At 31.6% G+C, this 115,343-nt stretch carries 98 protein-coding genes, 9 tRNA genes, 2 rRNA genes and 2 other RNA genes (2 of these 111 only partly in view); 61 read left to right on the top strand and 50 right to left on the bottom strand.

Features of this window, described 5'->3' with window-relative positions:
* The 4 genes in view from uppS to Gromo_RS01730 are tightly spaced (at most 55 nt apart) and all read right to left on the bottom strand, a layout consistent with a single transcriptional unit that may run on beyond the window.
* Positions 1-818 carry the 5' portion of a polyprenyl diphosphate synthase gene (gene uppS / locus Gromo_RS01745; RefSeq protein ID WP_231158750.1) on the bottom strand. Its footprint begins 31 nt before the window's first position, so 818 of the gene's 849 nt are visible here — the first part of the coding sequence; it begins with the start codon at positions 816-818; the stop codon falls past the left edge of the window.
* An 11-nt stretch (positions 819-829) separates the two neighbouring features.
* Complete coding sequence (frr, locus tag Gromo_RS01740) at positions 830-1,387, bottom strand: ribosome recycling factor (protein WP_231158749.1); 558 nt, start codon at positions 1,385-1,387, stop codon at positions 830-832.
* 55 nt (positions 1,388-1,442) lie between these two features.
* Positions 1,443-2,657: a peptidoglycan recognition protein family protein gene (locus Gromo_RS01735; RefSeq protein ID WP_231158748.1), complete on the bottom strand. Its 1,215-nt coding sequence runs from the start codon at positions 2,655-2,657 to the stop codon at positions 1,443-1,445.
* Positions 2,629-3,189: a toxin-antitoxin system YwqK family antitoxin gene (locus tag Gromo_RS01730; protein WP_231158747.1), complete on the bottom strand. Its 561-nt coding sequence runs from the start codon at positions 3,187-3,189 to the stop codon at positions 2,629-2,631. Before Gromo_RS01730 ends, Gromo_RS01735 begins: the two co-directional genes overlap by 29 nt.
* Before the next feature lie 161 nt (positions 3,190-3,350).
* Between Gromo_RS01730 and Gromo_RS01725 the strand changes: the two genes are divergently transcribed.
* Positions 3,351-4,100 carry a phosphoribosylaminoimidazolesuccinocarboxamide synthase gene (locus Gromo_RS01725; protein WP_231158746.1) on the top strand — a complete coding sequence of 250 codons (750 nt, stop codon included), beginning with the start codon at positions 3,351-3,353 and terminating at the stop codon, positions 4,098-4,100.
* A 293-nt stretch (positions 4,101-4,393) separates the two neighbouring features.
* On the opposite strand, the gene Gromo_RS01720 is transcribed toward Gromo_RS01725, so the two are convergent.
* Positions 4,394-5,734, bottom strand: coding sequence for an acetyl-CoA carboxylase biotin carboxylase subunit (locus Gromo_RS01720; RefSeq protein ID WP_231158745.1), 1,341 nt, complete (start codon positions 5,732-5,734; stop codon positions 4,394-4,396).
* 183 nt (positions 5,735-5,917) lie between these two features.
* A complete protein-coding gene (locus Gromo_RS01715; RefSeq protein WP_231158744.1) occupies positions 5,918-6,841 on the bottom strand; it encodes a YgfZ family protein in 924 nt (307 codons plus the stop codon).
* 142 nt (positions 6,842-6,983) lie between these two features.
* Between Gromo_RS01715 and accA the strand changes: the two genes are divergently transcribed.
* Entirely contained in the window at positions 6,984-7,895 is a 912-nt protein-coding gene (gene accA, locus Gromo_RS01710) for a carboxyltransferase subunit alpha (protein ID WP_231158743.1), read from the top strand.
* A gap of 159 nt (positions 7,896-8,054) precedes the next feature.
* The gene (locus Gromo_RS01705) at positions 8,055-8,312 is read left to right on the top strand and encodes an NADH-quinone oxidoreductase subunit K (RefSeq protein WP_231158742.1); all 258 of its coding nucleotides are present in this window, start codon (positions 8,055-8,057) and stop codon (positions 8,310-8,312) included.
* 207 nt (positions 8,313-8,519) lie between these two features.
* Here the strand turns inward: Gromo_RS01705 and tsf are convergent, their stop codons facing one another.
* The 3 genes from tsf to rpmG form a co-directional block, all read right to left on the bottom strand.
* Complete coding sequence (gene tsf, locus Gromo_RS01700; RefSeq protein WP_231158741.1) at positions 8,520-9,386, bottom strand: translation elongation factor Ts; 867 nt, start codon at positions 9,384-9,386, stop codon at positions 8,520-8,522.
* The gene (gene rpsB, locus Gromo_RS01695) at positions 9,376-10,167 is read right to left on the bottom strand and encodes a 30S ribosomal protein S2 (RefSeq protein WP_231158740.1); all 792 of its coding nucleotides are present in this window, start codon (positions 10,165-10,167) and stop codon (positions 9,376-9,378) included. Before rpsB ends, tsf begins: the two co-directional genes overlap by 11 nt.
* Before the next feature lie 65 nt (positions 10,168-10,232).
* Positions 10,233-10,397, bottom strand: a complete 165-nt coding sequence (gene rpmG, locus Gromo_RS01690; protein WP_231158739.1) for a 50S ribosomal protein L33 — start codon at positions 10,395-10,397, stop codon at positions 10,233-10,235.
* Positions 10,398-10,753: 356 nt separating this feature from the next.
* Here rpmG and rho point away from each other — a divergent pair, with 356 nt between their 5' ends.
* The 6 genes from rho (at position 10,754) to Gromo_RS01660 (ending at position 18,450) form a co-directional block, all read left to right on the top strand.
* Positions 10,754-12,001 carry a transcription termination factor Rho gene (gene rho, locus Gromo_RS01685; protein WP_420797325.1) on the top strand — a complete coding sequence of 416 codons (1,248 nt, stop codon included), beginning with the start codon at positions 10,754-10,756 and terminating at the stop codon, positions 11,999-12,001.
* A gap of 145 nt (positions 12,002-12,146) precedes the next feature.
* On the top strand, positions 12,147-12,947 hold the full coding sequence (locus tag Gromo_RS01680) for a ParA family protein (protein WP_231158737.1): 801 nt from the start codon (positions 12,147-12,149) through the stop codon (positions 12,945-12,947).
* Positions 12,948-13,253: 306 nt separating this feature from the next.
* Positions 13,254-14,309 (top strand): rod shape-determining protein, encoded by a 1,056-nt coding sequence (locus Gromo_RS01675; protein ID WP_231158736.1) that lies wholly within the window; start codon positions 13,254-13,256, stop codon positions 14,307-14,309.
* 6 nt (positions 14,310-14,315) lie between these two features.
* The gene (locus Gromo_RS01670) at positions 14,316-15,080 is read left to right on the top strand and encodes a rod shape-determining protein MreC (protein WP_231158735.1); all 765 of its coding nucleotides are present in this window, start codon (positions 14,316-14,318) and stop codon (positions 15,078-15,080) included.
* Positions 15,081-15,510: 430 nt separating this feature from the next.
* Complete coding sequence (locus tag Gromo_RS01665; protein ID WP_231158734.1) at positions 15,511-17,211, top strand: penicillin-binding transpeptidase domain-containing protein; 1,701 nt, start codon at positions 15,511-15,513, stop codon at positions 17,209-17,211.
* Between the two features lie 198 nt (positions 17,212-17,409).
* A complete protein-coding gene (locus Gromo_RS01660; protein WP_231158733.1) occupies positions 17,410-18,450 on the top strand; it encodes an FtsW/RodA/SpoVE family cell cycle protein in 1,041 nt (346 codons plus the stop codon).
* Positions 18,451-18,606: 156 nt separating this feature from the next.
* Here the strand turns inward: Gromo_RS01660 and Gromo_RS01655 are convergent, their stop codons facing one another.
* The 3 genes from Gromo_RS01655 to Gromo_RS01645 form a co-directional block, all read right to left on the bottom strand.
* Positions 18,607-18,888: a MazG nucleotide pyrophosphohydrolase domain-containing protein gene (locus Gromo_RS01655; RefSeq protein WP_274381159.1), complete on the bottom strand. Its 282-nt coding sequence runs from the start codon at positions 18,886-18,888 to the stop codon at positions 18,607-18,609.
* A gap of 330 nt (positions 18,889-19,218) precedes the next feature.
* Positions 19,219-19,311: transfer RNA gene (locus tag Gromo_RS01650), tRNA-Ser, on the bottom strand.
* 96 nt (positions 19,312-19,407) lie between these two features.
* The gene (locus Gromo_RS01645) at positions 19,408-19,689 is read right to left on the bottom strand and encodes a hypothetical protein (RefSeq protein ID WP_231158732.1); all 282 of its coding nucleotides are present in this window, start codon (positions 19,687-19,689) and stop codon (positions 19,408-19,410) included.
* 153 nt (positions 19,690-19,842) lie between these two features.
* Here Gromo_RS01645 and Gromo_RS01640 point away from each other — a divergent pair, with 153 nt between their 5' ends.
* Positions 19,843-20,178 (top strand): Na+/H+ antiporter subunit E, encoded by a 336-nt coding sequence (locus tag Gromo_RS01640; RefSeq protein ID WP_231158731.1) that lies wholly within the window; start codon positions 19,843-19,845, stop codon positions 20,176-20,178.
* Between the two features lie 4 nt (positions 20,179-20,182).
* Positions 20,183-20,431 carry a hypothetical protein gene (locus Gromo_RS01635; RefSeq protein ID WP_231158730.1) on the top strand — a complete coding sequence of 83 codons (249 nt, stop codon included), beginning with the start codon at positions 20,183-20,185 and terminating at the stop codon, positions 20,429-20,431.
* Positions 20,432-20,552: 121 nt separating this feature from the next.
* Here Gromo_RS01635 and Gromo_RS01630 read toward each other — a convergent pair whose 3' ends face one another.
* From Gromo_RS01630 to Gromo_RS01620, 3 genes are all read right to left on the bottom strand, one after another.
* Positions 20,553-21,212 (bottom strand): DMT family transporter, encoded by a 660-nt coding sequence (locus tag Gromo_RS01630; protein WP_231158729.1) that lies wholly within the window; start codon positions 21,210-21,212, stop codon positions 20,553-20,555.
* Positions 21,213-21,699: 487 nt separating this feature from the next.
* Complete coding sequence (locus Gromo_RS01625; RefSeq protein WP_231158728.1) at positions 21,700-22,542, bottom strand: DMT family transporter; 843 nt, start codon at positions 22,540-22,542, stop codon at positions 21,700-21,702.
* Between the two features lie 177 nt (positions 22,543-22,719).
* Positions 22,720-22,795 (bottom strand) — tRNA-Asn (locus Gromo_RS01620).
* Between the two features lie 195 nt (positions 22,796-22,990).
* On the opposite strand from Gromo_RS01620, the gene Gromo_RS01615 reads away from it, so the two are divergent.
* On the top strand, positions 22,991-23,599 hold the full coding sequence (locus tag Gromo_RS01615; protein ID WP_231158727.1) for a superoxide dismutase: 609 nt from the start codon (positions 22,991-22,993) through the stop codon (positions 23,597-23,599).
* 322 nt (positions 23,600-23,921) lie between these two features.
* Here Gromo_RS01615 and Gromo_RS01610 read toward each other — a convergent pair.
* Positions 23,922-24,008 (bottom strand) — tRNA-Ser (locus Gromo_RS01610).
* Positions 24,009-24,203: 195 nt separating this feature from the next.
* Between Gromo_RS01610 and Gromo_RS01605 the strand changes: the two genes are divergently transcribed.
* Positions 24,204-25,958 carry an ABC transporter ATP-binding protein gene (locus Gromo_RS01605; RefSeq protein ID WP_231158726.1) on the top strand — a complete coding sequence of 585 codons (1,755 nt, stop codon included), beginning with the start codon at positions 24,204-24,206 and terminating at the stop codon, positions 25,956-25,958.
* Positions 25,959-26,128: 170 nt separating this feature from the next.
* On the opposite strand, the gene Gromo_RS01600 is transcribed toward Gromo_RS01605, so the two are convergent.
* The 3 genes from Gromo_RS01600 to Gromo_RS01590 form a co-directional block, all read right to left on the bottom strand.
* Positions 26,129-26,902, bottom strand: coding sequence for a class I SAM-dependent methyltransferase (locus Gromo_RS01600; protein WP_231158725.1), 774 nt, complete (start codon positions 26,900-26,902; stop codon positions 26,129-26,131).
* Between the two features lie 149 nt (positions 26,903-27,051).
* Positions 27,052-27,984, bottom strand: a complete 933-nt coding sequence (trxB, locus tag Gromo_RS01595; protein WP_231158724.1) for a thioredoxin-disulfide reductase — start codon at positions 27,982-27,984, stop codon at positions 27,052-27,054.
* 95 nt (positions 27,985-28,079) lie between these two features.
* Entirely contained in the window at positions 28,080-28,727 is a 648-nt protein-coding gene (locus tag Gromo_RS01590; RefSeq protein WP_231158723.1) for a guanylate kinase, read from the bottom strand.
* A gap of 73 nt (positions 28,728-28,800) precedes the next feature.
* Here Gromo_RS01590 and rplI point away from each other — a divergent pair, with 73 nt between their 5' ends.
* The 7 genes from rplI to infA all read left to right on the top strand — a co-directional run bounded on the left by rplI (position 28,801) and on the right by infA (position 32,467).
* Positions 28,801-29,259: a 50S ribosomal protein L9 gene (gene rplI / locus Gromo_RS01585; RefSeq protein ID WP_231158722.1), complete on the top strand. Its 459-nt coding sequence runs from the start codon at positions 28,801-28,803 to the stop codon at positions 29,257-29,259.
* Between the two features lie 257 nt (positions 29,260-29,516).
* Complete coding sequence (locus Gromo_RS01580; RefSeq protein WP_231158721.1) at positions 29,517-30,704, top strand: Bcr/CflA family efflux MFS transporter; 1,188 nt, start codon at positions 29,517-29,519, stop codon at positions 30,702-30,704.
* Positions 30,705-30,790: 86 nt separating this feature from the next.
* Complete coding sequence (locus Gromo_RS01575) at positions 30,791-31,015, top strand: ATP synthase subunit C family protein (RefSeq protein WP_231158720.1); 225 nt, start codon at positions 30,791-30,793, stop codon at positions 31,013-31,015.
* A gap of 15 nt (positions 31,016-31,030) precedes the next feature.
* Positions 31,031-31,447 (top strand): ATP synthase subunit B family protein, encoded by a 417-nt coding sequence (locus Gromo_RS01570; RefSeq protein ID WP_231158719.1) that lies wholly within the window; start codon positions 31,031-31,033, stop codon positions 31,445-31,447.
* Positions 31,444-31,887, top strand: coding sequence for a hypothetical protein (locus Gromo_RS01565; protein WP_231158718.1), 444 nt, complete (start codon positions 31,444-31,446; stop codon positions 31,885-31,887). The genes Gromo_RS01570 and Gromo_RS01565 overlap by 4 nt, the downstream gene beginning before the upstream one ends.
* Before the next feature lie 30 nt (positions 31,888-31,917).
* The gene (trxA, locus tag Gromo_RS01560) at positions 31,918-32,232 is read left to right on the top strand and encodes a thioredoxin (RefSeq protein WP_231158717.1); all 315 of its coding nucleotides are present in this window, start codon (positions 31,918-31,920) and stop codon (positions 32,230-32,232) included.
* A gap of 1 nt (position 32,233) precedes the next feature.
* Complete coding sequence (gene infA, locus Gromo_RS01555) at positions 32,234-32,467, top strand: translation initiation factor IF-1 (RefSeq protein ID WP_231158716.1); 234 nt, start codon at positions 32,234-32,236, stop codon at positions 32,465-32,467.
* Between the two features lie 105 nt (positions 32,468-32,572).
* Here the strand turns inward: infA and Gromo_RS01550 are convergent, their stop codons facing one another.
* A complete protein-coding gene (locus Gromo_RS01550) occupies positions 32,573-32,968 on the bottom strand; it encodes an ApaG domain-containing protein (RefSeq protein WP_231158715.1) in 396 nt (131 codons plus the stop codon).
* Positions 32,969-33,269: 301 nt separating this feature from the next.
* Positions 33,270-33,340 (bottom strand) — tRNA-Cys (locus Gromo_RS01545).
* A gap of 120 nt (positions 33,341-33,460) precedes the next feature.
* Here Gromo_RS01545 and Gromo_RS01540 point away from each other — a divergent pair.
* The 3 genes from Gromo_RS01540 to xth all read left to right on the top strand — a co-directional run bounded on the left by Gromo_RS01540 (position 33,461) and on the right by xth (position 35,460).
* The gene (locus Gromo_RS01540) at positions 33,461-34,048 is read left to right on the top strand and encodes a hypothetical protein (protein WP_231158714.1); all 588 of its coding nucleotides are present in this window, start codon (positions 33,461-33,463) and stop codon (positions 34,046-34,048) included.
* Positions 34,049-34,105: 57 nt separating this feature from the next.
* A 5S ribosomal RNA gene (gene rrf / locus Gromo_RS01535) occupies positions 34,106-34,222 on the top strand.
* Positions 34,223-34,659: 437 nt separating this feature from the next.
* Entirely contained in the window at positions 34,660-35,460 is an 801-nt protein-coding gene (xth, locus tag Gromo_RS01530; protein WP_231158713.1) for an exodeoxyribonuclease III, read from the top strand.
* A 466-nt stretch (positions 35,461-35,926) separates the two neighbouring features.
* Here the strand turns inward: xth and Gromo_RS01525 are convergent, their stop codons facing one another.
* The 3 genes from Gromo_RS01525 to Gromo_RS01515 all read right to left on the bottom strand — a co-directional run bounded on the left by Gromo_RS01525 (position 35,927) and on the right by Gromo_RS01515 (position 39,156).
* Positions 35,927-37,357, bottom strand: coding sequence for a Clp protease/crotonase-like domain-containing protein (locus Gromo_RS01525; RefSeq protein WP_231158712.1), 1,431 nt, complete (start codon positions 37,355-37,357; stop codon positions 35,927-35,929).
* Positions 37,358-37,462: 105 nt separating this feature from the next.
* On the bottom strand, positions 37,463-38,290 hold the full coding sequence (locus tag Gromo_RS01520) for an enoyl-ACP reductase FabI (protein WP_231158711.1): 828 nt from the start codon (positions 38,288-38,290) through the stop codon (positions 37,463-37,465).
* Positions 38,291-38,346: 56 nt separating this feature from the next.
* A complete protein-coding gene (locus tag Gromo_RS01515) occupies positions 38,347-39,156 on the bottom strand; it encodes an endolytic transglycosylase MltG (RefSeq protein ID WP_231158710.1) in 810 nt (269 codons plus the stop codon).
* Between Gromo_RS01515 and Gromo_RS01510 the strand changes: the two genes are divergently transcribed.
* The 3 genes from Gromo_RS01510 (at position 39,068) to rpsD (ending at position 43,978) form a co-directional block, all read left to right on the top strand.
* Positions 39,068-40,948, top strand: coding sequence for a hypothetical protein (locus Gromo_RS01510; RefSeq protein ID WP_231159303.1), 1,881 nt, complete (start codon positions 39,068-39,070; stop codon positions 40,946-40,948). The two genes, Gromo_RS01515 and Gromo_RS01510, sit on opposite strands and share 89 nt — an antisense overlap.
* Entirely contained in the window at positions 40,929-43,229 is a 2,301-nt protein-coding gene (locus Gromo_RS01505; protein WP_231158709.1) for a UvrD-helicase domain-containing protein, read from the top strand. Before Gromo_RS01510 ends, Gromo_RS01505 begins: the two co-directional genes overlap by 20 nt.
* Before the next feature lie 125 nt (positions 43,230-43,354).
* A complete protein-coding gene (gene rpsD, locus Gromo_RS01500; RefSeq protein ID WP_231158708.1) occupies positions 43,355-43,978 on the top strand; it encodes a 30S ribosomal protein S4 in 624 nt (207 codons plus the stop codon).
* 426 nt (positions 43,979-44,404) lie between these two features.
* Here rpsD and Gromo_RS01495 read toward each other — a convergent pair whose 3' ends face one another.
* On the bottom strand, positions 44,405-46,024 hold the full coding sequence (locus tag Gromo_RS01495) for a FecR domain-containing protein (protein WP_231158707.1): 1,620 nt from the start codon (positions 46,022-46,024) through the stop codon (positions 44,405-44,407).
* A gap of 105 nt (positions 46,025-46,129) precedes the next feature.
* Here Gromo_RS01495 and Gromo_RS01490 point away from each other — a divergent pair, with 105 nt between their 5' ends.
* Positions 46,130-46,633 carry a hypothetical protein gene (locus tag Gromo_RS01490; RefSeq protein WP_231158706.1) on the top strand — a complete coding sequence of 168 codons (504 nt, stop codon included), beginning with the start codon at positions 46,130-46,132 and terminating at the stop codon, positions 46,631-46,633.
* A 329-nt stretch (positions 46,634-46,962) separates the two neighbouring features.
* Here Gromo_RS01490 and Gromo_RS01485 read toward each other — a convergent pair.
* A tRNA-Arg gene (locus Gromo_RS01485) sits at positions 46,963-47,035 on the bottom strand.
* Positions 47,036-47,207: 172 nt separating this feature from the next.
* Between Gromo_RS01485 and Gromo_RS01480 the strand changes: the two genes are divergently transcribed.
* The 8 genes from Gromo_RS01480 to trmB all read left to right on the top strand — a co-directional run bounded on the left by Gromo_RS01480 (position 47,208) and on the right by trmB (position 52,512).
* A tRNA-His gene (locus Gromo_RS01480) sits at positions 47,208-47,283 on the top strand.
* 21 nt (positions 47,284-47,304) lie between these two features.
* Entirely contained in the window at positions 47,305-47,889 is a 585-nt protein-coding gene (locus Gromo_RS01475) for a glycerol-3-phosphate acyltransferase (RefSeq protein ID WP_231158705.1), read from the top strand.
* A gap of 281 nt (positions 47,890-48,170) precedes the next feature.
* Positions 48,171-49,478: a sodium:solute symporter family transporter gene (locus Gromo_RS01470; RefSeq protein ID WP_231158704.1), complete on the top strand. Its 1,308-nt coding sequence runs from the start codon at positions 48,171-48,173 to the stop codon at positions 49,476-49,478.
* Positions 49,479-49,602: 124 nt separating this feature from the next.
* A tRNA-Leu gene (locus Gromo_RS01465) sits at positions 49,603-49,683 on the top strand.
* Between the two features lies 1 nt (position 49,684).
* Positions 49,685-49,757: transfer RNA gene (locus Gromo_RS01460), tRNA-Thr, on the top strand.
* A gap of 156 nt (positions 49,758-49,913) precedes the next feature.
* Positions 49,914-50,405 (top strand): rRNA maturation RNase YbeY, encoded by a 492-nt coding sequence (ybeY, locus tag Gromo_RS01455; RefSeq protein ID WP_231158703.1) that lies wholly within the window; start codon positions 49,914-49,916, stop codon positions 50,403-50,405.
* Positions 50,402-51,739 (top strand): apolipoprotein N-acyltransferase, encoded by a 1,338-nt coding sequence (lnt, locus tag Gromo_RS01450; RefSeq protein WP_231158702.1) that lies wholly within the window; start codon positions 50,402-50,404, stop codon positions 51,737-51,739. The genes ybeY and lnt overlap by 4 nt, the downstream gene beginning before the upstream one ends.
* 86 nt (positions 51,740-51,825) lie before the next feature.
* Complete coding sequence (trmB, locus tag Gromo_RS01445) at positions 51,826-52,512, top strand: tRNA (guanine(46)-N(7))-methyltransferase TrmB (protein ID WP_231158701.1); 687 nt, start codon at positions 51,826-51,828, stop codon at positions 52,510-52,512.
* A gap of 139 nt (positions 52,513-52,651) precedes the next feature.
* Here trmB and Gromo_RS01440 read toward each other — a convergent pair whose 3' ends face one another.
* Entirely contained in the window at positions 52,652-53,302 is a 651-nt protein-coding gene (locus tag Gromo_RS01440; protein ID WP_231158700.1) for a phosphatidylserine decarboxylase, read from the bottom strand.
* A gap of 60 nt (positions 53,303-53,362) precedes the next feature.
* Between Gromo_RS01440 and dprA the strand changes: the two genes are divergently transcribed.
* The 3 genes from dprA to ligA all read left to right on the top strand — a co-directional run bounded on the left by dprA (position 53,363) and on the right by ligA (position 59,156).
* Positions 53,363-54,490, top strand: a complete 1,128-nt coding sequence (dprA, locus tag Gromo_RS01435; RefSeq protein WP_231158699.1) for a DNA-processing protein DprA — start codon at positions 53,363-53,365, stop codon at positions 54,488-54,490.
* Between the two features lie 137 nt (positions 54,491-54,627).
* Entirely contained in the window at positions 54,628-56,940 is a 2,313-nt protein-coding gene (topA, locus tag Gromo_RS01430) for a type I DNA topoisomerase (protein WP_231158698.1), read from the top strand.
* A gap of 116 nt (positions 56,941-57,056) precedes the next feature.
* Positions 57,057-59,156 (top strand): NAD-dependent DNA ligase LigA, encoded by a 2,100-nt coding sequence (gene ligA / locus Gromo_RS01425; protein WP_231158697.1) that lies wholly within the window; start codon positions 57,057-57,059, stop codon positions 59,154-59,156.
* Positions 59,157-59,468: 312 nt separating this feature from the next.
* On the opposite strand, the gene prfB is transcribed toward ligA, so the two are convergent.
* The 4 genes from prfB to Gromo_RS01405 form a co-directional block, all read right to left on the bottom strand.
* Entirely contained in the window at positions 59,469-60,572 is a 1,104-nt protein-coding gene (gene prfB / locus Gromo_RS01420; protein WP_274381144.1) for a peptide chain release factor 2, read from the bottom strand.
* A 188-nt stretch (positions 60,573-60,760) separates the two neighbouring features.
* Positions 60,761-62,818 (bottom strand): ATP-dependent DNA helicase RecG, encoded by a 2,058-nt coding sequence (locus tag Gromo_RS01415; protein WP_231158696.1) that lies wholly within the window; start codon positions 62,816-62,818, stop codon positions 60,761-60,763.
* Positions 62,819-63,047: 229 nt separating this feature from the next.
* Complete coding sequence (locus Gromo_RS01410) at positions 63,048-63,542, bottom strand: cell cycle transcriptional regulator TrcR (protein WP_231158695.1); 495 nt, start codon at positions 63,540-63,542, stop codon at positions 63,048-63,050.
* A gap of 54 nt (positions 63,543-63,596) precedes the next feature.
* Positions 63,597-63,670: transfer RNA gene (locus Gromo_RS01405), tRNA-Arg, on the bottom strand.
* Between the two features lie 143 nt (positions 63,671-63,813).
* Between Gromo_RS01405 and Gromo_RS01400 the strand changes: the two genes are divergently transcribed.
* Together Gromo_RS01400 and groL are read left to right on the top strand one after the other, a co-directional pair.
* Positions 63,814-64,143, top strand: coding sequence for a hypothetical protein (locus tag Gromo_RS01400; protein WP_231158694.1), 330 nt, complete (start codon positions 63,814-63,816; stop codon positions 64,141-64,143).
* 15 nt (positions 64,144-64,158) lie between these two features.
* Entirely contained in the window at positions 64,159-65,784 is a 1,626-nt protein-coding gene (groL, locus tag Gromo_RS01395) for a chaperonin GroEL (RefSeq protein ID WP_231158693.1), read from the top strand.
* A 1,022-nt stretch (positions 65,785-66,806) separates the two neighbouring features.
* On the opposite strand, the gene Gromo_RS01390 is transcribed toward groL, so the two are convergent.
* Positions 66,807-67,925, bottom strand: a complete 1,119-nt coding sequence (locus tag Gromo_RS01390) for a hypothetical protein (RefSeq protein WP_231158692.1) — start codon at positions 67,923-67,925, stop codon at positions 66,807-66,809.
* Positions 67,926-67,988: 63 nt separating this feature from the next.
* Positions 67,989-68,327, bottom strand: an RNA gene (gene rnpB, locus Gromo_RS01385) — RNase P RNA component class A.
* A gap of 215 nt (positions 68,328-68,542) precedes the next feature.
* Between rnpB and Gromo_RS01380 the strand changes: the two genes are divergently transcribed.
* From Gromo_RS01380 to Gromo_RS01370, 3 genes are read left to right on the top strand one after another with little or no spacing between them, the layout of a single operon-like run.
* Entirely contained in the window at positions 68,543-69,802 is a 1,260-nt protein-coding gene (locus Gromo_RS01380; protein WP_231158691.1) for an FtsX-like permease family protein, read from the top strand.
* 10 nt (positions 69,803-69,812) lie between these two features.
* Positions 69,813-70,502: an ABC transporter ATP-binding protein gene (locus tag Gromo_RS01375; RefSeq protein ID WP_231158690.1), complete on the top strand. Its 690-nt coding sequence runs from the start codon at positions 69,813-69,815 to the stop codon at positions 70,500-70,502.
* Positions 70,495-71,664 (top strand): proton-conducting transporter transmembrane domain-containing protein, encoded by a 1,170-nt coding sequence (locus tag Gromo_RS01370; protein ID WP_231158689.1) that lies wholly within the window; start codon positions 70,495-70,497, stop codon positions 71,662-71,664. Before Gromo_RS01375 ends, Gromo_RS01370 begins: the two co-directional genes overlap by 8 nt.
* A gap of 69 nt (positions 71,665-71,733) precedes the next feature.
* Here the strand turns inward: Gromo_RS01370 and Gromo_RS01365 are convergent, their stop codons facing one another.
* A complete protein-coding gene (locus Gromo_RS01365; protein ID WP_231158688.1) occupies positions 71,734-72,900 on the bottom strand; it encodes an MFS transporter in 1,167 nt (388 codons plus the stop codon).
* Between the two features lie 251 nt (positions 72,901-73,151).
* Here Gromo_RS01365 and rpmA point away from each other — a divergent pair, with 251 nt between their 5' ends.
* Positions 73,152-73,418 (top strand): 50S ribosomal protein L27, encoded by a 267-nt coding sequence (rpmA, locus tag Gromo_RS01360; RefSeq protein WP_231158687.1) that lies wholly within the window; start codon positions 73,152-73,154, stop codon positions 73,416-73,418.
* A gap of 454 nt (positions 73,419-73,872) precedes the next feature.
* On the opposite strand, the gene rplU is transcribed toward rpmA, so the two are convergent.
* Complete coding sequence (gene rplU, locus Gromo_RS01355) at positions 73,873-74,190, bottom strand: 50S ribosomal protein L21 (RefSeq protein WP_231158686.1); 318 nt, start codon at positions 74,188-74,190, stop codon at positions 73,873-73,875.
* 320 nt (positions 74,191-74,510) lie between these two features.
* Between rplU and ssrA the strand changes: the two genes are divergently transcribed.
* Both ssrA and Gromo_RS01345 read left to right on the top strand, forming a co-directional pair.
* Positions 74,511-74,813, top strand: a transfer-messenger RNA (tmRNA) gene (ssrA, locus tag Gromo_RS01350).
* A 422-nt stretch (positions 74,814-75,235) separates the two neighbouring features.
* Positions 75,236-77,806, top strand: coding sequence for a valine--tRNA ligase (locus tag Gromo_RS01345; protein ID WP_231158685.1), 2,571 nt, complete (start codon positions 75,236-75,238; stop codon positions 77,804-77,806).
* A 348-nt stretch (positions 77,807-78,154) separates the two neighbouring features.
* On the opposite strand, the gene Gromo_RS01340 is transcribed toward Gromo_RS01345, so the two are convergent.
* Positions 78,155-79,015 carry a 5'-3' exonuclease gene (locus tag Gromo_RS01340; RefSeq protein ID WP_231158684.1) on the bottom strand — a complete coding sequence of 287 codons (861 nt, stop codon included), beginning with the start codon at positions 79,013-79,015 and terminating at the stop codon, positions 78,155-78,157.
* 173 nt (positions 79,016-79,188) lie between these two features.
* Positions 79,189-81,084 (bottom strand): ribonucleoside-diphosphate reductase subunit alpha, encoded by a 1,896-nt coding sequence (locus tag Gromo_RS01335; RefSeq protein WP_231158683.1) that lies wholly within the window; start codon positions 81,082-81,084, stop codon positions 79,189-79,191.
* Between the two features lie 222 nt (positions 81,085-81,306).
* Here Gromo_RS01335 and Gromo_RS01330 point away from each other — a divergent pair, with 222 nt between their 5' ends.
* A complete protein-coding gene (locus Gromo_RS01330; RefSeq protein ID WP_231158682.1) occupies positions 81,307-81,897 on the top strand; it encodes a peroxiredoxin in 591 nt (196 codons plus the stop codon).
* A 186-nt stretch (positions 81,898-82,083) separates the two neighbouring features.
* On the opposite strand, the gene priA is transcribed toward Gromo_RS01330, so the two are convergent.
* Positions 82,084-84,054 (bottom strand): replication restart helicase PriA, encoded by a 1,971-nt coding sequence (gene priA / locus Gromo_RS01325; protein WP_231158681.1) that lies wholly within the window; start codon positions 84,052-84,054, stop codon positions 82,084-82,086.
* An 8-nt stretch (positions 84,055-84,062) separates the two neighbouring features.
* The gene (tsaE, locus tag Gromo_RS01320; protein ID WP_231158680.1) at positions 84,063-84,566 is read right to left on the bottom strand and encodes a tRNA (adenosine(37)-N6)-threonylcarbamoyltransferase complex ATPase subunit type 1 TsaE; all 504 of its coding nucleotides are present in this window, start codon (positions 84,564-84,566) and stop codon (positions 84,063-84,065) included.
* A 59-nt stretch (positions 84,567-84,625) separates the two neighbouring features.
* Here tsaE and rpmE point away from each other — a divergent pair, with 59 nt between their 5' ends.
* Both rpmE and Gromo_RS01310 read left to right on the top strand, forming a co-directional pair.
* Positions 84,626-84,850, top strand: coding sequence for a 50S ribosomal protein L31 (rpmE, locus tag Gromo_RS01315; protein ID WP_231158679.1), 225 nt, complete (start codon positions 84,626-84,628; stop codon positions 84,848-84,850).
* Between the two features lie 26 nt (positions 84,851-84,876).
* Positions 84,877-86,373, top strand: coding sequence for a peptidylprolyl isomerase (locus Gromo_RS01310; RefSeq protein ID WP_231158678.1), 1,497 nt, complete (start codon positions 84,877-84,879; stop codon positions 86,371-86,373).
* A 412-nt stretch (positions 86,374-86,785) separates the two neighbouring features.
* Here Gromo_RS01310 and Gromo_RS01305 read toward each other — a convergent pair whose 3' ends face one another.
* Positions 86,786-88,243 carry a replicative DNA helicase gene (locus Gromo_RS01305; protein WP_274381143.1) on the bottom strand — a complete coding sequence of 486 codons (1,458 nt, stop codon included), beginning with the start codon at positions 88,241-88,243 and terminating at the stop codon, positions 86,786-86,788.
* 135 nt (positions 88,244-88,378) lie between these two features.
* On the opposite strand from Gromo_RS01305, the gene Gromo_RS01300 reads away from it, so the two are divergent.
* Positions 88,379-88,906, top strand: a complete 528-nt coding sequence (locus Gromo_RS01300; RefSeq protein WP_231158676.1) for a CvpA family protein — start codon at positions 88,379-88,381, stop codon at positions 88,904-88,906.
* A gap of 132 nt (positions 88,907-89,038) precedes the next feature.
* Here the strand turns inward: Gromo_RS01300 and Gromo_RS01295 are convergent, their stop codons facing one another.
* Positions 89,039-90,781: a ribonuclease J gene (locus Gromo_RS01295; protein WP_231158675.1), complete on the bottom strand. Its 1,743-nt coding sequence runs from the start codon at positions 90,779-90,781 to the stop codon at positions 89,039-89,041.
* A 172-nt stretch (positions 90,782-90,953) separates the two neighbouring features.
* Here Gromo_RS01295 and Gromo_RS01290 point away from each other — a divergent pair, with 172 nt between their 5' ends.
* Positions 90,954-92,198, top strand: a complete 1,245-nt coding sequence (locus Gromo_RS01290) for a S1C family serine protease (protein WP_231158674.1) — start codon at positions 90,954-90,956, stop codon at positions 92,196-92,198.
* A gap of 144 nt (positions 92,199-92,342) precedes the next feature.
* On the opposite strand, the gene Gromo_RS01285 is transcribed toward Gromo_RS01290, so the two are convergent.
* From Gromo_RS01285 to tssK, 4 genes are all read right to left on the bottom strand, one after another.
* Entirely contained in the window at positions 92,343-93,377 is a 1,035-nt protein-coding gene (locus Gromo_RS01285; RefSeq protein ID WP_231158673.1) for a crossover junction endodeoxyribonuclease RuvC, read from the bottom strand.
* Positions 93,378-93,523: 146 nt separating this feature from the next.
* Complete coding sequence (locus tag Gromo_RS01280) at positions 93,524-94,651, bottom strand: ribonucleotide-diphosphate reductase subunit beta (RefSeq protein ID WP_231158672.1); 1,128 nt, start codon at positions 94,649-94,651, stop codon at positions 93,524-93,526.
* A gap of 494 nt (positions 94,652-95,145) precedes the next feature.
* Positions 95,146-97,908, bottom strand: a 23S ribosomal RNA gene (locus Gromo_RS01275).
* Positions 97,909-98,109: 201 nt separating this feature from the next.
* Positions 98,110-99,447, bottom strand: coding sequence for a type VI secretion system baseplate subunit TssK (gene tssK / locus Gromo_RS01270; RefSeq protein WP_231158671.1), 1,338 nt, complete (start codon positions 99,445-99,447; stop codon positions 98,110-98,112).
* 195 nt (positions 99,448-99,642) lie between these two features.
* Here tssK and tssF point away from each other — a divergent pair, with 195 nt between their 5' ends.
* From tssF to Gromo_RS01245, 5 genes are all read left to right on the top strand, one after another.
* Entirely contained in the window at positions 99,643-101,391 is a 1,749-nt protein-coding gene (gene tssF, locus Gromo_RS01265; RefSeq protein WP_231158670.1) for a type VI secretion system baseplate subunit TssF, read from the top strand.
* Position 101,392: 1 nt separating this feature from the next.
* Positions 101,393-102,397 carry a type VI secretion system baseplate subunit TssG gene (locus tag Gromo_RS01260; protein ID WP_231158669.1) on the top strand — a complete coding sequence of 335 codons (1,005 nt, stop codon included), beginning with the start codon at positions 101,393-101,395 and terminating at the stop codon, positions 102,395-102,397.
* 51 nt (positions 102,398-102,448) lie between these two features.
* Complete coding sequence (gene acpS, locus Gromo_RS01255; RefSeq protein WP_231158668.1) at positions 102,449-102,859, top strand: holo-ACP synthase; 411 nt, start codon at positions 102,449-102,451, stop codon at positions 102,857-102,859.
* A 137-nt stretch (positions 102,860-102,996) separates the two neighbouring features.
* Positions 102,997-103,791 carry a signal peptidase I gene (lepB, locus tag Gromo_RS01250; protein WP_231158667.1) on the top strand — a complete coding sequence of 265 codons (795 nt, stop codon included), beginning with the start codon at positions 102,997-102,999 and terminating at the stop codon, positions 103,789-103,791.
* A gap of 85 nt (positions 103,792-103,876) precedes the next feature.
* Positions 103,877-104,725 carry a ribonuclease III family protein gene (locus Gromo_RS01245; protein WP_231158666.1) on the top strand — a complete coding sequence of 283 codons (849 nt, stop codon included), beginning with the start codon at positions 103,877-103,879 and terminating at the stop codon, positions 104,723-104,725.
* 60 nt (positions 104,726-104,785) lie between these two features.
* Here Gromo_RS01245 and era read toward each other — a convergent pair whose 3' ends face one another.
* From era to rpmI, 3 genes are all read right to left on the bottom strand, one after another.
* Complete coding sequence (gene era, locus Gromo_RS01240; protein WP_231158665.1) at positions 104,786-105,637, bottom strand: GTPase Era; 852 nt, start codon at positions 105,635-105,637, stop codon at positions 104,786-104,788.
* A gap of 237 nt (positions 105,638-105,874) precedes the next feature.
* On the bottom strand, positions 105,875-106,222 hold the full coding sequence (gene rplT / locus Gromo_RS01235; RefSeq protein ID WP_231158664.1) for a 50S ribosomal protein L20: 348 nt from the start codon (positions 106,220-106,222) through the stop codon (positions 105,875-105,877).
* A 24-nt stretch (positions 106,223-106,246) separates the two neighbouring features.
* A complete protein-coding gene (gene rpmI / locus Gromo_RS01230; protein ID WP_231158663.1) occupies positions 106,247-106,453 on the bottom strand; it encodes a 50S ribosomal protein L35 in 207 nt (68 codons plus the stop codon).
* A 172-nt stretch (positions 106,454-106,625) separates the two neighbouring features.
* Here rpmI and Gromo_RS01225 point away from each other — a divergent pair, with 172 nt between their 5' ends.
* The 4 genes from Gromo_RS01225 to Gromo_RS01210 all read left to right on the top strand — a co-directional run bounded on the left by Gromo_RS01225 (position 106,626) and on the right by Gromo_RS01210 (position 111,535).
* The gene (locus Gromo_RS01225; protein ID WP_231158662.1) at positions 106,626-107,348 is read left to right on the top strand and encodes a YebC/PmpR family DNA-binding transcriptional regulator; all 723 of its coding nucleotides are present in this window, start codon (positions 106,626-106,628) and stop codon (positions 107,346-107,348) included.
* Between the two features lie 361 nt (positions 107,349-107,709).
* Positions 107,710-109,509, top strand: a complete 1,800-nt coding sequence (ftsH, locus tag Gromo_RS01220; RefSeq protein ID WP_231159284.1) for an ATP-dependent zinc metalloprotease FtsH — start codon at positions 107,710-107,712, stop codon at positions 109,507-109,509.
* 91 nt (positions 109,510-109,600) lie between these two features.
* A complete protein-coding gene (gene rpsU / locus Gromo_RS01215) occupies positions 109,601-109,816 on the top strand; it encodes a 30S ribosomal protein S21 (RefSeq protein ID WP_231159269.1) in 216 nt (71 codons plus the stop codon).
* Positions 109,817-110,221: 405 nt separating this feature from the next.
* Complete coding sequence (locus Gromo_RS01210) at positions 110,222-111,535, top strand: terminase large subunit domain-containing protein (protein ID WP_231159266.1); 1,314 nt, start codon at positions 110,222-110,224, stop codon at positions 111,533-111,535.
* Positions 111,536-111,671: 136 nt separating this feature from the next.
* On the opposite strand, the gene Gromo_RS01205 is transcribed toward Gromo_RS01210, so the two are convergent.
* On the bottom strand, positions 111,672-112,853 hold the full coding sequence (locus Gromo_RS01205; protein WP_231159262.1) for a branched-chain amino acid transport system II carrier protein: 1,182 nt from the start codon (positions 112,851-112,853) through the stop codon (positions 111,672-111,674).
* A gap of 175 nt (positions 112,854-113,028) precedes the next feature.
* Here Gromo_RS01205 and rpoD point away from each other — a divergent pair, with 175 nt between their 5' ends.
* Entirely contained in the window at positions 113,029-114,963 is a 1,935-nt protein-coding gene (gene rpoD / locus Gromo_RS01200) for an RNA polymerase sigma factor RpoD (protein WP_231159256.1), read from the top strand.
* A 135-nt stretch (positions 114,964-115,098) separates the two neighbouring features.
* On the opposite strand, the gene dnaG is transcribed toward rpoD, so the two are convergent.
* A protein-coding gene (gene dnaG, locus Gromo_RS01195) for a DNA primase (protein WP_231159253.1) crosses the window boundary here: on the bottom strand, positions 115,099-115,343 show its end. Its footprint extends 1,606 nt past the window's final position; only the last 245 of its 1,851 coding nucleotides appear in the window; its start codon lies beyond the right edge, outside the window; it ends in the stop codon at positions 115,099-115,101.

Genomic DNA, 115,343 nt, shown 5'->3' with positions numbered 1-115,343 from the left:
AATTCTTGAATCATAATATTTAATTCATTTATCGAGAAATCCGGCCATAGAGTCTGAGAATACATAAATTCAGCATAAGCATTACTCCATAGCAAAAAATTGCTCAGTCTCTGTTCTCCACTTGGTCTAATACATAAATCGACATCTCTGAGCAAATGTTCTGACAAGTATTTTTGTATTTCATCAATGTTCATAAATTGAGGATAACAATTATTTTGATTTTTGAATTCAGAAAAATGTTTATTAGATAGGGAATTTGAGATTGCATTTGGAACAACACTTTCACTGCACTCATTTCGATTTATTACATTTGTTTGTTCATAATTTTTTTTGCATTCATGCATATATGAATCATAAGACTCCATCAAATGTTGATTTTCAAAGAAATTCCTGAATAACTGAAGGACAGCGTTAGCAATTTCCCATTGACCGCTGTAATAAAAGCAAACGTTTAATATTAATGATTGGCAATTATAAGTTGCATTTTCAAGTTCTATTATGTGATTTAATTCATCTTTACTAAGAGAATCTTTTCTACCAATCATTTTTACTTTAATATCATGGGACACAAAAATTTCTCTAGTTTCTTTAAGAGATTCTTGAAACACTGTACTCATGACTTCTTTCTCCATTTGAGAGCGATTAATGTTTGCAAGAGAATATGCATATACAGTAAGTTCGTGCACATCTTTACGACAAGCAAGATATTTGGCAATATCCATTAAAACACTCACTCCTTTACGATAAGCAGTCAAAAGAGAGGCTCCATTTGCCTTTGCCCATCTCCTGTTTCCATCCATTATTATGGCTATATGCATACGCCTCCAACTTACAAATTTGACAATTCAATTTCTTTATGTTTGAGTAAATCTTCTACATTTTTCGAGTAATGATCGGTTATTTTCTGTATTTCAGCAGAGAATCGCTTTTCATCATCTTGAGATATGCTCTTATTTTGCTTTAATTTTTTTATAACATCAATTGATTCTTGTCTGATCTTTCGAATAGAAATTTTTGCTTCTTCTGCAAGTACGTTTGCTCTTTTTACTATATCTTTGACCTTATCCACTGTGAGTTTCGGAATTTGAATTAAAATAGACGTAGCAGATGAGTTTGGGGTTAAACCTATATTAGCATCAATAATTGCTTTAGAAATAGCAGGAATATTTTTTGGATCCCAAGGTTGAATTGTTATTGACATATCTGATGAGCTGAGATTAGCTGAATGTTTTATCATAGTTTCTCCACCGTAAGAGTCTTTGAATTTTATAGAATCGACCATACCAATAGATGCTCTATTGCTTCGAAGCTTTGAAAGCTCTTCTCGAAAATGCTCGAAACATTTATTCATACCATTATCAGTTCTATTTTTTATATCAGAAAACATACTGAAATAAATTTCATACAACTAATATTAGATTGAATTAAAAACAAAGACCATACTAATTTTGTGATGAACTGAGTTTTTCTACAAATTCGATCAACACAAGTATTGATTCTACAATATATTTATTTTTCAAATGATGATCATTTATATTGAAAAAAATATCATATGCTATTAGCATGCAGTAGCGAGTTATTTGCTTATCAACTGTTGAAATTAGGGACATTTGATGAATAAAATCGTTCATAGAACACAAATTCCATATCACAGCTCTTATTGCCAGAAAAACATGTAGGTAGGTGTAATTTTCTGGAATAAATATATTTAGAGATTTGAAAATCTTTATCAAATTTGACCTATTTATCAAAAATTCTTGTAATTTTGCTATTTGAACTTGTGTATCCATATTTTTAATATCTGCTATATTAATAGAAATTGTTTCTACCTTAAGAGATTTGTTTACAGATAAATTAATACTTGCTATATCTACAAGAGGATTGCAATCAAATTTTCGAAAAGGGTCGATTAAATTATGAGAAACAACCAAAGGGGATTGATTTTTGCATTTTGACACCTGCATCCATATTTTTGGTAGAATTTTTGCAACTTTATTTTGCTGTGAAGAGAATGGAAAAAACTTTGTATTACCAACTATGAATTGATTGCTTTCTGTATTAGAGTTCAGTTGTACTGTCGATATTTGTTCAAATCCATTTGATACAAACTCAACTCCCAAACAATTGTTAAAATCGCTAAACAATTTATTTTCTATGTAGAATTTTCCATATCCAGCGTGATATGCAGTACACCATAGTGGAAGTATAACAAAAACAGTACCTTCAACTGCAATTAGCAGATGAGAGAATGCTTTTTTACGTTTAAAGCTATGTATTACTGATGAAAGAGAATCTGTACCTGTATGATGATAGACAATAAATGGAGAAAATGTGTTTTTCATAAACGATTGGGCTGAGTGAGTAGAGTTGATCATGGGAACGATTCCGAAGTATTCAAAGCTTACATTTATTCCTTGTAAAATGAGATTAGTGTAAAAATTCAACTCAAATAAAGACAGAACATCATATGTTTTTACTGATTTCATATTTGATGTTTTTTCTATTCTTGCCAAAGCATTTTGGACCTGTACTTTTATTTTTGTGTGTAATTCATGTCTTGTAGTCAATTTTTTAATATTGCTATAACATATAATTATTGCAATAGATCTTATTACATAATCAATTTTACTATTTTTTTTCCTTGCCGTCTTCGTCATACTCCTTTATTGGATATGCCAGAGCTCCACTTTGGTATAGTTCAATAATTGCAATCTTTCCATTTTCATGATAAGTCTTAAAAATACCTTCTTTTTTATCTTTTACGTAGTGTCCTTCGTATTCTATATTGGAATTTTTTCCATATCTTTTATAAACTCCATTTTTCAATCCATCTGCATATTGAGTATACGTAATGATCATGCCATTTGAATGGTATGTTAAAGATGGTCCATGTTGCATTCCTTTCATATAATTTGTGAGTGATAGCGGAAGATGATTTTTTGAATCATATATGATTTCTACTCCATTTTTCTTACCTTCTTCGTAATTTGTAATTAGCATTAATGCCCCATTTTCATATATCTCCATTGATCCGTGAAGAGAGCCATTTTTGTAAGACACACGTTGAGATAAAATGCCATTTTTGTATGTAAAACTCTCTCCATGTAGTTTTCCATCTAATAATGATTTTACTGATGTTATATTGCCATTTTCTTCTGTAACTCTCTGTAGTAAATTGTTGTCGGTCATAGTAAAATTATCTTGATCTAGGCTACATTATACAGTTATTAAAAGTATTTTTGATATTTTCAATAATTTTATTATATTGAATAGGAAATTAATAATACTTTATTACATCGTATATAGTGTGTATATATGATATATAAATCTATACAATTCGAATCATTGATATGATAATGAAGAATAATTGGCTAAATAAGATATATGAAGGAAGGGATAAAATCCTATTTCATGGACCAGAGAGAAATACGTTGGTTCAACGATTTAAAGATGAAGTTTTAATAAATGGCAAGCCTTTTTCTGTTAATGGACGAGGATGTTTTAATAACAGAATTTCTCAATATTTTATGTCAAAACTTAATCTTATTGGTATAAAAACTCACTCAATTCGCATAATAAATATTAAAGAGCAATTAATTCGATCACTTGAAATGTTTCCTTTTAGAATAGTTATTCGAAATAGTCCATCAAATGAAATGTTTGAGAAATTTGCAATTAGCGAGTTCATAGTATTTGACGATCCAATCATGGAATTTTACTTTAACAATAGTGATAAAATTGATGACATGGTAAATAACGATCATATACTTGCATTTTCTTGGGCAACAAAAGATGATTTAGAGTGTATGGAGTCTATTTCTCTAAGAGTAAATGACTTTTTTCAGGGTTTTTTTTCTGCAATGAATATGAAATTGCATGACATTTCTTTTGAATTTGGAAAATACGAAGATGATTTCGGAGAATCGAGTATTATTTTAGGTGATTCTATTACTTTGGACTCTATGAATTTATCTGACTTACAAAGAGAGATTGATTTTAGCAAAAAAAATGACGTAAAGGAGTTACTAAGTATTTATCGATCATTTATCGACAGAATAGGAATTACAAAATTCAAGCAAGAAGTAAGAAATAATCAATAAGTTAAAATTTGTATCAATATACAAAAATTGCAAATGAAACTAGCATTTTACTATAAATCAATGATAGAGAAAATTTAGAAAAATAATTTCAAAAATTCAGGAATCACGCAGATAAATAGTACATTTTTTTTCTCTCGATTTGACGCAATAGCCTTGTATTTTTGATCTCAACAATCATTCTTGGGATGTCTATCAATAATAGTGATTTTTTTGAATCAATTCAGAAAACTATCTCATTTAACTCTCAAATATATTGCTTTTGATTATCTATAAAGTATCACTAAAATGTATCTTCAAATTTTTCCAGTTTCAATCCATTTTTCGAGCGATTTGACATTATAATCTGCATTATGCATTTCATCAAGAGAAATCATCTTCTTATGTAGTAAAATGTTGGTATCTATTCCAGAAATTTTGTATTCATCCAGAGCTCGATTTAATCTACTAATACACTCACTTCTAGTCTTTCCGTAAGCTATCAATTTCGATATCATGCTATCATAATATGGTTGAACTTTGTACCCTGCATATGCGTAGCTATCAATTCGAATGCCATATCCACCTGGAACAACATATTCTTCTATCAAACCTGGTGATGATACAAATTTCTCATTTTCTGCATTAATTCTACATTCTATTGCAAATCCATCAATTTTCACATCAGACTGGTGAAAGGATAATTTTTCTCCAGCAGCAATTTTTATTTGCTCCTTGACTAAATCAATTCCAGTCACCATTTCAGTAATAGTATGTTCAATTTGCAATCTAGTATTCATTTCCATAAAGTAAAATTTTCCGTCTTGGTATAGAAATTCCATAGTGCCAAGACCCACATAATTCATTTTTTGAGCAAAATCTCTTGCCATTTCACATACAAATTTACGTTCATCAGGAGTTAATTTTGAAGAAGGAGCTTCTTCCCATAATTTTTGATATTTCCTCTGAATCGAGCACTCTCTTTCACCTAAATGGACTGCATTCCTGTGTTTATCGCATATAATTTGTACCTCAATGTGACGTGGAGTTGGGAGATATTTCTCGATATATATCTCATCCGATCCAAATGAACTTTTGGCTTCACTTTTTGCATTTTCAATCACCGATATAAGTTCATTTCTATTATGAGCAATTCTGATACCTCTTCCAGCACCACCAGCAACTGCTTTGACGAGAACTGGATAGCCAATCTTGTTAGCAAAAAAATCAGCTTCTGTCTTTGAGACAGCTCCATCCGAACCTTCAATAACATTAAGTCCCATTTCTTTTGCAACTTTTTTTGCTGAAATTTTATTTCCCATCATAGCAATACTTTCAGGAGATGGGCCTATAAATGTTAATCCACTAGTTTCAACAACACGTGCAAATTCATCATTTTCTGATAGAAAACCGATTCCTGGATGTATTGCATCTACATTAGTTAACCACGCTGCAGACATTATGTTTGGTAGATTAAGATAGCTATCTTTTGGCAACGGACCTCCTATGCACACAGTTTCATCAGACATCTTTAAATGAGGTAAATTTGCATCAGCTGTAGAATAAACCGAAACGACCTTTATTGCCATTTCTTTACACGCTCGGACTATTCGCAAGGCGGCATCACCCCTGCTAGCAATCAAAATTTTATTAAACATTTCAATAATCAAACACAATATCGATAGTTTAAACAAAACCGCATAATCTTCAAGTGTGTATTTTTCAAATCAATTTATTGTATCTATAGAATCGTAAAGTAAAAGTAATATCATGAAAAGTTATACAAACCTTTAAAATCAATTCATAAGTTCAGAAATTTTTTCGCACCAACTTCATCGAATTTAGATTGTTAATTCTTGCATGTAGTTGGGAATATATATACATACATTCCATAATTGATCTAGAAATGAAAACGTAAACTCTTTTCCAATATGACATGAGTCAACAATTTTCAAGCAAATTATGCTTTCATCAAAATTAACAAAACACTCTTCAAATTCATTCAAACATTTTGTGCTTAAATTCATCACACTTTCACATAAACAAAATAAATCATTTAAATTCAACTGATTTATATTGATATACTCTGCGAAATCGTTTTCATTAGCTTTCTTGAATGAAACACAAGCTAACCTCTTTCTTATAGATTCAAAATTCTTGAATCTGTTAATTGATTCTTGCCCAACATAACATCCCTTTTTATCAGATATTGCATTCAATTTATGTAAATTATAATGAAATGGTGTGTAAATTTCAGGAACGATTTTATTTGGAATACAATTTTCGATCATTCTTTTTTTATAATCAGAGTACACATCAAATTCATATAAATTATCAGTCGAGAAGAAGCTTTTTATTATGTATCTATACCCCATGTCAAAAAATCTAGTGTCTCTATAAGCAATAATTTCTCTATTTTCGGATGATTTTTCGTAAATACTTTCATCAAAAATTTCATTTTTTATAAACACCCCAACATCAAGAAAATTTCTTGATGAGCATACTTGAAAGTTGCATTTATTAATGGAAACATCACTAGAGAGAATATATTTTCTAAGATGCTCCATAAAATCATCGGAACGCTCTAAATCGATATCGATTAGAAATTCATTTTCAACAGGAATTACAAAAAAATCATATAAGCAAAATCCAGATCGATTTAAAAGCAATGAATAGCAAGAGTTTAAAGATATTTTTTGTGATACCATTCTTTGAAGAAAACTCATTGAATCTCTACCACAAATCGAAATCACACTTCTGTTCATGCAAAAAATCCTCACACTTTGCCATAGTATACTATACAGTGACAAAATGACTATATTTGCTCAAAATTCTATTTATTAATATTTGAATTTATATAAAATTCCCAAAATATCTGATAAGATTTGCAAAAATATTTATGATAAAATGAACATAAAATACTTGAGCTTTGAATCAGAAGTAGAAAAGCTCGACAATGAAATTTCTTCTCTAAATCAGAATGAAAAATCAGCTGAATTACTAATGATAAAGAGAAATGCCATGCTTCAACAAATATACCAAAATTTGTCTCCGTGGGAAAAGGTTTTGGTTGCACGACATGAAAACAGACCAAATGTTCGTGACTATATAAACGGCATGACATCAGAGTTTTTTGAAATATTAGGTGATAAATGTAACGGTAACGATAATGCAATGGTATGTGGAATAGGACTAATAGACAAAATTTCTGTTGTAATATGCGGAAATGACAAAAGCGGCAAAAATAAGACGAATTTCGGAATGTCTCACCCTGAAGGATACAGAAAATTCATGAGAGCAATTAAATTAGCACAAGATTTTAAAATGCCTATCATATCTCTGGTAGATACTCCAGGAGCATTTCCCGGACTTCAAGCAGAAAAACGAGGTCAATCCTACTCTATAGCACGCTCAATGTACGAATCCGTTGAAATGAATGTTTCGAATATATCAGTCATCATAGGTGAAGGCGGATCTGGAGGTGCAATTGCAATTTCTCTAGCTAATAAGGTTATAATGCTCGAACATTCAGTGTACTCTACTATTTCTCCAGAAGGTTGTTCAAGCATTTTGTGGAAAAATACAAATTACAAGGAAATTGCAGCGAAAAATCAAAAAATAACAGCACAAGATTTGCTTAAGATGGGCATTATAGATTTAATAATCGAAGAACCTATTGGTGGAGCTCATAGAAATCACTTCGATACAATTCAAAATGTAAAGCGAGTAATTTTAGCAGAAATTTCTGCTATGCAAAATTGTGATAACGCAAGCAATAGAAAAAGCAAATTTCTAGCAATGACAAGAAATTTTATATAAGTCAAGACTCAAAAATTTTCAATTTCATATTTTGGAGAAAGATTTCGCATCAAAAATCAAAAAAAGCATAAAAATTTCTGTTCAAAAGAGGATAAAAATGTCCTAAGAATTGTTAAAAAAAATCTCAGGTATAATGCAATCTTCGTTAAATTGTTCCACGTGGAACAATTCCGTGCGAACTTTTCTGATATTTTTGCAAATTTGATAGATTCAAAACTGACTCTCCATAAGGCTTTTTCTACAAAAAATGTTGTTACAATCGAAAAATTTCTTGATTTTGATAAAATCACAAACTTAATTCTCACCAAAAATAGCACAAAAAAAATGTCAAATCCACTTGCCCAAGCGATGATTTTGACCTCAATCGTTATAAGTTTAGCAACTTTTATGATAATTATATCCCAATGGATTCATTGACTTAATGAGAGATTTTTTGCTCACATCTTGACATAGGCTGATCTATTATTCGTTTATAATATTTTTTTATACAAAAAAACTCTATTATTATTAATATTGAGAAATTGCAGAAAAGTGAAAATTCACTGAAAAATTGATTAAACTTTATCGATTTTTGTTAACAAAACACAATATCAAGTTGTACAGATTGTCCAAATCAAAAAATATTTACTTCACGCTCATGACCATAAAATCACTGATAACAATATCTTTTCCAAATTTCATTGATTCATTCATTAAATAAGTTTTAACACTTATTTTCTCATCTTTAACAAAATTCTGATCATTTAAACAAATTCCTCGTAAAATCTTATCGAGCCTAGCCTCAAAATGAGGATCATTTTCAATTCCACTCTGCTTAAGTTTCTCTATCAAAACCGATGATTCTTCATCGATTACCTTCTGTGAAACTTCATCCCTATTCATGAATTGCGGCTTATGATAGGCTATATGCATACACAAATTTGTTGCAATCTCATTCAAATCACTAGTATCACAATCAGATTTTAGAGACAAAATCACACCAACTTTTCCGATTTTTACTCCAAGATCGATGTCAGATTTTTTTGAACAGATAGGATCGTGAACATAGGAAAAAATATTTTCACCCTTCACAGCAAAGAAATCTCCGCAAGTTATGTTTTCACCTAAAGATAAAGCGCAATAACCTTCATTACTCACATCAGCTAACGTAGACTTAAAATGCTCTTCGATCTGATTTCTATCTAAACTACAATTTTTATGCATAAAATTAATGAAATTCCTAACAAAAAACAAAAAAGAATCACTTTTTGCAGCAAAATCTGTCTCACACTTCACATGTGACATCACACCCAAGTTATCAAAAACTTTTAAAACAATACAACCCTCAGATGTTTCTCTATCGGATTTTTTGTTTAAAATAGACAAACTCCTTGCACGAAGCCACTTTAGAGCTTCATCCAAATTACCATCAGTTTCATTTAAAGCTTTTTTACAATCTGATAAACCAGCCGAAGTCATATCTCTTAATTTTTTTATTAGCTCAGTGTTCATTTTTAACTCCTTTTCCTTCGTCTGAGTCCTGACTAAAAGTATTAACCAACTCTTCTTCAACACTAGCTTCTTTCAATGTTTTATTCTTAACTGATGATAAACCATCATTCAAACCTTGCAATATAGCATCCTTAAAATGATGAAAGTAAAAAGAAATTGCAATTTCACTGTCATCATTTCCAGGAATCGGATACTCTATTCCTCTCGGATCAACATTTGTATCAACGATACATATGATAGGAATATTCATCTTCTTAGCTTCCGTAATGGCAACAACTTCTCTTTTTGCATCCAAAACCACTAAAACTTTAGGTAAGTCGCTCATTTTTCTGACACCACTTAGATTTTTTATTGATTTCTCAAGGTCTTTAGAAAAAATACTCTTCTCTTTTTTGGTATAAGAATCTTTTTGAAGAAATTGCTCAAGATCATCCATTCTCTTTATAGATTTTTTTATTGTTGACCAGTTAGTCAACATTCCTCCAAGCCATTTGCTAGTAACATGGTATTGACCTGTAGATTCAGCAGTTTCTTTTATTATATGACAAGCATTTTCCTTAGTTCCAACAAAAAGGATTCTCTCTCCAGATTTAGCCATCTTGTAAAGAAAAGATAAAGCATCCTGCATTAATTTATATGTCTTTCTCAAATCTATTATCGATATTCCGCCACTGTTCTTAAATATATACTCATCCATAAGGGGATTATGTTTATTGGACTTATGCCCCCAATGCAACCTTGCATCAACCATGTCTTGAACCGAAAAATTAGGCGATATCATAAAAGAAAAAAAGAAAACTGGTGCAGGTTATCAAAAAAAACAAAAAATATCAACTAACATTAACACTATTTGAGAGAAGCTTCTTTAAAATCAACATGCTTTCTAATGACGGGATCATATTTTTTTAACACAAGTTTTTCAGTTGTATTCTTAGGATTTCTTCTTGAGACATAAAAAAAATGAGATTGAGTACTCTTCATTTTTACATGCAATTTTTTCTTAGCAGCCATTTTTACGAAAAATATTTTCTACATTGTACTTTTTTTTTTCAAAAATTCAATTATTTAAATCTGTTGATATGTTGTATATATCTTGTATATATCCTGTTGATAAAGTGTGAATAAAAAAATGAAAAACAAAATTATTCACAAATTCTCAACAGATTACTCACATACCTCAAAAAAGTTAAAATACTCAATAATATTGAGTAATTTTATAGATTTTATGAAAAATTGGTATTTATCCACAGCTCCATAAACAACATATATTTATATTATTATTATTATTGTTATAAAAACCTTGTTAGAAAGATTCTAAAAATTGTATCATTCAAGAATGAAGTTTAAAATTTAATTCGTTGAAAAACATCATTTTAGAAAGTTTAATATCATCAAGTTATCTTGATTTAGAAAAAATTGCTAAGAAAAAAGAAATTCAAGATGATTTCTTAAATCAAAGGGATTTAATTTTTGGAATTATTAACTCTACCAAAGAAAGTGTGATTTCTAACGGTGTTTTGCATGTATTTCAAGAAGGATTTGGATTTTTGAGATATAAGGAGAGTAATTATCTTCCTAGTGGTTTTGACATATACATCTCTCCACAACAGATTGTGAATTTTGGTCTAAGAACTGGAGATTTCATTACTTGTGAGATTTTTCATCAAAATAAAAGTGATAGATATTTTTCTTGTAAAGAAATTTTACAGATTAATTTAGAAACAGCAAAGAAAGCTTCAATGAGAGCTGGAATTAAGCGTTTTGGAGATCTCACTCCGATTTATCCATCTAGAAGAATAAACCTTCATCTTGAAAAGGATTCAGATGTAACTCTTCGACTTATCGATTTGATTGCTCCTATAGGATTTGGTCAAAGAGGACTCATTGTTGCTCCTCCTAAAGCAGGAAAGACTACGATTTTGCAAAAATTGGCCAAAGCGGTGGAAGAAAATCATAAAGATGTTCATTTAATGATACTTTTGATAGATGAAAGACCAGAAGAGGTGACAGATATGATGAGATCAGTAAAAGCTGAGATTATATCTTCAACATTTGATGAACCTCCTTCAAGACATGTGATGGTTGCGGAGATATTGCTTGAAAGAGCAAAAAGAATGGTTGAGATGAAAAAAGATGTTGTTATAATATTGGATGGAATTACTAGATTATCGAGGGCTTATAACTCATTTATTCCTTCTTCCGGTAGAGTTTTAACTGGTGGTGTTGATTCTACAGCTCTTCAAAAACCAAAAAGATTTTTTGGAGCAGCTAGAAACATAGAAGAAGGTGGTTCTTTGACTATTATAGCAACAGCTCTAGTAGAGACAGGATCAAAAATGGATGAAGTAATTTTTGAAGAGTTTAAGGGTACAGGCAATATGGAGTTGGTTTTAGATAGAAGATTACAGGAAAAAAGAATTTTTCCTTGTATAGAAATAAATAAATCAGGAACAAGAAAAGAAGATCTGCTATTTTCAAATGATGAAATTTCTAGAGTGAGAATTTTGAGAAAAGTCATATCTCCTATGGGTGCGGTTGAAGGAATGGATTTTTTGATAGATAAAATAAAGAAGTCTTCATCAAATGAAGAATTTTTTCATCAAATGAATACATGAAACAAATGAAATTACTATGGATAATGATCTAATATTCGAGAAAAAACTCGATATGTCATGTTTTTTTTATAAATTACTGATAAGCTTTTGTAAAATCTCTTTAATTTTGCAAGTTTTCAGAATTTGTTAATAAAATGGAGAAGGAATGAAAACATTTCTAGTGAGTGATTGTAAAAATTTACCTGTTTGTTCAAATGTCTTTTCTTTCTTTAACCAAAAAGGTGGTGTGGGAAAAACGACAACTTCTATCAACATTGCAGCTTGTTTAGGATTAATGAATAAAAAAGTTTTGCTGATCGATTTTGACCCTCAAGCAAATGCAACTACTGGAATGGGTGTAAAAAATAGATCTGCAAGTGTTCATGATTTTCTTTTCGGAAAATCCTCTTTTAGGCAAGTCATTTCAAAAACTTGCATACAGAATGTTGATATAATACCTTCTTCTCAAGATCTTTCAGCTGCATTCTTAGATTTAGTTCAATTTGATTACAAAGAGTTTTTTTTAAAATATGTAATAAGAGAAATTTGCTCTCTTTATGATTATGTTTTTATTGATTGCCCTCCTTCGATGTGTCTTTTATCATTAAATGCTTTGGTCGCTTCTGCAAAAGTAATAATTCCTCTTCAGGCTGAGTATTATGCACTTGAAGGATTGAGTAGATTGATACAAAATGCTAAGTTAATAAAAGAAGAAAAAAACAAAGATTTAGAAATAGAAGGAATAATTCTGACGATGTTTGATAAGAGGAACTCTCTTAGTTTCGAAGTAGAAAATGATGTTAGATCTCATTTGGGAAGATTAGTCTATGAAAGCAAAATCTTTAGAAGTGTGAGAGTATCAGAATCTCCTTCATTTGGAAAGCCACTTGTAATATACGATTCTAAAAACTTCGTTAGTGACTGTTTTTTTGAAGCTTCAAAAGAGTTTTTAAACAGAGGTAATTAAAATGAATTAAGTTTTAACGATGTTGATTTTGTGAAATAAATATATATACATCTTTGATGTAATAAAGTAGTAAAATCTTACAAAAAAATATAAGAATTTGTAATTTGAGTTTATTCTGTATTGAAAAAGAAAGTACATTATCTTTTTTGTTTTTGCAAAAAAGCAATTTTATTTTTCATAATCATATTCAAATCTATTTATCGAAATAATTTATGGTTTTAATGTGTTAAAGGATTGCATTTTTTTAAAATCCCGTTGATTTATGTATAAAAAACGTTACTCTTATAAGAGAGCTTTTTTATTGTTGTGTTCAAGAATTTATTTAACATTTTTTCTTGCGATATAGGTATAGATCTTGGTACTGCAAACACTTTGGTTTATGTTAGGGGAAAGGGAATAGTTATAGATGAACCTTCTGTAGTTGCTTTATCGGCTCACAAAGAAAAAAAGATGGTCTTAGCTGTCGGATATGAGGCTAAATCGATGATAGGAAGAACTCCAAGTGGAATTATTGCTGTAAGGCCAATGAAAGATGGAGTTATTGCGGATTTTGAAGTTGCTGAGAAAATGATTGAGTATTTTATGAAAAAATCAATAATCAAAGCTTATGGAAGAAGGATTTTCTCAAAAAAAAGAGTTGTTATATGCATTCCATATGGAGCAACTTTGGTGGACAGAAGAGCTATTCAAGAAGCTGTAATTGTTGCAGGTGCAAAAGAGGTTTTTTTGATAGAAGAGCCTATGGCAGCAGCTATAGGAGCTGGTTTGGATGTTGTAGAGGCTAAAGGATGCATGGTTGTTGATATAGGAGGAGGTACAACTGAGATTGCTGTTATTGCTTTGGGTGGAATCGTTTTTTCTCAATCTATAAAAGTAGCTGGAGATAAAATGGATGAAAGTATAACATCGTATATTAAAGATAAATTTAATCTTTTGATAGGAGAATACTCATCTGAGAGGATAAAGAAAGAAATTGGGTGTGCAAAGATCTTGAAGAACGAAAAAGAAGATGTAATATGTGTAAAAGGACGAGATATATTTCGAGGAATTCCAAAAGAGATAACGATAAGCCAAAGAGAATTGTCTGAAAGTTTGAAAGGATGTATTAATGATATAAATTCTGGAATTAGAAGTGTTTTGAGCAATATATCTCCAGAATTAGCTGCAGACATATCAGAGAATGGAATTGTATTGACTGGAGGAGGTTCTTGCTTAAAAAATATCAGTATTGCTGTATCAGAAGATACTGGATTGAGTGTTAGAGTTGCAGATGATCCATTATTATGTGTTGTTAATGGTACTGGAAAAGTTATAGAAGACATGGATAGATTGTCTGGTGTTTTGTGTTCATTATCAATTTAATTTAATATGTTTTTTAATAAGAATAAAATTGGAGATTTTTTGCAATTGATTGTGACTATTTTATTCATATCTTTTCATAACGTTTGCGAAAATTTTGTTTTGACTCATACTAAATGGATTTTTGATTACCTGCTTATGCCTTCTGATTTTTTTGCATTATGGATAAAGAAATCCTATTATTTTTGTTCAAACATACTGTATATAAAATACAGAAATGAATTTCTACAAAGAGAAAACGATAAATTGAAGATGCAATTGATAGATATAAAGTCTGAAACTGATTTCAATGATGAGATAAACAAACTTGCTTTATTTTTCAAGCAAAATGACATAGATTTTAAGAATTCTTTTGTTTTTGCAAGAGTCGTTAATTTGCCAGGAAATGAATTTTTATTTTTATCTACAATTGGAGTTGAATCAGGAGATCTTATTCTCAGTGTTGATGGAGTTGTTGGGCGAGTAGTATCGATTAATGATTGTTATTGTAGGTGTATATCCATTTCACACAAGGATTTTAAAATAAAAATCAAGGGCTTTTTAAGTAATTCTGAAGGAATTGCATATGGAAATGGTGGAGAGCTCATAATCAACTCAAAGTCTTCAAATGATAAATTTGAGATCGGAGAGGATGTAATAACAAAAATAGATGACAAGAGTTTTTTTGTAGGCAAAGTTAATAGTCTCATACAACACGAAAATGTTGATAAATATGTTGTGTCAAGTTTGGTAATTTTGCCAACTATAGCTTTTTCAACAAGGCGGCGATTATGAATTTATATAACAATTACAAATGTAATTTTGCTCGATTTTATGATTACTTGATTGTAGTATTTTTGTATTTTATCGACCTTTTTTTATTTTCAAATTTCGTAAAATTTAATACGATGATAACTGTTTCTTATATCTTAGCTTCAAGAAAAAAATTTAAATTTTATATGATTTTTGCAATATCATTTTTAAGTAGTTTTAATAAAATGCAATCTATATTTTTGCTGCTGAGTTCTTTTATGTCAATTTTCTTTAAAAGAGCTATGATTAGTAACGAGTTATTGAAATTTATATTTGATACAACATTGATATTTATTCAGTATTTTTGTTCCAATGATATTGGATCTCAAAAATATATGATTGGATTTTTTGCTAATTTGTTATTTTATGTTTTTTTCTTACATGTGTTTAATCGAAAAAGGAAAAAATTGATATGAGTAAGTTTTCTTTCTCTAGGAGACTTTTTATCTTTTTGGTTGGCAAGTTAATCTTTTTCATAATTCTTATACACAGATTATTTTTTCTGCAAATTAAAGGATTTAAGAAATTTTCAAAGATATCTCGAAATAATTCGGTGACTTGCATAAAAATTAATCATCCAAGAGGCAAGATCTTTGACAGAAATGGATTAATGCTAGCTGGTAATGACAAGTTGTTTAGAGTGATTATTTTTGCAAAAGATGAACAAAAAATTAAAGATACTCTTCAACAATTGAAGAAAATTTCACCAAAATCGCGCATCAATTCTTTTGATGATATTTTGCTTCTTCGTAAGAAACATTCATGTTATATGTGCGTTTTAGCTAGTGAGTTGACATGGGATGAGATGATAGATATTGAAGAGCGAAAATTTGAGCTGCCAAATATTTTTATCGATCAAGTTGATAAGAGATTTTACACTAAACCATACGAATGCGCTCACGTTCTGGGTTATATTGATAAAGATAATAAGCCGAAGTCTGGAATAGAAAAAATGATGTCAGATAAGTTAGTTGGAACTGATGGGCAGCATGTATTTGAAGTGGATGCAAGTCGTAATGTTAAGAAATTTCTATATACTGAATATCCGATTTCAGGAAAAAACGTTAATATTTCGATCGATGCTAATATTCAAGAAATAGTTTTTAATACATTAAAGAAAAATACAGTTGCTTCATGTGCTGTGATTATGAATGAAAATGGAGAAATATTGAGTGCTTGTTCATATCCTTCATTTGACTATGAACTATTATCTTGTCAAACCGATAGAATTAATTTGTTTCAGCATCCACTTTCCCCATTAGTTAATCGAGCATTTTCTGGATTGTATATGCCAGGTTCTATCATGAAAATGGTCATAGGTCTATCTGCTCTTCATTACGAAAAGATCGACTCTTATAGTAGATTTCACTGTGCTGGATCGATGATTATTGGAGGACATGTATTTCACTGTTGGAAAGAAAATGGTCATGGTTATGTCAATTTAGAAGAAGCAATTGCGTGCTCATGTGATATCTTTTTTTACAATATTGGACAAATGGTGGGAATAAAGAGAATGTCTGAATTCTTCAGAAAATTTGGAATAAACCAAGATTTTGATTTGATCCCTGAATTGAAAACAGGAGTATTACCAGATGAGAGAGAAGCTAAGTACTTGGCTGATACGGTTTTGGCTAGTATAGGTCATGGGTATTTTTCTACTACAGCTCTGCATTTATGTACTATGATGACGAGATTAGTAACGAATAAAGCGGTAGTTCCGACTTTAATAAAAGGAAGTTCTAATAGTGTTTCTGGGCTTAATGTGAGAATAGATGATATGAATCTCGTTTTGAGTGGAATGTATCGTGCATTTAATGACTCTATAGGGACTGGTATTAGCTACAAATCTTATGTTAATGGGATTGAATTGATTGGGAAGACTACTACTACTCAGGTCGTTAAAGTGAAACGTGATAGTGAAGGAAAAAAATTACTTAATCAAGCAAATGATTGGTGGGAAAAAGATCACTCGATGTCCGTTTGTAGTGGAGAAATAAACGGTGTCTATCACACTTTGTGTATTATAGTCGAACACGGTGGATGGGGAAAATTCTCAGTAAATCTATGCGCGAAAATATTTAACTCTATTATAAATGGAGAAAAATCTCTTTAGATAAAATCATTAATGATTATACAGATAAAATTTTCAAAAAATTTCAAAATTTCCTGATGATGTTTGTGAATCATATGAAAATTATCAGAAAAGCTTTTATCTTTAATATACTCGCATCAGAAAGTATGTTACTATCAAACGATGTGTGAGTAGCATTCAGTGTTTTATATTTTTAGAAAAAAGCATTTTTTGTTGCACATGTTAATTTTCTTATTTTTTTGCTTAATCTCTGCTTTTGGATTGGTAAATATATATTCCGGATCTGTACTGGATAACTTAATGATTTTTACCTATAAGCAATCAATATTTATGTTTTTTGGTGTGTGCATTATCTCATACATGTATATTTATGGGACTGGATTTTTTTATCGTTCTGCATATGTTATGTTTTTTGTAGTTGCTATTTTGCTTGTTGCGCTGAGATTTTTTGGATCTGGACGAGGTACTACTCGTTGGCTCAGAATAGGATCGTTTAATTTGCAACCTTCAGAATTTGCAAAAATGGTTGTGATTTTCGTCATGGCGCGATACTTTCATGATATAAAGCAAATTACTCGGTGGATACAGTGGATTCCTCCAATGTTGGCGGTTTTTTTACTTTTCATACTTGTAGTAATTCAGCCTGATTTAGGTACTGCAGTTATTTTAATTGCATTGGGTGGAAGTATTTTAATTTTCGCTGGCCTTCATAAGAACTTTTTCATATTTTTGATTATTGTGACGACGACTTCTCTTCCTATTCTTTGGCGATTTTTAAAACCATATCAGAAAGCAAGGATATTGAATTTAATATTTGAGAATGATCCTTTAGGTGCGGGATATCAAATATCTCAGTCAAAAATTGCTATTGGATCTGGAGGTTTATACGGAAAGGGTTTTCTTAATGGCACTCAGTCGATTTTGAACTTTTTACCAGAAAAGCGTACAGATTTTATATTTTCACTTGTTGCAGAAGAGTGGGGATTTTTGGTATGTTTTTGTTTAGTAGTTTCGTACATGTGTATTGTAATATCTGCTATGTTTTTATCTATGAAGAATGTTCGCATTTTTCATAAATTAGTCATGATGGGATTTGCAAATCTGTTATTTTTCCATATATTCATTAATATCGGTATGGTTACTGGAATTATTCCTGTTGTTGGAGTTCCTTTGCCGTTTATGTCATATGGAGGTAGTTCTTATCTATTATTTTCAGTTGGCATAGGATCATTTTTATCAAATACAGAAAGACAGTTGTAAATGACAGTTTTTTCAATCTCAATAGTAGTGAATCCTGAAAATTATCGCTCATTCTTGAAAAGAATAGTTCTTTAATACAGAAATTTACAAAAGTTTTTTTTGTACAAAATAATTTTAGATATAAATTTTATATGATATTTATCGCTTAACTAAAAACTACTCAATTTCGCGAAATTTTCCTCTGTAATAGTCGATATTTAAGTTATCGTCATTAACTTCAACATAATCTATGTATATTTTGTCATCAAATTTTCTATTAGTTTGAGCTTTTTTTTCCATAATTTCAATGATTTCTTGAAGAGTCCACTCATGAAAATTGCATATAGTAGTGATTACTTGCAAAAGATCAGCTAGCTCTTCACGTAAATCATCTATATCATGTGCTGTACAAACCTCTTGAGATTCTTCAACTAATTTTTTTTGAGTTCTGTTAAAAATTCATATCTATTCATTGATTTATATGATGGATTATCTCCAGATTTTTGCATAATTGATCGAATTTTATCTCGAACTAGCTTTCAACCGCAAAGCGAAGAATTTTCATTTTCCAAGAGGAAACTTAAAACGAAACGATATCATAAATCATAAAAAGAATTAATATCTCTTATGCGCCTAGAATAATTTATTTAATGGATCATCTTTTGACAAAAAAATTGCATTTTTTATATATTAAACCAACAAAATTGTTAACATAATGAGTATATCAAAACTAAACTCAAAACATATTTGATTGTGAAGTCAATTCACATTACCATCAGTATCTTACTTTGGCGGAGAAAGAGGGATTCGAACCCTCGATACGCTAAAAAAACGTATGACGGTTTAGCAAACCGTTGCCTTCAACCACTCGGCCATCTCTCCACACGACGAAATCATATACGATGCTTTGAATTATGTACAGGATTTTTACTATAAATTCAAATGATGGGTTAAATGGTATTAAGAATCTAAAATCATCTAAAATTTATTGAACTTATGCTTGTTCTGCAAAATTTTTGCTATATATGAAGATGAAATCGGTAAAATAATCAATGCAATGGCTAAAATCACCATGAACATTTTATTGAAAAATACACTTGCGATAAGGATTATCATCATTCCAAAAGAAGTACCTTGTCCAAATATATGTAGAAAAATATTAAGATCAGAACTATGAATATTCTTAGCTGCTGATATAGAAGACATTAACATTAAAATTGATCCGAAAAAAATGAGAATATGAAGTAAAAATTCCCACATCCTGTTTAATATCAAAAATTTCCTTAATGCTACTCTATCAGTTAGTAGAGTTTTTTGATAGATAGGAATTGAAAAATTAATCAATCATCAGAGAAATATTGGTTTGGAGTTTTAAAAAACTGTATAATTAAAAATGTTTATTTGCGATAATATATGGAACTAACTCGTGTGGTAAAAATTCCTTATTTTTGGATGATTTTTGCTCTGCAATTGATTTATGAGATATTTATTTCTAGCATTCAAGTGCTTCAAATGACGATTAGCACAAAATCAAAGTTTTCAAGTGGGTATATTACGTTTAAGACGAATTTGCAGAGTAAATATAAAATATCTATATTGCTCCATGTGATTACTATGACTCCAGGCACGATATCAGTTTCCTCTGATGGCAAAAACATAACTATTCATGCATTAGATAATTCTGATGAAGAAGCTGTTATTTTAAGCATCAGAAATGGTTTAGAAAATTGTATATCTAAATTATGGTGAAAATATGTTATTGTGGATTTCTTGTGTAATTTTATGCGCTGCGATTTTGATAAATATATCTAGCTTAAATAAAGCGACAAATGTATTGCACAAAATAATATTGTTGGATTACGTGTCTGTGCTCATTGTTTCTATTATTGTTATCATTGAATGTATTTTTGAAAATGAATTGTACATTATGGTGTCTCTGATTTTGTTAGTTATTTCGTTTTTGACAACTTATATTTTAGTTAGTAATACGAGAAAAAAGTAATTTTGCAAATTATATGAAAAGACTTTATTAAAAAAACTCATTTGTAACATGTTTAAGATTATGCTATAGCTAATTTATCCTTTATATATGAAGTTTTGTCTGATACAGTTGAAGTAAAAAATCATTCAGTTGATTTTGCGGCAATTAAACAAGAAGAAAAAATTAAAATACTTCCTAGTATTTGTACAATATTGATATTCTCTTTAAAAAATATTACTCCTACTACGTATCCGATTAATGGTCTTACTAAGCCAAATGGCACTAGATATATTAAGCCTGCAAATTTTACTGCTTTATTAGTAAAGTAATAAGAAGTTACACTCAAAATTGCCTGAAAGAGTATCAAAAGTGAAATAAGATTGATGTGGAAAATTTTTGAGCAATCATATCCTATGAATATTCCTATTATTGGTAAAGAAAATAATAACATGTAAAAAGTCATGATATTTTCATTCTCATTCTTCATTTTTTTTGCTAAAACATTACACATAGCATAGCAAATATTTGCCAGAATAGGACTGAACAGATAAAAATTAATAGTGATACAAAAACTCATCTTATGAAAGATCATCATTATAGAACCAAATATTCCAATTGATACTGCAGTGAATTTTGGTAATGTGAATTTCTCGTTTAAAAACAACATACTTGCCAGTATATTCCATATTGTACTAGTTGATCCAATTGTCATAACCACACTCAAAGGTAATTTTGTAATAGATATAAACCACATTACTGAGCCGAAAGCATAGGCAATTGCACGAGTGAAGTGTATTACCATATAAGGGCTTTTTAGAGATACTGAGCGTATCCTTACAATCACAAAAGAAATGATTACGGATAGTGTGTTGCTTAAAAACAAAGAATTATCAATGCCAGAAGTAAATATCAATTTTACTAAAATGTTGCTAAGAGCGTATATACTGCTTGCAACAATTTTGGATATAATGGCAATTCTGTTCAGATCAGTTTTTTTAACCTTTCGGCATGATTATTGCATATAGGATTAATTTATGTAAATATTAGTTTGATAATTAAGTAATCGTTTAAGAAATAGTCAAATAAATGAAAAATTTAAAGTCCAAATCAAGATCGTGCAGTAAATATATTATCTATCGCTAACAATGCATTTCAAATGCGACTAGAATATTGGGATTAAAAAATAACTCAATGCAATAAATGAAAAAATCTTTCATATAAAATCATCTTGCATTAATCAAATTTTGATGAAAAACAGACTTGAAATATTATTCATGATTAGATGAAAACTATTCTTTTATTTTTGCTCCAATCAGAACAGACATTAATATTGTAATCGTTCCAATAACTTGATTCATGCTGATTGCTTCATGAAATAAAGATATTCCAATTATATAACCTATGAAGGGTCTGATCATTCCAATTGGAATAAGAGATATGACTTCTGCATATTTTATTGCTCTTGTAGATAGAATATATGAGATTGTTCTCATAATAGATTGACACAATATAGCCAAGGCAATGCAGTTAAATTCACATAATACTGATAAATTTACTCCAAAAAATATGGCAATTATTGGTAAAGCGAAAAATAATTGATAAAATGTAGTTATGTATTCGTCTTCTGTCTTAACTTTTCTTGCTAAGATATTACAAGCTGCGTATGCTATGTTGGCAAGTATTGGCATGAAGAGGTAAATATCGATTGATATAGAAAATGCCATCTTTTCATAAATCATGATGATAGATCCAACAATTCCCAAAATTACTGCTAAAAATTTTATTTTAGTGAACTTTTCATTCAGGAATATTATACTCCCCAAAATAGTCCAAATAGGGCTGCTAGCCCCGATTGTAGTAACAACTCCTATAGGTAAGTTTTTCAAAGAAGAAAACCACATCATAGTCGCAAAAGCATATACTATTCCGCGCAAAAAATGATATTTGAAAAAATTAGTTTTGAAAGATAATTTCTTGATTTTTATTGTTATTATCGTTGTGATTGTGCATAAAAGAGTATCTATAAATACCAAGTTATTGACTCCATTTGTGGATATGAATTTAGTAAATGCGTTGTTTATTGCGTATATTGTGCTAGATAGAATTTTTGATACTAATGCAACTTTATTCATCGACAATCAATGAGAGTAATGAATCATGATACATATTTCGTAGATCTATTTGAATGTATATTTTGAAAAAAAACTTGAATTTAGTTGATGTTAATGATTTTTTTACAAATCTGACTAAAGAATATTAATTCAAAAGATAACTTTGCAAAAACACGTAAAACTAGTTAAAACAAAAAATGGCTCCCCGGGCAGGATTCGAACCTACGACCCAGTGATTAACAGTCACTTGCTCTGCCTGCTGAGCTACCGAGGAACTCAAATAAATCTAACAAAATTTTTGAGAATTTGAAATAGCTTTTTAAAATTTTTTACTAACAATATGTTGTTAATTATAATATTGCTTGAATCTGAGTCAATTATTCTGTTGATAACATATGAATATAAGAATAAAAAAATTGAAATCGTATTAAAATTACGACATAATAGCAAATATGTTTTGTCCTAGATTATGTTTTCTTTAATCAAATTGCCTTTTGATTCGCTTGAGCCATTTTTGTCAAAAGAAACTATAGATTACCATTATGGAAAGCATCATTTAGGATATATAAATAACTTGAATGCAATGCTTTCTGTATCTCGAATCGATGAATCTATAAATGATAATGATGGATTGATGAAAGTGATATTACAGGCTCGTGCATCAATTGATTTACCAAACATGATGTCGATTTTTAATAATGCTGCTCAAGCATGGAATCATAATTTTTATTGGTTTGGACTATCGAGAGAAAAAATAGAAATTCCTATGACTTTGAAGGAAAAAATTTGCGAAAAGTATGAGTCTATCGATAATTTTAAAAATGAATTCAAAAAAGCAGCAATTTCTCACTTTGGAAGCGGATGGTGTTGGTTGGTTGTAGATCAAAAAGCTGAATTGGAAATAACTTGCACTCAAAATGCTGATATTCCATTATTCAGACAATTACGTCCTCTATTTGTATGTGATTTGTGGGAACATTCGTATTACATAGATTATAGAAATAATAGAGGAGTATATCTTGATAGCATGTGGGATTTTGTGAACTGGAACTTTGTTAATGAAAATTTAATTGCCTAATTCAACTTTTGTACTGTATATCGTTAGTGAAAAATTAATTTCAATCTGTCTTTTTGATATTCAATCTTTTAAGAAGCTCATGAATAAGTTTTGTTGAATGTTTTTTTGTATCAACTTACTCTCTTTGTGTTAAAAATACCATTCGTGTTTTTATAAAGAATTTTTGGTTAATTTCCTATAGAAGTGAAAACAAATAACAAGAGATGTAATAAAATGCTTGTGTATTGATGAAAAAAATTCTTTCGAAAATAGATAGTGCAAATAACATATAAACTTTTATAGAAAAAATTGCTAACAAAGTTCATAATACATAAAAAATCTAAAGAGAGGGAGGGATTCGAACCCTCGATACTTATATAAGTACAACGGTTTTCGAGACCGCCCCATTCAACCGCTCTGGCACCTCTCCACGAATTGAGATTGTAACATGAAATTAAAATAAAAACTATAAATTGTTAGCAGATTTTGAAATTGTTTCATATGATTTATTGATCAGTTATCTATTGACCAAGAGATATAAGTAAATCAAAGAAGAAAATGCATCCTTTACTGAGGTATAAAAATCATATACAATCTGAGCCATATTCATAAAAATAGAAAGGGTATGGCTAATAAGCCTGGAGTGATACCATACATAATCAATACGATACTTAAGCATAAGTGGTACGTCTTGCTGATGATTTTTACAGCAACTTCTGTAGCATCTGAGCCTGTTATAATATACCTTATGAAGTCATTAGTGGACTACGCAGCTGCAGGTAATGCAATCACTTTATCTTCTTGGCCGATATTGTGCTTGATAATATTTGAGGTGATGTTATTTGTGCAATATAGATTAGATGGATACTTCATTACAGCAAAATTTGATTCTAATATAAGAAAATCTGCCTCTCAGTATGCGATCGATAATTTAATCGATAAAAGTTATAAGTTCTTTACAGAGCATATGATCGGAAATTTATCAAATAAAGTAGAGAATTTTGCAAGTACAATAGGAAAAATTATGGAAATAATATTTGAAGAACTGCTGCCGAAATTCATGTTTTTATTGGTGAGTGTATACGTAGTTTCTCAATCATCCACTAAATTGGGAATTATAATGTTACTCTGGGTTATTTCCTTTCTAACTTTTAGCTTATTGATTTCAAAGAAAATAAATTTTATGGCATCTGATATTTACAGTAAGATATCTATGATGATTGGTAAGGTCGTAGATATCTTTGGCAATATTTTGAGTGTGAAGATATTCAAGAATGAGAATCATGAAAAGAGATTAATGGAAAAGGAATTGGAAAAAATTCGCCAAGCTGATTTTCAGCTTCGGTACTTTTATTTTATTGTTTTTACATACTATGGTATATCATATTTGTTAATTCAATTCTATTCGATATATATTTTGGTAGATGGTTATAAGTCTGGAGTTTGTACTATCACTGATTTTGTGAATGTAATACCAGTTAACACGATTGTTGCATCAAGATTTTGGGAAGTTGCGATAGATTTGTCGAAATTGTTTCATGAAGTTGGAAAAATGAATCAAGCACTTCTGTCCATTCAACATCCTGATATTTGTCTGAGATCAGAATCAAATACTATAAAATCAAATGTATTAATTTCTGAAGGAAAAATTGAATTTTCTAATGTGTCATTTAAGTATAATGATAGTATTTCTGCTTTTGAAACAAAATCTCTGTTGATAGAAGCTGGAGAGAAAATCGGAATTGTTGGTTACTCTGGTGCTGGCAAATCAACTTTCGTTAACTTGCTTCTTGGAATATACCATCCAACAAAAGGTAAAATTCTTATTGATGATCAAGATATATCTTCTATTCCTGGAGACGGAATAAACTCATTTATAGGATATGTTCCTCAAGAACCTATGTTATTTCAAAGATCCATTAGAGAAAATATAATGTATGCAAATCCAAGATCTAGTCATGAAGATTTGGTTGATGCTGCGAAAAAAGCGATTGCTCACGATTTTATAATGAAATTGCCTAACGGGTATGATACTGTTATTGGAGATGATGGTGCTAGACTATCTGGTGGAGAGAAGCAAAGAATATGTATAGCGAGAGCTATCTTAGGCAATTTTAAGATCATCGTTTTAGATGAATCTACATCTCAGCTTGATTTGATAACAGAAAAGCAGGTAAATGAATCGATGGTATCTATAGTTAAGAATAAAACAGTGATTACTATAGCTCACAGATTGTGCAATATTGTCAAAATGGATAGAATTCTAGTTTTTGATAAAGGAAGAATAATTGCAAGTGGTACTCATGATTATCTGATAGATAATTGCATTCTTTATAAAGAATTGTGGAACATTCAGGCACATAATGGAGTCAGAATATAACCTTATGAGGTTGGTTTTTTTGAAAAATTATTGTATTTCTGAGTTGTTTTGAAATCATTGCATCTCATTTGAGTTTGTTTAAATCCAACAGAGTACACAATGCGCTGTGACGAGTGATTAATTAATGAAAGTCAAAAATCATATTCTTTATTGAAATCTTTATTAAGAATTTAAAAAATCGTTTTTCTTGCAATTGTGATTATACTATAACCATTCTCGCTTTCTTCAAATGTGTAAGCATCAACTTTATGTTGCTCAATTACTTGAAACCCATTTTTATTCAAAATAGATTGTAGATCATTCATAGTGTAAATTTTCAGCGTACACTTGTTCTTTATATTCTCATCATTAATTATAAAATCATCTTCTGATGTGAAGTAACCGTTTTTTCTATCAATATATGCGTATCTAGATTGGTGAATTTCTGTGCCATCAATTGCAAAGCTTGTTGTACTCATACGGTTATTATCTGCTTGAATTATATCATCGGTCATTGAATCTAGATTCAAAATATCAAATACGTAAATGCCGTTATTACTGAGATTTTGATGAATATTTCTTATAGCAATTTCGAAATCGCTCTGAGTAAGATGACCTATTGCATTATCTATAGTAATGACAGCATCAAAATTACCAACTTTTATAGTGCGAACATCTCCATTCAAAAAATCACAATTTGCAGAAATTTTTGCCGCTTTTTCCTTAGCTATTTTTGTCAAATCTGGACTGAAATCTGACCCAACTATTTGATATCCTAATTTAGATAGATATAAAACTTGTGCTCCTGTTCCGCAAGTCATGTCTAAAACAGTTTTTACTTCATATTTTTGCAAAATTTTTTCTACAACTTCGTTTTTGAGGTCCGTATAGTGATTATTCAATCTATCAAAGTACTGTGGAAATTTTTGATAAAATATGGGTAAGCCTAATTCATTACTGTTCATAAATTTTCTATGATTAAGCGTGAATTATAATGTATACATGTATCTTAAAATTGCAATATAAATTTTAGCTCTTTAATTTTTGTAGTGAGTAATTTCATTGATAAAGTTGTAAATTTACCATTTCTTGAAGCAAGAGATGAATCAAATAATTATGTATCCAAATATTTCTGCACGTTGAGAGCTGCCATGCATCCCATTCCAGCTGCTGTTACTGCTTGTCTATACGTTTTATCGCATACATCTCCTGCGGCAAATATACCTGGCATACTAGTCATTGTCTTATACAAGTCGCTTTTGTTTGTTATAATGTACCCATCGGAATCTAGTTCCAGAAGATTTTTTACGATTTCTGTGTTCGGTTTATGTCCGATTGCTACAAATATTCCATCGCATTGGATTTTACTTTCAATGTTTGTTTTGTTATTAAACACTGTTGCAGATGTGACTTTTTTGTCGCCATGTATGGTTTTTAGCTCTGTATTCCACATGATGTTTATATTTTGCTTTTCCATTACGCGATTAATCATTATTTTTTCTGCGCGAAATGAGTCTCTTCTATGTAAAATTGTGATCGATTTGCATATATTTGATAAAAACAGAGCTTCTTCCATTGCAGTATTTCCTCCTCCGACAACGAGTATTTCTTTGTTTCTAAAAAAAGGTCCATCACATGTTGCGCACATTGATAATCCATAGCCCCAGTAATCCTTTTCACTCTCGATTCCTAGATGTTTTGCTTGTGCTCCGGTGCATATAATGATTGCATCAAATGTATTTAAATTTTTTTCGCCAGCGTACTCATAATGTACTTGGAATTTGAGTCCTACTTTTTCTATTGATGTTGCGTTTCCTTCGATTATCTTAGTACCAACTTTTTTTGATTGTTCGATCATATTTTGCATCAAAATTGGTCCATGTATTGAGTCGATAAATCCAGGATAATTTTCAACTTCAGATGTGATTGTCAATTGACCTCCAGGTTGATCACCGATAAGCATGTATGTATCTAAGAGTGCTCTAGAGCAATATATTGCAGCTGTGCATCCGGCTGGACCTGATCCAATTACCAATATCTTATTCATTTTTTACTTTATATGTCTTTATAATTCAGTACATCAATTTTTGCATTTTTGTCAACTCATTAATTATTTTTTGAAATTGTATCAGTGAGAAAGGTTTATGTTTGGCTTTTAGTGATGGATTTTGATTCGTGCAAATTTTGATTAATTATTTTTTCGATTATCATTACAGCTTCTAGTACATTCTCGTTTTTCACTAAAAAATCATATTTTTCATTTACTGAAGAGTAATCATCTAAAATTGAAGAAGATCTTCTCTCGACATCATATCCTCTTTTTTTTATACGATCTATAATTTCATCTTTATTCACATCAATCCAGATTGTTATGCACTCAATATTTTGCATGTGAGCAAATTCACTGATTTTTTTTGCTCCGCTTTCATCTACATCGCATATTATGTTCATGCCTTTTGAAATTGCTTGATGAATATTGATTGCAGATGTTCCGTATGTATTGCCAAAATTTTTTGTGTACTCAACAATTTGATTGTTTTTTATCATAGATGTCATTGTTTCATCAGAGACAAAAAAGTAATCAATCCCATCTACTTCATTTGCTCGAGAGGATCTGGTTGTATAAGATACAGAGAAGCAAGTATTCTCATTTCTCTTCAACAAATGCTTTATGATTGAGGATTTTCCACAGCCTGATGCACCGGATATTACAACAATTTTTGATGAATTCAACTTCAATGAAGAAAATATAAGGCATATTACACTTAAGTGTATATATTTTTTTACCACAATCAATGCTAATTATTTGACGTATTTGAGAATAAGTTTTAATATCTTACATGATTTTATGAGATTATGACAAATGAATGTGTTATTACTGCGTAGATTGAGAAATGCAAATCCTGGAGATGTTATTTTTGTGAAGAATGGTTATGCAAAGTATCTTATCAACTCTGGAGTTGCTGTTTATCCAACAGAAGGCAATAAAAAGAAAATATCGATGGATTTAGAGAAAATAAAAGAGAAAGATTTTGAGAGAAATCAGAGATATATTCAGCTAGCTCAGCGAATTAATGAACTTGGTACTTTGACTATTGTTAGAAGTGCGAATCATATGGGAAGCTTGTATGGAGCGGTATCTCCTAAAGATATTGTGGATTTGCTAGAAGAAAATAAGATTTTTGTTGAATCAAATTATGTACGTCGTACGACAATAAACAAAGTTGGAGAGCATATTATTCATATAAAATTTCCTGTTGTAGACGCTTCATTTAAGTTGATGATAGAAAAACTAGAAGATGATCATGGATCTGAATCTTAAATATGATAATAGCAGTACTGATTATAAAGATGAGCTTATTTGAGAAATCTTTGTTTTTTGTTTGCAATTTTAGTCAGTGATGTTTTTTGTTGTTTGGGTAGATTCGTTAATGAAATTCTTACACATGATTAAATTTGTTTTTGTAACATTATTAAATTAGTTATCAAAAACTTTTCCCAAAGTAAGATAGGATCTTTGATAATATTCTTGTATGGTAGTATGATTTGTGTGTAAAATAATCCACGAGGTACAGTTTTATGAGTAGCGCTATTATTAGAGCCTCTGTTCTATTTATATCTGCATTGCCACAAATATCTGAGACTGTTTATACTCCCATACTGCCTGCTTTGTGCAAGAAATTTGGTATTTCTGAAGAAAATTCTGAATACACGATTAGTATATATTTGTTAGCTTTTTCGTTCGGTGTATTGGTATGGGGAAAGATGTCAGATTCATTTGGTAGAAAAGCTTGTGTCATATGGGGATTATTGTGTTTTATATTAGGCTGTCTGGGATGTGTTTTTTCCCAAAACGCCACACAATTTATGTGCTGTAGAGCAATTCAGGGTGTAGGTGCGAGTATAGGTAGTGTTTTAGGACAGGTGATTATTCGAGATATGTTTTCAGGCAAGGAATTAGTTAAAGTATATGCTTGGAATGGAAGTTATACTGGGTTGTTGGTGATGATTGCTTCTATATTTGGTTTGTGGCTTGGCTATAACTTTAAGTTGGTTGGAGTATTTGCTTATCTTGCATTTGTTGCATTGTTAATGGAGATCTTTATACGTAAAAATATGCCTGAAACTCACCTTGATAATAATAGAAATCATGTGAAGATAATGCGTGTGTTTAAAATTATGATTGTAGACAAAAAAGTAATTGGATTTTGTCTGTTAGTTGCAGGTTGTAATGGTATAAGATTCAGTTACTTAGCTGAAGCTCCATTTTGTATGATAGAGACTTTGAGAATTGAAGAGAGATTTTACTATAGCACTTTTACACTGATAGTGTTGGGATCGTTCTTTGGTGGAATTTTTACAAAACAAATTGCAGATAAAGTATCGAGAAAATTCATAATATGGATTGGATTAATTTTGATTCTCTTTAGTGCTTTGTTCTCATTATCTTCGACTTTGTTTATTAATAAAATTCCTAATGACGCTATGGCTATGTGTTTGATAATCTCTCAATCTGTATTATCTTTTGGTCACTCAATGGTATCTCATACTTCTTTGTCTTCAGCTCTTATAAACTATACATGGTGTACGGGGACTGCTTCTAGTATATTTGGGTTTTGTTATTATATAATAATATCTTTTCTCACTCTGTGTATGGGATTCATTCATAATGGATCATTATATATAATGCCGTTGTACTTTGTATTTATTGCTATCTGCATGATTGTTTCTTACGAATTGCTAATACATAAGGAGAATTGTGACTAGTATATTGCAATAAAATTTGTATAAATGTTTTTTGCATGAATTTTTTCTGATATAATCGGCACGAATTGTTATTATGTGAGGTTAAAATGGATCTTGAATCAGCTCGTATGATTGGTGCAGGTTTAGCTGTTTTTGGTTTGTTAGGTGTTGGTATAGGCATAGGAAATATATTCTCAGCACTTATTCAAGCAATTGCTAGAAATCCTGATGTCAAAAAGAATGTTATGCCTATTGGATTTATGGGATTTGCACTGACTGAAGCTGTAGCTTTATTTGCAATGCTCATAGCGTTTTTGATACTATTTAAGTAAAATTTTGGTTGTGGTATGATATATTTCGATTATATATCTTCTCAGATATTTTGGATTATTGTCACATTCTCTGTGATGTTTTGGTATGTGAAAGCCTTTTTGTTACACAGAATGGATTCGATATTTATGTTTAGAGATAAAAAAGTTGAAGCTATGGATGCAAAAATATCTGATTTAAAGATGAAGCTGCAAATGGTTTATCAAGAAAATGAGAAATTGATGTGTTTAAGGAAAAAAGAGCTTGATCAAGTTGTACAAAAACTTCGTGGTGAGAAGGAACATTTTATGAGAAGTGAAAAATTGAAAATGGATCAGGAGCTAAAAGATTTTTTATGTTCTCGCTCGATTCAGTCTGTTTCATGTGATCATGAGCTTATTGTAGAGGAGTTTTCTGAAAAAATTGTTTTGTCTTGTAAAGGAGATGTGAAATGATTGTCGTCGATTTAGTCTGTGCTTTAGCTTTTTCTGTTTTCATTGCTATTATTTTTAAGTCTGTCCTCACTAAGTTCAAAGTAGCTTGTAATGAGTATGAAAATGATATAGAACTCAGTATAAAAGGCAAGGAGATTATAATTTCTCAGTTAGAGTACGAGATTTCTGATGTTTTTAAGCAAATGAAAGAATATACGAAAAAAAGTGATGACATCTTGTCTAAGGAAATTGAGTTTATTTCTCGATCTTATGAGGATATTTTGAATTCTTGGAGAAATGATCATAAGTACAGAATTTTCGCTCTTGGTAGGTATTTTGACTCGCTTGAAGAGCAGTTGATGAAGAAACGTTTACTGGACTCAGTTTATGAGAATTTATTGAATCGTGAATTTTCGATTGATGATGTTGTATTTAAGTTTGCTAAGTCGTTGAAAAAATAGGATAATCATCTATCTGCTAGTTTGATTATTATGGTAACTATAGGGAATAGAGATGATTTTAGTGCTTTGGTACTTAATTCTACCAATGTTGTTGTTGTAGATTTTTTTGCTGATTGGTGTGGACCTTGTAGGACTTTAGCTCCGATTATAGATAAGTTGTCTGAAATTGATGCAATAAAAGTTTATAAAGTCAATATAGATTCCATGCCTGAAGTTGCAACTGATTTCGGAGTCATGAGTATTCCAACAGTGATTTTATTTAATGCCGGAAAGGAAGTTGACCGAAAGGTTGGTGTGCATTCTTTTGATGTTTTTAGCAAGTGGATAGAGTCATTTAAGGGGTAATATGTCAAAAGATATAGTAGAGAAAATGGGAATTGTGAAAGATATTTTGCCAAATGCTGAATTTCGAGTAATGCTGACGGATGAAAATAGAATTATTAATGCATATTTGTCTGGAAAGATTCGGCAGAATCATATAAGAGTTCAAGAAGGGGATGTGGTGAAGGTCGAGGTTAGCCTTTACGATACTACTCGTGGAAGAATTGTTTTCAGAGAGAAAAAATTCCCATTACATTGAATCGTATTGTAATTAATTGATGTGTTTTTTTTGAAAATTCCTGATATTTGATGCAGTTTGATTGTTCTGACAGTTGATTCCTATTGGCATAGGATCATTCAATGCTTATAATTTGTTCCCATTCATAAATGGACTTATAAGAGGGAGTGTAGGAATATCTACTATGAGCTCACCGTGATTTATTGAGCTAAATATGTAATGGCCAAACATTATACCTGCTGCATTTAGTAGTGGAATTCCGCTCATGTATTCGTATGATTCGCAATTTTGAATTGATGGGCATTCTCCCATTACTCCTATGCCTTTTATTTCTGTTATTTCATTTTGTATATCGACAGCGTGCATGTGTCTTGATCTTAGCATTATAGTTGACCCACTGTTATTGAGAATATTTACTCTGTATGTCCAAAGGTACTGTTCGTGCTCGGATTTTTGCTTAGATAGGAAAAATACCTCGATGGAGATAGTTATTTCTGATGTTGTTTTGATATATGGCTTCACAGTTGGATAATAAAAATATCATTAGTATTGTAAAGGAGTGTATGTTTTTTTGAAGTAAATTTATTGATTTTTTTATTATCAATTTATATTGAGTTGATGATTATATTTTGTTAGTTAGATTTGTTATGATAAATTTACTAGATAAAGATTCAGAGTGATTAAATTCATGTGAACTTTTGCATTGGTAATTGTCTCATTGTAGTTGTTTTTTCTGTCATCATAACATTCATATAAGGTTAGTTTACGAATGTGTAAGTCCTTATCAAGCTTATTTTGTGTGATGATTCATGTTAAAATTTTAAGGCCGAAGCCGGAATCGAACCGACATTCAAGGATTTGCAGTCCTCTGCATCACCATTCTGCCATTCGGCCACGATATATATTAATGCAAAAAATAAATTTCGTCTATGTGATATTCAAAAAAGGCTCTATAAAAAAGTATTTGTTTCGTTAAGTATCTTTGATAAAATTAAGTTTCCCATCTTAGATATTGTGTATTGGTCCGGCCAAGGAGTTGTAATTTTACTCAAAAAAACTTTCTCTAACAACTTCATTATTGATGTTTTGACAGATGTGGGAGTTTTACGTGGAATCTCAAGAAAAAAATTTGAGGTTAGTTCAATTATTCGTGGCATTTTAGAAAGAAAATCTGAGAAATCTATCGGATCTTGGAGTGTTTTTTATGTAGATAACTTGCATTTGCTTGCCATTTTTGAAATGCCACTTTTATGCTATATGGTACAATATTTGTGCAATAGTATTAGCAAAGCATCTTGTTTGTTAAGTGATTTTCAGATTTTGCATCGCTCTCTTCTAGAATTTCTAGACTCTGCAATATATTTTCGTACTGCTGAAATAAATTTTTTCAGAAATTTTTTGTATTTAGATTTATTCTTTATAAGAATTTTGCATCATTGTGATGATTGTAGAATAAAGGAATTATACTCTCATTTAGAAAAATTAAATTTATGTCGAGGAGATGTTGTTCATTTGATTGATATGCTTGTTGATCTAATTGATTGTGAATTGAGAACAAGAATTTTGCTTGACATGCGAGGTTTTTTAAAAAATAAAAAATAATTTCTAAATTACTTGCAATTTTGAAAGGGATTAATTATTATCTCCTATAGAGTTAGTTCTGGTGGTAATAGAGATTGGGCAACACTCGATCCCTTTCCGAACTCGAAAGTGAAAACCATTCATCGCCCTTGGTACTCTGTCTTAAGGCAGTGGGAGAGTGGGTCGCTGCCGGGCTTGCTCTAATTTCTTTTTGTTATTTATTCTACGAATATTTGTTTGTGGACATTTGTTAGCATTCTCAAATAATGTTTTCTAGTGTTGGAATTTTAGATTAGATGCTTATTTCTAGCAACTATATTTAAAAACTACTTTCCCTTTCGGTTAATTTCATCTTTTCAGAAAACCTCTGATATCTAGTTCGCTATTCAGTTTCTGTCTATGAGCAAAATCCTTGCATTAACTATAAATATTGAGTAAGTTTGATGATCAAGATTTTCAGTAATTTTAATATTACTTCAACTATATGCAATTGATTGCTTTGATGTTGTATGCGAATTTCTTTTTCTAAATTATCTGCGGTGATAAAAATCGATTAACTCAATTAAATTTTGCAAATTCTTTTGAGTGAGTTCTTATTTGTGGCATAATTTCTTCTATTGGTGATGATTATTATGATTAAAATCGTATCTTGGAACGTCAATTCAATCAGAGTGCGACTACCAATTCTGGAGTTCCTCGTAAATGAAGAGAAGCCAGATATTATACTACTACAAGAAACAAAGGTGCAGTCGCATCAATTCCCTTACGAAGATATATTATCGTTAGGTTATAACTCTGTTTGTGCAGGAGAAAAATCTTACAATGGAGTGGCGATTTTATCTAAATATTCCATTGATGATGTCTGCTATTCATTGCATTCTGAGCAAGAAGCTCGTTATATTGATTGCTTTACCGCAGGAATTAGAGTTGCATCTGTCTATATTCCAAATGGACGTGATGTATGTGATCCTCACTACAAGTACAAAGAGGTTTTTTTTAGAAAATTGAAAGAAAGACTCATTTATTTGAAAAAATTTAACGAAATTTTAATTTTTGGTGGTGACTATAATGTTGCTCCAACTGATAGAGACGTTTGGAATCCAAAGCAGTGGGAGGGTGTTGTTGCTTGTACTCCAAGTGAAAGAGAATGGCTGAGTCAGGTCCAATCTACAGGAATGCACGACATTTTATGCAAAAATTTTGATGATACGAATGTTGATTTTAATGTTACATTAGGGGAACGAAGGAATGACTTTACATGGTGGGATTACAGACATCAAGCATTTCTTAAGAACTATGGCTTGAGAATAGATTATTTTTTGGTATGTGATAAGGCAAAACAAAAATTCTTATTTGGTGGTGTGTCCAAAAATGTGCGATCTCTGCAAAAGACAAGTGATCATGCGCCAATATATGCGGTTTTTGATGTATAGTCAGCTTACATAAGAGTTATATCCATTAAAAATGGCCTTGCAACACTAAGAAATAGTGGGTTCAACTGTAAATCACTCAATATTGTGAGAAATGCTAAATGTAAGAGAATTAATAAAGAATTGATAAAACAAGATTCTTTAAATATTGGAGCTTTCCATAGACAATTATAATTCTTGCATTTATTTTTGAGATCAACCACCTATGATGATAGATGTATTACTTAGAGTATTCTTACCATCTTGTTTATTTTAATAATCATACCATTCTTATTTCTTATCTTTTACAACTTTTATTTATTATTGTGGTTGTGTTAATTATCATTGCTATATTTTTTTTACTATCAGTGTTTTTTTTGAGCTTTTGATTGTTTCATCTGTTGCTTTTTTCTATTTTTATGCCATCTATTTTATAATGCTAATCTCTAGTCATTTTACTCGTCAGATTGTAATAGAATTTTGGAAAATTTTATTCAGTTTCATTAATTTTTGTAATAAATTTGAATATAGATTTTAAATATTTTTTAAATATATGAAATGAAGAAACGTTTAAAAACTCGACTTGCATTACATCTAGTATCGAGCTCTGTTGATTTTGAATGAAGTTGGAGTATTCATAACCTAATCTTGGGTACAATAGAGATTTTTTTACTACCTCTGGTGTTTTACCTAGGTTATATGCTATTTCTTTTACAAATGTTTTGTATAGATCATTTGATAATCCATTTGGTGATAGATATATCAAGCTAAAGTCATTAATCTCAATCTGCTTACAGTGTGACGCTATATTAAATTCAATTATTGAACATATGTCTGATAACGAGATAAAAGTCTGAGGTTTCGGTAATTTTGATATGAAGTATACAATTTTTCTCGATATTGTAGGATTTGTTGATGCGGTACTGATCCTTATGATGTAATTTGTTTTTTTGCTATTTTTACTTTCATGTTTCTTTACCATCTTTTTTATTGTTTTCAGAGATGTTTCATGATTTTTATCATCGATAGCTACAATTTTGAACATTTTTTTTGCATTGATTCTTAAGAAGTTACTGAATTGCTGAAATGATATTATCGTTATAGGTTTAGAATCTATTGATATATCGTTAAATATCTCATCTATGTCGTATATCAATTCATCTACTAAGTGAATGTTTTTTGCTTCATTTGCAGACATTTCATATTTAAATCTGTTCTTATCTATTTTTCTTGTTTCTATATATTTCTCCATAAGGTTAATGCACTTATAAAGTGCTTTGTTTTGTATTTGAGATATTATTTCGGCTTTTTTCACATATTTTGCTGTATCATCATGGGGAGGTCCTTCTTCACATACTGTAGAATCCAATAATTCATCTGCTATTTTGGTTATGAAATTTTCAAAGCTATTACTGAAATAATCTGGAGCAGATATGTATACATTTCCCGCGATGTTCATATATATTTTGTTGCATGCATTTGCAAGTAAAAGCATTCCTATATGATCTATACTATCCATATATATGTAAACTATTTTGTTGCTATTTTTTATGTATTCTAGTACTTTGCATAAATCAATGATTCTTGACATAGAAATATTGAGACCTTCCTGTATATTTACAACAATAGCTTTTATGCTTGAGTTTTTTGCTATGCACACTAGTTCTGATAAGAAATTGCAGAAATTTTGCTCATTTATGTCGGTTACCTGCATGTCATCGCATATTGAGATAAGTAAATGCTTTTTCATATCTATATGTACGCATATATCACCGCTTGGTATGGAATTTCTTTCTTTTACGAAGTATGATCCAACGAAAATCGTTCCTACTATAAAGCTGCTTGAAAATATTAATGCCAATACTTGGTTTCTGAATTTTGTAACCAGAGATTTGTGTATCAGCTTTTTATATATCTCCATTATGAAATCACACATCATAAGGTTAATTCTGATTTATAGATAGTAAAGTATCATAATTTTTTTATAAATCCATTTGCAAGATTTATTAGTATTTGTAAAATCATGTTAATTTGTTTCGTTTTCAGCTTTGTAATGATCCGACATTATCATGCCAGTGATGTTGTATCCAGAATCAACATATATTGTTTGGCCTGTAACTCCAGATGACATATCACTCAACAAATATACCGCTGATTGACCGACTTCATCAATTGTTACATTTCTTTTTAGAGGAGCATTTTCCTCATTCCATTTAAAAATATACCGAAAATCTCCTATGCCAGATGCTGCCAGTGTTCTTATTGGACCTGAAGAAATTGTGTTTACTCTTATGCCGCTTGGTCCTAAATCAGCTGCAAGGTATCTTGCGCTCATTTCGAGTGCCGCTTTTGCAACCCCCATAACGTTGTAGTGAGGAATGACTTTTTCTGCGCCTATGAAGCTCAATGTCAGAATCGAAGTTCCTTCTTTCATCATTTTTCTTGCTTTTTGAGTGATTGCAGTTAATGAAAAGCATGATATATCAAGGGTGTTTTTGAAATTTTCTCTAGTGGTGTTAATATACAATCCCCGTAGTTGGTCTTTGTCTGAGAATGCAACAGAGTGAACTATAAAGTCGATGGATTCCCAATATTGCGAGATATTTTTAAAGAAATTTTCTATACTTTCATCATTTGATACATCACATTCACAAACTATGTTGCAGTCTATTTGATCTTTTAGTTCATTTACTCTTTTTTGTATAGACTGACCGTAGTACGATAAAGCAATTTCAGCTCCAACTGCATGGAGTGCTTTTGAAATTCCCCAAGCTATTGACATATCATTTGCTACTCCAAATACGATACCTCTTTTTGATTGCATTATAGGATTTACCTTTTGAGATTGACTCATTTCTAATAATCAAAAAACCTTTCGTACAATGTATCATAATTTTTAATACGAATCTATTATGTTCTTGATTTACAAGCATGACCTGCCTTTACATGTTTCCTGAAATCTCTTGAGAATATATGTAAATGTGTATCAGAATTTAGTCTGAAGTACATAAAATCATGAAATGAGAAATTGGCTACAGAGTCAATCGCTGCTTTGCTAGGGTTACATATTGGATTTTTCGGCAATCCGTGAAAATTGTACGTATTATATAATGAATTTTTTGTTGTTGAACAGGCTTGAAGTCTCATGTTCTTGACTAATCTATTGATGAATACACCTGCAACTATAGGCATTTCAATAGGTATGCATTCTTTTTCGATGATTGAAGCTAGAATGATCAAATCTCGTTCGTTCTTTATAACATTTATATATTTTTCGAAATTTTTACTATTCTGAATATGAGTAATGTAGTTTTGAAATGCATTTTTTACAAATTTATTCATAGCATTTTTCATATTTAAGATAAGTTGTGTTTTTTTAGTCCCATAAATGAAGAAATATGTATCTGGTAATATATCTCCATCATCCAGTTTTGGCATTTCTCCAAAAAGGCCTTGAGTATTTTCGATAATTGATATCACTTGATACAATGTACTTCCATCTGGTATTCGCAATTTTCTTACTAAGCTATTTTTTGACTGTATCTTTTCTACGACTAAGAATGTTGGAGTGTTTTTTTGTATTATGTATTCTCCAGGTTGTATATTTTTGTGCAAGATATTCATATATATAATGAATAGTCTTTTATTGAAGATTATTCCATGTTGTACTAATTTTGTTGCGATGCTGTTGATAGTTTCATCAGGTTCTACTAATATCACTATGTTCTCTTTGCAATCTCCAATGTTGAAAAGGATTTTGTCTGAGATAAATACTAAAAAAAATACCACGCATGTGAATATGGTTGATAACAATGGTCAGTCTGACATTCCTAATGTAATCGAATTTTATACTAAAGTATTAAGTTTACAATGTGAAACTACTTCAAATATGAATTTTAGTGTAATAAGACGAGTGATACATCATGCAATAATTTTGATTTTACAAGGAAAGTTGGATCATATGAACTTTTCCAAGACTTTTGGTATTACAGAAAATAACATGCGTATGATTTATGATGTAATATTGAATAAATTATCATGTATGATAGGCAGAACAAGAAGTGAAGATATTGCAGAATTTGAAGAATTTTTTTATTCATTCAGCTATGAAAAATATCTCTTTGCGAAAAATGAGCTTAAGGCAAGTCTAAGTGTTTTTACTTACGATTTTGATTTTTTTGCGAAATTAAGTGATGCTTTCTGGGTTCAAGATGTGCATGCGGCGCTAGAAAAAATATTTTTGTTATCAGCAAGTCAGAAAAATTTGCACATTGTCGCACAACTTATACTGGATACTATGTATGGAGCTAAATTGCTAAACGATTCAGATGACGACTCTATCTTATTTGAAAGGAAAGTTTTGACAGATCAGATACGCTGTTTTTTGAATTTGGATTTTAAGTCAAACAATTTATTAGATTTATTTAATCAGCATATTGTGGTTTTTTCAAAAATTTTAAATATATGTAAGGATGTGAGCTTGAATTTTACCAATCCGTTTGTGCATTTTTTGCAAAATGTGCTAATATATTCAGAAGATTGTATAGTTAAAAATTTATCGATTCACTACTCATTATTTTTGAAAGATATTTTGAACTTATATAAGAATTTTGCAAATCAGATTGACTCTGAGAGAAGTTTGGTAAATCTGTGCTTTAATCATTCTTCTTTTCGTAATGGAACTATGTTGATAGATAATCAACGTGAGGATGGTAGTCATTCAGTTATTTATGTTAAGAGATTTGATTATAAAAGTTACGTAAAAAATGAAGCTGCTGATTCGTACGTCTATGCTGAAGGTGGGGATGATTGTCTGAGATGGGAGCATAAGGATGTTTGTTTGAATGTTCGATCGTTATCTTATGATTTTGAAAAAAATAGTTTTGAAAATTTTTTGATTCAAGACGTTATGCGTATTAGAGCTTTTGATTCTTATAAAATCTCTCTAAAAAGATTGTTTATAAAATGGGTGGAGCTCATGAATAAAAATTCATTCACTGAGGAAAAATGTGAATTTTGTTTAGCAAAAGTTCTACGAGATATTGCTAGCGAAAATAATTTTTTCATTCAAAATAAAATGAAATTTTTGATGCCAACATATCTGAAATTATTGAGAGAATTTGCTGAAAATTGCATTTGGCATAAATTTGAGCAAAAATTTAAATTGAATTTGAAGTTTCTTGGTGAGCAAGATGATGAATTCTCTTCGTTTTTGAGTAAAATTACTGTTGAATTTGTTCTAAATGAGATGATCTTTCTTAAAGATGGTAAATTGATAGTGGTTGTGTACTCATTTTACCAAAAAGACGATTATAAGTTTATTGCCGCTTTGTTGCCATATGTTTTGCATCATGAATTCAAAGCTTTTGATGTCTATGTTATGAAATTTAGACAAGGGATATTTTTATCCAAAGTTAAAATAGATGATAAGTGTATAAGCAGAATTATTGATTTATTACATTGGTATTTCAAGCATTATAAGAGATCATTGAATGAAAATTCATCTCGATAAGAACACTAATGTTTGGATAGAAGCATCGGCAGGATGTGGAAAAACTAAAGCCCTGACAGATCGAGTTTTGAGTCTGTTGATAAGCGAATTGATTAACAATCCTTCCTTTGATCCAACTCGTATATTATGCTTTACCTTCACAAATATGGCTACAAATGAAATGAATGAGCGAATTCTATTGCGTATAAAGTATTGGGCTGATGTTGCTATTGATGAATTGATAGGTGATAGCTTGATATTTGAATACGTTAAAGGAATGACTCAGTATGAGATGGAGAATTTTCAGATCAGTATAATAAAGCGTTTGTACGAATTATCTCAAAAAAAATCCTGGGTTCGAGTTCAGACTTTTCACAGTTTTTGTAAGGATATTTTAAATAAATTTTCAGCTGCATTAAACATTCCATTAGGGTTTGAAGTTATTGATGACTACAGTGATTTTTTTTTACAAGCAACTAATAACGTTTTGGGAGAATTAACTCCGTTAAGTTTTGCAGATATCTTGCAAAGAGACTTTGAACTTGCTGATAGATTAAGTTCTGATATTACTCATCTTATTTTGGGAATGATATTTGAAATGGATAGCTTTTTTGACTCTGTGCTTGAAAAAGCAAGGAATAAATACACAGCCAACATAACAAATATTGTGAATGTAATAAGTGAAATTTCTAACATGATTTCTCATTTTTATGAATATCGAGATGAAGTACATCAATTTGTGATGAATAAGTTCGGTAAATTGCCTTGGTTTGAAAATCCTTGCATTGAGACATTTTTTGACTACCAAAGCCTATTCATTACCACTACAGGAGAGATAAGAAAAGTCTGTCAGAAGAATGATTTTATGCTAAGTGAAGCGAGTGAAGTTCTTGACCTAACGCAGAAAATTCATCTTCTGAAGAAGAATATACGTGATTTTGCTATAAATTACTTTGCTCTTTTGGTAAAGAGAGAATATATTCTTCTCAAGAATATGTATGGAATGCTTGATTATGACGATTTGATTGATAAGATGTTTGATCTCGTTTCAAATAATAAAATCTCTGTTTCGGAATTTATTAATGGAAGTATAGATCACATCTTGATTGATGAAGCACAAGATATTAATCCAAAACAGTGGTCTATAATTTATAAATTATTTGAGGATATTTTATGTTCTGGGGGAGAGATAAGTTTATGTGTAGTTGGTGATCCAAAACAGTCTATATATGGATTTCATGGAGCAAATCAAAATTTATTTTATGAATACTATCAGCGATTTAAATTTTTGCTTGAAAATAGTAAGAGAAAATTTGAGATCTTGCATCTTAATAAGTGCTATAGGTGTGGAGATGAAATACTAAAATGTGTGGATAATGTCTTTTTTAATACTAAAATAGAGAGATATTATAAAGGGCATATTACTTGTGGAAAAATGAGTAAAGTTGAAATCTGGCCATTGATTATGAAAGATGACAAGGCATCTCCTCAACATAAGTTAGCAAAAAAAATTGTGATAACTATAAAAGATTTGTTTAGTGAAGGATTTACTGCTAACGATATTATGATTTTGCTCAGAAACAGAAATGAGATGTTAAATGCTTTGGTTGCAGAGTTTGATGCAAGTGGAATTTTATTCACTTCATCATTTTCAGCGAAGTTGATTGATACTCCTTTAGTCATTAATTTATTAAATTTTGCAAGATTATGCTGTGATATGAGTAGTAACTTTCATGCTAGTGAAGTACTAAAATCTATTGGAATGAGTACTTCAGCTATATTGAAAATTTTGCAAATTGATAAAAATAAGAGTATTATGGCCAATCTCATGACCAATCCACTTTATCGTGATATATCAAATATTGTAAGAGATGTCTTTGATCGAAAAGACGATATCTTTGATTTTTTTTCAAAAGCATATGCGATCATGAAGATGAAAGATTTAGAGATTTTTGATCAGTTTTTGTCCATTTTGTATGAGTATGATGGCGTAAATTGTATGCAATCTATCTTACAGTGGTTGTCTGCAAAATTAGCTAGTATAAATTCAGTTAAATTGAAAAATAGAGTGAGAATTTTTAGTGTGCATGCTGCAAAAGGACTTGAATCTGAAGTGATCTTTATGCCAGATACAACTGTTCCTCCTCTTGATGTTGATATTGAAGAGTATTATAGATTGCTCTATGTTGCTATGACCAGAGCCAAATCTCGATTATATGTTGGTGGTTGGAATAGTCCTTTATCTACCAATAACGCCTGGTATTTTCAAATCTCTAAGCTAAATCCTAATTTACTTAAGTGAATTTGTTAAATGCTCAATAGAGATGAGTAAAAGTTGGTGAGTTTTGGTGTTCAAGTTATTTATCATTGACATAATAATTATTACCAATGTACCATTGATCGTATTTTTTTGAGTTATACTACTTAATGACGAACCGTTTGTTAGCTAAGCATAAGATCAGTCGTAAACTTGGAGTTAATTTGTGGCACTTGCATAAAGATAAGAGTACTTTCGATAAAAGGCCTCATAAGCCTGGTCAAAGGCATGATGGTATGGAGAAAAAACTCTCAGATTATGGAATGCAGTTGATGGAAAAGCAAAAATTAAGAGCCCATTATGGTAATATAGTTGAGAAGCAATTCAAGAGGTTCTTTGTAAATGCTAAATCTGCTAAAGGTGATACTGGTCGTAACTTTGTAGCTATGCTTGAAAGAAGGTTGGATGCTGTTGTGTATAGAGTTGGCTTTGCTCCTACTATTTTCTCTGCAAAGCAGCTAGTTTCTCATAATCACATTCTTGTTAATGGTAAAAGAGTCAACATTCCGTCATATATAATAAAAGAAGGGGATGTTGTTGAGTTATCAGAGAAAGCAAAAGCGATGGATCTTGTAAAGAATTCTTTTGGAAATGCTCATAGGCCTATTCCATCCTATTTTCAAGCAGATCAATTTAAGGTTAAGCTATTGAAGGTGCCGGATTTTGAAGAAATTCCATATCCTATGGTGATAAATTTGAACTTGATTGTTGAGTGGTATTCTAGAAGCGTGTAACTTATTGTTGATGATCTGATTCTTTAATGTAGTTCTTGATAAAATTTTAAGCAAATTTAGAGAAATTACTTTTTTGGTTCAAGTTTTGTTGTTTTAGCTTTATTGGTTATGTTTAGATATTATGCAGTTGGCGCGATATAATTTTCTCTTTATAGATTCATAACCAATTTTGTCTGATTTGTCCTGTAGAAAAATCATTGTCTCCATTACGATACTTGTTAATTGAGCTTTCCATTGTATTTGATATCATAGTTGATGAATTTTAGTACAATTTGTTTAAGCAATTAAATGATGGGTGGAATGAACTTGCATATTGATGTATCAGAATATTTAGAAGTTTTGTTGAGTGAATATTACTCCATTTAGATGGCTAATAGGATTCTTCAGTAGTTGGAATTTTTTTATTCACTGCTTATGAATTATTGTTCATTCAACGATGCTCGTATCAGGGTTGGGAAATTGTTCTAAAGTGTTATTGCAAATATCGTCATCTTCATCAAAATTGTCGATTTTTACAGAAAGTAGAATAACTAGCTCGCGGTGCTTTCTTTGTTTTGTTTCATTACCAAAGATATTTCTTAGGATTTTTCTGTTTGCCAAACCTGGAACCCCGGATGAATTTTGTATTTTTGAATTTTCTATTAATCCGCCAATTATGATCATTGCTCCATTTTCGATTTTTATCCACGTGTCTATTTCTTGGTACTGAACAACTGGAATTGAAGAGCGAATTTTTTGATTTCCACTTTTTGCAGCTTCTATAGATACAGCTGGGTCGATTTTGAAATCTGTAATTCTTGATAACACTGGATTTATTGATAGAGTTATATATTTTTTGGAATCATCTGCACAAGCTTGAATTTTAAGAATTACACCTATCGGAATGACGTTTATTTCACTTGATAAAGTTGTTTCAGAATTTCTTTGATACATTGTTGATGTTGATGTTCTGGACAATTTGAACCAAGGGTAATTTTCGACAACTTTCATTGAGACTGGTTGATTATTTAGTGCCCTCATAAATGCGTTAGATACTATATCAATTTTTCCAAAAGTTTGCAGTGCTTTTATTGCTACTTGTGTGTCTGGATCTCCAAGAGTAAGTGATTTTTGTTGATTAGATGATGTATTTTCGTTATTTGCATCTCCATTACCAAATGGTAGGAGAATTTTTACAGGAAAATCAACAATGTGTTTAAATATATTCCAATCTATTCCAAGTTGAAAATTTTCACTCAATTCGACTTCTATTATTTTCGCTTCGATGATTATTTGAGTGAAGATCATTTTCTTAAGTTTTGATATATATCTTTTAACATTTTTATGTTGTCTTCTTGTTGCGTAAACTGATATTAGTCCAGCTTGTTTGTGTAGCATGCATCTCTTATCAGTTGGCTTTTCATTATGATCAGGTTGTGACTCTTTTTCTTCTTCATTTTTTTTCTTTTCATTTCTTCTATAAGATATGTCCTTATTATTGAGAATAAAGAGTATGTTTTGTTCTAGCTCGTTCCAGAAATCAAGTTCAGTTAGTGATTCTATAAGACTACGTGATTCATTTGTTATTCCAGAGTTTTCATTTTTCGTTCCCATGTTAGTTGATATAGAGCTATCAGTTTTGCTAGTTCTCGTGGCAAATAAAAATGATACAGAATAAGTCTGAAGATATGGAGTGTCTCTGCTTATGTATATTGTGTCGTTCTTGATGTAGTATCTAAGGGACATTATATCACACAAATCTTCGATTACTTCGTTTAGTGGTTTTTTCTCAGCGTTGTAAGATATTGCGTGAATTTCTGTTATCCCCTTATCTATCACAATATTTATTCCGTATTTGGATGCGATTGATGCTAACAATTCTTTGATATTTACTTGGTTGGTGATGTAGATAGTAACTTCTTGACGAAGTTTACTTGAGATTTTACGATGCGGTTTTTTTTCAGAAATAGGCCTAATTTCTTGATATTTAAATTTATCAAATGGGCTGGTATTTTGTTGTATGACTTGTCTTTTTCTTAATTCACAGCCAGATAAAAGTATTGTCATCGTAATTGTAAATATGATTTTTTGATAAATATATGTTAGTTTCAATGTGTTTATTAACATCTTCATAACTATATGATAGATCATTACGATATTTATACAAGGTTTGTGAGTCAGTGCGTTGTAGTTGCATTTGCTGCGTATTTTTGTGAAATTATCAAATATGAATTGAAGAGATTTGCGTTTAATTACCATTATTTATTGCAATTTTTGTTAATTTATTTCTATTTTTTTAATGATTTTTGGCTAGCTGTATGGTGTTTTAATATTTTATTGATGTTCTTTATTGATTATGAAAATTTTCGCATTCGAAATGATTCTATATTAATAGATTTTGTCAGCGGTTTGTGCTCTTTTGGTCTAAGTGCAAGTGTTTTTAATGTTGATAGTCTTTTATTCGCTATTATTTTGCTTGCATTGTTTAGCATTAACTACATTGGAGCTGGTGATGTGAAGTTGATTATTGGCAGTTTCATATATATCTCTCAGGCATATATATTCATTTTTTATATATCGATTTTTTCTATATCCTTATTTATTTTGCAGCGTAAAAGAGCTATTCCTATGGCGCCGAGCATATTGGTTTCAAGGTTGATATGTATGGATTTCTAAGGCGTATTAGTCAATATGTTTTGTTACTTATCTGAAAGCTGATCAATTAATCTCGCTTTGACCAATAGTTTGAATGAATTGGAGCATAGATCTTCAAAGATAGTTTTGATCTCAAGAAATTATATCATTTGATTGGTAATGCTATTTTGCAATATGTCAGAATTTTTTTCTGAATTGATTATCATTTCTCTTTTTTTATTAAAATGCATCAATAGATTCCCAATTGATAAATGTGATAAGTTCAAGATTTACTAATTTATTCAATAAATTCTTTCAAAGAAGATTATTGTATAATTTCTTTCCTCTATGGTCATAATATTAGTCTTTTACACGCTCAGAGAGATTTGAACTCACGACCTTTGCCTCCGGAGGGCAACGCTCTATCCACTGAGCTATGAGCGCACCACTCATCATAACATACAATTTGAATTGTGAGTATATATATGACTGTAAATTTTATATTTGGTATATATGCTCTAGTTTTGATGAAAAATATTCTGGATTAATGATTAAATTGTTTGCAAAATCAAATTTTGCTTGATTTTTTTTTGATTCACTCTCATCATACTGGTATGGCGTGTGTAGCTTAGTTGGTTAGAGCGTTGGGTTGTGGTTCCAAAGGTCGCCGGTTCGAATCCGGTCACTCGCCCATATGAATTTTTGGAGATGTTGTGTTTTCTACTTTTCTTTGGTTGCTTTTTGCTTATTGTATTGGATCTTTTCCCTTTGGAGTTGTTATCTCTAAACTAATGAAAATAAGTGATCCAAGGCAAGTTGGCTCTCGAAACATTGGAGCTACTAATGTCTTTAGACAGAGCAAGATTGCTGGTGTGTTGACAATGTTATGTGATCTGTTGAAAGGGTTTGTAGTTGTATATGTGGGGAATGTTTTTTCTTTCTCTCAATTGTTGTTGCTTGGATTTTTCGTGATTTTTGGGCATATTTATCCTATATATTCGCTGTATAAATTTAAGTCAGCAGGTAAGGGTGTTTCAACCCTTCTGGGAGTTGGTTTGTTTCTTGATTACATTTCCGTCTTGATTGCATTTGTATTTTGGATTATTTGTATTAAGGTGTATAAGATATCTTCTTTAGCTTCACTAGTAGGTGTTTCGGTATTTTTGCTGATGCATGTTGTGAGAGCGTTTTCTTATGATAGTCTCACTTTTGCTGTGTGTGTGTGGAGTTTGATATTTTTTTCTCATAAAGAAAATATTCGCGCTCTTGTTGCTGGGCATGAGCGTCGTATTGTTTGATTTTCTATTAGTGAGTTGTATTTGAGATCGATTCTGTTCGTTAATTTAAGTTTACATTCTGAATTGATGTTGTAGATTTTTGAATTTATTTTAACTGAGTTTATATGTTAATATTTTCTTCCTTTGTTTGATTCGTTTTCTTGTGATATTTACTAATATTGTATACTTCTTGTCATCTCTAAATGATTTACGGTAATATGATTAACATATATTATTGATAGCTCGATTGACTTTCTAATTGGGTTGTTGGACGATGATGAAATATAGAATTTGTGGTGTCTATGGATTTTCTATTCTTATCATTGATTTCTGTATTTTTTATATACGTAATTTGTACAATGATTCATCACAAAGTAATCAAAAAAGGTATTGATTCTTCTTTGAGTGTTGTTAGATCGTTAAGTTTTTTCTCCACGGTTGCTACTCTTATAGGTATTCAGGTTGGAGGGGGACTGATAGTTGGTACAGCAGAAATGGCTTACAGTAATGGTTTGTATGGAATCTTTTATGCTTTGGGATTATCGCTCGGTCTGGTATGTTTATCATTTTTTGGAGCGGGGCAGCTTCGAGGAATGAATATACATACAATCCCTGAAATATTTGAAAAATACTATGATAGCTCGGTTTTACGATACATTGCGTCTATCGTATCTATTCTCGCGTTATTTGGTATATTTCTTGGACAAGTTATTGCTTCCAAGAAATTGTTGTATTCGATGGATGTAAATGGAGATTTTTTGTTCGCATGTATATGGCTGTTGATAGTATTGTACGTTGCATTTGGAGGTATGAAATTTATCTCTATTATCAGTAAAGTGCAAGTGTTGATTTTATTTGGAGTTCTGCTTTATATATTGATGTTTTTGATGCAAGAGTTTGATATAAAACCTATAGTTATGTCATCGCAGAGTATTTTGCCTGAAGGAATAGGGTATTCTGCCGTTTTAGTTCCGTTCCTATTCTTGTTTATTGAGCAAGATGTTGCACAGGTGTTATTTTCTGCAAAATCACCCTTTGTGGCCAGAATGAGCTCTTTGTTTGCAGGTATATTTGTATTATTTTTTGCAATGGTCCCAGTTTTTGTTGGTCTTGTTGCTAAGAGTGTGGATTGTTGTAAGATTAATAGTGTGTTATTAGATTTTATATCTCAATATTGTCCTAAATACGTTTCATCAATTATTGGTTTTTTTATTTTGACAGCGATAATTTCAACGGCTGATTCGATATTATTATCGATAAGTTCGATTGTGAGCTTTGATTTCTTTAAAGGTCGCAAGATGTGGTATATAAATGTTCTTGTAGGTGTTTTGGGTATAGTGTGCGCTTTCTCATTTCAAGATTTGATAATGGTTTTTGTTGAGAGTTATCGCATCATGATTTGTACTATATTTGTTCCTGTGGTGATGAGTTATTTCTCAAAATTGACCAGATCTTCTATTGGAGCATGGAGCGCTGTTATTAGTGGATTATTTACATATATTATGTTAAATGAATATTGTGAGTTGTTTTCTATTGTTAATCAGATGATTGCGTATTATCTTTTCTCAAAGATTCAGCGTATGAAGGAGAATAATTTATTCAATCGTTAGAGATTGTGATGATTTTGCTATAAATCTAATGCCCCCATCTTCTAGTAAATTTTTTAAAATTTTTTGAAAAAATGATTTTGTTGAAAGATTGTTTTTCTTTTTATTGCATTATACAATCTACCAAGCCCTTGTGATGGAATGGTAGACATAGTGGACTTAAAATCCACGGACTCCGGTCGTGCTGGTTCGAGTCCAGTTGAGGGCATGCCGAATTAGCTCAGTTGGTAGAGCAATTGATTTGTAATCACTAGGTCGTTGGTTCAAATCCGACATTCGGCACTGTTTATCGGTGAATTCTGATGTTTAGTAGTTTTGATATTATTATTTGCGAATTATTTTTACTCAATTGCATCTCATAGATGTGTTTTGAAGCGATAAAGTACTACCATATGGGGATTATATGACATATCATCATGAAAATGCTTTTATGGTTGTATGAGTCAAGACTTCGTAGTAAATGAAATTGATTGTGTTGATTTTTTGATAGAATTTAAGGCTTTACGTATGTGGAGTATTTCAAGTAAGTATTTGCGTGATATAGTTGCTTCAGTTTGTGAAGCACTCCCTTTTAAGATATCTAGAAGATTTTACGTGAGTTTTTATTTTTCAAATGATGATGAAATGATGAAATACAATAGTCTTTATCGTGGAAAGGATCATTCAACTAATGTTCTGTCTTTTGATGGTTATGAAAGTATATGTGAGTTGATGACAAAATGTGAAGAAGATTTATATCTAGGAGATATAATTCTCTCTTATGAAAAAATTAATGAAGAATCTAATGAAATTGGTTTTTCTAATCATTTAAATGATCTTATAATTCACGGCATGTTGCATTTATTTAAGTATGATCACGATAATGATGAGAATGAGAAGATTATGAATGAGATTGGTGCAAAATCTCTGAATATTTTTCAAAAATTATGATTCAAATATTTGTCGCCTTTGTGTTAGGAATATTGTTCGCTTTGTCATTTTATTCATTCTCGTTAGGATTTGTGTGTAGTGCTTTATTTCTGTTGGAGAATATTTTTAAAGATAAGGTTTATTGGTTTCAGTATTATTACTCATTTGCTTTTGGATATATTAGTTTCAGTTTATATTGGTTGATCTATCCATTCTTGATACTTAACTTAAGTGAATTATCGTTTCTGCTAGTGTTTTTTTGGTCTATTGTTGCATTTCCTATAGCCTTAGCCTTATATCTTCTGAGAGATTACCCATTCTATACAAAATCTATTGGGTTGGCTTTGTTTATGAGTGTTTATGAGCATTTGCTTGAATTGGCACATATTCCGTGGCTGTTGCTTGGACAGGCTATGAGGTTTGATTTGGTGCTGCTGCAAATTGTCAATTTGGGCTCGGTATATGTTTTGACATTTGTATCGGTAATTTTTTGGACAATTCCGTATTTGTTATTTGTGACTAAGAAGAAATTGCTGTGGTTTTTGCATTTATTTGTTTTTTTTCTTTTATACTATCTCGTATGTCTTTATTTGATGCATAACCACGAAAATGTTCATATAATTTGTGAAAATCCATCTGAAAATGACTATTGCTTTAAAGTTGTGCAGACAAATATGACTCAATCAGATAAAAACATGTCAAATCCTGCTATGTTATCGAATATTATTGAGAGAGAATCTTCATTTCCTATTCAAAGTAAAAGGAATATTTTAATTTTACCTGAAAGTATTTTTTTTGAACCTATTGATGCAAAGAGAGATTTCATATCAGTCGAAGGTTTTGATCTGATTTTTGGCGGAGTAAGGATGGATAATGATCTTCTATACAATTCAATGTTTTTTATTAACTCTAGTGTTAGTTATTATGATAAGGTGCATCTTGTGCCATTTGGAGAGTTTATCCCTATCTTTCAATCATTCTTTAAGAATACCTTGAATTTGGACTCTTTTGATTCTGGAGATCATGTTAAGTTGATAAGATTTGATGAACGATACTTTATCTTACCTATGATTTGTTATGACGTTATTTTTCAGCTTTATAAGAAAAAAATACATAATGATTATGAAAAAATACTAGTGATAGTTAATATTGCTAATAATGCTTGGTTTGGACGTTCTTTAGCTTTAAATAAATACTTTGAACATGCTAGATTGAGAGCGATTCAGTTGAGGTTGCCGATTATTGTTTGCTGCAATTCTGGTATATCTGGTCTAATAGACTCACTTGGGAAAGTGTTAATAAAATTTGCAGATAATTCTTATAATTCTTTCTCTTTTGGAATGGGAATGAAATGATATTAAGATGATTGCATATTCATTTTGAAAAAATGCATTGTGTTTGAAGATGTGTGCTACAATTCTGCGAATTCTTTATTGTGGTAATGAACACTCATTATAGTTTTGAAAAAGTGTTTGCGAACAGAAGTCGAAAATTTCATGCATCAGAGAATATAGTATCTGTGTTTAATGAAATATGTATTGATAAATACTTGAATGATGGAGTAGAAAATCGATCTGAAGATATTTCTTACAAATTGTTACTTGATTTTTTGGCTATTAATTCGACAAGCCAAATGTATATGGATGTTGGTTTTGGAGTTGGAGACAATATTCTGTATCAGCTCAAGAATAGCGATGCTTGCATATTGGGATGTGATCCATTTTTTAATGGTGCAATTAAATTGTGTCAATATATTAAAGTTGATTACTTAAAAAGAGTGAAAATTGTTTGCCAGCCTGTGGGGTTTTTACTATCTATGCTTCCGAATGAAGTATTAACTAAGGTATATGTTCTTTTTCCAGATCCATGGCCGAAGAAGCGTCATAATAAGAGAAGAATTTTTTCTAATGAATTTTTATCAGCTTTGACAAGAGTTATTAAGAAAGATGGAGAGGTTTATGCTGCGACAGATAATTTCGATTATGCTTGTATGATGCAGCATGTTATCAATGATTCCAGTGATTTTTTTGATGCAGCAATTCAAAGTTACTCTGAGGATTTGGCTCAGACTAAGTATATGAAAAAATCTGTGAATCAATGCTATTCTATATGTACGAAGAAGATATGAGCACTGAAAATGGATTTTTACTTGTGAAAAAGTAATTGTGTTTATTTTGGAATAACTTATTGCTTTTTTAATTGAACGATTTTGATTTAGGTTATAGATTATATATCTCTGACTGTTTCAGATATTAGCCGGTTACTCTTTATAAATCATTGAATTCTGCAATTTTAGTTTCTCCTCCTTTTATTTTATCTCCCGGTTTGACCAATATTTTGTATTTTGACTCTGAGAGATACAAATCCACACGGCTTCCAAATAAAATTATTCCGTATTCCTCCCCTTTTTTGCATTCCTCACCTTCTTGAGCGTATGATACTATTCTTCTTGCGAGTAACCCTGCAATTTGAGTGCAGATTATTTTCTCTAATCCATTTTCAATTACAATATGATTTTGCTCATTTACTTCGCTGGAAGCGTTATTCATTGCGTTAATAAATTTACCCTTTTGGTATAGAGTTCTTATAATTTTTCCTGAAGTTGGATACCTATTTACGTGTACGTCAAATATATTTAGAAATATGCTGATTCTTTGAAATTTTTGATTATTAGCGTACTCTTCAAGTCCTATTGGTAGATTTGTGACATTAATGCTCTTAATCAATCCGTCAGCAGGGCTAACCACTACATTTTCGTCTGGAATTTTTCTATTAGGATTGCGAAAGAATATTAGAAAAAATATTAGTGCTAAAACTGATATAAGAGATAGCGATTGAATGAAAATTATAGATATAAGTGATATCATCGCGCTGTATTTTATGAAAGGGATTCCTTCTTTATGAAATCTATTAAACATTTTATATAAATGAAATATTGTAATATTATGTATCATATTATTTAGTTTTTTCAATAAATCATGAGTTTAAATGAAAAAATTGACATGCTTAGATTGTATAGATCAAAGAATGTAGGACCTACAAAATTTCGTAAGCTTATTGATAAATATGGATCGGCAACTAAAGCCATAGAAGATATGAAGCAAGGTAGTGTCTTTGGAGTGCAAAACATCGTTTCTAGGCAAGCCGCAGAAAAAGAAATGGAATCTGTTGAGAATTTTGGAGCTCAGTTAATTTTTTATAACGATGATTTATATCCTGAACTCTTAAAAAATATATACGATTCGGATTGTATTCTGACAGTGAAAGGTAATATTGATCTCCTAAAAAAAGAAAAAGTTGCAATAGTTGGTGCAAGAAATGCATCTGTAGCAGGAAAACAATGGACAAGTCAATTTGCAAATAAATTAGGGAAGCACAATTTTGTTATTGTTTCTGGAATGGCAAGAGGAATAGATACAGTTGCTCATACAAGTACTATTAAGACTGGGACTATTGCGGTTTTTGGTTCTGGAATCGACAAGGTATATCCATTAGAGAATACATCTCTGTATAAAGATATTTCTCAGAACGGTCTTATTGTATCTGGATTTGCTTTTGGAGAAGAGCCTCACGCACGAATGTTTGTGAAGAGGAATCAACTTATTGCAGGATTAAGCTGGGGAGTTATAGTTGTTGATGCAAGTATAAATTCTGGGTCGATCATTACTGCGAAATATGCAATTGAGGCTGGGCGAGATGTGTTTGTTGTGCCAAATCATCCTTTTGATATTAGATCAAGAGGAGGAAATGCACTGATAAAGGAGGGTGCTCATCTTTTGGAGGATGTGGACGATTTCTTGTCTGTTTATTCACATATTGGGAGGCGATTTATAGAGAATAATAAGCCGATTGTTATGAATACAGTTGAAAAATTAGCAATAAAGAGTATAAAAAATTTCGAAAAAAAATCATTAACAACAGATGGTTGCTCAAAATCAAGGGATAAGATTTTAGAGTTGTTGAGTAATGTACCTTCATCAATCGATAAGCTTGTCGATTTAAGTGGATTGAGTTTGGAAGAGCTTTTTGATGTGATAAACGAATTGGAGCTTGAAGATTTGATTGAGCGTGATTCTAGTGGAATGGTAATTTTGCGATATCAGTGATTAAGTGTTTAGTGAGTGAAAATTTGTTTAATTTCATTGGGTTCTTAATTATATTCTTTATGATTTGCAATTATGACTATTGCTCTTTCATAAAAATTTTCCTATAAAATCCTATATTGTGTTTATCTAAGTAAGTTTTGAAATTACTAGTAGTTGAATCGCCGTCAAAAGCAAAAATTATAGGGAAGTATATTGGCCAAGATTACAAGGTTATTTCTAGTGGTGGGCATATTCGTGAGTTGCCATCAAAAAATGGTTCTGTTGATGTGAGTGATTTTTCTATGAGTTGGATTTTGACTGAGCGTGGTAAAGGGTTTGTAAAAGAGGTGAAGAAGTATCTCTCTGATGTGTCAAATATAATTTTAGCAACTGATCCTGATCGAGAAGGTGAAGGAATTGCTTGGCATATATCAGAAGTTATAAAAGATATCAAACAATCAAAATCTACTGTGAATGGTAGAAGTATGCAAAGAATATCTTTTAATGCTGTTACGAAAAAAGATGTGATTAATGCAATACACTCCCCTAGAGAAGTAGATATGTGCTTGGTTGATGCATACAAAACACGTTTGCGAATAGATTATTTGTTTGGATTTAATATTTCTCCTGTTTTATGGCGAAAATTACCTGGTAGTAAATCAGCTGGTCGTGTGCAATCTGTTGCATTGAGATTGCTAGTTGAGAGAGCTCAAGAAATTGCAAAGTTTGTTGCACAAGAATATTGGACTATTGATGGTAAATTCAGTCTGCCTTTAGTGAACGATCTTTTGATGCGTCTTGTTGAGTTTGATGGAAAGAAACTCGATAAATTGGATATCAAAAATGAAGAAATGGCCCTGAATATTGAAAAATCGCTCAAAAGACAGAGTTTTTTTATCAGTGATATTCAAGATTCAAATATTAAGAAAAATCCCAATCCTCCATTTAATACAGCGACTCTCCAACAGTCTGCAGTGAATGAGTTAAATATGCGTGCTGTGCGCGTAATGAGAATAGCGCAAGACCTATATGAAGGTATGGAAATTAATGGAGAAATGCAGGGATTAATAACTTATATGCGTACTGACAGCATTGTTATGAGTGATGAAGCGATTGTTGAGTGCAGAAAAAATATCTCTGATTTGTTTGGTGATAAATATGTATCAGAATCCATTCGTGTTTATAAAAGTAAGGCAAAGAATGCGCAAGAAGCTCATGAAGCAATTCGTCCAACCGATTTTTCAAATACTCCCGATAAAGTACGTGCATTTTTGTCTGATGAGCATTTTCGTGTTTATGATATTATATGGAGAAGAGCTGTAGCATCACAAATGGCTAGCGCTCTATTAGTTTCAAGAAATATAAAAGCAAGCAGTAAAGATGGTGCTACTTTTTCTGTCAGTGGATCAAAGATATTATTTGATGGATTTTATATAATCTCAAGAGATAAGAATAATGAATCATTCCTTCCTGATGTAGAAATTCATTCTAAACTTAATGTAAATGAATTTTTAAAAGACCAGCATTTTACTAAGCCATCTCCAAACTATACAGAAGCGAGTTTGGTAAAGAAATTAGAAGAAATTGGAGTTGGACGACCAAGTACCTATGCTAGAATATTTCAAGTTTTGATCGATCGAGAATATGCATTTTATGATGGCAAGGCAATGATTCCTCACTATCGTGGCATAATAGTTACTCAGTTTTTGATACATTTTTTTGCGAAGTATATTGAATACGATTTCACTGCAGAGATGGAGAATGCTCTAGATGAAGTGTCTTCTGGTAACTTAAATGCTAATGATTTGATGAAGACTTTCTGGACTGATTTCTCTAAAACTGTTATGGATTCATCATCGATTCAAATATCTCAAGTCCTATCTGTTTTGCAAAATGAATTGAGCTTCTTGCTTTTTCCTCAAGGGGATGCAAGTAAAATATGTCCGAAATGTAATTCTAGTCTCGAACTTCGATTAGGTAAAATCAATCCATTTATTGGATGTTCGGCTTATGCAAATGGAACTTGCTCGTATGTTCGCTCTTTAGATGGAGAAGAATCAAATAGTAATTTAAAAAATCAGCATGGATATGATATAGAAATTGTACCTGGACCTTACGGTAAATATTTACGAGTGTCTTTTGATGGAAAAATGAAAAATATATCGCTAACAGGAATTAATGATGAAATTACTCCTGATAAAGCGATTTTTCTGTACAATTTGCCAGCAAACCTTGGAGAATATAATGAATCTCCTCTTGATCTATGTATAGGAAGGTTTGGTCCATATGTGAAAAATGGTAGTATTATGGCTTCGCTTAAGAAAAATGACAATGTTTTTGACATTACATTTGAGAGAGCTGTCGATCTTATATATGAAAGGGCAAACAAGGTAGTTACAGAGAATTTTGTACGAAAAAAAACTGCTGTGGCTAAGAAGAAATATTCTGCTACTCGCAAGAAAAAAGAGTAGTGTGTCGAGATTTATGCTTTCTAGCTATTGTTTGTTTGAAGTAGCGCTTTGTTGCAAATTAGAAACATTGCGATCTGTCCATATGTTTTGTAAAATTCCTTTTCTAGCTATTATTTATGTTTGATAATTCAGAAAGTATTTCTGCAAGTAAATTAAAGCGTATAAAGCAACTGAAGGAAAAAATTACATATTATGATGCTATGTATTATGGAAAGAATGTTTCTGTGATTCCTGATAAGGAATATGACTTGCTTAAATGTGAATTGGAGAGCTTGTTTGAAGATATTACCATTGGACGTGGCATTGATGCAGATAATAAAATTCGTCATTTAGCTCCTGTCTTATCATTGAAAAATGTCTACTCGAGAGATCAGTTAGCTGCGTTTGTTGATAGAATACAAAAATCATGTCCTGATGGGAACATAGAATTTGTTGGAGAATTGAAAGTTGATGGATTGACTTTGATCATTAAATATGATCAGCATCATGCTATATCTTTTGCGACGAGAGGAGATGGCTCTTGTGGAGAAAATGTAAAAGCAAACGCGATTTATATTCAAAATATTCGTCATAACTTAATGCAAAATTGTGTTGAAGTGAATGATTTTAGCAAATTCATTAGTAATACTGATGAACTTTTTTTTCGAAATGAATCATTTTTTGATTCTCATGATTTTAAGAATTTTCATGATATTAACTCTGTGTTTGAGGTGCGCGGAGAGGTTTATCTAAATAAAAATGACTATATTGCAATAAATGAATTGTGTAAAGGGAAATTTTCAACATCGCGACATGCTGCATCTGGATTGCTTAGGCAAATTAATGCATCTGTTGAAGATCAAAAGAAATTACGTTTTATGGCACATGGTTTTTTTGGTGATTTTTATGAATTTACGAAATACACTCAGGTTATGTCTGTGTTGAGTAATTGTGGAATTGAATGTGTTCCAAGAAGAATATGCTCCAATCTCACTGAAATGGTTGAATTTTATGAGCATATTGCAAAAATTCGTGATAATTTACCTTGTCATATCGATGGAATAGTATTTAAAGTTAATGATTTGAATTTACAGAGTGTTATTGGCTCATCGGGAGCATATCCTCGGTATGCTATAGCATATAAATTTGACGCAAACATAGGGGTGTCTAAGTTAATTAATGTTTCTTGGCAAGTTGGAAGGACTGGACAGGTGACTCCTGTAGCTAATATAGAGACAATTAACTTAGGGGGGGTGAATATATCAAATGTTACGCTACATAATTACCAAGAAATCGTCAATATGGAAATGAAAATAGGAGATTACATCACTGTTGAAAGAGCTGGCGATGTGATACCTCACATTATTGGTGTGAGAAAAGCAAATATTACTGAAAGCAATAAGCATTCAGATATAAGATGTCCAAATCTCTGTCCTTGTTGTAAAACTCCCCTGCGTTACGAATCTCCATTGCTTTTTTGTGAAAATCCAAATTGTAGAGATAAGAAAATTGCATCGATACTTCATTTTGTTTCGCGAGATGCTATGAACATAAGTGGACTCGGAGTCAAAAATGTTCAATACCTATACAAAGCTGGCGCTCTTCAATCTTTTGTGGATATCTTTAAACTGAATCGTACTGTATTGAGCAGGTTTTGGAAAGATAAGTCAATCGATAATTTGCTAAAAGAAATTGATAATGCGAAAAATACGACTTTTGATAGATTTCTATACGCAATTGGTATTCGTGGAGTCGGAAAATTTACTGCAAGAATTATTGCAAACAAGTATAAATCGGTAAATGACTTCTTAAAAATGTTTGATCATATAAACCAATCTGATTTTGTAGCTAAAAAAGAATTCATAGCATCAAACTTAAGTGAAATTCATGGAATCGGATCTGTTGTGGCAAATGAAATTGTTGCTTTTTTTTGCAAACACTATTTTGATGTGTTAGCTCTATTGCAATTTCTTTCTATTGAAGATTACAATACAGAAACTCTACCTTTAGATAACAAAAGAATTGCAATAACAGGAAAGTTTTCGCTTGGATCTAGATCTTATATTTTGAATATTATATCAAAATTTGGTGGGATTTATACGACTACTATCTCCAAGAATACAGATATTTTGCTTACAGGTGATGGAGATGGCAGTAAATTGCAAAAAGCATTGAAATTTGGTGTCCAGATCATGAATGAAAATGAATTTGCAATTATTACAAAAATGCTAAAGTGATTTTTTCATTTGCATCTTTATAATTTTCAATTAGCTTGATCTGCTTTTGTTAGTCATGCTTCTTCTGAAGAATATGAATGTTTTGATCTAAAATGAATTGTTGATAAAGTTTCAACTTCTATTATTTACCTTAAAGTAAAAATGCATTTAAGTGTGAATAGCAAAATGTAAAGTCTTTTGTGATAATTTTCTATCTGATTATTTTGTCCATTCATTTTACTTTCAGTTCACATTTATATATCTCTCAAATTTTTGTTTGTCTGCGAGAAATTCCCTCATTCTAATTAAATAGTTTTATAATGTATAACTGAATTAATTTGTTTGTAGTCCATTTTCAAGTGCTTTTTCTAAAAATTCTGATATATCTCCGTTGAGTATATTTTGTGCATCAGACCGTTCTAAGTTAGTTCTATTATCCTTAACCATTTGGTATGGTTGTAATACATATGATCTTATTTGATTCCCCCACTCAATATTTTTCTTGGAGGAATTTTTCTTCTGAAGATCACTCATTTTTTTTTCTAGTTCAATCTGATACAATCTCGATTTTAGCATTTTCATAGCTTCAGCTTTATTTTTATGTTGCGATCTGTCATCTTGACATTGCACAACAATGTTTGTTGGAATGTGAGTTATTCTTATTGCAGAATCAGTCTTGTTAACATGCTGTCCACCTGCTCCAGAAGCGCGAAATGTGTCAATGCGTAAGTCTTTTTCTTGTATTTGAATTTCAATAGAATCGTCAATTTCAGGATATGCCCAAACTGATGAAAAGCTGGTGTGTCTTCGTGAAGATGAGTCGAATGGAGATATTCGCACCAATCTATGCACACCTGATTCAAATTTCAGCCACCCATATGCATGAGTTGATGATTGATTGATAATCTTTATGCAGATGTTTTTTATTCCAGCTTCTTCTCCTTTGAGTTGATTAACAATCTCAACAGAATATCCAGATTTTTCCGCCCATTTTATGTACATGTTTGATAACATTTCCGTCCAATCTTGAGCCTCTGTTCCGCCTGCGCCTGAGTTTATTTCAAGGAAGCAGTTACAGTCATCTCCTTCGCTTGATAAAAAGCATATTATGCTGCTTCTTTTTACTTGCGCAAGCAAAGTTTCTGCATCTGAGTATAAATTATTAATAAATTCATCGGAATCATCCATTTCGAGAAATTGCTCTATGTCCTCAAGGGATTTTCTGAAATTGTTGTACATTGAAATTGTCTTTTGCAGATAGTCAACTTCTTTACTCAGAGATATTGCTTGAGATGGATTGTCCCATAAAGATGGATCAGAAAGTGTGTCTTGTAAGCTCGTTAATGTTTCTGTTTTTTGATTAATATTGAGACTATTACTCATCATATTGAGTGTTTTTTTTACCTCATTTAGTATGTCTTTTATTTCGATCTTCATCTATTGGCATGTCATGATTGAATCATATTATCACATCATTTTTATTCAGTGAATTTTTTGAATTTATGAATGTTATTAATTAATTTTTTTAAAAATTGCTTTAGTGGATAAATGTACATCGCATTCAATTATATCTTTGTTTTGAATTTGTCTTTCATCTCTTTGATAAATGTAGATTGTGTTTTTCACTAGATTTGATATGTTATTTGGTTCATAAATTTCTGCAATGATATGAATTGTTGATCATCATATGATTCTACTGTTTCTTTAGCTTCTCTTGATAACTCTGAATGTCTATCTAAATCAGCAAAATTGAATATTTTGAATTCTCCACTTTGTGCTGTTCCATAAAATTCGCCCGCACCTCTTAGTTCAAGGTCTTTAGTTGCAATTACAAATCCATCATTAGTTTCTCGCATTATGTTCAGTCTTTCTTTGATTTTTTGACCAAAAGCGTTGCATAGTAAAAAACATACAGATTGCTTGTCATTTCTGCCGACTCTGCCTCTGAGTTGGTGCAATTGTGATAATCCAAACCTCTCTGCATTTTCTACAACTATGAATGTTGCATTTGGAATATCGATTCCAGTTTCGATTACTGTTGTGCATAAAATTAATTTCTTATCGCCTTCTTTGAATTTTTGCATTATAGAATTTTTTTCATCTTCTGGAATCTCGCTGTGTAGTATTGATATACAAGATATGTCGATTTGTTTACTTCTTTTAAATATTTCTATTCTGCTTTCTATTGAGCTCATCTCTTCGTTTTCCTTTATTGATGGGCATACCCAATAACCGCATTCTTCATTTTTTATTTTGTCGAATATGTGATTTAAGAGACTCTCCTCTTTGTTTTTATGAATGATATATGTTTTTATTTCAAATCGATCTGGGAGTTTTTGTTCGATTTTTGACAAATTGATAAATCCAGATAAAGTATGCTCGAGAGTTCGAGGGATTGGAGTCGCGCTCATTATTAGCATGTTGACTTGCTTGTTTATGCCTTTTTCGTAAATAGCATTTCGTTGAGATACTCCAAATTTGTGCAATTCATCGATGATTACGTATTCAAGATTATGAAATTTAATTTTATTTGAGAAAAGCGAGTGAGTTCCAAATATTACTTGAATTTGGTTGCTAAATATTCCTTCTCTGATTTTTGTCTTTTCCTTTTCTTTCATCGATCCTGTTAGAAGGGTAGTTGTAATCTTTATTAAAGTCATTTTCTGTATCGTTTTTATGAAATTTTCGTAGTGCTGTCTGGCTAAAATTTCAGTTGGACAGATAAATGCAATTTGAACATCATGTTCAGCAAAACTTAATATTGATAGAAAGGCGATTATTGTTTTTCCACTACCTACATCTCCGTGAAGTACTCTGTATGTAATTAGATTATTTGCTAAATCTTTGTCGATTGTATGTAGTGCATTCCGCTGTGAAGGTGTAAGCTCTTTTATTCCGTAATTTTGCAAAAATTCCTGTCGAATGGATTCATTTGGACTATAAATTCTGCACTTTTGTGTTGTTGTTTGATTGTGTAGGTAGTGAAATAACAGCTCATCAAAAGCAAGACGATTTATTGCTAATTTGTATTGTTCATCATTTTTTGAGAAATGTAGGTTCAAGATTGCTTCTTTCCATGTTGGAAAATTAAATCTTTCTACTATTTTGAGTGGAATCCATTCATCGATCTCTGGAATGTCTATTGATTTTATAAATTTTACTATGTCATTTGATGTTAAACCGTAAGGAAGAGAGTACTGAGATATTCTTTGATTTGTTTCTACTCTTGAAAAAGTTGGATGTATGAATTTTAGTAAAACTCTTTGATTTGTGATTGTTTTTTCGTACTTTCCGCTCACAATCCCAAAAGATGATGTGATAGAGCGCACTGAATTTATGTGAAAAAATACCATTTCGATATCTATGTGATTTAATGTTTGGCATGGATGATCATGCTCAATATCATCAGCAATTTTTCCTCGAAGAATGAAGTGTTTTTTATTGACGCTAGTACTTCTGTTGATTTTGATATTGCACACTCGAATGCTTGCACATTCCTTTGATTTGCTTATGAATTTGAAATCTTGACTTTGCATTAGTGGAAATTCGAATATTCTTATTGGCTGAAAGAATAATAGGTCTAATATTGTATGAATACCTATTCTTTTCATCAATGGTAATTTTTTTGGCCCAACATTTTTGCAATGAGAAATGTCTTGAAATAACACTTGCAAAGTGATCATGAAATGAGTTTGAATGAATTTTATAACTTATGAAAAGAAAGATCACTATTTTTGTTTAGTTTCTTATATTACGAGATTTTTGTTAATTAAGAATCTGTATAAAAAACTAAAATTTTTGAATGAGCGAGAAGATTGAACCGATATTTTTTGAAAAACAAAGCTGAGATTGCGCAGATTGTATTCTTTTGTGTTTTTAGTCTACTTAGTGAATAGAATTTATTGCTCCGATCTATGATTTTACGTATTTTTCTAGTTCACTTTGAGTGCATAACCCTAATTTAATAGGATTGTGAGCGATGACGCTTTTGAGTTTTCCTCCTCTGTTTTTGATTGTTCTAACCATATCGATCGAAGAGTTACTCAATTTTGCTATGACTTCATTTTCTAGCGATGGATATTTTTTGAGCAGCCAAATTATTGCACTTATGCTATCATTTGTTGTTATATGATTGCTTTTTGCTGGTTTGTAATGAAATTTGTATTTCTCATCGTTTGATGCGATTAATATTGCATCTTCATCTCTTTCGCATCTATGAATTTCTTCAATTGTAAGTTGCCCGTTCTCAATTGGGTTTAGACCTTCCTTTATATCATGATTACCATCCGCCATGCTTTGTATCTCGATTATGCTCAAAGAGCAAAATTGGGATATTTGCTCAAAAGTCAGAGATGTATTTTGTATTAGCCAAATAGCTATCGCTTTTTTAGATAGAATCTCTACCATCTGTTTATGAACATGTTATGGAGTAATTATATTACAATAAATCATACAATGGAACACGCTTGAGAGGACTTGAACCTCCGACCGCAAGATTAGGAATCCTGTGCTCTGTCCATCTGAGCTACAAGCGCATGAGCTAACTATACCATAGCCTCTTAGAGTGTTCCAGACTTTGCAAGTTTATAAAAATTTTCGACGAAGTTAATGACTTCTTGTTGAAACTATATTAAAATCAAAAAGTCGTGTTTTTTATAACTTTTACAGGAGGTTACCGATGTCTTCTTCGAATTTAAGATTGATAGATGATTGTTTGTTAGTGTGTATTTTGAAGTCAGAAAGCAAAAGCGGAATTATATTCCCAGATACATCTGATAAATCTCAAGTTGCAAGAGTTCTAGAGGTTGGGCCAGGGAAAATGGATGGAAAGGGAGAAACTAGAGTCGCTCTTGACATCAAGAAAGGGGATATGATTCTTCTTAGAAAACATGCTGGAACTGATGTTAATTATCAGGAATTATCAGATTTTGGTTTGAATTTGTCTATTCCTGCTGATTCTAGTAGAGTTGCAGTTATTCGTTACTCAGACGTGTTGTTAGTGTTTTAATTTTGGAGGTGATATATGGCTGGAGTTGAAATCGTAAGTGGAAATGTCGGCATTGATAGAATTTTGAGTGGTGCGAATAAGATTACTGATGCTGTAAAGGTTACTTTGGGTCCTAAAGGTAGAAATGTTATTATTGCAAAAGAATACGGTGCGCCTGATATTACAAAAGACGGAGTAACAGTGGTTAAAGCTATTGAATTCTCTGATGCTGTTGAAAATATTGGAGCGCAATTGATTCGCTCAGCAAGTTCAAAAACAGTTGATGAAGCAGGAGATGGTACTACTAGTGTTGCTATTTTGACTAATGCTTGTATGCAGAGTATGGCAACAGTTTGCAGAGATCGTAAGGTCAATCAGGCTAAAGTTAGGCTAGGGATGGAAAAAGCTAGAGATAAAATATTGGAGCAATTGAGAGCTATGGCAGTGAAGGTCTCAAATGAAGAATCTGTCAAAAATGTTGCGACTATATCTGCAAATGGAGATGATTCTCTTGGGCAGCTCGTAGCTACTGTTATATCTAAAACAGGAATGGACGGAGCTGTTACAGTTGAGTCAGGAAAATCCCTCAATACAGAGATAGAGGTTGTACAAGGATTGCAGTTTGATAAAGGTTATATTTCTCCTTATTTTTGTGGATCTGATTCAGTGGTGTGTGAGTTGGAAAATCCGTACATATTGATATTTGATGGCAAGATTTCATCTGCTGCTTCTATTGTTGCGGTTTTGGAAGGTGTGCTGAAGTCAAATAGATCACTTTTGATTATTGCTGATGATGTTGATGGAGATGCTCTTACTGTGCTTATTGTTAACAAATTACGTGGTGCATTGAAGGTTTGTGCTGTGAAATCTCCAGGGTTTGGCAACAGAAAAGATGAATTAATGCAGGATATTGCGATAATGACAAAGGGTAAGGTGTTTTCTTCTAAATTTGGAGATAAGCTTGATGCTATAGGATTATCCGATCTCGGTTCTGCTGAAAGCATAAAAGTGACTAAAGATAGTACAGTGATTGTTGGAGGTAAAGGTGATAAGGCTGATGTTAATGCTAGAGTTGCTCAGATAAAGTCACTTCTTGACAATGAGACTAGCGAATATGAAAGAGAAAAACTTCAAGAAAGAATTGCTAAATTATCAGGTGGAGTTGGTGTGATAAAAGTTGGAGGCGCAACTGAAATTGAGGTAAAGGAGAAGAAAGATAGATTAGATGATGCATTGCGTGCGACAAAATCGGCGATGGAAGGTGGAATTGTTCCTGGTGGAGGAATTGCTCTTTTGAGATGTCGAGATGCTTTGAGTCAATTGATGAAGTTGGAAGATTCTCCTGATATTAAATTGGGTGTTCAGATAGTTTACGATGCTCTGTCTTTGCCTATAGAGACAATTTTATTTAATGCTGGTGAAAAGTCTGATTTGATTGTGGATAAGATAATGAGCTCGCCTGATACAAATTATGGATTCGATGCAAGTCGCGGTGTATTTTGTGATATGATCAAGTCCGGCATTATAGATCCTGTCAATGTCACGATAAGTGCAATAAAGAATGCAATATCGGTTGCTTCTACTGCAATAGGAACTGAAGTTGTTGTGTCCAAGGATAAAGAACAGACTCCAAAAGATACTAGTCCGATGGGTCCATATTAATTCTGATTGTAATTTTGTTGGTTTTTTTGGTGAAGCTGGTGGAGTCTTTCGATAATTTGCTCAGTTTTGGTGGAGTTTTTCAATAATTTGCTCAGTTTTGGTGGAGTTTTTCAATAACTTGCTCAGTTTTGGTGGAGTCTTTCAATAATTTGCTCAGTTTTGGTGGAGTCTTTCAATAATTTGCTCAGTTTTGGTGGAGTTTTTCAATAATTTGCTCAGTTTTGGTGGAGTTTTTCAATAATTTGCTCAGTTTTGGTGGAGTTTTTCAATAATTTGCTCAGTTTTGGTGGAGTCTTTCAATAATTTGCTCAGTTTTGGTGGAGTTTTTCAATAAAATATTGATATTTTTTATTTTTAATATATGGATTTTTTATTTATTTCTAGTATTTCGTTCATTCGTTTGTATTTGTATTGGCTCAGAATACATAATCTTCTAATAACAACAGGTTCTGTATCTATAAAGGCAATATTTCTCTAAAATACTTCTAATAGACTTAAAAAATTGATGGATTGAGCTTCAAATGATTATTCATCGTTTGTCTAATCAAGTGAGTTGCTCAATCTGTGAATGATTGCAAATTCTGATAAATAATAGAGCGTACTTTTCTGAGTAATATTTAATACAGTTTAAATTCCGAGGAAGGATTTTTATTACGAGCATGAATTGTTGTTAGTGCAGCAGTGAACATACGTATTTGAGGTTTTTAGCAAAAGATGTAAAGTGATGGTAATAAATTTTTGTTATTTAGCTATGTTGATAAACAAATCTACAGAAAAATTAATATGGAAAATATATGAATGCAGTAAAGTAATTGTTTTGTATAACATATTATACTGATTATCCTCAGAAGTTGGTTGATGCTTGTATATTTAGACTAGATTTAAATTCTGATTCAAAATGCAATTTTTCATATATTCTTACAAGTGCTAATATCACATTCTCTAGTAATACTATATCTTTAAATATCTACAAATTTGCTTATCTTCAGCTGGAGGTATTTCGCTTGTCGATCACTGAGGTATTATTTAATGGGCCATTGATCTTCTTTAATAAAAGAAATCGCCTGACCTGTAAGAAATTTTTCTGCATCATATGCTATTTTTGTTGCTTTATCTAATGAGTTAATCAAATCATCAATACCGTCTAATTTTATTGTTTCTGCATTTTTATTTACAGATTTTGACTTTAACAGTGCTAAGGCAACGCTGAGTTTTTTATAATGTACTTGATCACTCACATTTTTCCATGAATCATAATTCAAGAATTGTTGTGCATATTCTGTCTTCTTTTGTGATTTATCGTCTTTAAGATTCCTAAATAATACAAGTCGAGTCTCTTTATCTGTGGTTATAAGAAAATTATATTGAAGAGTTACACATACATTTTCTGTAAATTTATCCAATGCATTGAATAACTCAATTATTTTGTCCAAAGGTGTTCTTTTCATTTGTAGATATGGTGCAATATCAGCAATACTCAAGATATCAAACATAGTAAGTTTGGTCGTATACTGAGCTTTGTCCCATACAAACCCTCTCATGGCTACATTATTTTCAAGTAATTGCTTTGTATTGTTTTTATCTTTATCTTCCATTTGACTCCATTTATTGATTTTATCCAATTCTTTATTGGCCTTGTCGACTTCATCAATAATTTGCCTAGATATGTTTTCAATGTTTGTTAAGAAAATATTTTCTTTATCTTTCATCGCATCGATTACATACTGAATATCTTTTCCATATCTCACTAAATAATTGATTGAATGCTTGTTCTTCCATATAAAATCTATATCAAACTGATTGATCTCAATAATTTTATTAATGAGGATCTGTATCCTTTGATGGTTCTTGTGTACAAATGCATTTATCTTCTCTTTTTCTTGCGGTGCAATTGTATGAGGATCGTTCATCCTATCTAAGATAGATTGAGTATCATTCAAGTAAATCAATTCAACATCATCTTGTACTGATTTTTGAGGTATGATCAGGCTCTTTGTAATATTTTCGATTTCCTTATTATCGCAGTTCAATTGTTTGAGGGTCATCGATTTGTATATGTCTTTTGGATTTTGATCCATTCCATTAGTATTTAGCATTCCTAATACTAAACTTAAGCAAATGATATTTAATGTAATTTTCATGAAAGACAATAAAAAGTTAACTTCTGAAGTTTACAATCAAAGATTATCAATTGCAACGACTATTCTTTAGTGCAGTCTATAAGCCGGGTTCTGTTTATGAGGTCATTCATCTGAGAAGTTGATTACTCGACTCCTTATGCGACTTACCCGAGCTCACATCTGAAAAGAGATGATTTTGAGCTCATATTTAGTCTTGCTCCCAGTAGGGTTTGCCGATCATTCTTGTTACCAAGAACATGGTGTGCTCTTACCACGCCGTTTCACCTTTACTCTTAAAGAGTAGTCTACTCTCTGTTGCACTTTCCCTAAATCTAGCGATTTGCTGGACGTTATCCAGTACTGTCTTTTCATGGAGCCCGGACTTTCCTCTGTACAAAATACAGCAACCTCTCAACTGCAATATAGATTCGCATGTTTTTGTTAAATTTGCAATGCATAATGAGAAACAATAAGTTTATTATTGAATTACAAATCAAATAAAATTCCACTTTAATACAGTCATTCAAGATTAATAGCTAAGTTTATGCTGTTCTCTAAAATAAATTTCTATTCCTGTTGATTTCTTGTGTTTATACAGATCAAATAATATACTTTATGCACATTGCTGAGTATATTTTATGAATTTAAGTATAACGATTGTTTTGCGTTATCTTTTCCCATTCTTTTTTAAGTCTGCTGTTCAATCTCAGCAAAAGAAGATCTTATCGTTTTCAAGTGGATTTGCTGTGTTTGCAGTCTCATTAAGTGTAGCCATTTTAATAATCGTTACATCCATTAGTAATGGTTTTAGAACTGAGATGATAAAGCGAATTTTGGGATTTAATGGTCATATATCATTATCAAATGCAAATCATAAACTTTATAATTATGAAGATATTCTTACTCAGATTAAGCAAAATTCAAATGTAGTTGATGTTTATCCTGTGGTGAAGCAGCAGGTTATTGTTTCAGCTGAAGAAGCTAGTGGAGCAATATTGTATGGCATAAGTATTCGAGATCTTCAAAATCGTCCATTGATTAAAGATTCCGTTGATGCAGATACCATGAAAGCTTTCATTGAGAATGAGAACGCAATAATTATTGGATCGAAATTAGCGGCTTTTTTAGATCTCAAACTTGGAGATGTTGTGATGGTAATTTGCCCTCAAGATAAGAAAATTAATTTGGCTAATATGATGCCAAAGATTCGTTACATGAAATTTGTTGGGACATTTGATGTCGGTATGAGTGATTATAATTCAAGCTTTGTGTTCGTGCATTTGAAGAAATCTCAAGATATGTTTTCTATGCAAGGAGCTGTAAATGATTTAGATGTTTTTACGAAAGATCCTGATATGGTATCGGACTACAGATTTGATATTCAGATAATGCTATCAAGAATGGATGATAGATTTTTAATTAATGATTGGAAGCTCTCAAATGAGACATTTTTATCTGCCATAAATATGCAAAAAACAGTTATGATGTTGGTGTTTTGTCTAATCATTTTGATTTCGACATTTAGTGGTATAGCGTGTATCGTCAATCTCATTCAGTCAAAGCAAAAGGAGATTGCAATCTTGAGGACTATAGGTTATTCGAGACTTGGAATTATTACATTGTTTTTTATTGCTGGCTTGGTTGTGGGTATGGTTGGAGTGATCATTGGGATGTTTGTTGGATTATTTGTATCATTTAATGTTGATATTTTGGAATCTGTATCTAAAAAAATTTTATTTCTCGATTATTTGGAAATAGGGAAACTTCCATGTGTAGTTGATTCATTTGATGTCTTCATGATATGCATGATTGCTTTTTTTATGACTGCTTTATCTGCTATATACACTGCTTTTAAGGCAGCAAAGATAGAACCAGTTGATATTTTGAGATCTGAATGAGTGGAGTATCATGATGATGAAACTATTGAATATTTCAAAGAAATTTGGAGATAAAGTTGTGATAAATGACTTCTCTCTATCAATCGATAAGTCTGAGATATGTGGATTAGTTGGAGAGTCTGGCTCTGGTAAATCAACTATATTGCAAATAGCTGGTCTTTTAGATCGCCCTTCAAGTGGAGAGATATTACTTTCTCAAGAAATTATGTTCGACATTGGACTGAAATTTAATGCTAGTCAGATAAATTGTGCAAATTTGGTTGATGTTGATAAAGCGAAAATTCGTAATCGAATCTTCGGATTTGTCTACCAATTTCATTATCTTATGTCTGATTTTTCTGTGATCGAGAATGTGATTATGCCTGCATTGATATCTGGAGAAAGTGAATGTTCAGCTAAAAAACGAGGAATGGAAATTTTAAGTAGATTTAATATGTCAAATAAGGCAAACAATTCTCAATCATCTTTATCTGGTGGAGAGAGGCAAAGAGTTGCTGTTGCTAGAGCTCTTATAAATGATCCGAAAATTCTGTTAGCAGATGAACCAACTGGAAATTTAGATGAGCAAAATGAAAAGGATGTATTTTCCATAATTCGAGAAATATCATCTAGTACAGGTATGGCGGCTTTAATTGTTACTCACAGTCCTTATTTGATTGAAGAGGTAGATAAAATTATTAGGGTTAACAAAAATGATTAGTCAAATTTGTGGAATTTTGCCTTTCATAATAAGTTTATTTGGTTGTTTGAATTTAAAAATTTTTGATAGAGTGTATCGTCAATTTTTTATCACTTTCTCGTTATTTGCTCTATCTTGTTTGATTCTTTGCGAATTGCCTTTTTTTATCAACCTGGGCGGATGGTCAGATGGAATTAGATTATTTATTAATGATGATGCATTAATGCTTTGGGGCATGACTTGTTTTGTGATCTACTTGTGTTACGAAGAAAAGCTCAGAGTATTTTACTTTTTTATGTCATTTGCTATATATGGTCTGGTCGTGAGTGATGATTTTTTTAATATATACGTTTGGCTCGAAGTGATTTTGTTTGCTACATGTGGTCTTATGTCGCGGGACTCTGACATTTCTTCTTATATGATAATAAATCTATTCTCTACAGCTTTTATATTAATTGGAATTGGAATTATTTATAGAGTGCTAGGTTTTTTGAACATTCATATAGTAACTTTAATGGGTTGTCAACAATCTCCTTATATTGACTTATCTACAGCGATGATTTCTATAGGATTTTTGATTAAAATGTTTGCTTTCCCTTATATTTTTTGGACACAAAGTGTTTATTGTTCAATAGGGGACAAGGTTTTTTCTTTTGTTGTAGGAATTTTATCAAAGATTACTGTATTCGTGTTTTATAAATTGTGGACCGCATGTAATTCATACAAAATGTTTCCGATTTTGTCTTTATTGTCTGTGCTGACTATCATTTTATCTACAATTGCGATTATTTTGAATAACAATATTTGTAATGATAGTGAATTGGAGTGTGATGAAAATTCTTCTATTAAGAGGTTATTTATAAATCTTGCATCTCAGCATTCTGCTTATGCGATGCTGGGATTTTGTGGCAATTCTGTGAATTGTTATGTATTGCAATATATATTTTTCTCTCCTTTATGCATGATGATCTCTTTGAATGCATTGCGTTTAAGTTTATTTATGAGATATATTTGCTACTTTTCGTTTATGGGGTTACCTCCTTTTGCTTGTTTTTGGGCAAAGCTTACTATTTTGCAAAGCTTGTATGATTCTTATACTAATGTCTATTCGATAGTGGTGATGATTTTTGTCATGCTGTGTAATATGTTGACTTTTGGACGATTGTTGAAAATCTTTAGATGATTTTTTATTATAGAGAAATCATTCAAAAATTCAGCATTGAATATTCAATATCTGTGTGTTAATTTCCTTTTAACAGAGTCCCTTTCCTAACTTGCATGAAAAATAATAAAATATCTGTGCCAAGATTGAACATATTAGCATTGCAAAAACTGTTTGAAATAAGGTGTTTATCTTGATAAGAGAGACTATCATAACGCAAATCCCTATTCCTACATTAGATATTGTGTGAAACATTGATGTTTTTTTGTTGACCGACATTTCGGATGAGTTTATTACCATTCTTGATATAGGAGCTCCTGGCATTGCTGCAAAGAAGAATAATATGCTTACTCCTCCAACAGTTAAGATCAAATCTTTACAAAAAAGTAAAGTGATGCCATTTAGTATTACTAATACTAATGTGGTGAATTGCACGAGAGTCTCAAATTTATACTTATCGATTAATTTGCGAATTACTACAGTTCCTAGAGAAAATGATATAAAAACCGTAGATTGTATTATTGCTAATGTCCACTTTGTGTGAGACTGTAAGATATTTATGGGAGATTGTACTATCCATATAATGATGCTACTTAAGAGCATTGTTCTTGTAAGAGATAATAATATAAATCTCCTGTTGTGCAAAAGCAAAAATGGTGATTTTATCTCTTTTACAAATTTCGTAGCGGAAAATTTTGCCACATTTCCATCATTTTTCATGAAATGCTTTATTAATACATATCCTACTATTCCACATAAGCTCAGAAGACAGAAAATCATTCTCCAATGGCTAAATTCTATTAAAATTACACCAAGCATCGGTCCTACGATTGGAGCAAATATACTTATTGATGAGATAAAAGATATTATTTTTGCTGCGTTTTTGTCGTCGTTTTCTTCATGAATTGTTCCGTATCCAGCTACATCTATGCAACAAATTGATGAACCTTGAAAAAATCGCATTAGAATCATTGTGTAGATGCTTTCGGTTATTGTGCAAAATGCGCTTGAAATTATGAATATAATTACTCCACTGATTAGTAACCTCTTTCTGCCTGTGTATTCACATATTGCTGCTGCAAATATGTGGAATAGTCCTGAGCCTATGTACCAAGCGGACAGAGTATATTGTGCCATTTCGACTGTAGTGCCTAAATTTTCTGCAATTATTGTTAATGCAGGCAAATACATATCATCAGATAAATACAAAATTAATTCTAAGAATGCGAGGGCTAAAATAAAGCCAAATTTTGTCATAAGTCCTTTTTAATAACTTTTCGTTCTGAACGAAATTTATAATACCAACAACATGGAATCGTACTGTAAGTTTTATGATAATGCAAGTGATAAAGATTAAGTAAGGTCATAAGCTTGTCAGTAATTTTTTGTAGTTGTATTTTTTTTATATTGATGATTGGACTGGTTTGTACTAAAATCAAACGGGTTTTTAACGAAGTCGTGATACGTGTCATGCGTAATGGCAGCGCGTGCTGGCTTAAGGGGGATATATGGCAACAAAGAAATCTGGTGGTAGTTCTAAAAATGGTCGCGACTCTGCCGGTCGGCGACTGGGAGTTAAAAAATTTGGTGGAGAGGCAGTTCAGTCTGGTTCTATAATTATTCGTCAGCGTGGAACAAAGTTTAAACCTGGAAAAAATGTTGGTCTTGGAAAAGATCATACTATATTTTCTCTTGTTAGCGGAGTTGTGTCTTTTGTTTCAAAGAGAGTACCGAGAGGTGTAGTTTCTTTTGTTGATGTTCTTCCATTGATTTAATTATTACTTGTAAGTTTTTATATGAATTTTAGTGCGGAAAAGTCTAGTAAAAACTGAGTTTTTCTCTGTCATTCTTCTCAGGCGTGTTTCTTGAATGATCAAAGGTTCGTTTGGAGAGATGTCTGTTTGTGAAATTTGGTTGAATTTTTTCATGGCGCGCTCTCTTTATTTGTAATGATCAGCCTTATTGCTCCCTATTAAGCATATTTTTATGTGTTGAATAGGTGTAATGGAGTCTATGTGGAATTTTCAGTTTATGATTCATAGAATTTGCAATTAACATCGGCAAGAAATTATTTCTGGAAATGGATAATTATCAAACTGATCAGTTCCAGTATTTGTTGTTATTATTTCGAGATTTTTTGACCACCTTCATTAAAAGTTTTACAATTTTTTAGCTGATACTTTAATTATTTTTGCTGAAAAAAATCCTATACTATAATGAAGATTTTGGCTAACTCTCATTAACAATAATCTCCTTAACTTTTAGAGTCGTCATTATCTGTCTATGTCCTCTTTTTCTTCTATAATTTTGCCTTCTCTTCTTTTTGAAAATAATAACTTTTTGTTCTTTTGCAGTTCCAATTACTTGACATTTTATTTTTGCATTTTTTATTGTTGGTTGACCTATAGTTATTTTATCTCCATCAAATATAGCCAAAACGTCGTCGAAAACAACTTCTTCCTTTATTGTGTCGATTTTTTCAACTTTAAAAGTATGGTTGGCGCAGACTCTGTACTGTTTATTGCCCGATCTTAAAATAGCAAACATTTCTCAGAACTTAACAAAATAATCGATACAATATATCAAAAAAACAGCACACAATCAATCGTGATAATCTCATAAATAAAAAAGTATGATTATTGTATTTGATACTTAAATTTTATTACTTATTTAATATTTTTATATTTACAATTCTAATTGTAATTGTATATATATGGAAACTATGAATAATTATCAAGATGATTCTTTTGAGAATTTAAATGATTATGTCGAACTGAATCGGAAAACTCGGCTGATTCTGTTTAGAAGGCAGATAAAAAGAGCAATTGGCAGGCTCAGATCTTTTAGGTTTTTTAAATCTTAACCAATTTATTGACTATATAATAGTTAAAGGCTATAGTGAATAGCCTTTGAGGCTATAATGATAAATGCGTCTTGAAATAGGTGTGATGGACTCGGGGGCGGTACCCGACATCTCCAATTTTGGGGATGAAATAGGCTCGACATGCACAATAAAGAGGATGTTTTCATTCGTATTTCTACGTTACAGAAGAAAAAAAATTAAATGGCAATAATAATGTCAATTATGAGTCATATGCAGCGGCAGCTTAGTTTTTAGCTGTTAAGTGTATAACCGGCGGAGTCCATTCCGAGCAACAGAAAATGGCCCCCTTTGTGGGGGGTGGATTAATTGTTATAATGACTTTTTGCATTGTACTCTTACGAGTCTGTTGGTAGGTTATGTGTATATTTACAATCTCTAAATAAGCTGGTTGTAAAACAATATATTGATAGAATGAGTCAACTTCTTCAATTAAAAAAGTATTCTTAAAATATTAAAAAACACATGATGATTTAGTATTACAGAAGATTGTTCTTAATGTATTGTTTGCATAAGCTATAGATTTTATTTATGGAGTAGTAGCTACATCTCAGCCATTTAGATATTTGAGTAAAAATGCTTATGCTAAAAATTTTCTTCATGGCTAAGATCAAATATAACATAGGTTGTTCATTACTCAAAAAAATTCCTTTCAATATACACGATAAGTGATTTCTATGAGATCATTGATGGTATAATTTTGAAACAGTGATGAAAGATAGAGACAAATCGAAGTATTTTAGCATAATAATGCCTCCTCCAAATGTTACTGGATCTCTTCATATGGGACATGCACTGACGTATACAATTCAGGATGTGTTGATTCGGTATGCTAAACTTTGTGGAAAAATAGTTAGATGGCAAGCTGGCTTTGATCATGCTGGAATTGCGACTCAAATGTTAGCTGAGAGAGAGCTATTAAAGGTTGGAAAGTCGAAGAATGATATGACTAGAGAGGAATTCCTCAATTTTATTACACAACGAAAAGATGATTCAATGGCGAAAATTATGCATCAGATTGATTTATTAAATTTGGATATAGATTGGTCAAATAAGCGTTTTACTTTGGATGAGTCTGCTAGCAAGGCTGTCACAAAATGCTTTGTTCAACTGTATAAAGAAGGTTTGATCTACAAGGCGAAAAAAATGGTGAATTGGGATCCAGAGCTTCGCACGACTATTTCCGACTTAGAAGTAATAAATAAGGAATGCAAAGGGAAATTGTATCACATTAAGTATATTTCTGAATGCGGATTAGATTATCTTGATATAGCGACAACTCGTCCAGAGACTATATTTGGAGATTCTGCTATTGCAGTTAATCCACTTGATGAGAGGTATAAGCGTTTTCATGGAAAGAAATTTATTGTTCCAATCGTTAATCGCACAGTAATGGTTATTGCTGATGATTATGTTGACATGTTATTTGGAACTGGAGTACTAAAAGTAACTCCAGCACATGATGTAAACGATTTTGAGATTGGAATAAGGCATAAGTTGAATGAGATTGATATATTTGATGAATCTGCAAATTTAAATAATAATGTTCCAAGTGAGTTCGTTGGTCTTAATAGATCTGATGCTCGAAAAAAGGTGATTGAAGTGTTAAAGGAGCAGAGTCTTTTGCTTGGAGAAGAATTGATAAATCATTCTATTCCTCATGGCGATAGATCTGGTGCTGTGATTGAATCAAAATTGACTCTTCAGTGGTTTTTTGATGTATCCTACATGGCTGAAAGGGCGATTTCTTCGGCAAATGAAATTGAATTTTTCCCTTCTCATTGGATGTCTACTTATAAAAATTGGTTACAAGATGTAAAGCATTGGTGTATATCTAGACAACTTGTTTGGGGACATCAAATTCCTGCTTGGTATGATAAAGATGGAAATATTGTTGTTGCAGAATTAGAGACGGAAGTTCCAGATGGGTTTGTACGAGATGAGGATGTATTGGATACTTGGTTTTCATCAGCTCTATGGGCTTTTTCATCTCTTGGCTGGCCTGATGATGATGCATTACTAGAAAATTATTGTCCCTCATCTGTGTTAGTTACTGGCTTTGATATAATCTTTTTTTGGGTTGCAAGAATGGTTATGATGACTCAGAAATTTATAGGTCGTGTTCCTTTTGAAAAAGTACTAATATGCCCTATTGTATGTGATGCTAACGGGAATAAGATGTCAAAAACAAAAGGTAATGTAATCGATCCTGTAGAAATAATAGAGAATTATTCTTCAAGCGCATTACGACTTTCTCTGGTATCTCTTCCTTTGTTTAGAAGACATATTAAGTTTGATGTTAAGAATGTTGAATTATCAAGAAATTTCCTAACAAAAGTAAAAAATGCTTTGAAATTCTTTTCTAACGTTGGATTGAGCAGTGATGTTTCTGTTTGTCAATTTGAACTTGAGATTAATACATGGATTCTAGAAAGAGTTATGAATTGCTTAGAAAATTTTGATATTTATATGAAAAGACTGCAAATCCACTTTGCTTTTAGCATTATTAAAGACTTCTTTTTGAACGATGTGTGTAATTGGTATATAGAGATGATAAAACACATTCCAATAAACGACGAAATAAAGCAAACAGTGAGTATTATGATGGAATTTTTTATGAGTTTACTGTATATCTTTGCTCCTGAATTTGTTAATGAGCAATGGATTCGCAAGGTTGACAGCTCAATTTTTGTTAAAATTTTTGAATTAAGTAGTTCTTTGCGTGAAAATTCACAAAATATCGATCTAGTAAATGTCAGACAAAGTAGTGAAAAATATAATGAATTGCGTAAAAATGATGTAATAAAAATGAATGTTATGATGGAAATTATTTCGAATATAAGGTCCATAAAAGGAATACTAGGATTAAATGAAAGTTGGTGCAAGATTTATATTGAAATGAGTCAAGATTTATGGAATATGCTCACAGTTTATGGAGATTCGTTTAAACGCTTGGCTAAGGTCGAATTTGCTGAAAAATCAAATGATTTTGTTTCTTTGTCTGTCATTTCTTTGAATTATTTGTCAGCTACAGTTTATTATGATAATAAGCTCATTACTCCTGATAGAATTGAGAATTTGCAGAAAAAATTAACAAAATTAGCTAGGGAAATTGAGTCATTAGAAGATAGATTAGAAAATGCGAAATTTTGCACTAATGCTAGTGAGGGATTAGTTGAAGATTTGACGAATCAGCTCAATGGATTAAAAGAGTCTTTTGCTAGAACAAAATTTGTTGCGGAATCTATACATAAATCTCAATCTTGTTGTGTTATGGAGTGATGAATTGATGTTATTATGAAGTGATAAAGCATCATACACAATGAATATGCTCAATTGACTGAAGATTTTGGAATGATTCTTGCCGTTATTGTTGCATAGTGTTCTTGCCATTATTGTTGCATAGTGTTCTTGCCGTTATTGTTGCATAGTGTTCTTGCCATTATTGTTGCATAGTGTTCTTGCCATTATTGTTGCATAGTGTTCTTGCCATTATTGTTGCATAGTGTTCTTGCCGTTGAGTGGGCATGATATTCATACCTGATTTCCTATATGCATGGTTGTAGTCATTGAGCTATAATAATATCCAGAATTTTGCCAAATTTCTTTTATATTCACTTTTTATGTTTATCATACATTATGTGATTTATGATCTTGTAATTTATCGTCGCATTTTATGTCGTGCAGCATAATTCCGCATGTATTCATTGATATTGCATCGATGTATGGTATCTCAATGTCTTTAGGGGATAATTTTACTTCTACATCTGTGATTAATTGAGCTAATTTCCTTGATAAGAGTATATTTTCTTGATCATTTGATATTATTTGTCGAATTCTATCGTTTTTTATGAGATAAATGCTATTCAAGATATTTTCTAATGATCCAAATTCTTCGATTAACTTTACTGCAATTTTTGGTCCTATTCCTTTAGCTCCAGGAATATTATCTGACACATCGCCTGTGAGAGCTTGCATGTCGACTATTTGATTTGGAGTTACACCAAACTTTTTAAAAACATCTTTTTCATTGAATTCTTCCCACTTTGTTGGATTTAGTATGAATGTTGTGGCATTTACCAATTGCATTAGGTCTTTATCTGGTGATACTATGCATACTTGATATCCATTTTCATTAAATCTCTTGCAGTAGCTTGCTATTACATCATCTGCTTCAAATCCTGGCACTTCATCAAATGGAATGTTTGTATCTATGCATATTTTTCGTAAGAATGGTAGCTGTGCGTATACACTAGTGGGAGCAGTTTTTCTGGTTGATTTGTAATCTTTATATATTTCTGATCTGAAGCTTTTACCTTTATCAAAAACAATAAGCATATGAGTAGGCTGAATTTTCTTAATAAAATTGCTTATCATTGATATGAATCCTATCAGACCCCCGATCTCAAATGCATGTTTGTTTATGATTGAAGGAAACGAGTAAAATGCTCGAAATGCCATGCTGTATCCATCTATGATATGAATTTTCATGATTAAATTGCTAGAAGATCTAATATTATTGCGATTGAAATGAATGTAGGTCAATTCGATGAAGTAGATAATTGGTGAAATTTTGAGAAATCATTTTCTGCTATTGATTATGAATTGCTTATATGTTTTTGATAAAGAATACAATTTCATCGCATTTTAGGATTTTTGCAATATTACTGACATGATTCGCACTCTTCGTACTGAAGTGGAAGATCTATTTGAGAATGAGACCTCAGAATTGCTTCTGCTGTATCTGCATTTTCTACTCTTTGAATAGATTGGGATCTTAGATAATAAAGACTTTTTATACCAGATTTCCATGCGAGCATATGAGTCATCAACAAGTCTAATTTATTTGCGTTACTTAAAAAGAAAATATTCAGAGATTGTGCTTGAGATATGTATTTCTGTCTATCAGCAGCTTGATTTATAAGAGCTATCTGATTTATTTCAAATGCAGTTCTGAAAACTTTTTTTTCGTGATCGCTGAGGTGTTTAAGATTTTGTACTGATCCTTCTGATCGAATGATCATATTCCATATTTCTTCATTGTTTATACCTTTGTCTATCAACAAATTTTCAAGATTTTTATTTTTTACTATAAATGATCCGCTAAGTGTTTTATGAGTATAAGCATTGCTCACAATTGGATCTATTCCTGGTGATGTGTTTGCGATTATCGATATGGATGCAGTTGGAGCAATTGCAGTTACATTACTACATCTTATGCTAATGGATTGAATATATTCTTCACTGAAGCCTTGTTTTTTAGCAATCTCTATAGCGTCTTTTGCGTCTGGACAAACTCCTTTTTCTTTCGCGAGTTTTTGAGATGCTTTAGTACTTTTCTCTCCGATATGCTTAAATATCTTACTATTCCAGCCTCTTGCCAAAGCACTATCAAAAGGAAGCATTTTTGATTGAAAAAAATCATGCAGTCCCATTATCCCCAATCCAATTGATCTCTCTCTCATTGCAGAGTATCGTGCTTTTGATATATCGTCAGTTGCTGAGTGTATGAAGTCTTCAAGTACGTTGTCCAAGTATCTTATACAATCTTCTATAAATAACTCTTTATTTACCCAATCTTCAAAAAAAGTTAGATTGACAGATCCGAGGCAACAAACTGCTGTTCTTTCATTACCTAGATGGTCAATCCCTGTAGGGAGAGTGATTTCGCTACATAAATTTGATGTTTTCACATTTAATTTAAGGATTTTCTGAATTTCTGGAATTGATCTATTAACTGTATCTGTAAATAATAGGTATGGTTCTCCTGTTTCTATGCGAGCTGATATTATTCTGATCATTAAATCTCTTGCAGATATTTCTCGAATTACTTGATGAGTTTTTGGGCTAATTAGCTGCCATTTCTCATTATTTTCGACAGCTTTCATAAAAGAATCTGTAATGCAAACACCGTGGTGAATGTTTAAAGCTCTACGGTTGTAGTCTCCGCCAGTTGGTTTTCTCAGAGATATGAATTCCTCTATTTCTGGATGATCAACTGGTATGTATACAGCTGTAGCACCTCTTCGAAGAGAGCTTTGCGATACTGCAAGTGTCATGCTATCGACAACTTTTATGTATGGCATAATTCCGGATGCGACTCCTCCTGTGGAGATTTTTTCTCCAACAGATCGAATCTCTCCATAATAACTTCCAATTCCTCCACCTTTTGATGCTAGCCAAATGTTTTCTTGCCAAAGATTAGATATGCTCTTGAGATTGTCATCAGCTTGGTTTAAGAAGCAAGATATAGGTAATCCACGTTCTTTTTTTAGTGCGTTGACATTATATGATAAGTTATTTTCTAATTTCCATCTGGTGTAATCAGAAGTACCGCCATTGCTGATTATTGGAGTTGCTGGTAAAAACCACAATTTGGATATGTATTCATACATTCTGCTTGCGTGCTGAGCATCATCCGCGTAGGCTATAGATATGCGTGCAAATGTGTCTTGATAAGACTCATCAGGGAGCAAATACCTATCTCGCATTGTTTTTTTTGCAAAATCTGTTAGGAGATCGTCTCTGCTTTTATTTACAACAAACTTAGAAAAGCTCATTAAACAGCGTAAAAGTGTATCGTGAATGATATAGTTTTTTGTAAGATATTTTCAAGATGATTTTTTAATGACCAAATCGATTGGTGTTAAGTTGTATGATTTTTCTGTAAACTGATTATGTGATTATTCATTTTTCATTAAGAGTTTTAGGAAATTTTGACTAATCTATATGCTTTTTAAGATAAAAAATGTATCATACAGCTTGTGGAATGTAAATTATGTATGTTCGTAAAATCTATAGCTCCTTACTTCAAAGCTTCAGCTGTTATGCCAGATAACTCGATAAATGATTCATTCTCCTTAAATGAGTATGCTGAAACATTCAAGGTTGTGTTGTTTTTTTATCCTCTTGATTTTACTTTTGTATGTCCTACAGAAATAGTTGAATTTGACAGAAATATTTCAGAATTTGAAAAAAGAGATGTGAAGGTTGTCGGAGTTAGTGTTGATTCAGTTTATTCTCATCTTGCTTGGAAAAATACTCCTCATGAAGCTGGTGGAATTGGGAATATTCAGTATCCTCTTGTATCAGATTTAAGCAAAAGTATATCTAGGTCTTATGGAGTGATATTTGAGGGGGAAATTGCTCTCAGGGGAACGTTTATAATAGATAAGAATTCAATTATTCGTCATATGCATGTAAATGATTTGGGAATAGGCAGAAATATAAGTGAAATTATTAGGCTCATTGATGCGATCGATCTTAATGATAAGTATGGTGAAGTTTGCCCTGCAACTTGGAATAAGGATAAGGCTGGAATGAAGCCAAATCATGCGGGAGTGGTTAAATATTTTTCCGATAATAATGCTTGAGTATTTTTTTCTTGATAGAAGTTTAGTTGAGTTATAATGTGGGTTAGTCAATCTGTGATTGCAACTTATTTGATATGTTTGTTTTTGGTGATTTGATTTATTGTTTAGATGATTTATATTTTTTAAAAGTTTAGCGATCAGTTAGATGCAAAAATCTGCAATTTTGTGAAATTTTTCAAACGAGAATTACAAGAACGATTGGGGGTTTACGTCGATTTGTACAAATGTTCCCTTTTGTCGTATTTTGATAACTGTATCGTAAATTATTTGTGAGACATATTGCTTTTTATTTTCAGTTTTTTGAATTATTAAGAATCTCCATCTGTAATATTCATTTATTATATGCAATGGAGATTTTACAGGTCCTAGAATTTCGATTTGATCAAATTCTGCAAATTTTTCTTCCAATACTTGGCTCATGATTAGAGCATGCTCGTATACTTTTTGACTGTTTTTGTTTTTTAAAATTATTGCAATGAATGATGAAAATGGAGGCAGTTTAGCATCCTGTCTTGCTTCTATTTCGTTTGCTAAGAATTTTTGCGGTTCATATAAAATGTATTGAATTCTTTTGTCTTCTGGAAAGAATGTTTGCACATATATTTCTCCGTGAATATGACGCCCAGTTCTTCCGCATACTTGAGTCAATAATTGATATGTTTTTTCCATTGATCGCATATCTGCTCCATATATGCCTGCATCTGCGTCGATCATTGCGACTAGTGCTAAATTCTTGAAATCATGACCTTTTGATAATATTTGAGTCCCGATTATTATATCGATTTCTTGATTATGCATTTTTTGTAAGATTGTTTGTTGTTCTTGTGTATCACTACTCAAAATTTCGACACGAGCATCTGGTAAAAATGAGAATACTTCCTCTTTTAATCTTTCTATTCCTGGTCCACATGGAATCAGACTCTCTTTATTGCACACTGAACATGATTTTGGCATATCAATGTTGTATTCGCAATAAGTACATTTTAATTTCCTATCGTACAAGAAAAACACCATCCATGACTTGCATTTTGCGCACATGATTTTTGTTTTGCAAGATGTGCATAAAATTATTGGAGAGTATCCTCTTTTATTTAAAAATAATAGGGCTTGTTTATTGTTTTGTATGTTTTCTTTTATTGCTTTGCGTAATATTGATGATAAGTATAGCCCTCTTTTTTCTTTTGACATATCTACAATACTTATGTTGCAAGATGTTGAATGAAATTTCGTTTTTAATGATATGTATTCATACGATTCATATAAATTCTCTGATATTTTTGATTGTGATCGAATTAAACTTTCGATGCATGGCGTAGCAGATCCCAAAATTAACTTATTTTGTGAATATTTGCTTCTTAATATTGCAATATCTCTAGCATGATAAATGATTTGAGAATCTTGTTTATAAGATGCATCGTGTTCCTCATCAATAATGATTAATTCAACATTTGGAAGTGGTAAAAACACAGCAGATCTTACTCCTATAATGACTTTTGCGTGTCCAAAATATGCTGCAAGCCAGTCTTTTGATTTTTTTTGAGATGAATGCCATATTGTTGGCAATATTTTAAAATGAGATTTAAATCTCTTAAGAGTCTGGTTGATTAATGCGATTTCTGGAACAAGAATAAGAATTTGTTTCCCGATTTTTAATATTTCTCTTGCTATTTCAAAATATACTTCTGTTTTGCCAGATCCGGTTATTCCGTGTAGTAAAAATACTTTTGATGATGAGTTCATCATCTTGTTCACAGCTGTTTTTTGTTCATCTGACAAGGCAATTGGAATATCAAACCATGAATTATCTGACTCGATTGTGTTGGAGTATTGTTTTAATGCATTTTTGATTTGATTATATTTAAATGGCACTACCATTCTTGCTATTTGATTTACTTCGCATATTATGTTTGCTGCAGCTTCTTGTAGGAAATTCAACATAAATGAGAGGTTGATGGGTAAAACTTCCTGTACGAACTTTATATCTCGAATGAAATTGTTTCTCTCGTGACCTAATACAATGCCCAGTGTATATTTTCGACCGAATTGTACTACAACTAATGTCCCTTGAGGAATATGTTCATTAAATTTGTATGTGTAAAGTTTGCTTAAGTATTTATTTGAACTCAAAACTATGATATTTACGAAAAATTCCTGCATTTTGTGAATTAAGCTAATGTACTAATTACATAATCAATTATATTTTGGTCTTTTGTTTGAGCTTTGTAAATTATAGTATCATCTTTTATATATTGAAGAAAATATATACTCACTGAGTGTGGATTTGCAGAGAAATTTGCATTTTCTATCCACTCTACAATTGATATTCCTTCATTTATTGCATCAGACATGTCTGTTGTTGCTCTGTAAAAGTCAAAATGCCAAATGGTTGATGCTTTTATATTAAATTTTTTTTCTACGTCGTATACTTGAGCGATAGAAAATGTTGGACTTGGTACGATTTTTGTATTTGTGATGAATTTTATTAAATTTCTAGCGAATGTAGTTTTGCCTGAGCCCAAATCTCCAGATAATTTTATAATTGATCCGACGGTTATAGTTTCATTAAGAATTAAATGAATAACAGAATCTAGTAATCTATTCTTGCCTTCATCTCCATAAAAAGTCAACATTTCACTTGTCTGTTGTATGAAATCACTGTTTAGAAACACTGGTTTGATTATTGAAATATTTAAGTATATAATGTTACATATTTATTGATGCAATTCAAATGAAAAAAGGTATTCATCCGGAGTCACACGACGTATATTTAGTATTGCCTAATGGAAATAAAATTCATACAAAATCTACTCTTTCCAAGAATGGTGCGGAGATATCTTTGGATATTAACCCTTTTGATCATCCAGCTTGGACAGGTAAGGGTAGGTTTGTTGAGACCCAATTTGGTAGAATGGCTGCATATAAGCAAAAATTTGCTGGTTTAGACTTGGGTTGATCAAGGAGCCCTTGAGGGAAATTGATATGTCAATTTTTAAAACTTCTCAGCAAAATGCTGAGGCTATTTTGGAAAATCGCGATGGTTATAGTGGAGGCATGGGAGGATCTCCCAAAAAAAAGAATTTACGAAATATTTTTATTAGTGTTTTTGTGGTGATTTTGGCATTATCTTGGGGTTTGTCTGGTATTTTTACTAATCGAGGAGATGCTTTTGTTGTTAGTGGAAAACTGAATATAACTACTGTTGATTTTTACTCTTTTTACAGATCAAGAGTGTCATCAATTACAAATATCAACAGTTTTTCTCAAGAGTCCAAGAGAGATCTTGTTTATAGAATTTTGAGAGAATTTATCTTTTTGAAGATTTTGGAGTTAGAAGTTGAATCTTTGGGAATGGATATTAGTGATGAAGATGTTGCTGATATGATAAGAAAAGACCAAGCATTCTATAATGTTCGTGGTCAATTTGATAAGAATCTTTTTAAGAGCTTTTTGATGAAAAACTCTATATCTGAAGAGGATTTTTTAAAAAAGTATAAAATGAATATACTTGTTAATCAGCTACTTTTCACTATTGTATATGGAATTTGTCCTTCTGATCAGATCGTTAAAGTCATGAAAGATGGTCTATCTCGTTCAAGAGTTTGCTTATACAAGATTATAAAATTGAATGATGTTAAGATCGATGATGTGACTGAGAGTGAACTGCTTTTGCATTACGAGCAAAATAAGCATAATTTTGTATCACCTGAAGGTAGATCGATAAGATTTTTTGTTGTGGATGCTAAGCTTCTAAATTCTAAAAATTTGACTAAGGAGCAATTCTTGTCGAAGTATAAAGATTCTGTTTCAGATATATCTGAAATTGAATCAGATTTAAATATCAAGTCAGAAACGATTGATTTTATTTCCAGAAGTGGTAAAGACATATTCGGAGGTGATATAAAAAATGTTAATAATGTCATTTTGACTGCTATAGTATCTAGAATATTTGATGACAGTTATGATATAGTATTCGTTTCGTATCAAGATGGAATGATTGTAGTGCAAGTAGATAAATTTCATCAAGAAAATATTATGGATTATGATAAATGTGAGAAATTTGTTAAAGATAGTTTTGTAAAATCTAAGAAATTTGCGTCAGTATTAAAGGCTGCTAATGAGATTACTTCTTTGAATTGTGGGGATAAATCTGTGATTCAGAAAGTATATCATTCTCCGTTTGTGGAAGTCATGAGTGATGATTTTGATAAATTAATACAAACTGAGTGTTTTCAGACTCCTTTAATGAAAGTTAAAGTTGTTGCTATGAACGATTGTGCAGTTGTGATTCAGCCTGTGAGGTCTGAGGAATTTGCATTGTCTGAGAGAGTTTTAGGTGATTGTTTGGATATGGCTTCCAGCTATATTAAGCAATATGCGATCGAAGTATTTCTAGAGAATTTAAGCCAAAAGTATGGCATTACGGATATGAATGTGCATATTAATCAGCGTGTAGTGGACAGAATTATTAGAGAGTGATTATTTGTGAGATTATACAAAGAAAACGAATTATTATCTTTTGCTAAAGGTTTTGAAGATGTCTGAGTATGAAATTTCATTGTAATGAGGCTCTGGTTTATATTTTGCAATAGATTATTCAAGCTGACATCGATCTGAGAAAATCTAGCAAAGTTATGATTCAAGCTGAATTGATCTGAGAAAATCTAGCAGATTATTGAATATATTTGTACAAAATGCTGAAGAATTGCAGTAGACGATGAAATCTCGAGCATTTTTTTGACATGCTGAAGAATTGCAGTAGACGATGAAATCTCGAGGATTTTTTTTGTGGTGATTCAACTTTGCAGTTGTACAAGTTATTCAATTATCACTCACTACATAGCTCATTTGTTAATTGTGTCTTCTGTTTTCTCTTTTAGCAAGACAATCTTTATGATTTTAGTAAATTTGAAAATTTTGTGAGCTTAGCATCGAAGTGTAATTTTACAGAATCGATTGGTCCATGCCTTTGCTTCGCTATAATTATTTCTGCTATGTTATAAATTTCGTTCATTTGCTTTTGCCATTCGAAGAAGTCGTGTGATCCCTCTGCTGGCTTTGCGCGAGACTTGTAATACTCCTCTCTGTATATGAACATCACGACATCGGCATCTTGTTCAATAGATCCTGACTCTCTTAAATCTGATAATTGTGGTTTTTTATCTTCTCTTTGCTCAACAGCCCGTGAAAGTTGAGATAATCCTAATACTGGTGTGTTGAATTCTTTTGCTATTCCTTTGAGTCCTCTGCTTATTTCTGATAATTGTTGGACTCTATTCTCGCTTCTGGTATCTGTTATCATGAGTTGAATGTAATCTATTACTATAAGATCTATCGAAGTTTTTCGTGCTAATTTTCTTAATTTACCTCTTAGGATTGGAATACTCAAGACAGCGCTATCGTCTACATATAATTGCAAGTCTGATAATTTTTTTGATACATCGATGAATGAGATGAAATTATCTTGCGATATAGCTCCTCTGCGAATTCTATCGGATGAAATGCCTGATTCTTGTCCTAATATTCTTAATGCTAGCTGTTCAGATGACATTTCTAGAGAAAAGAATGCTACACATTTTTTGTTGTTTTTTATATCTATTGCTGCATTAAATGCAATATTTGTTGCAAGTGCAGTTTTCCCCATCGAGGGTCTTCCTGCTAGAATTATGAGATCAGAAGGATGTAATCCTCCAAGTAATTTATCTAAATCGATTAGTCCAGTTGTAGTGCCAATTATATGAGTTTCTCTTTTAAATGCTAGTTCAGCGTTTTTGATTGCGCTTGAAAGGTGTTGATAAAATGGAATTGGTTGAGTTTTCTGATCATTTCCTTCCATTAATAAGAAGAGTCTTTCTGTAACATCATCCATTTGTTTTTGATATGGATCTTCAATTGTCAAATGTGAAGCTCTATGAATTGCTTCGTCAAAGAGTCTTATTATTTCTCGTCTTATATATGCATCGTATATTTGTTGAGCATATGTTTCTGCTTGACTGATTGATATAAAAGAGGAGATCATATCTCCGATATATTCTTGACCTCCGAAGCTAATTAACGATTCATCTTCTGCGAAAAATCTCATTAATACGAATGGGTCGACTACTTGTCCTCTGTGAATTATTTGGTAGCAAAAATCGTACATTTTCCCATGTAATGGAATAAAAAAATGCATTCCCTTTAGTATATCTGATACTTTTTCTATGCAATTATTGTCGTATAAAATTGTTCCTATCAGAGCCTTCTCTGCATCGATAAATGAAGGTAGTTTGTGATTCGTTAGTGAATTCATATTTTTGTTTTGTACATTACTTATAGTCTTGCAAAATTGTATCTTTTTTACCAGATTCAAGTTGATTTATCTTTTGAAGTGGATATTTTATTATTTTAAGTATATTCACTTAATTCTTATTAACATAAATTGCTTGTCTATATTGCATTTTTTATGATTATGAGATAATCTTCAAATCATTTTCTATTTATTGGTATGATATTTGATGTTTTATCATTGATATTCATACTATTTTGTGGAATCTCTGGTTATTTTAATGGATTTGTTCGAGAAATTTTTTCTCTTTTAGGATATACAGTTTTTTATATGATTGTAGTTAGACCTGTTATTGTGGTTAGTGAGTTACATTCTATTTTTGAAAAATTGTACAGACTTTCTGACATTTTAATAGCTAAATTTAATAATTCTGTTAAGACATTTTATGTAGTTGCATTTATTTTTATTTACATCTCTGTTAATAGAATTAGTAAGATCTTATCTTTAATTATGAATTCTCTTCCTTTAATGAAGATCCTGAATCAATTTAGTGGAGTCTTCCTTTCTTCATTGAAGGCTATTTTTGTAATACTTGTTCTTATAGAAATGCAAGATATTATATCAGTTAAGCTAAATTGGATTGAAGAGTCAGAGATCCTTGGATTATGGAAGTACATTGCGAATTATTCTTGTATTAAGAATGTTCTTACTGCTGTTGCAAATTCCTCCATAAGGATTTTTGAATAGTTTTGTCCATTTAATAGATATGTCGTCTAATGCAGCTAGTTCTTGAATGTTAGTAAAGAGATGTTATTTTTTGTGATTATTAACCTATATCAAGTTATTGTCATGATAAATTCAGAAATTTTACTAGATTATTTATCTAGATATTGAATGTACATGTATTGATATCAGAGGTGATTTATCAATTCTATGCTTGATTAAACTGCTGACTTTTACGAAAATCTCTTCTTTTATTCTAGCTTCTTCAACAGGGACATCATTTTTATTGCTTTTATGAGGGTGTTGAATTTTACCTGAAAGGTCTGATACTGCGTATTTTGCGCATGATCTTATTTCTTCGTTTATTCTGTGCCATTTTTCTCTTAATCCGCTTGTTGATATTGCTAGATCGATAAGATTCATGTTTGAGTTTATGATAGCAGATATATGAATTGCTCCATTACCCATCATTCTGAGTCTCTCAGTCATTATTGTACTGTCTTTGCTTATTAGATCTCTACCATCTTTAAATAAACATCCAGCGCGGATTTTTGCTACTTTTTCAGCTCCATTTTCGTTGATTCTTATAACATCTCCGTTGTGTGGAGTGACAGTCTTCATTCCTAATTTCTGAGCAACTTGTGCATGTTTTGCGATATGCCGATCTTCTCCATGCACAGGAATGCATATTTGAGGCTTGAGTAGATTATATAAAGTTTCCAATTCTGGAACTGATGGATGGCCTGATACATGTAGATCTTTGCAGAAATCTGCACTTATGACATTTACTCCCATAAGGCACAACTTATTTTGAATATAACCGGTTTGTTTTTCATTTCCAGGTATTGTTTTTGATGAAAAAATTACCGTATCATTTTTTTGCAAACTAAAGTTAGGATGTGTTCCAAGTGCCATTCGTGGGAGTGCCGCTCTTATTTCGCCTTGGCTTCCTGTGCATATTAAAAGCATTTTGTTGCGTGGAATTGATGTAGATTCTTTATAATCTACTATATTTGATAATTCTCCTTCCAAATATCCACACTCTGCTGCGATTCTGGTTATTTCTTCTATCGATCTGCCAGCTAAGACTGGTTTTCTGTCATATTTTACTGCAGAACGAATGATTGAAGCAATTCTGTGAGTATTTGATGCAAAGCAGACAACTGCTAACATTCCAGTCTTGCACGATCCAATTTCTCTGTCTAGCGCTCTTGCAACTCCTTCTTCTGAACCAGATATTTCATTCTTAAATACGTTTGTTGAATCGCATACTGCTGCTAATATTCCTTCATCTGCAATTTTTTTAAATAATTCGTAATCAGTTTTTTCACCTACAACTGGAGTTTCATCTAATTTCCAGTCTCCCGTATGGACTATATTCCCGATATCAGTTCGAATTGCAATTGCATTTGAGTCTGGAATTGAGTGAGTAATAGATATATATTGCATTTTAAATGGTCCTAATTCAAACTCACCAGAGTGTTGAATTATCTTGAGAGAGGATGAAGTAAATCTCTTTCCTATTATTCCATCGAACTTATTTTTGAGGATTGCTGCTGTAAAAGGAGTGGCATATATGTCTGGTCTTTTTAATTTTTCCCATAAATATGGGACCGCTCCTAAGTGATCTTCGTGCGCATGAGTCAATACAATTCCCAGGCATCTATCCATTTTATTTTCCATAAATGATGGATCTGGAACTATTAGATCTATTCCTGGAGTGTTTTCAAAAGTGACTCCCAAATCGACGATAATAGATGCATTTTTGTAAAAATATACTGTGCAATTCATTCCTATGCCATGAGAGCTGCATCCTCCAAGAGGGACCATATAAAATTCATTTGGATTTTGATATGGATCAAATACTTTCTCTGTTTTCTTGTTCTTTATAAAATTCACCTTATAATATGAGCATTAAATATTGCAATATCATTGCAGGATAACATAATTATGTAAAGATAATTTTGGTTGATGAAATGTAATTAAGGGTTGCTAGCAAAACTATTGTCTTATCATATTTATACATTTACTCTTCAAGAGTATAATTACTGATGTTTTTCTGACATTAAAAATGAGATTTCTCATATTTCTTATATTTTTTTTGACTTTTTTTACAGTTCGAAATTTTGAAACAGTATGTCAAGATAGTCAATCTGAAATTAGTTGTGCAAATGATATTATTAAGTCAATAGTTAGGATTGATGTTTACTTTCCTCATCTCGATTATTTGTTATTTAATAGTAAATCTTTACATATATTTGGTTCTGGTTTTTTTGTTAAAGATAATATTATCATGACATGCGCTCACGTTATATCTATGGATGGATTTGTTTCTCCTAATATAGTGATCAAGACATATGATGGAAGTGTTTTTAAAGCTGAAGTGATTTTTTGTGATTTGTATTTAGATATTGCTCTTATTCAAATAAAGGGGCGGAAATTTAATCCTGTGAATTTTTCAAAAGTGCACTTAATGCCTAATGATGCAGTATATGCTATAAGTTGTCATGATGAAAAATGGACGACAACTGATGGCATTGTTTCTAGTCAATTTTGCTCCTGTGCTGATGTTGATTATGCTATATATAAGAGTACAAATCCAATATTTTCAGGAAGTTCTGGGGCTCCTCTGATTCGTGATAATGAAGTGATTGGAATGGTATTTGGAAATTTTGAACAAGGAGCCACTCTTTCTATACCAGTATGGTTGTTACAGTATGTTATGAAGCATGTTTTGGCTGAAGGTAATTGCGACGTGCCTTGGATGAAAATTGATGTAGATACAGCAGACATTGATGTTCTTAAATTTTTTAATTTGAAGCATGGAGTTCAAGTTTCTTCTTCATTCTCAGATGTTTTTTTACCTGGAGACGTGATTCTAGAGGTAAATCAAAGAGAAATGAAGTCAAAATCTGATTTATTTGAAGTGATACTATTTCAAAAACCTGGAGATCTTGTGGATGTTCATTTCTTAAGATGTAACGAAAGTGGAAAAACTATATCATACAATGTTAAAGTTCATATTCATGCAAGAGAAAAGCCTATTGCAATATTTAAGAGAATAGGGGATATGGTTTTTGGTCAAAACGAACATGGAGTGTTTTTATGTCATGTGTATGATGTTGTGAAGCTTGGTTCTAATATATACAATGTGTTGAAATGTTACAAAAATGGAGGAATACCTAGAGTTATATCTGTAAATTCTATGTCTATTAATTCTATTGAGCAACTGAATCAGATATATAATAAGTCCTCGAAATTGCTAATGATGTTATCAATAAAAGGCAATACAATTCCAATTGTAGTTGAACGATGAATTGTTTCATTTCTTGATATTAAAATGTTTTATTAAATCAATTTTTGACCTGTTTTAATAGTGTTTGATGTAGTTTAGATTGTTGAGCAAATAGCTAGTCTGTTGTGCTTTTGTGATATTGCTTTATTTTCTCAAATTGAACTTTCAGTTAATCTTCATAATTGAGCAAATTGCACTTGCTAGACTATCTGATGAATCCAGTGCAACTCTTGTATTTTGCAGGTTCAAAATTGAAAAAACTATCATTTTTATGTCTTGCTTCTCTCCACGCCATTTCAAGCACATTGCATATTTTATGTCTCCTGCTAGAATTTCCATGATTTCTATATTGTTGTGAGCAATTGCTAGAGATATAACTCCTCTTGCGCTTCCTAATTTCAATGTTGATGCTGGATTAGATTGATTAACGAATACTTCCTCTAAAGTTGCACTTTGCGGATTGAAATCTTGAATTGCTTTTGATATGCCTGTGTATATTAATTCGAGTCGTTTGTGCATCAATGTAGTTGATTTTGTATTTATTATGCCGTGAGAGACGTATTGAGGTAGAAAATCTTTTACTAATATATTTCTTTTGTTGTTGATTGCTTTATTATTGTCATTTGCTGAGGAGTTTTTGAGTTCGTTATCATTGTATTTATTATTGCTATTTTCTTCAGTGGATTGTTCATTCCTATCCATTTGTGAGCTATATTTTTGACAAATATCAATTAAATTGTTTATCTTATGTGAATCCTTAGCATTATTATTGTTATCTATTAACATATTTTGCTGAAATTTTTTGCAAATTATTGAATCTATTTGGTCGAGAATTGAGCAATATTTTATTAAGTGCTCGTCAAGATCGATAATTTTGCTGATGAATGATTGAATGCACATTTCGTATATATCATTTTCCCTGAAAAGTTCTATTAATTTTTGAGTGAGAATTATGATTTCAGCATTTTTTTCTTTTTCTTTAGAGTTTTTGATTTTTTTATTAAACAAAATTGATTTTTTTACTTCTGAATCTATACAATTGCGATTTAGTAAAATATTTTTAATTAGTATAAAATTCATAAGTATGAAACGTGAGTCGGAAAAATCCTGAGAAGGGAGTTGTATCACTCCCCATCCTGTCTTTGTTATTCCTGGATCTATTCCGATAATTCTCATATTGAATTTAAGATAGCCCTTCATGATAAATTCTATTAAGATATATCAAAAAATAATGATTTTGTAAAATTTCCTCTTAAATTATGAATTTTTTTGCTAATAATTTACTATTACTTGCTATATATAATATATATTTGAAAAGAATATATATTTGAAAAGATTTCATATTGTTAGATTTTATTATTTTCTGCATATTTTTCATAATAAGAAAATGCATCTGTCCAATTTCCCTTTGTTGATGCTTTTGAGTATTCTGAAGGGCGATTTTCAAAAAAATTCACGAATTCATTTTGAAGCTGTTCCATCCAAGGGTATGGGTTCTCGTTTACTGTATATAAAGGGCTTGTCCCTAATTGTTTTAGCCTTCTGTTGGCGATATATCGAATATATTGTTTGCTTTCTTCTGCTGATATACCTTCTACGTATCTTCCTTTAAATGCTAAGTCTATGAATGCATCTTCGAGCTCGACTACTCTTTTACATTCCATCATTAGTTCTTTTTCAAATGAATCTGACCAGATAAATGGGTGTTCTTTTATAAGTGTATGAAATAGCTTGATCATCGATGTCATGTGTAAAGTCTCATCTCTTATTGACCAAGCAACTATTTGACCCATGCCTTTCATTTTTCCAAATCGTTGAAAGTTCATTAAAATTGCAAAAGCTGCGAACAATTGAAGTCCTTCAGTAAATGCTCCAAATCGTGCAAGTGTGATCGCAATTCCTCGAAGAGAATAATCTCCATATTTTTGAAGATATTCCCATTTATCTTTCATCTCTTTATATTCTAAAAATGCTGTATATTCACCTTCATCTATTTCAAGCGTATCCATCAAAAATGAATATCCGTGAATATGAATGGTTTCCATATTTGAGAATGCTGAGAGCATCATTTGTATCTCTATAGGGCAAAAAACATTCATGTAATATTTCATATAGCAATTATTAACTTCTATGTCTGATTGAGTAAAAAATCTGAAGATGTTCATCAAAAGATCTCTTTCATCATCTGTAATTACGAATCGCCAATCAACGATATCGTCATTCATGAGTACTTCTTCCGGTAGCCAAATGATCTTTTGCTGAGTGAGCCAAGAATCAAATGCCCAAGGGTATCTAAATGGCTTATATACTGGATTTTTATTAAAGAGTGGTGATCTGCTATTAATTTTACCATCATCATTATGATATTCATTTGTCTCGTATTCTGTGCTTATTTCCATAATGTCTTCCGTTGTTGCTGCTGAGTCAAATGCATTTTCGGTTGAGGATGTGTCGAAAGTTTGCTTCAAATTCATTGTATCTGAATTTTTTCAATTAAATCTATTATGTCTTTTGTTTAATTTAATTTCTAGTTTTTCTTTGCGAAAATACATTTCGCTATAGATTTGAAATGATCAATTTATGTTTGAATAGATAGATGTTAGTAAGAATCATAATTATGATGAACAAAATCATGGTATTGTATAATAACTTATAAGTTAATTATAACTTTTCTTTAAAGTCAAAATTTCTTTTACATTTGCTGAGTTTATCAACAATATTTCTTATTTAACTGTCTTAACTGTATATTTTACTTAATCTCATAAACCACGAGCTTGAGCACTTTTACCCATACATTAAATTAAGTAAATAAGTCATATGTCACTAAATTCTGATACACGAAACAAATTTTTGCAGAAAAAACTAAAGATTTGCGTAAAGTATCTTATAAAAAAAACACATCAAAACATCAAACAAAAAGAATAATATTATATCACAAAAATATACAAAAAACAAAATCAAAAGAACATGGAGGTTAACGATTGGGCGATTAGTATCAGTTAGCTCAAAGAATTACTTCTCTTACACATCTGACCTATCAACGTGGTAGTCTTCCACAGCCCTCAAGGGAAAAATAGTATTGAGGTTAGTTTCCCACTTATATGCTTTCAGCGGTTATCTATTCCGTACATAGCTACCCAGCATTGCAGCTGGCGCCACAACTGGAACACCAGAGGTACGTCCATCCCGGTCCTTTCGTACTAAGGACAGATCCTCTCATTTTTCCTACTCCCATGGCAGATAGGGACCGAACTGTCTCACGACGTTCTGAACCCAGCTCGCGTACCGCTTTAATTGGCGAACAGCCAAACCCTTGGGACCTTCTTCAGCCCCAGGATGCGATGAGCCGACATCGAGGTGCCAAACCTCCCCGCCGATGTGAACTCTCGGGAGAGATTAGCCTGTTATCCCCGGCGTACCTTTTATCCGTTGAGCGATGGCCCTTCCATTCAGAACCACCGGATCACTATGACCGATTTTCATCTCTGCTCGACTCGTGAGTCTTGCAGTCAAGCAAGCTTATGCCATTGCACTCGACAACTGATTTCCATACAGTTTGAGCTTACCTTTGTACGCCTCCGTTACAATTTAGGAGGCGGCCGCCCCAGCCAAACTACCCACCATGCAGGGTCCTAATTCCGGATTCACGAAATCTAGTTAGATGTCAAGAAGTAGAAGGGCGGTATCTCAAAGGTGCCTCCATGCTAGCTAGCGCTAACACTTCAAAGGCTCCCGCCTATTCTGCACATCCATTTCCTAACAACACTGCAAAGCTATAGTAAAGGTGCACGGGGTCTATCCGTCTAACCACGGGTACTCCGCATCTTCACGGAGAGTTCAATTTCACTGAGTTGATGTTGGAGACAGTGGGGAAGTCGTTACGCCATTCGTGCAGGTCAGAACTTACCCGACAAGGAATTTCGCTACCTTAGGACCGTTATAGTTACGGCCGCCGTTTACTGGGGCTTCAATTCAATGCTTTCACATCTCCTCTTAACCTTCCAGCACCGGGCAGGCGTCAGATTCTATACCTCGAATTACTTCTTTGCAGAACCCTGTGTTTTAGATAAACAGTCGCTACCCCCTAGTTTGTGTCACCTTTAAAATGTTTCCATCAAAAAGGCCCTCCTTATCCCGAAGTTACAGAGGTAATTTGCCGAGTTCCTTCAACATCATTCTCTCATACGCCTTAGTATTCTCTACTTGTCCACCTGTGTCGGTTTTGGTACGGCAAATACGCTGGGCTATTTCCTGGAAACAGTTCAGTAGCAAGATCAATCCAATAAGACCTTACACCCTTACCATTTCGTCACTTCCAGCTTGCTCAGGAATATTAACCTGATATCCATCGATTACGACTTTCGTCCTCACCTTAGGAGCCGGCTAACCCTACGCCGATTAACGTAGCGTAGGAAACCTTGGACTTTCGGCGGAGATGTTTTTCACATCTCTTTTCGTTACTCATGTCAGCATTCTCACTTCCGATATCTCCAGCAATTTTCACAAATCACCTTCTCAGACATACGGAACGCTCCGCTACCCCACTTCAAAAGAAGTGGCCACATCTTCGGTGTATTACTTTAGCCCCGTTACATCTCTGGCGCATAAAGGCTGATTAGACTAGTGAGCTGTTACGCTTTCTTTAAAAGATGGCTGCTTCTAAGCCTACTTCCTAGCTGTGTTTGCCTCTACACTTCCTTTAACACTTAGTAATAACTTGGGGACCTTAGATGGTGGTCTGGGCTTTTTCCCTTTTGACGATGGACCTTAGCACCCACCGTCTGTCTGCCATCATATACCTTGACGTATTCGGAGTTTGATTGAGTTTGGCAGGAATTTCTTCCCCCTAGATCATCCAGTGCTCTACCCCATCAAGTCAAATGATGACGCTCTACCTAAATAGATTTCGCGGAGAACCAGCTATAACTGGGTTTGATTAGCCTTTCACTCCTATCCACAAGTCATCCACACACATTGCAACGTGATATGGTTCGGCCCTCCAACGCGGTTTAATACGAATTCAGCCTGCTCATGGATAGATCACCCAGCTTCGGGTCTAATGCATAAAACTTTATCGCTCTATTAAAACTCGCTTTCGCTACGCCTACGTGATCAACACTTAAGCTTGCTCTATACATTAACTCGCTGACCCATTATACAAAAGGTACGCCGTCACAGAATAAATCTGCTCCGACTGCTTGTCTGCACAAGGTTTCAGGATCTATTTCACTCCCCTGCTAGGGGTTCTTTTCACCTTTCCCTCACGGTACTTGTCCACTATCGGTCACTGTAGAGTATTTAGGCTTGGCGCATTGGTCGCACCATCTTCACGCAAAATTTCTCGTGTTCCGCGCTACTAAACTTCATATTACAAATCATCATACTGGGCTATCACCATCTATGGCTCAAATTTCCATTTGATTCTGACTCTGAAGTAATACTTATAAGCCTCCTCCGCTTTCGCTCGCCACTACTAACGGAATATCTTTCGATCTCTTTTCCTCCTGATACTGAGATGTTTCACTTCTCAGGGTTCGCTCATTTACACTACCCAGGTTCATCACCGTCCCTCATGTAAATGTAATTCCTAACGGAATTGGGTTGCCCCATTCGGACATTTTGTGCCTCAAAGCGCTTGTTATCAGCTAAGCACAAACTTTTCGCAGATTTCCACGTCCTTCCTCGCCTTACAGTGCCAAGGCATCCACCTCGTGCATTATTTCTTTAACTCTCCATGTTCTTTTGATTTTGTTTCCTATTCAGTTTATTTGAAGACCAGTTACATCCGTAACAATCATGATCCTATCACACGAATTTTAAAAAAACAATCATTAATTCGAATTTTTCCATTTATTTTTTTATTTGTGTTTTTATGATATTTTTGTATATTTGATCTGCCATTTTTCCTTTACTCATAAAGTTAATTACATTATTATTTCTCATTTTTAAAGGGACGATAATTTACTATATGAGAAGGACAAGGCAAAGTTTCTGATATATTAAATATTAGGAGATTTTGATTCATCTCTATGTATTTATTCTTTGTAGGCACACTTATAATTACGCTATTTTCTCCATGAGTAATGTTTAATTCAGTGATATCACTTAAAATATTTCTTTCACTTCCAAGAATTCGACTATCACAGACTTCTTTTACGAATTTTTCAGATACAATTATACATGATTTTACCCATTTAATCATATCAATTTTTGATGAACTTGCATTTGGAAATATCTCAAAATATATAAAATCTTTATTTTTATAATTACTATTATTTATTTTCATTTGAAATATTCCATCTTCTTTTTGCATGTATATTTCATCGTATGACTCATCTATAGTATCTAAAATGTTATTTATATAAATGGATATTTCATCAAATGATTTCTTGATATTCAAATGATCGTATGTTTCAAATACTGGAAAATTCTCACTACCAATAGAGTAAATTGATCCAGCAAAATTGATTAAATTTAGAAATAAATCTTCTGGAATTATTTTCTCATGCAAAATTGATTGCTCTAATTTTAAGAAATTAGCAGTCAAACTACATTTTATTATATCGAAAGATTTCGTATGATTCTCATTTTCCAATGCATTTGTTTTGTTCTTGATATATGATATTTTTCGTCGTACTTTTGAGCAAATACTACTGATACTTTGTATGATGGAAGATTCTTTTGGCAAGAAAACCATTGGAGGAATATAGTTCGTTAATTGAACGCTAGACCCAAGGGAATTTACTTCACATATAGGTATGGAGATATACTTTGATGGAGTATTATGAGAGACTACTAAAGACACATTTGGAGTGAGTTTCGCAATATAAGCTTTATTATCCAACTCTTCTGTGAAAAAATCCTCCGTAACTTGCATTTTACTTGCAATGTATCTGTGTTGAACCAATTCTGGTATACATAAATAAACTTTCATCGGATGCTGAGTCATTTGATCGATATATGGTTTTAGATTAATGCTTAAGTCGATAAATTGATCGGTCGAATTTTTTGAAAAAAATATTATTTCTCCATTTTCTAACACGCACTCAATGCTATTAATCTTAAGTATGTTAGTATGAAGAGCATTTTTGTCTATATCTAATTTCACTACTCCCCATGAGAATTTCGTAAATGCACGAAGATAATACAATTGCATTTCACGAAAAATCATCTCATTTTGTTGAAAGTGTTGAGGCATTAGGACCATTCCTTCATACCAATGAAGCATTCTTGGATCAAACTTGTCGTTAATGACGTAATTATTATTCATATTAATGATCATAAGATTTGTGATGCTCATTATTTTATAATTTAAGTTAAATTTTTAATAAAATTTATGATGTTGTATAAAATTTTATGTAAAAACATTATTTATTCTTTCGATATATCTGAATGAAAGTTTGATATTTTTATGAAATTTTAATTATCGCAATGTTTTCATTTAGAATAGTTATTATTTCAGGTTATGAAGAGTAATTTGTTTGGCGATTTATCTAGTTACTATAAAAATGAGATGGATTATTTAATCAAGGCCGGAAATGATTTTGCGAAAAAACATATAAAATCTGCTAATAACATAGAATGGGGGCCATCTGGGACGACAGATCCTCACATCAATCGCTTATTTGAGTCATTTGCATTTTTGACTGCTAGAGTTCAGCAAAAAATCGATACTTTAGAGTCAAAAACGAGCTTTCAACTCATAAATAACTTATGTCCGATGTTTACAAAATCGATTCCATCAAGTTGCGTTATGAAATTACAGATAAATGATGAGATGATTGCCTCTAAAAATTACGGCAAAATTATAGAAAAAGGTACTGAGATTTCCTTTCAGACAAAAAATGCTGGATCTTTTAAGTATGTTACTATATACGATGTACAATTTATTCCATTTGAAGTATTTTCGATAAAAATCGTTGATATTGCGTCGTTTGGTATTGATTCTAAATATGTAAAATCTCCATGGGCAATGCAAATACATATTAAATCGACTTATGTTGTGAAAGACAAAATTGACATAAATTTTATTCGATTTTTTATTTCGAACGAGATACAAGCAAATTCTAGTAACAGTATATATCATATGATTAGCACATACGATATTGAAAACAATCCCATTGCCTTTATTGCAAAACCGTATGATGAGCTTATACCTTGCGGTGAAATAAAATTTGTAGGATTTGATGATCAAGAATCAACTTTTTATTATGATTCGATTACTCCTCTACATATGAAGCTTTCTACTGAATATTGTACTTTCTCTGAAAAATTCATGTTTTTTGATGTGAATATTCCAAAATCTTTTGACATGAAATGCAATGATTTTAAAATACTAATTCCATTGGGAGAGGATTTTGTGCCTAGAGGTATATTATCCGAATCTCTGCATTTGATGTGTACTCCATCTATAAATTTATTTAATGCATCATCTGATTACATAAATATAGATCATAAAAAATCTCGATATCCTCTGATGATTGATTCAAGAAGGAAAAAATGGATGAGCATACATTCCATCAATTCTATAATTAGTAAAAGAGATGCGTCTCAAGTTGTATACAAGCCTTACTTTAGGTATACAAACAATGATCTAGATAAAAATACTGAGGATTTTTGGTTAGAAGAGAGAGAAGGTGATGATATATTTGTTAGCTTTATCTCTTCAGACTTATCTTTAAAATCTGAAATTGCTTATGCAAAGGTTTTGTGTACAAATAACAATGCTGCAAAATATGTATCAAAATTAGCTGAATTTTCAGCTGATAGATTGATTCCGGGTATATCCTTTGTTCAATTTGTTGGTCCAAATATGCAAATTGATCCAGTCAAAAATGTTGAATGGAGTATAGTTTCGATGTTATTAAATAATCATTTTATTTTTGGGTCTTCAACGAACGGAACAAAATCTTTAAAAGATATTTTTTCTCTTTATGGATTGATAGGAAATATTGATGTATCAAAAATGATAATAGATGTTTCTTTTGAGAGAGGTATTTCTCCATATACAAAAGGGTATGCGCATTATTTTACACCAAAATTGACTATTAGCGTTGTATTAGATGATTCTCAACCCCATAATTTTATGATTTTAGGGAGGATATTGCATAAAATTTTTGAGAATTTTTGTGAAATCAATACTTTTGTCAAAACAGTCATTTTAAGAGCAAGTGATAAGAAAATTCAGAAAATATACACTTCTGCGAGGGAATAAAATGTCAGAAACAATAAATCATGAAAATGATCCTTTTGAGAATAAAGCAAAAACTATTGAAGATTTCATCAAGTTAAATGTTCAAGATTTTACATTTCAGCAATTGATGTTCCTTTTGTATAAGCGAAATGAATTTCTTTCAGTGATAGATAATATTTATGTGTTTTGTAGGAATTTGAATTATACTCCACATAATCAGGTTCATGATGTGAAATTTTTGCATGGATCTGTGAATGTGATTATAAATTATGGTGGAATCTTTGGTATTGATGGTCCATTATTTGATAATCACTTGGATCTGATTCGAGAAATGGATAGAAAGAAAGATTTTGCGATTCGAGACTTTCTTCATATATTTGATAATATGGTTGCAGAAAAATTTTACCTTGCGAAGGCTCGTACAAATTTATCATTGCATGTGTATCAGAATTTTAATTCCGTTATGACTATACCTCTTTTGGCACTTGCTGGAATGAATCTCCTGTTCAGTAAACATGATGAGCTTCAAATTCGAGATTATAGGAAATTTTTCCCGATATCTAATATGTTGTGGAGCAAGCCAAAAACGGCTTTTAATTTGAGAAAAATATTAGAGTACTTTTTCGAATGTGATGTTAATATTCTTGAAAATCAAGAATACAAAGTAAAATGTGATTCGAAAGATGTGTTGAGATTAGGAATGAACAAATGCACACTTGGTAGTGTATTTCTTGGCACTCATTTGAGATTTAATGATGCAATTCATATTCATGTTTTTGTCAATAAGGAATCATTTTTGCCAAACAATTCTACAAATAATTTTGAAAAATTGAAGATTTTGGTAAATTATTACTTAGGTCCACTATATAAGTATAAGATTAGTGTAAGGATGCTATCTAAAAAATATCAAAAGAATATATTTCTTGGATGGAATGCTGTTGTTAATGCTACAAATGAATATACGATTACGAGTCAAATTCAGAGCGATCATTTTTATGATGATGAAATGAATAATGAGGTTATGTGAATTGTTTTATGTATTTTTATATGAGAAAATTTAAATTTATTATGGAATATAGTGATTTTAGGTCATGGAATTGATATTGTTTACGTATCGAGAGTCAAAGATTTGTTTGTTAAATATGGAAGTGTTTTTGCTCAAAAAATCTTATCTTCAGAAGAAATTTCCAATACATTTGTAAACGAAAAAACTATAAGTAAGAGATTTGCCGCAAAAGAAGCATTTGTCAAGGCTGTTGGTTGTGGAATAGGCGATTTATCTTTTCATGATATTGAGATTCATCATGATTCTTTTGGCAAGCCAACAGTGAAAATATCAAGATATGCTGAAGATTTTATAATCAACAAATTTAAAAAGAGCGTGCTGAAAAATATATCAAATATTTCTATTCTCAACTTTTTGTTTCATATTAGTATCTCGGATGAAAGAGATATTGCTATGGCTAGTGTTATTATCGATTTTAATTGAGAAACTGATCTCGAAACTGTATCAGCTAATAAAAACAATATTAATTTTTAGAAAAAAAAGATTGATTGTACAAATAAATTGCTTGTCTTAGACTTAATCCTGCTATATATATATTGATCTAGTGAATAATTTCTCAATTGATTAGCAACATTTTTTCCAAAATTCTTCAGAAGTTAAGAATTTCAGTTAAAGACTTGAAGAATATTATAATATATGTCGTTGTGATTTTTTCCTTTAAGGAGTTTCTATATCAGCAATGTATAGTTCCATCTTCTTCGATGTATCCAACTCTTCTCATAAATGACGTATATATGCTGAATAAATGGAGGTTTGGCTACTCAAATTCATCTTTTTGGATTACGCGTATGATTGAAAAAAATATGGGAGTGAAATTATTTAACGGCAGAATTTTTATGTTTGATTCCATAAAAAATGGAGATGTAATTGTGTTTTATGGAAGGACAGGAGAGTTTAAAGATAAGCTACTTGTGAAAAGGGTTATCGGAGTTGAAGGTGATGTTATCAAAATTTCAAATGGATTTATCTACGTTAATGGTAATATTTTGAGGCATAGTAATTTCAAAATTGTTAGAATAAAAGATAAGGACGGTGAAATGCTAGCTATGTCAATGAAAGAAGTGATAAACTTAAAGGAATATACGATTCTGAAAGTTGATATGAGTGGATCATCCAATGTTGATAATGTTAAGGAATTTGTTGTCCCTAAAGGCAAACTCTTTTGCATGGGTGATAATCGTGATCACTCTTTGGACTGCCGATTTTCCACAATAGGCTGCATAGATGCTGTCGATGTTTTAGGCTATGCTAGCTTACGAATTTTTTCTTTTGATAATACTCAAGCTAAATGGTGGGAATTTTGGAATTGGCGAAATGCCATTAGATGGGACAGACTACTTACATTTGTACAATAGTCTTTTAATATTCTTTTTTTAAGGTTATAAAGGTGATTATGATTGCAAGTGGTAAGTGCATCACGAAGGAAATGAAAAAAAATCAATGAACTTACAAGTTCTCGAAAAAAAGATAGGGCATGTTTTTAGGAATAAACAACTTTTAGTTGATGCTACAACTCATTCAAGTGTTTATCAATCAAACCGACTGATGTTTGAGAGAATGGAATTCTTGGGTGATAAATTATTGAATTTGGAAATTGCGTTGGTTTTGTTTAAAAAATATCCAGCTTTTTCTGAGAGTGCTCTTACATCTCGTCTGGCTAGTATTGTCAGGCGAGAGGGTTTATTTGTTGTTGCTCAGGATTTATCTTTAGCAAAATTTGCTCAATTTCGATCAAAAAATGTTGATAAAAAGATTTTGGCTGACATCGTTGAGGCGATAATTGGTTGTATATATCTTGATGGAGGTAATCATATTGATTTTATACATACATTTTTCAGCAAATTTATTGAAAATGAGGTGATAAATTACCGTTCGGAATTGCAAGAATTGCTCCACAAGTTAGGGTTTGATCATCCAGTTTATGAAAATTATTCAAGTAAAGATGGCTTTGGTGCGTCTGTTCGTTTTAACATTGATGAGTTGAAACAATCTCTGATGAAACTTAATTCTTTGACAAAGAAGCAATTGACTCATACAATCTGTGATGTGGATTTTCCAAAATGTAATGAATCTGTGGCAAGGGATTTAGACGAATTTTTATCATTCTTTTGTGATAGATCTGAAAAAAATATTGGTATTTTAAATAATGTACGTAGTGTGAGGTTTTGTCCTATATCAAATGAGATTGAAATCTCTGCGAGCGGGGCTTCAATTAAAATTGCGAATACAAAGGTCGCGGAGATATCTCTTCAGATTTTGAGAAAAATTTTGAAAATTTTATTGAAATAAATTTTTATTGCAGTTTGAATATTTTGGATTTTTATTTCGATCTATTTGTTCTTGGCGAATTTATAGTTTGTTAAGCTTTACATTTATAAATAACCGTACATTTTTGTCAAAAAATTTCATTAAATCTAGTCTGGAGTTCATTCCTATTTCTTTCAATCTTTGTCCATTTTTTCCTATAATTATACCTTTTTGACTATCTTTTTTTACGAAAATTGTTGCATATATTTCGATAAAATTTTCGTAATCTTTAATTTGATCAATTTTTATTGTTGAAATGAATGGAATTTCTTTTTTTGTATATATTAATAATTTCTCTCGAATTTCTTCAGAAACAAAAAATTCTCGATTTTTGTCGATGATTTCGTCTTTATCGAATTGCCACCTTTTTGGTGTTGCTAAATTTTTTGCATGTGCGATTAAATCGTCGATTCCTTCTCCATTTTTGGCTGAAATCGGAAATATTGTTTTTGTGTAATTTGAAAGTTCTTGAATTCTTGGTAATAATTTGTATTTATGAATTAGATCTATTTTATTTAAAATAATTCCTAGTTTTATATCGCGATTTTCGTGTATTTTAAGTAGATTTTCGATAATTTTTATATTAAATGATAGGTCTTTAGTTGTTGCATCTATGACTATGAATAATTGATTTGCTTCTGTCTCTAATGCTCGAGGTGAGTTCTTTTGCATTGAAATTCCAGGAGTGTCGATAAATGCAATTTGTGTATCATTAGTTGTGAGTATGCCGATTACAGATGTTTGAGTTGTATGCGGTCTAGCTGAAACGATTGAGCATTTTTTATTTAATATTTTGTTCATTAATGTTGATTTTCCTGCGTTTGGAGCTCCCATTATGCCTATGTAGCAAAATTTTTGCATGTCAATGCTTTCATCGGGGTTTGTCGTTTTCATATCTTCTTTGTGAACGAATAAATAAATGTACTATATTATTTTTTAGAAGACAAATTTTGCTTGTGATATGTTTGGCTTAATTTTATTAAGATTTGTAAAAAAGATCAAATAAATTAGCCAAAATACGATATAATGTTACCACACAAACCCAATAAATATACAGTGTAACTCTATTTAATAGTAGAGACTAAATCTGTAGAAAATTACACCTAATTTAGATGTACAGAAAGCCAAAAATCAACTGCTAACTTTTCGAACGATCTCCTCAAAAACATCAGCATTATATACTGCCAAGTTTGAAAGAGATTTTCTATCAATTTGCACGTCAGATTTTGCTAGTAAGTGCATGAATTTGGAATATGTCAGACCAACACTTCTTACAGCTGCGTTTATCCTTTGAATCCAGAGTGCTCTAAATTCTCTTTTCTTATTCCTACGATCCCTATAAGAATATTGCAGTGCTTTTTCCAACCTCTCCATAGCAATTCTGTAGCAGTTCTTGGATCTTCCACGAAAACCCTTTGCCATAGATATTACCTTTTTTCTGCGCTTACGACTTTGTACTCCACCCTTTACACGAGACATAATATACTCTCCTTTTTATAAAAATTATCTAGTTCCGTAAGGCAAAAAATGCTTCTTTACGAAAAACCTGTCACCATCATCAACCATAGAAGCTTTACGACTAGACCTCTTCATATCTGATGAGCGTTTTCTAAGCTTGTGCCTCTTTCCAACGCATCCATGAGTCAAATTTCCTGAAGCTGTCATCAAAAACCTTTTCTTAGCTCCACTTTTAGTCTTCATCTTTGGCATTCTAACTGCAAATCGATTGATTGAATGTTGAATTAGATCATAAAATTCATTAAAAATCAAATGATTGTGATGAAATTTATGAAGTAGATGAATTGATAATTTTTATGCAGCTTCTTATATGCAAAATGTTGATTTATGATATAATTTGAAAATTAATTTTATGCAGATATTGATGGCTGGACATTCTCAATTTAAGAATATCATGCATAGAAAAGGTGCCCAAGATGCAAAAAGAGCAAAAGTTTTTACTAAGATAATCAGAGAAATTACTGTTGCTGCTAAAATTAGCGGAAACGATCCTTTTATAAATCCAAGGCTGAGAATTGCTATATCTAATGCAAAGCAATACAATTTGCCCAAAGATAAAATTGATGCAGCGATAAAAAAAGCTGTGGGTAATGGTTGTTCAGATAATTATTTTGAAATGGTTTATTCAGGGTATGGGCCAGCTAATGCGGCTATAATTGTTGAATGTATGACGGATAATAAAAATAGGTCTAGTTCTGAGATGAAATACATATTTAGTCGGCACAATGGTAGTTTGGGAGTAGCAGAATTTCTATTCAATAAATACGGACTGATAATTTACGATATTAGAAAAATAGATAAGGAAGTATTGTTCGACTATTGCTTAAGTGGAGCGATTGATCTTATCGAAAGTGATGACAATGTTAAGATATTATGTGAAATAGATTCTCTGTACCCATTTTCTAAGAAATTGTTTGAAAGATTTGGAGAAGCTATTTTTAGTGGTATTGGATGGCATGCAAAAGATTTTATATCCCTTGCAGAGGGAGATATTGCATTAATAGAGAAGCTGATTGATGCTTTGCAAGATAATGATGATGTGCAGAGAATTTGGACTAATGTGAAAGGATTTGAAATATGCGTTTGATGAAAAAATTTTTCTTTTTCATTTTAATTCTGATTATATTGTCGATATTTGTAATATTTGCTTTATGCCTATGGTTTGAATATGATAATGGAGATGATCCGTTTTGGTATCAATTTACAAAAGACTATGAAGAAGATAAGAAGCGTAAAATAGAACAATTTTATTTGCATTGTACAAATGTTTATGGCCTTATATATTGTAAAAAGAGCTATTATAACCAAATTAATAATCTTTCTGAGGGGCAACTCGCTATATTGTTATAAATTGGATATAATAGCCGTGTGTGTATATATTTTGATGAATCTGTGAATTTTAAGATTTTTTTATTAGTTCATAAATTGTCAGTAAGAATGGAGGTTTTGTGAAAAAGATAGTTAGAAATGTATTATTGTGGGTCTCCATATTTTTGATATCTTTTTGGAGTGTGAATTTGTTTCTTGAAGAACAATCCAATGAAGCACCAGCTCAAATAGCTCTTTCTGATTTTGTTAGAGAGTTAGATAGCGGAAAAATATCAGATGTTTATATTCATGGATATAAGATAAAGGGGCAATTTGCGGATGGAAGAGTATTTTTGACATATATTCATCCACAATATGCTGGATTTATCAATCAAGTGATGAAAAGCTCTGCTAGAGTAAGAATACTTCCTGTAGATGAGGGGAGTTGGTCTATTTTGGGCATGATGCTTTCTTGGTTGCCGATGATTTTATTTTTTGTTGCTTGGTTGTTTATTATGCGAAAAATGCAAGGAGGAGGAAGAGATTTTCGTCTTATCAATACAAAATCAGCGCAAGTGAAAAGTGGGGATAACTCAATTACTTTGGAAGATGTTGCTGGTATTGATGAAGTAAAAGAAGAGGTGCTTGAAATTATAAAATTTATGAAAGAACCTGCTGAGTTTAAGGCTATGGGAGCGAAAATTCCAAAAGGGTTGCTTTTGTCTGGGCCTCCAGGAGTGGGAAAGACTTTGCTCGCTAGAGCTATTGCTAGCGAAACAAATTCGTATTTTGCTTTTTATTCTGGATCTGAATTTACGGAAATGTTTGTTGGAGTTGGTGCGAGTAGAGTACGTGAGATGTTTAATAATGCTAAAAAACACTCTCCGGCAATTATATTTATAGACGAAATTGATGCAATAGGTAGAAGGAGAGGTATGGGTATTGGTGGAGGTCATGATGAGAAAGATAATACTCTAAATCAACTTTTGGTTGAAATAGATGGGTTTTTTCAACATGATTCCGTCTTAGTGATTGCTGCGACTAATATGTTCGATTTGCTTGATCCAGCACTTTTGCGACCTGGTAGATTTGATAGGAAAATCGTTATTAATTATCCAGATAAAAATGGCAGAGAAAAGATATTGCAGGCTCACTTAAAGCGAATTCGCATTTCTGATGATCTAAATGTATCATCAATTGCTGATATAACAGTTGGGTGGAGTGGCGCGGATCTTGCTTATCTGTTGAATGAAGCAGCTATAAACGCCTGTATGAAGAAACAAGAATCAGTTTCTATGGAAAATATTGACTATGCAAGATCAAAAATAATTATGGGAAATGAAAGAAAAAGTATGAATATTTCTGATGAAGAGAAAAAAATTATTGCTTTTCATGAGTCTGGGCATACAATACTCGCTTATCACCTTTATGAAAAATTTGCGGTGAAAAAAGTGACAATAATGCCAACTTTGAACGGCGCTTTGGGGTATTCTGAAAGTGCTCCTATAGAAGATTATTGGTTGTACTCTCAAGATGACTATTTATCTCAAATTGTTGTTGCATTGGGCGGAAGATCTGCCGAATTTATTAAATTTGGAAAATTTACCTCAGGGGCTCAAAGTGATTTGAGACATGCTACGAATATTGCAGTGAAAATGGTGACTTGTAATGGAATGGGTGGCTCTATATCTTATGTTGATAGGAATTATAGAGATGGTGAAATATCCGATTATCTTAAGGATAAAATTGATAAAGATGTTGAGGCAATACTAAATAGAGCGCAAAAAATTGCCGATAAATTGTTGAATGATAATATGGATAAATTAAATGTTATGTCTGAAGCACTTTTGGAGAGTGAGACTTTATATATCGAAAAAATACAACAGATATTGGGAGAGAAGATGAGTTATAACTTAGATTCAATTGAATTTAATAAATGATGATTATCGAAATTTTTGAGTGTTTATGAAAATTTTATTGTCAAAATACCTTTGATTCTGTACAATATACGAGGTTTTGAGATTTTTTGTTATGCTTCGTGCCTCTATGAAGAATGGTGGAGTTGAAAGTGCTTTGCGTCAGTTGAAGCGTCTTATGAATATGTCTGGGTTGGTTAGCTCGCTGAAAAAGAAGCGTTATCGTATAAGGCCATCAGAAGAGAGAAAACAGAAGGAAAATGAGAGAAAGAAGAAGGTTATGCGGGCTAAAAAGGCAAGTGCATTCTGTAACGATGACAAAAAAATTTGATTTTTTTATTATTACTTACTATTGAATGAGTAGATATTTCACTAGATTATTCATGGATTGCTGTCTTTTAGCTATTTTCTTCCTGATAATGTAAGGATTTATTTGATCTTTTGTTTTGATATTTGATCTCAATGTGGATATTGTGGAAAAATGATACTGTGTTGCTATTCAATTATTGTTTCTTATGATTTTTATTTTGCCTAAGCTTGTGTATTGAGTTTTATCTCTTTGCTCTTGATCGGTTTGATTCTTGAATAATTGTATTTATTAACTTATTTATTTGAATCGAATATTTGTTATTTATTATTTGAATTTGATGCTACAAGTTGTGAGTGCGAATTTTGGTAATATAATTAACATTATTCTTCAATAAAAAGAAGCAATAATTAGTTGTTATGAGGTAGAATGTTGAAAAAAAAATATAATAAAAATATCACAAAAATTGATAAATTGTTGAAAGTGAAGAACTGTGCTACGATCTTGAAATATCATATTGACTCTGAAATGGGAGGAGATTTTGCATTTTTGAGAAATTCTCAGCAAATTCCAGATGGTGATTGGCATATATGGTTACTACTTGCTGGCAGAGGGTTCGGAAAAACTCTTACAGGCGCTGCGGCGATTACGAGATGGATTCGAGAAAAAAAATATAAAAATATTGCAATTGTTTCGAAAACTATTCGAGATGTTCAAGATGTTATGATTCGAGGTGAGAGTGGTTTGCTTTCAATTGCAAGAAGATTGAAGGAAAATCTTATTTATAAAAAGGCCTCAAATGAAATAATTTGGAAAAATGGAGCAGTTGTACGTGCTTATAGCGCAGATACGATTCACTCTCTTAGAGGCCCCCAGTTTGATTGTGTGTGGATAGATGAGTTTGCAAAATTTGATAATCCGAAAGAGGTGTTGAATCAGCTAGAATTGTGCTTGAGGTTAGGGCATTCTCCTAGAATTGTGATTACGACGACTCCTCGTCCTATTGATGTTCTGATAGAACTGAAAAATAGATCAAATGTTCATGTAACGAATGGATCGACTTTTGAAAATCAAGAGAATTTAGCAAATGATTATATAGAATCTATTAAGCAACAATTTGTAGGAACTAAATTTGGTGATCAAGAGATATACGGTGAGATTATTTCAAAGGATTTTTTGTTTTGGACAGATGAAATTTTAAACAAAACAAGGTTAAATGATTGCTCATATAATAATGTTTTGAATTGTCTTGAGCGTCTAGATATTGCCAGAATTATTATAGGGATCGATCCAGCTGTGACTACAAAAAGAGATGAAACTGGAATTATTGTTGCTGGAATTGCTAGTGATGGTCTGATATATATTTTGGATGATTTAAGTGGTAAATATGATCCTGATAAGTGGATTGATATCGTTGTTGAGCACTTTCATTTATGGAATGCAGATAGAATTGTTGCAGAAGTTAATAATGGTGGTGATTTTATTGAGCATTTGATTCAAGCACGTCATGAAAATATTCCTTTTAAGTCAGTTTATGCGACAAAAGGTAAATATACTCGTATAGAACCTGTTTTTGCTTTATATCAACAGAATTTAGTTAAACATATAAGGAAATTTGATTTACTTGAAAGGCAGATGTTAAATATAGAAAACTATAACTCTCCAGATAGAGTTGATGCTTTGGTTTGGGCGATAACTGAGCTCGCTTTTTCGAAAAATATCAGTGTGCCTAGAGTATTTTGATATAGTTTATTATTAATCGATCTGAAGATAAATTTTTGAATGGTGGAAGTGAGTTGAATTGCTTTGTATTACTTTGAGATTTTATATTGCTTTTCCATTTTATGATTTAGGAAAATAATTGCTGGTTATATTAATTTTATTCCAAACATTCTAATAATACTGATATAAATAGAACGATATAAAAAAGACTTCCGCTCAGATTTTTGTTGATGTTTAATGATTTTTTTGCTAAAAATTCGATTATAGTACCTACGCTGTACGCCATGACGCATGGGTATAATATTTTCATGACTTTTCCTATGTATAATAAGATTAAATCAAATCCAAGTAATGAAACAAAGAAAGAGATTGCACCGGAAATTATCAGGTGGAGAATTCTATTCTCTGATATTTTACTTGATTTGATAAACGGGAATATATAACTTTGTTTGCTTTGTATGAAATTAGAGAAAATATCGATTAGAGCTACAAATGTTGTTATGCAAGCTATATTTATTATTATTACGAGTACTGGACTTGCGTATTTTCCAAATAAAATGTTGATTAAGTGTACAAGTAGCATGTCAGGAGATACATTTTTGAGTTGATCCTGCAAACCAAATGATAAATATATGAATCCTCCGTATATGATGAGTAATAAAAGAGAAGCAACAAGGAAAGATATGGTTGTATCAAATAACCAAGATTTGCTTTCGCTAAAGTATTTCTGAATAGTAAATGCAAAGAAAATTGCAGCAAGTAAATCCATTGTCTGGTATCCTGCAACTAAGCTAGAGAAAAGTGACTCTTTATCTAAGTTTAGTAATGCAATTGGTTGATCTGAAATAGCATACAATCCGTACAAAATTGTTGACAATACTGATATTAGCAATATTGGAGTCATATATTTTCCAACTACATTTATAATGCCATTTTTTTGAGCAATAAATACAATTGAAATGCAAGTGTATATGAATGAAAATAGCCACAAGTATGTGTTTGGGTATATTGATGTGAAGCTTCCATATGATAGCAATATACATCTAGGGGCGACTCCAAATGAGCCTATTAACATTACGATTGCAGATATTAATATTGAATTCATGTACTTACCTGTGTTGTTAAAGTAATCCTCTACTGGACCAGGCTTGATGATTTTGCTAAAAAGTCCTATCAATGGGACTAAAACTGCTGATATAAATACTCCAATAATTGAACAAATTAGGCTTCTACTTGATGAGCCTATTATTAGTGGGAAAATTAAATTTCCTGATCCAAAAAACATTGAAAATAATGCAGTACCGCTAAGTAAACCTCGGCTGATCTTCTTTAAAGACATTAATGAAAGTACTCTCTTAAATGGTGTATTGTATAATAAAATTGCAAGATGGCAAAATTTATGAATTTTTAATTATATGAGTGAAAAAATAATTGAATCAATTTTTGATTTTGTATATAATACCTGTTCTGATTTTTGTATAATTTATGATCCTATCTTTTGCAGTGGAGAATAAATGACAAGAGATGATCTAATAAAATGTGTTCAAGATAAGTATGTCCAGAAAGGTTGGGTAACTCAAGAAGAATTTCTCGATATATCTTGCAATCAGGATCTCTCAGTTGATGATGTGGAATATGCTATAGAGATTTTATCTGAGAGAAATATCATCGTGATAGATGACAAAGAAGAGTTTATAAGAAAGAGAAGATTTGCAATGGAAGATTCAGAAGATGCAAATCTTACTAGTATAGATCCTACAAGGCTGTATTTAAGAGAAATGGGGCACATGAATCTATTATCCCGTGAAGAAGAAATAGAAATTGCTAAAAGAATAGAAGATGCTCACGAAAGAATAGTGAATGCTATGTACACTAATGTTATCGTGTTTGATATGGTATATGTGGATTGTAAAAAATTTAAGAATGGAGAAATTTTGTTGCGTGATTTCATAGATGTGCATGAAATGCATCGAGTCTTATTTTTAGCTGATCTACCTCAAGATGAAGTTATTGATGAGGTTTATGATGAAAATGTAGATGATATAGATGAAGAAATCGAAATGGAATTTTCAAAATTGACTAAAAAGAAACCTCAGACAACTCCCGAATTGAAATGTATTGATGAAGAAGATATTTCTGATATTAAAAAAACAGAAGAAGAGGAAGTGGAAGATTTGTCTGTAGATTCTGAAATTGATAATAAATCTATTGCTGAGATGGAAGATAAAATAAGTGCGATTATTGATGAATATATAAACGATTTTATGAAATATTACGATAAGTTTTATGATCATGTAGTTGCATCGAAAAAGTTAATTGAAGTGAATGAAGATAACGCTAGTTTAGAGTATACATCTATGAAAAGTGCTATTGTAGATGCGTTTAGCAAATTTAAGCTCTCTGATAAAAAGATGCGTTTGATTGTTGATGAGTTTGAAATGATAAGCAAAACTCTCGTTTCTGCGAAAAGTCAGTCCTTAGCTTTATTGACTAAGCATAATATTCCTAGACAGAAATTTCTTAATGCGTATGAAGAATCTGATACAGAAATGAAATGGATCGAAAAAATACTTGATGTTAATAAAAATGAAGCTTTGATTAATGAAATTCGATCGATTATTTGTAATGCTCACAGTTTTGTTTTACGATATCGTGTATCTGTGGACTATTTTAGAAAAACGTTTAAGATTATCAAGTCTGGAATAAAAGATGCTAATCAGGCAAAAGAAGAAATGATTGTTGCAAATTTGAGACTTGTCATATCTATTGCTAAAAGGTACTTGAATAGAGGTCTTCAATTCCTCGATATAATACAAGAGGGGAATATCGGTTTGATGAAGGCAGTTGAAAAATTTGAATACCGTAGAGGTTACAAATTTTCTACTTATGCAACTTGGTGGATAAGACAAGCTATAACTCGTGCTATTGCAGATCAAGCCAGAACTATAAGAATTCCTGTTCATATGATAGAGACTATAAACAAACTTTCAAGAGCTGGTAGACTTTTGGTGAACTCTTCCGGAAGAGAGGCTACTAACGAGGAAATTGGCAAATATCTTGGAATAGATGCAGAAAAAATCAATAAAATTAAGGATATTGCAAAAGAACCTATCAGCCTCCAAACTACTGTTGGAGATGAAGATGGAGAGTTGGGTGATTTTATCGAAGATCCAAATGGTCATTCGCCAGAAAAAATTGCTTGGGATGCCGATTTAAGTAATAATGTTTCAGCATCGCTCTCTGCATTAAATGCTAGAGAAGAAAGAGTTTTAAGAATGAGATTTGGAATCGGTACATCTTCTGAATCTACACTGGAAGAAGTTGGACAGCAATTTGGTGTTACTCGAGAGCGAATTCGTCAGATTGAGGCAAAAGCATTGCGCAAGTTACGCCACCCTTCGAGATCAAAAAATCTGAGAGTTTTTGTTGAAACCCCTCCAATCAAGTAAAGTGTTTATTATTTTGTAATTTAATTCATGAATTATAGCTTCACTTTTTGCATTGATATTATTTCTCTTGTAGTTGTTTCGTATAAACGAATCTTCCACGGTCAAATGCAAGAGATTGCTTTGAATTGTTGAAGTTTAGGATGGACTGTTTCTTACATCACTTATTTGATGCCTATTACGAATACCTTCTTTTCTAAGTGCTTTCATTCGATTCCAAGACTCTGTATTCATGTTTGATGTGAAAGATTTTTTTGCTCTATGAATTTCCGAAGTACGATTGGTCATCTCATTGTAATTGTTGACAATTTCTTTCCATAAATTTACATTTTCATCTTGTCCGATATCTTTATTTTTGCATATATCTGATATGACATCACCGT

Source organism: Candidatus Gromoviella agglomerans, assembly GCF_021065005.1.
Classification (GTDB): Bacteria; Pseudomonadota; Alphaproteobacteria; order CAJXXZ01.
This window is presented reverse-complemented; position numbering and strand designations above follow the sequence as displayed.

Excerpts from the sequence above, each read along its gene's own strand:
- ybeY (WP_231158703.1), top strand. The coding sequence starts at position 49,914 with ATGAGTCAAGACTTCGTAGTAAATGAAATTGATTGTGTTGATTTTTTG.
- era (WP_231158665.1), bottom strand. The coding sequence starts at position 105,637 with ATGAAAACGACAAACCCCGATGAAAGCATTGACATGCAAAAATTTTGC.
- Gromo_RS01510 (WP_231159303.1), top strand. The coding sequence starts at position 39,068 with ATGAATAGTCTTTTATTGAAGATTATTCCATGTTGTACTAATTTTGTT.
- Gromo_RS01505 (WP_231158709.1), top strand. The coding sequence starts at position 40,929 with ATGAAAATTCATCTCGATAAGAACACTAATGTTTGGATAGAAGCATCG.
- trxB (WP_231158724.1), bottom strand. The coding sequence starts at position 27,984 with ATGAATAAGATATTGGTAATTGGATCAGGTCCAGCCGGATGCACAGCT.
- Gromo_RS01680 (WP_231158737.1), top strand. The coding sequence starts at position 12,147 with ATGAAAACATTTCTAGTGAGTGATTGTAAAAATTTACCTGTTTGTTCA.
- Gromo_RS01340 (WP_231158684.1), bottom strand. The coding sequence starts at position 79,015 with ATGAAAATTCATATCATAGATGGATACAGCATGGCATTTCGAGCATTT.
- Gromo_RS01735 (WP_231158748.1), bottom strand. The coding sequence starts at position 2,657 with ATGACGAAGACGGCAAGGAAAAAAAATAGTAAAATTGATTATGTAATA.
- Gromo_RS01300 (WP_231158676.1), top strand. The coding sequence starts at position 88,379 with ATGATATTTGATGTTTTATCATTGATATTCATACTATTTTGTGGAATC.
- Gromo_RS01640 (WP_231158731.1), top strand. The coding sequence starts at position 19,843 with ATGGAACTAACTCGTGTGGTAAAAATTCCTTATTTTTGGATGATTTTT.
- Gromo_RS01310 (WP_231158678.1), top strand. The coding sequence starts at position 84,877 with ATGTCAATTTTTAAAACTTCTCAGCAAAATGCTGAGGCTATTTTGGAA.
- Gromo_RS01580 (WP_231158721.1), top strand. The coding sequence starts at position 29,517 with ATGAGTAGCGCTATTATTAGAGCCTCTGTTCTATTTATATCTGCATTG.
- dprA (WP_231158699.1), top strand. The coding sequence starts at position 53,363 with ATGAGTTTAAATGAAAAAATTGACATGCTTAGATTGTATAGATCAAAG.
- Gromo_RS01635 (WP_231158730.1), top strand. The coding sequence starts at position 20,183 with ATGTTATTGTGGATTTCTTGTGTAATTTTATGCGCTGCGATTTTGATA.
- ligA (WP_231158697.1), top strand. The coding sequence starts at position 57,057 with ATGTTTGATAATTCAGAAAGTATTTCTGCAAGTAAATTAAAGCGTATA.
- Gromo_RS01335 (WP_231158683.1), bottom strand. The coding sequence starts at position 81,084 with ATGAGCTTTTCTAAGTTTGTTGTAAATAAAAGCAGAGACGATCTCCTA.
- Gromo_RS01605 (WP_231158726.1), top strand. The coding sequence starts at position 24,204 with ATGGCTAATAAGCCTGGAGTGATACCATACATAATCAATACGATACTT.
- Gromo_RS01615 (WP_231158727.1), top strand. The coding sequence starts at position 22,991 with ATGTTTTCTTTAATCAAATTGCCTTTTGATTCGCTTGAGCCATTTTTG.
- Gromo_RS01565 (WP_231158718.1), top strand. The coding sequence starts at position 31,444 with ATGATTGTCGTCGATTTAGTCTGTGCTTTAGCTTTTTCTGTTTTCATT.
- rpmG (WP_231158739.1), bottom strand. The coding sequence starts at position 10,397 with ATGGCTGCTAAGAAAAAATTGCATGTAAAAATGAAGAGTACTCAATCT.
- Gromo_RS01280 (WP_231158672.1), bottom strand. The coding sequence starts at position 94,651 with ATGAATTTGAAGCAAACTTTCGACACATCCTCAACCGAAAATGCATTT.
- tsf (WP_231158741.1), bottom strand. The coding sequence starts at position 9,386 with ATGAACACTGAGCTAATAAAAAAATTAAGAGATATGACTTCGGCTGGT.
- Gromo_RS01290 (WP_231158674.1), top strand. The coding sequence starts at position 90,954 with ATGAGATTTCTCATATTTCTTATATTTTTTTTGACTTTTTTTACAGTT.
- Gromo_RS01660 (WP_231158733.1), top strand. The coding sequence starts at position 17,410 with ATGTTAATTTTCTTATTTTTTTGCTTAATCTCTGCTTTTGGATTGGTA.
- rpmE (WP_231158679.1), top strand. The coding sequence starts at position 84,626 with ATGAAAAAAGGTATTCATCCGGAGTCACACGACGTATATTTAGTATTG.
- Gromo_RS01245 (WP_231158666.1), top strand. The coding sequence starts at position 103,877 with ATGAACTTACAAGTTCTCGAAAAAAAGATAGGGCATGTTTTTAGGAAT.
- rpmA (WP_231158687.1), top strand. The coding sequence starts at position 73,152 with ATGGCAACAAAGAAATCTGGTGGTAGTTCTAAAAATGGTCGCGACTCT.
- rpsU (WP_231159269.1), top strand. The coding sequence starts at position 109,601 with ATGCTTCGTGCCTCTATGAAGAATGGTGGAGTTGAAAGTGCTTTGCGT.
- Gromo_RS01715 (WP_231158744.1), bottom strand. The coding sequence starts at position 6,841 with ATGAACAGAAGTGTGATTTCGATTTGTGGTAGAGATTCAATGAGTTTT.
- trxA (WP_231158717.1), top strand. The coding sequence starts at position 31,918 with ATGGTAACTATAGGGAATAGAGATGATTTTAGTGCTTTGGTACTTAAT.
- Gromo_RS01285 (WP_231158673.1), bottom strand. The coding sequence starts at position 93,377 with ATGAAGGGCTATCTTAAATTCAATATGAGAATTATCGGAATAGATCCA.
- Gromo_RS01630 (WP_231158729.1), bottom strand. The coding sequence starts at position 21,212 with ATGGTAATACACTTCACTCGTGCAATTGCCTATGCTTTCGGCTCAGTA.
- Gromo_RS01730 (WP_231158747.1), bottom strand. The coding sequence starts at position 3,189 with ATGACCGACAACAATTTACTACAGAGAGTTACAGAAGAAAATGGCAAT.
- Gromo_RS01370 (WP_231158689.1), top strand. The coding sequence starts at position 70,495 with ATGATTAGTCAAATTTGTGGAATTTTGCCTTTCATAATAAGTTTATTT.
- frr (WP_231158749.1), bottom strand. The coding sequence starts at position 1,387 with ATGTTTTCTGATATAAAAAATAGAACTGATAATGGTATGAATAAATGT.
- rpsB (WP_231158740.1), bottom strand. The coding sequence starts at position 10,167 with ATGATATCGCCTAATTTTTCGGTTCAAGACATGGTTGATGCAAGGTTG.
- tssK (WP_231158671.1), bottom strand. The coding sequence starts at position 99,447 with ATGAATAATAATTACGTCATTAACGACAAGTTTGATCCAAGAATGCTT.
- infA (WP_231158716.1), top strand. The coding sequence starts at position 32,234 with ATGTCAAAAGATATAGTAGAGAAAATGGGAATTGTGAAAGATATTTTG.
- Gromo_RS01260 (WP_231158669.1), top strand. The coding sequence starts at position 101,393 with ATGTCAGAAACAATAAATCATGAAAATGATCCTTTTGAGAATAAAGCA.
- Gromo_RS01225 (WP_231158662.1), top strand. The coding sequence starts at position 106,626 with ATGGCTGGACATTCTCAATTTAAGAATATCATGCATAGAAAAGGTGCC.
- rplT (WP_231158664.1), bottom strand. The coding sequence starts at position 106,222 with ATGTCTCGTGTAAAGGGTGGAGTACAAAGTCGTAAGCGCAGAAAAAAG.
- xth (WP_231158713.1), top strand. The coding sequence starts at position 34,660 with ATGATTAAAATCGTATCTTGGAACGTCAATTCAATCAGAGTGCGACTA.
- tssF (WP_231158670.1), top strand. The coding sequence starts at position 99,643 with ATGAAGAGTAATTTGTTTGGCGATTTATCTAGTTACTATAAAAATGAG.
- Gromo_RS01665 (WP_231158734.1), top strand. The coding sequence starts at position 15,511 with ATGAGTAAGTTTTCTTTCTCTAGGAGACTTTTTATCTTTTTGGTTGGC.
- Gromo_RS01495 (WP_231158707.1), bottom strand. The coding sequence starts at position 46,024 with ATGACAATACTTTTATCTGGCTGTGAATTAAGAAAAAGACAAGTCATA.
- trmB (WP_231158701.1), top strand. The coding sequence starts at position 51,826 with ATGAACACTCATTATAGTTTTGAAAAAGTGTTTGCGAACAGAAGTCGA.
- rplI (WP_231158722.1), top strand. The coding sequence starts at position 28,801 with ATGAATGTGTTATTACTGCGTAGATTGAGAAATGCAAATCCTGGAGAT.
- accA (WP_231158743.1), top strand. The coding sequence starts at position 6,984 with ATGAACATAAAATACTTGAGCTTTGAATCAGAAGTAGAAAAGCTCGAC.
- Gromo_RS01625 (WP_231158728.1), bottom strand. The coding sequence starts at position 22,542 with ATGAATAAAGTTGCATTAGTATCAAAAATTCTATCTAGCACAATATAC.
- Gromo_RS01470 (WP_231158704.1), top strand. The coding sequence starts at position 48,171 with ATGGATTTTCTATTCTTATCATTGATTTCTGTATTTTTTATATACGTA.
- Gromo_RS01380 (WP_231158691.1), top strand. The coding sequence starts at position 68,543 with ATGAATTTAAGTATAACGATTGTTTTGCGTTATCTTTTCCCATTCTTT.
- Gromo_RS01205 (WP_231159262.1), bottom strand. The coding sequence starts at position 112,853 with ATGTCTTTAAAGAAGATCAGCCGAGGTTTACTTAGCGGTACTGCATTA.
- Gromo_RS01575 (WP_231158720.1), top strand. The coding sequence starts at position 30,791 with ATGGATCTTGAATCAGCTCGTATGATTGGTGCAGGTTTAGCTGTTTTT.
- rpsD (WP_231158708.1), top strand. The coding sequence starts at position 43,355 with ATGACGAACCGTTTGTTAGCTAAGCATAAGATCAGTCGTAAACTTGGA.
- Gromo_RS01440 (WP_231158700.1), bottom strand. The coding sequence starts at position 53,302 with ATGTTTAATAGATTTCATAAAGAAGGAATCCCTTTCATAAAATACAGC.
- Gromo_RS01720 (WP_231158745.1), bottom strand. The coding sequence starts at position 5,734 with ATGTTTAATAAAATTTTGATTGCTAGCAGGGGTGATGCCGCCTTGCGA.
- Gromo_RS01400 (WP_231158694.1), top strand. The coding sequence starts at position 63,814 with ATGTCTTCTTCGAATTTAAGATTGATAGATGATTGTTTGTTAGTGTGT.
- Gromo_RS01645 (WP_231158732.1), bottom strand. The coding sequence starts at position 19,689 with ATGTGGGAATTTTTACTTCATATTCTCATTTTTTTCGGATCAATTTTA.
- rpoD (WP_231159256.1), top strand. The coding sequence starts at position 113,029 with ATGACAAGAGATGATCTAATAAAATGTGTTCAAGATAAGTATGTCCAG.
- Gromo_RS01725 (WP_231158746.1), top strand. The coding sequence starts at position 3,351 with ATGATAATGAAGAATAATTGGCTAAATAAGATATATGAAGGAAGGGAT.
- Gromo_RS01670 (WP_231158735.1), top strand. The coding sequence starts at position 14,316 with ATGTTTTTTAATAAGAATAAAATTGGAGATTTTTTGCAATTGATTGTG.
- priA (WP_231158681.1), bottom strand. The coding sequence starts at position 84,054 with ATGCAGGAATTTTTCGTAAATATCATAGTTTTGAGTTCAAATAAATAC.
- Gromo_RS01525 (WP_231158712.1), bottom strand. The coding sequence starts at position 37,357 with ATGGAGATATATAAAAAGCTGATACACAAATCTCTGGTTACAAAATTC.
- Gromo_RS01600 (WP_231158725.1), bottom strand. The coding sequence starts at position 26,902 with ATGAACAGTAATGAATTAGGCTTACCCATATTTTATCAAAAATTTCCA.
- Gromo_RS01390 (WP_231158692.1), bottom strand. The coding sequence starts at position 67,925 with ATGAAAATTACATTAAATATCATTTGCTTAAGTTTAGTATTAGGAATG.
- Gromo_RS01375 (WP_231158690.1), top strand. The coding sequence starts at position 69,813 with ATGATGATGAAACTATTGAATATTTCAAAGAAATTTGGAGATAAAGTT.
- Gromo_RS01210 (WP_231159266.1), top strand. The coding sequence starts at position 110,222 with ATGTTGAAAAAAAAATATAATAAAAATATCACAAAAATTGATAAATTG.
- Gromo_RS01345 (WP_231158685.1), top strand. The coding sequence starts at position 75,236 with ATGAAAGATAGAGACAAATCGAAGTATTTTAGCATAATAATGCCTCCT.
- Gromo_RS01330 (WP_231158682.1), top strand. The coding sequence starts at position 81,307 with ATGTTCGTAAAATCTATAGCTCCTTACTTCAAAGCTTCAGCTGTTATG.
- Gromo_RS01520 (WP_231158711.1), bottom strand. The coding sequence starts at position 38,290 with ATGAGTCAATCTCAAAAGGTAAATCCTATAATGCAATCAAAAAGAGGT.
- Gromo_RS01365 (WP_231158688.1), bottom strand. The coding sequence starts at position 72,900 with ATGACAAAATTTGGCTTTATTTTAGCCCTCGCATTCTTAGAATTAATT.
- rpmI (WP_231158663.1), bottom strand. The coding sequence starts at position 106,453 with ATGCCAAAGATGAAGACTAAAAGTGGAGCTAAGAAAAGGTTTTTGATG.
- prfB (WP_274381144.1), bottom strand. The coding sequence starts at position 60,572 with ATGAAGATCGAAATAAAAGACATACTAAATGAGGTAAAAAAAACACTC.
- lnt (WP_231158702.1), top strand. The coding sequence starts at position 50,402 with ATGATTCAAATATTTGTCGCCTTTGTGTTAGGAATATTGTTCGCTTTG.
- Gromo_RS01570 (WP_231158719.1), top strand. The coding sequence starts at position 31,031 with ATGATATATTTCGATTATATATCTTCTCAGATATTTTGGATTATTGTC.
- rplU (WP_231158686.1), bottom strand. The coding sequence starts at position 74,190 with ATGTTTGCTATTTTAAGATCGGGCAATAAACAGTACAGAGTCTGCGCC.
- groL (WP_231158693.1), top strand. The coding sequence starts at position 64,159 with ATGGCTGGAGTTGAAATCGTAAGTGGAAATGTCGGCATTGATAGAATT.
- Gromo_RS01410 (WP_231158695.1), bottom strand. The coding sequence starts at position 63,542 with ATGGTAGAGATTCTATCTAAAAAAGCGATAGCTATTTGGCTAATACAA.
- Gromo_RS01415 (WP_231158696.1), bottom strand. The coding sequence starts at position 62,818 with ATGATCACTTTGCAAGTGTTATTTCAAGACATTTCTCATTGCAAAAAT.